We start from the raw sequence: 110,893 nt of genomic DNA on the forward strand, positions 1-110,893 counted from the left end.
TGACTCCGGTCGTAATCTTGATTACATGATTACGAATGAACTGCAGGAGCGTGTGAGCGGCTGGTTCGCCGGCCGGCTGCCGGCGGAGTGGCAGCCCGCCGAGGTGACGGTGGACCGCGAGGAGATCACGGTGGTGCTGACCATCGCGGACGTCGAGATGGAGGGGTCCGAGGCGGCGGTGGCCGAGGCGCGGGCCGGGCGCGCGAGCGGGTTCCGCGAGGAGACCCGCGAGCAGCGCATGGAGATCGCCCAGGAGGCGCAGCACCGGTTCGAGCGGAAGGTCTCGTGGGGCCTGGCGGTCGGCGAGCGGCGCGAGCTGTGGACCCACGTCTCGGCGCCGGTGATGACCCGGCTGCGGCAGCCGCAGCGGCTGGTGCTCGACACTCTCGTCGACGCCGGCGTCGCGCGGTCGCGGTCCGAGGCGCTGGCCTGGTGCGTGCGCCTGGTCGGCCAGCACGAGGACGACTGGCTCACCGAGCTCCGCGAGGCGATGAGCACCGTCGCCGACGTTCGCGCGAAGGGTCCGGCCGCCTAGCCCTAGATTGACCGCATGCGCTTCCTGCTGAACGTCATCTGGCTGGTGCTGTGCGGGATCTGGATGGCGATCGGGTACGCCGTGGCCGGGGTCGTCTGCTGCATCCTCATCGTCACGATCCCCTTCGGGATCGCGTCGTTCCGGATCGCGGCGTACGCGCTGTGGCCGTTCGGCCGGACGGTCATCCGGCAGCCGACCGCCGGCTTCTGGTCGGCGCTCGGCAACGTCATCTGGGTGGTCGTCGCGGGCATCTGGCTCGCGCTCGGCCACGTGGTGACCGGCCTCCTGCTCTGCCTCACGATCATCGGGATCCCGCTCGGCGTCGCGAACTTCAAGATGATCCCGGTGGCGCTGCTACCGCTGGGCCGCCAGATCGTGCGCATCGACGAGGTCGGCGTCGTCGGCCCGCGCTGACCCCGACCGCGGCGGCCGCATCGCGACCAGCACCCCGAGCACGAGCAGGACCCCGCCGGTGACCTCGGCCGCGTTGGGCCGCTGGTCGAGCAGCAACCAGGCCGAGGCCATCGCCACTACCGGCGCGAGCAGCACCCAGGGCACCACGGAGGACGACTGGTTGCGCGAGAGCAACGTGTTGAAGACGCCGTACCCCACCAACGAGGCCAGCCCCGCGGTGTAGAGCGTCGAGACCGCGGCCTGCCACGAGAACGACGCGAGCGCGTCGCCGATCGCCGCGGGGCCGTCGACCGCGAGCGACAGTGCGAGCAGCGGCACGGGCACCACCACGGCCGACCACACGGTCAGCGACAGCCCGCCGCGTACGCCGGAGGCGCGGGAGACCACGTTGCCGATCCCCCACGAGAGCGCCGCGAGCAGGCACAGCGACAGCGCGACCACGGAGACGTGGCCGCCGCGGCCGACCGCGACCACGGAGAGCCCGACGGCACCGACGAGGACCCCCACGACCTGCGTCGGGGTCGGCAGCTCGCGCAGCACCCCGGCCGCGATGAGGATCGTGAAGATCACCTGCGCCTGGAGGACCAGCGCGGCGAGACCCGGCGGCATGCCGGCGTCCATCGAGACGTAGAGGAAGCCGAACTGGCCCAGCGACATGAACGCGCCGACCGCAGCGACCACCCGCCACGGCGCGTCCGGCCGGGCGACGAAGAAGATCGCGGGGAAGACCACACAGGTGAAGCGGATCGCCGCGAACAGCAGCGGCGGGATGCCGGCCATCCCCCAGTCGATGACGACGAAGTTGAAGCCCCAGATCGAGGCGACCAGGGCGGCGAGGAGCGAGTCGCGGCGGTTCACTACGCCAGCCAACCGCATGGCCACCGTGAAGCACCAGCGAATCCTCATGCACCCTTCCATGTAGCATCGCTGCATGATCGATCTGGCTGCCCTCACCAGCCTGTGCGCGGTCGACACCCACGGCTCCGTGGTGGCCGCGGCCGACGCGCTCGGCTACACCCCGAGCGCAGTCTCCCAGCAGGTCAAGCGGCTCGAGAAGCAGACCGGCGTCCCGTTGCTCGAGCGGGTGGGCCGCGGCGTGATGCTCACCGACCACGGCCGGCACCTCGTCGACGCCGGCGTGCGGCTGCTGACCGACCTCGAGCGCGTCGAGGCCGGCCTGCACCGCCGCGCCGGGGCCGTGGCCGGCCACCTGCGGGTCACGGCCTTCTCGACCGCTATGCGCGGCCTCGTGGCGCCCGTCGTACGCGACCTGCGCGACCAGCACCCGGACCTCACCCTCACGCTCACGGAGCGCGAGCCGTGGGACACCGTCGACCTGGTGGCCAGCGGCCAGAGCGACCTCGGCGTCGTGCACCGCTGGGGCGACGTGCCGATCTCGATCCCCGAGCACCTCGAGGCGACGGTCGTCGCCCATGACGTCGCCGACGTCGTCGTCCACGTCGACCACCCGCTCGCCGCCCGGCCGACGCTCACGCCGCGAGACCTCGTCGACGAGGACTGGATCGCCACGCCCGACGGCACGATCTGCCGCCAGTGGCTCACCCGGATGTACGCCGGGACCGGGCGACTGCCCCGCATCGCGCACACCGCGATGGAGTTCGACTCGCACCTCGCTCTCGTGCGCGCCGGCCTGGGCATCGCCCTGGTGCCCCGGCTCGGCCGGCAGCCGCTCGGCGAGGAGCTGGTCGGCGTACCCGCCCACGACCCGGAGCCGACCCGCGACGTGATCGCGGTGCACCGGCGGAGCATGGCGGACTCCCCCGCCGTCCGGGCCGTGCTCAACGCGCTCGGCGGCTGATCATCAGAGCTCGACCAGCACGAACGAGCGGTCGTCGAAGCTGTCCGCACCCGGCGCAAGAGCCTTCGGACCGCCGTAGGGCCCGATCCGCAGCGGGTCGTCGGCGAGCTCGCGCTGCAGCGCCAGCTCGGTCTCCTCCCAGGTCGGGGCGAGCACGGGGTAGCCGTCGGTGGCGAGGATCAGCTCCCGGGCGTCCAGCGGGACCTCGACGCTCGTCAGCAGGTGTCGAGGGATCGGCAGCCCGTTCCAGGCGGCGTAGAAGTAGTCACCCTGCCCGTCCACGTTCATCAGCCCGGACTCCCGGACGAGCAGGTCGCCGATCGCGACCCGCCCCGGGTCGTCTCGGCGCAGGTCGTCGACGGAGCGACCGGCCGCCAGCTCGCGATCGGTCAGGGCGCGGCGGATGCCGGTGACGTGCTCCTCGTACCGATGTCCGTAGAACTGCGCACTTCCGTCCACCGCCACCCAGGTGTCGGTCACGACGACCACCCGCCTCGCCGCCAGCGAGAAGACCGCCCCCGCGGCGCTCGGGCGGTGCCGGCCCTGGTGCGTGGCGGTGATGTCGGTCAGCGTGTCGACCAGGTCGAACGGGTCGAGACCGGGGTCGGCGTTCTCGATCGCCACCACCATGTCGTCCACCAGGCGCGCGGTTGCCGCGATCGCGCCGGCCATCTCGTCGCTCTTCGGCGTGACCCCGTCGATGACGGCCACCCACGCGTCGGTGGCGACCAGCCGGTCGAGGTTCGGGGATACGCCCTTGCCCTGCGTGAACGCCGTCAGGACGCGCATCCGGTGTCTCCTCCGCTGGACTCCTCAGGCTTTCCTGTCACTTCTCGGCCGTTGCAACGCCTGAGAAGTGACAGTTTCACCGGTGCACCGGTGAAACCGACACCGCCGCCCCGGACCCGCTAGAACAGCGCAGACGCCAGGTTCTGCCGGCCGCGGAGCACCCGGGGGTCGTCGTTGCCGACGGCGCCGAAGAGGCCGAGGAGGTGCTCGCGGGCCTTGTCGCGGTCGTCACCGGAGCTGCGACGGACCAGGTCGACGAGGCGGTTGAAGGCGTCCTCGACGTGACCGCCGAGCATGTCGAGGTCGGCGACCAGCGTCTGCGCGTCGACGTCGTCGGGGTTCGCCGCGGCCGCCGCGCGCGCGGCGTTGAGGTCGGCGCCCTGGGTGCGCTGGAGCACCTTCGCCATCGCCAGACCGGCGGCGGCCTCGGTGTCGGCGGGGTTGGCGTCGACGAGCTTCTGGTACTCCGCCACCGCTCGGTCGACGTCGCCGTCGCCGAGCGCGTCCTGCGCCGCGGCGTAGCGCGGGTCGGCGGCGGGCTCGCCGTCCTCCCCCGCAGCGCCGGCCGTCGAGCGCGGCTGGTGCCGGCCGGCGATGCCGTTGGCGGTCAGCTGCTGCATCACCTGGGTGATCTGCGTGCGCAGCTGGTCGAGGGGCAACGCGTCCTGCAGCAGCGGCGCGGGCCGCCCGTCGAGCACGGCGACGACCAGCGGGATCGACGGGATCTGCATCGCCTGCGCGATCTGCGGCACGGCGTCGATGTCGACGAGACCGACCAGGAAGCGGCCCTCGAACTCACCGGACAGCGTGGTCAGGTCCTGCGCGAGCGTCGCGCTCTCGGGCATCCGGGTCGGCGAGAAGAAGACCAGGAAGACCGGTGCGGTCATCGACGCCTCGAGCGTCGACTGGAAGTTCTGCTCGGTGATCTCCACGGCGTACGACGAGCCGACGGGCCCGCCCGCGGACGGCGCGCCGGGCGCGGCGTTCGCGAGGCCGGAGAGGTCGAACGCGCCGGGGCGCGAGAACGGCTGCTGACTCATGCGGCCAATCCTAGGGAAGTCAGCCCAGACCGAGCGCGACCGCCTCCTCGCGCAGCTCCTCGCGGACCCGCGGGTGGGCGGCGTACTCGATCAGCTGCCGCGCCTGCTCGCGCTGGTCACGGCCGTAGAGCTCCGCGACGCCCTGCTCGGTCACGACCGCCGTCATCTGGAAGGAGGTCACCGGCTCGTCGACGAGCGGCACGATCGTCGAGCAGTCGGCCTTGGGGTGCCAGGACCTCATCGCAATGAGGGCCTGGCCGCCCTCGCTGTGCATCGCGCCGACGAAGAAGTCGGTCTGGCCGCCGAAGCCCGAGTGGATCCGGGCGCCGATCCGCGACGCGTTGGCCTGCCCGAAGAGGTCGACCTGCAGGGCGGTGTTGACGCTCAGCTGCTGGGGGTTGCGGGCGATCCGGGCCGGGCTGTTGGTGACCTCGGTGCGCACCAGCTCCACCCGCTCGTTGTCGTGCACCCACTCCAGCAGCTCGGCCGAGCCGAAGAGGAACGACGCCGAGATCGCGACGTTGCGGTCCAGGGCGCCCACCTTCTCCAGCGCGAGGATGCTGTCGGAGAACATCTCGGTCCACACCCGCAGCCCGCTGCGGGACGTGAGGCCGTGCAGGGTCGCGTCGGGTACGGCGCCGATGCCGGCCTGCAGGGTCGCCCCGTCGCCGACCCGGGCGGCGACGAGCTCGCCGATCCGCGCCGACTCGTCGTCGATCACGGTCACCGGCGCGCCCGGCATCGGCGTGTCCGCCTCCACGAGCACGTCGATGAGCTCGAGGTCGATGACGGAGTCGCCGTAGGTCCACGGCATGTGGTCGTTGACCTGCGCGACCACGAGCCCGCCCCGCCGCCGGGCCGCCTCGAGCGCAGCCGGCATCACGTTGACCTCCACGCCCATCGACACCTTGCCGCCGCGCGGCCGGGTCGTGTGCAGCACCACCAGGTCCGGTGGGAGCGCGGTGCCGAAGAGGCGCGGGACCATCGACAGGCGGGACGGCACGTAGCTCAGCCGCGGGCTGCGCCGCTGTCCCGGGCCCACGAACGCCGTCTCCAGGGTGACCCCGTCGCGGTCGGGGAGACCCCGCTGCCCGTTGAGCGCCCACAGCCGGTAGCGGTCCAGCTCGGAGTCGACCAGGCCCAGCACGTGCCAGGGCGTCGCGTGGTTGCCGGTGACGACCACGCGCGGGTCGTCGGGGAGCTGGGCCAGGGCTGCGGCGAGGTCCACGCTCCGATCAGACCAGAGGGAACGGGTCGCGGGTAGTACCGGTCGACCCTTGCCAGCCGGGCTCCGCTCGGGATAGGAACTAACCCGGCGCCACCCCGCTACCGCGGGTCAGCACTCGGCAGGCGCCGTTTTCGGGAGGTCTCATGAAGACATCGTTGCTGTCCGCCGGAGTCGCGCTCGCCACCTGTGCGGCGGGGCTCCTCATCCCCTACGGCGGCGCATCAGCGGCGCCCGGCACCACCGCCGCACCCCGCGCCTCGGACGTCACCACGCCGAGCGACGTGCGGGAGGTGTCGCCGGACGCGAAGTACTCGACCAAGCAGCTCGGCCAGCTCGGCGCCCAGTCGCGCAAGCGCAGCAGCCTCGCGGCGGCAGCGACGCCCGCGGTGGGCACGCAGCGCCAGTGGGTCGGCCTCGACGACGCCAACGGCGTCCTCTACCGCAAGGACTACACGCTCCGCGGCGTCGGCGACAAGATCGAGGTCTGGGTCGCCAACGACACGGCGTTCCTGCCGGCGGACTGCCGCAACCAGGTCGCCAACTCCACGACGATCACCGACGCCCAGGTGGCGCGGCTGATCACGGAGTTCGACGGGAACATGTACCCCAAGGAGACGGCGGCGTTCAGCACCCCTCCCGACCGTGACGGCAGCAACGCCCTCCTCGGCCCCGACAAGAACGGCAACGGCGGCAACTACACCGGTGACGGCGACAAGACGGTCGCGCTGATCGACAACGTCCGCGACGACAACTACTACGACTTCCCGGCCGCCTCGACCTACATCGCGGGCTTCTTCTCCGCGCAGTTCAACGAGCTGCTCGACCGCAACGTGATGACGATCGACGCCTACGACTGGGCGCACCGCACCGGTGACAACCCGGCGGACGCGGCGACCGCGGACCCGTGCACGAGCCGCCCGGCGCGCCCGAACCTCTACGAGGGCACGTTCGCCCACGAGTGGCAGCACCTGCTGCACTACTACACCGACCCGTTCGAGACGAACTGGATCAACGAGGGCCTCTCTGACTTCGCGCAGACGCTCGTCGGCTACGTCGACGCCACGAGGACGATCGACCAGCCGCGCAACGACAGCCACATCAACTGCTTCCAGGGCTGGGGCAACGTCCAGACGCAGTACAACCCCAACCCGCGTGACTGCGGCGGCGCCCAGAACTCGCTCACGCTGTGGGGCGAGGACCCCAACCCCGCGGCCGTGCTCGCCGACTACGGCAACGCCTACTCGATGATGCTCTACCTCTACGACCGGTTCGGCACCGACTTCATGTCGGCGCTGCACCGCGACGGTGAGCGCCAGGGCATCGCCAGCCTGGCGGCGGAGCTCGCCGACGAGGGCATCGACGACCCGTACACGCTGATCCACCAGTACCAGTCGATGGTGCTGCTCGACCGCATCGTCGGCGACGCCAAGCACGCGATCGTCGTCGGCGCGCGCAAGGACAAGGTGACCACGCCGAGCCTGCGCTCCACGGTCAACCTCGACAACCCGGAGTCCTACGACACCCCCGGCGCCGCACCCAACGGCGCCGACTACGTCGCGCTCCGCGGTGCCGACGGCAAGGTCCTCAAGGGCAACAAGCTGCGCTCGCTCACCTTCGACGGCGCGGCGACCCTGCCCGAGCAGCCGCTGGAGTGGACGGTCGTGTCCAACGACCCGGACCGGGCGGGCAACCCCGTGCTGTGGTCGGGCAACGACACCAACCTCGACGCGGCCGCGGTCACCCAGGTCGCCGTCCCGACGACGAACCCGACGCTGACCTTCCTCGCGAAGTACGGCGCCGAGCTCGGCTACGACTACGGCTACGTCCAGGTCTCGACCGACGGCGGCAAGACCTACACCTCGATCGCCGGCGACAAGACCGTCGACGGCCCGTTCGGCCCGGCGCTCAACGGCACCACGGACGGCTTCGAGCCGCACTCGTTCGACCTCTCGGCGTACGCCGGGAAGACCATCCTGCTCAGCTTCCGGTACGTCAGCGACGGTGGCGTCAACGAGGGTGGCCTGGAGATCGACGACGTGGCGGTCGGCGGCACCACGATCAGCGACGGGTCCAGCCTGGCGCCGTTCAAGTCGCCCACGCAGATCCGGCCGGCGGAGGTGGCCAACTGGAACCTCAAGCTGGTGGGCATCCGCGAGGGCAAGGTCCCGGCCGTGCTGCAGGTCGAGTTCGACGGCCGCAACCACGTGTCCCTGAGCCGGCACCAGCTGGCCGCGGGCGCGCCGTTCGACAAGGTCGTGGCGATCGTCGCGACCGACGACCCGACCGAGCTGGTGCAGCAGTTCGCGCCGTACACGCTGAAGGTCAACGGCGTCACCCAGCCGGGTGGCGGCTCCTGACCTGACGCACGCTCAACCCGCAGCCGCCCGTCGTGGACCCCGGTCCGCGGCGGGCGGCTGCCATTCCCGCCGCAGCAGCCCGAAGACCCACGAGTCCGACACGTCGCCGTCCACGACACAGTCCTCGCGGAGCGTGCCCTCGTGGACGAACCCGAGCTTCTCCAGGACCCGCGCGGACGCCGCGTTGCGCGTGTCGGTCTCGGCCTGCACCCGGTTGAGGTCGAGCGCCTCGAACGCCCAGCGCAGCAACGCCCCCGCGGCCTCCGTCGCGTAGCCGTGGCCCCACGCAGGCGCGGCGAAGCAGAAGCCCAGCGCCGCACTGCGGTGGTCGGGGCTCCAGCGGCTCAGGCTGCACCATCCGATGAAGGTCCCGTCGCGGTCGACGGCCAGGCGTGCGCCGGTGCCCTCCTCCGCCAGCTGGCGGCTGGCCGCCAGGAACCGCTCTGCACGGGCCGGGTCGCGCCAGGGCGGCGAGTCCCAGTAGCGCAGCACGTGGGCGTCGCTGTGCAGCGCCCAGAGCGCGTCGGCGTCGGAGGCCGCGAACGGGCGCAGCCGCAGGCGGTCGGTGACCAGGGTCGGGGTCGGCAGGGACACAGACGCCATCGTGCCCGAGGTCGGCCCTAGCGGGTCCAGCGATATAGCTGCCCGTCGCGGACCTCGACGGCGGTCGGCGGCTTCGGCGTGGGGTGGCTGCGCAGGTGCGTCATCACGTTCGTGCGCCCGCGCAGCGCCACGGCACCGTCGGTGAAGTGCAGGTAGGGGTGCAGCAGTGCCTGCAGCTCGTCCCACTCCCCCGCGTCGACGGCGGCCCACGCCTGAGCTGCAGGAGGATCGAGCTCGGGCAGGTCGTGCAGCATCTTCGGCGTGCACATCCGCCAGGCGTCGATGACCAGCTCGCGCATCTCGACGGGGTCCAGCCGGTCGAGGCGCGCGCACACCCACTGGTAGCGCAGGTCGCGCGCAGGCGGGAGGAAGAACGTCTCGGGGTCGGACTCGATCAGCCCGTCACGGGCGTCCTTCGGGTAGCCGAAGCCCATCAGCGTCTCGTCCTTGCTGAAGCCGACGAAGACGATCTGGCGGACCTTGAGCTTGGCCCGGCCGCCGGTGTGGAACTCGTAGGCGCGGGGCAGGGCCAGGCCGACGCGGCGGACGTCGTCGGCGGTGACCATGCGGCCCTCAGAAGTCCCCGGCGGCCTTGCGCACCGGCGTGAGCAGCGCCGAGAGCGTCTCGAGGTCGTCCTCGGACAGGGCGCCCAGTGCGAAGTCGGCGTCGATCAGGTCGCGCGTGGCCCGCTCGACCAGCTCCCGTCCGCCGGCCGTGATCTCCGCGAGCACGGCCCGGCCGTCGTCGGGGTGCGCGCGCCGGGTCACCAGGCCGGCCGACTCGAGCCGGCGCACGATCGAGGTGACCGAGGTCGGATGCACCTGGAGCCGCTCGCCCATCTTGCCGAGCGGCAGCGACCCGCGGGAGGAGAACGTGAGCAGCACCAGGGCCTCGTAGCGCGCGAACGTCAGCCCGTGCGGCTTGAGGATCGCGTCGAGCCTTCCGATGACGAGCTGCTGCACCCTCATCAGGGAGGTCACGGCGTGCATCGCCGGCACGCCTTCCCAGCGCTTGCCCCACTGGCGGGCGGCTTCGTCGATCGGGTCGAACGGGAGGCTCACCTGCGCGAGGCTACGGGACCGGAGCCGCGACCTCGTCCCCTTCTTGCCCTTCGACCCACCGGCGCGTGGTCACCGCACCGGCCAGCACACCTCGGTCGCGTGGGCGATCAGGTCCTCGGGGTCGCCGGTCGGCAGGTAGCGCTCGACCACCGGCCCGTCGGCCGCCAGCGCCTGCTCGGTGACGGCGCGACCGACGGCCGAGTAGGCGCTGTCGAGGTCGACCATCGGGCCGTCGTACGTCGCGACGGCGTGGCGCGCTGCGGGGCGTTCGACCACCTCGACCCGTCCGGGCAGCGGCGGGACGGACGCGACGGGCACGAAGGCCACGATCTCGGACTCCCCCTCGGCGAAGAACTCGGTCGGGAAGACCGCACCGTCCGGGCCGGTGCGCTCGACCCCCGAGGTGCGCACCAGCCGGTGCAGCTCGGTGAACGCCTCGAGCCACCAGCCGACGACGCTCTCGCCGGTCACCCACCCGCGGATCGCGAGCGTCGTGCACGCGGCCTCGTCGCGGTGGACCACCTCGAGGCGCTCCTCGCCGGAGAGCATCCGGCGCAGGGAGTCCACGGTCTCCTGGGTCTCCTGGAGCTGGCGGCTCATCCGCTCGAGGTGCGCGACGATCACCCGGTCGCGCGACTCCTCGTCGGGCGCGGCCAGGGCGGTCCGCACGTCGTCGACGGGCAGGTCGAGGTCGCGCAGGCGACGGATGAGGCGCGCCTGCGCGACCTGCTCCGGCCGGTAGTAGCGGTAGCCGCTGTGCTCGTCGATCCGGGCCGGCTCGAGCAGCCCGACCTCGTGGTAGTGGCGCAGCGCCTTCACGGTCAGGAAGGTCATCCGCGAGAAGTCGCCGATGCTCAGCTGGTCGGTCATGGCCGCCACTCTGCACCCTCCCCCTACCGGAGGGTCCAGCTGATTTCCCGGCCCGGCCGAGGGGGTTGACCCTCCCGCTACGGGAGGGTGGAGGAACGTCGTCATGACAGACATCAGCTTCCGGCGCGGCCCGCTCGCGGTGCTGCTGACCGGCACCTTCCTCATCGTCCTCGACTTCTTCGTCGTCAACGTCGCGCTGCCGTCGGTGCAGCGCGACCTGCACGCCGACAACACCGCCCTCGAGTGGCTGGTGGCCGGCTACGGCCTGACGTTCGGCGGCCTGCTGCTCGTCGCCAGCAGGGTCGCCGACCGCTGGGGCCGGCGCCGGGTCTTCATGCTCGGCACCGCGCTGTTCGTGGCGAGCTCCGCCGCGTGCGGGTTGGCCCCCGACACCACCACGCTGGTGGTCGCCCGCCTGGTGCAGGGCGCGGCCGCGGCTGCGATCGCGCCGACGGTGCTGGCCCTGATCGGCGACGTGTACGCCGGACCGCACCGGGCCCGCGCGCTCGGCGCCTACGCGACCGTCATGGGCGTCGCGGCCGCCTCCGGCCAGCTGATCGGGGGCGTGCTCATCCACCTCGACCTGGCCGGGAGCGGCTGGCGGGCGATCTTCCTCGTCAACGTGCCGATCGGCCTGGCCGCGGTCGCCGCGGCGCCCCGGCTGCTGCCCGAGACCCGGATCGCCGGGGCACCGCGGGTCGACGTGGCGGAGGCGGCCCTGGTCGTCGCCGCCCTCACGGCGCTGGTGCTCCCGCTGATCGAGGGGCAGCGCCAGGGGTGGCCGCTGTGGACCTGGGCCAGCCTGGTCGGCTCGGTGCTGCTCGCCGACCTCGCCTGGTTGCGCGGGCGGGCGCTGCGCCGTCGCGGCGTCCGACCCCTGGTCGACCCCGACGCGCTCGGCGCGCGCGGGGTGCGGGCGGGCCTGGCCGGTCAGGCCCTGCTCTTCACGGGCATGGCGGCCTACTTCCTCGTCCTCGCGCTCTACCTCCAGGACGGCCGCGGCCTCGGCCCGCTGGCGTCCGGCGCGGTCTTCACGATCGTCGCCGCTGCCTACATGGTCGGCACCGCGGATGCCGCACCGCTCATCGCGAGGTACGGCGCGCGGGCGACGATCGCCGGCGCGGCGGCGACGTTCGGCCTCGGCCACCTGCTGCTGCTCGGCGCGGTCGAGCACGTGGGCGTCGGGGGCTCGGTGCTGTGGCTGGCGCCGGGTCTGGCCGTCGGCGGGCTCGGCATGGGCGTCGCGCTCGCGGCGCTCGTCGGCACCGTGATGGGCTCGGTCGCCTCCGAGCACGCCGGCACCGTGTCGGGCACCGCGTCGACCGGGCAGCAGGTCGGCAACGCGCTGGGCGTGGCGCTGGTGGGCATCGTGTTCTTCGGCCGGATCGACCAGGGCATGGTGGAGGCGTTCGGCGCGAGCCTCGTCTACCTCGTGGCGACCACCGCCGCGGTGGCGGTGGCGGCGGCGCTCCTGCCCGGCCACACCCGCGTGCGTCAGCCGGAGACGCTGCCGAGCAGCTCGTCGGCGGCGGCGTAGGGGTCGGTCTCCCCCGCCACCACGGCCGCTGCGAGCTCATCGAGCTCGTGGCGGCCGTGGACGTCGGCCCACCTACTGCGGAGCGCGGTCACCGCGATCGCCTCGATCTCGCCGCGCGCGCGGCGGGTACGGCGTCGCAGGAGCTCGCCGCTGCCGACCAGCCAGGTCCGGTGCCGCGCCACCTCGGCGACGACCTCGTCGAGCCCCTGGCCGTCGTGCGCGACCGTGGGCACGATCGGCGGCGCCCAGTCGTCCTCACCGCGAGCGGCGTGCGAGAGCATCGAGCGCAGGTCGCGGCGCACCTGCTGGGCGCCGTCGCGGTCGGCCTTGTTGACGACGTAGACGTCGCCGACCTCCAGCAGTCCGGCCTTCGCCGCCTGGATCCCGTCGCCCATCCCGGGCGCGAGCACCACGAGCGTGGTGTCGGCGAGCCCGGCGACCTCGACCTCGCTCTGCCCGACGCCCACGGTCTCGACGAGCAGGTCGTCGCAGCCGGCGGCGTCGAGGACCCGCAGCGCCTGCGGGGTGCTCCACGCCAGCCCGCCGAGATGGCCACGGGACGCCATCGAGCGGATGTAGACCTCGGGGTCGAGCGTGTGGTCCTGCATCCGCACCCGGTCACCGAGCAGCGCGCCCCCGGTGAAGGGCGACGACGGGTCCACCGCCAGCACCCCGACCCGCCGGTCGTCCCGGCGCAGCCGGGCCACGAGCGCGCTGGTGAGCGTCGACTTGCCGACGCCCGGGGCACCGGTGATGCCGACGACGTGCCCGTGGCCGGGGTGCGCGGCGAGGGCCGCCGCCACCTCGCGGAGCAGCGGCGACTCGTCCTCGACCAGTGAGATCAGCCGGGCGACCGACCGGGCGTCACCCTCGCGGGCGCGCCCGACCAGGTCGGCGACGGAGTCAGCTCTTCGGGACACGCACGATCAGCGCGTCGCCCTGGCCGCCGCCGCCGCACAGGGCCGCGGCGCCCACGCCGCCGCCACGGCGCTTGAGCTCGAGGGCCAGGTGCAGCACGACGCGGGTGCCGGACATCCCGACCGGGTGGCCCAGGGCGATCGCGCCACCGTTGACGTTGACCTTGGCGTTGTCGAGACCGAGCTCGCGCGCGGAGGAGATGCCGACGGCGGCGAACGCCTCGTTGAACTCCACCAGGTCGAGGTCGGTCGCGGCGATGCCCTCCTTCTCGCACGCCTTGGCCGTCGCGGCGGCCGGCTGCAGCTGGAGCGAGGAGTCCGGGCCCGCGACCTGGGCGTGGGCGCCGATCTCGGCCAGCCACTCCAGGCCGAGCTCCTCGGCCTTCGCCTTGCTCATCACGACGACCGCGGCGGCGCCGTCGGAGATCTGCGACGACGAGCCGGCCGTGATCGTGCCCTCCTTGGAGAACGCCGGACGGAGCTTGCCGAGCGACTCGGCGGTCGTGTCGCCGCGGACGCCCTCGTCGGTGGCGAACTGGATCGGGTCGCCCTTGCGCTGCGGGATCTCGACCGGCACGACCTCGTCGTCGAAGACGCCGTTCTTCCAGGCGACGGCGGCCTTCTGGTGCGACTGGGCCGCGAACTCGTCCTGCTCGTCGCGGGTCAGGTTCGCCGCGGCGGCGTTGCACTCCTCGGTGAGCAGGCCCATCGCCTGCGAGGTGAACTGGTCGAAGAGGGCGTCGTAGGCCATCGAGTCCACGAGCTTCACGTCACCGAACTTGATGCCCTCGCGCGACTTCGGCAGGAAGTGCGGGGCGTTGGTCATCGACTCCATGCCGCCAGCCACCACGATGTCGACCTCGCCGGCGCGGATCAGCTGGTCGGCCAGCGCGATCGCATTGAGGCCCGAGAGGCAGACCTTGTTGATCGTGATCGAGGGGACGTTCATGGGGATGCCGCCCTTGACGCCCGCGATCCGGGCGGGGTTCTGGCCGGCGCCGGCCAGGATCACCTGACCCATGATCACGTAGTCGACCTGGTCGCCGGAGACGCCGGCCTTCTCCAGCGCGCCCTTGATCGCGACCCCACCGAGCTCGGCGGCGGAGAAGTCCTTGAGGCTGCCGGACAGGCGGCCGATCGGGGTGCGCGCACCAGCGACGATGACGGACGGACCGGACATGGAGAGCCTCCAGGAGTGGGCAGCGAGGAACAGGGGGAACTCTGGCCGACACTACCCACGGGGCGGAGCACCGGCGAGGGTGGAAAAGGTCACACGCGCTCGCCGCGGGCCGCACGCCGTACGACCATGAGCGGCATGAGCACCTCGACCGGCCTCGACGCCGCCGCGCACCTGTTCACCGCCATCGACCACGTCGGCATCGCCGTGCCCGACCTCGATGCGGCGATCGCCTTCTACGAGGGAACCTACGGCATGCGGCTGGCGCACCAGGAGGTCAACGAGGAGCAGGGCGTGCGTGAGGCGATGATGGCGGTCGGCGACTCCGGCTCCTGCATCCAGCTGCTCGCGCCGCTGAACGAGCAGTCCACGATCGCGAAGTTCCTCGACCGCAGCGGACCCGGCATCCAGCAGATGGCCTACCGGGTCACCGACGTCGAGGCGGTCAGCGCGATCCTGCGCGAGCGCGGGCTCCGCCTGCTGTACGACGAGCCTCGGCGCGGCACCTCGGACTCGCGGATCAACTTCATCCACCCCAAGGACGCCGGCGGCGTCCTCGTGGAGCTGGTGCAGCCCGCGAGCGCCGGGCACTGAGGGACATGTCACAGGAGGTGTCGCCCCGAGTTACCGGTGGGTAATCTCCCGCCAACAGCCCGACCCTGACCCACCCAGGAGCCGACGTGCAGCACATCCTCGACGCGATCCTGGCCGGCGACACCGCCGCCGGCGACTTCGCGAACCTCGACATCCCGGACCACTACCGCGCCGCCACCGTCCACAAGGACGAGGTCGACATGTTCGAGGGCCTCTCGAGCAAGGAGAAGGACCCGCGCAAGTCCCTGCACGTCGAGGACGTGGCGCTGCCCGAGCTCGGCCCGGGCGAGGCGCTGGTGGCGGTGATGGCCTCCGCGATCAACTACAACACCGTGTGGACCTCGATCTTCGAGCCGGTCTCGACGTTCGGCTTCCTGGAGCGCTACGGCCGGCTCTCCCCGCTCACCAAGCGGCACGACCTGCCCTACCACGTGGTCGGCTCCGACCTCGCCGGCGTGGTGCTCAAGACCGGTCCCGGCGTCACGAAGTGGCAGCCCGGCACCGAGGTCGTCGCGCACTGCCTCTCGGTGGAGCTCGAGGATCCCGACGGCCACGGGGACACGATGCTCGACCCGCAGCAGCGGATCTGGGGCTTCGAGACCAACTTCGGCGGCCTCGCCGACGTCGCGCTGGTCAAGGCCAACCAGCTGATGCCCAAGCCGGCGCACCTGACCTGGGAGGAGGCCGCGTCCCCGGGCCTGGTCAACTGCACGGCGTACCGCCAGCTGGTCAGCAAGAACGGCGGCGACATGAAGCAGGGCGACAACGTCCTGATCTGGGGCGCCTCCGGCGGCCTCGGCGGCTTCGCCACGCAGTACGCCCTCAACGGCGGCGCCACCCCGGTCTGCGTGGTCTCCAACGAGGAGAAAGCCGCCATCGCCCGCTCGATGGGCGCGGAGCTGATCATCAACCGCTCCGAGGAGGGCTACCAGTTCTGGAAGGACGAGCACACCCAGGACCCGAAGGAGTGGAAGCGCTTCGGCGCCAAGATCCGTGAGCTCACCGGCGGCGAGGACATCGACATCGTCTTCGAGCACCCCGGCCGCGAGACGTTCGGCGCCAGCGTCTACGTGACCCGCAAGGGCGGCACGATCACCACCTGCGCGTCCACCTCGGGCTACATGCACGAGTACGACAACCGCTACCTGTGGATGAACCTCAAGAGGATCATCTCCTCGCACTTCGCCAACTACCGCGAGTCGTGGGAGGCCAACCGTCTCATCGCGAAGGGCAAGATCCACCCGACGCTGTCGCAGACCTACCCGCTCGCCGAGGTCGGCCAGGCCGCGCTCGACGTCCACCAGAACGCCCACCAGGGCAAGGTCGGCGTCCTCTGCCTGGCCCCCGAGGAGGGTCTGGGCGTCCGCGACCACGAGATGCGCGACCAGCACCTGGAGGCGATCAACCGGTTCCGCGGCGTCTAGCCGCACCGAGGTCGCCGCCTCATTCGTCGGCCCCGCCCCGATCCGGTACGAGATCGTGCCGGGTCGGGGTGGGTTGTTCTCGGCTGATCCGCCAGACTGGCCCACGACACACCGACTGCCGAAGGAGAAGCTCCGCGATGAGCGACCAGGGACTGTCCATCTTCGACGACCAGGAGCCGGAAGAGGACCAGGCCCGCGCCGCGGCCGACGACGCGACGCAGGTGATGCCGGCCGTGCCCGGGCGGGACGAACCGTCGCCCGCCGAGCAGCTGATCGAGGCCGAGGAGCCCACGGCGCCGACGGCGCCCACGCCCCACGCCGAGACCCCCGCCGAGGCCCCGGTGGAGCCGGAGCCCCAGGCCGAGACGCCTGCGCCCGCGTCCGCGCCGGGTCCCGTGCCGACCCCGGCGCCGGTGCTCCCGCCGCGCGCCCAGGCCGCCGCACCCAGTGCGATCCCGGTGGTCCGCCGCGGCGGCTACGACCGCGACGCGGTCGACACGCGGCTGCGCCAGCTCACCGCGGAGAAGTCCGGCCTCAGCTCCAGCCTCAGCGAGTCCGAGCGCCGTGTCCTCGAGCTCGAGGATCAGGTCAAGCACCTCAGCGCCGAGCTGGAGGAGAACAAGAACCCGTCGTACGCCGGCCTCGGTGGTCGCGCGAGCGCCATGCTGCGCCTCGCCGAGGAGGAGGCGGCCGAGGTCCGCGAGATCGCCACCCGCGACGCCGCGGAGATCCGCGAGCAGGCCGCCCGCGACGCCAAGGCCATCCGGGCCGACGCCGCCCGGGAGGCCGAGGACATGCGGCTGGTGCAGCTCAAGGAGCTCGACGAGCACCGGTCCCGGCTCATCGCCGACGCCGAGCAGGAGCGTGAGCTGGCGCGCAGCGAGGCCGCCGACATGGTCGCCACCGCCCAGCGCAACTCCGCCCAGCTGCTGCTCGCCGCGGCTCAGGAGGCCAACGAGCTGCGCACGTCCGCCCGTCGCGAGGCCGAGCAGCTGCGTGCGGGGGCGGACCGCGAGGTGCTCGAGGCGCAGCGGACGCTCGCCGTCGAGAAGGAGCGGCTGGCCCGCGAGGCCGCCGACCAGCACGCGACCGCGACCGCCGAGACCAAGCGCCTCGTCGACGAGGCCGAGCAGCGGGCGGAGGCCGCCGAGGAGCGCGCCCGCGCGGCGACCGCGCAGGCCAACGAGCACCGGGCCCAGGCCTCGACCGAGGCCGAGGCGCTGCTCGCGCGGGCCCGACGCGAGGCCGAGCAGGTGGTCACGACGGCCCGCACGCACGCCGAGTCGATCACGTCGACCGGTGCCGCCGAGGCGGAGCGCCAGGCGGCCGCCGTGCGCGCCGACGTCGACCGGCTCACCAAGCGACGCGACGCGATCACCGCGCAGCTCGCGTCGCTGCACGAGGTCATCTCGGGCTTCACCAAGGACGAGGAGTGAGCGAGGCCCCGGCACCGGTCGAGGAGGAGCCCGCCGCCGAGGGCGACGGGGGCATCCCGACCGGCGACGAGTACCTCGGCGAGCCGGGGCCGCCCCTCGACCGGCACGCGCCGTTCTACGTCGGCTTCTTCGGCGGGGCCGGCGTGCTGCTCGCGATCTGGTTGGCGATGCGCATCCAGGCGGTCGGCTCGACGCTGATGCTGATCGTCGTCGCCCTGTTCCTCGCGGCGGGCCTGAACCCGTCGGTGGAGTTCTTCGAGCGCCGGGGCATGCGCCGCTCGTACGCCGTGATCACGGTGATCCTGGCGTTCCTCGCCGCGCTGACCCTCTTCCTCGTCGCGATCGTCCCGGTCATCGCCGACCAGGTGCGCACGCTCACCGAGAACGCACCCGAGTGGTTCGCCGAGCTGCAGCGCAACCGTCAGGTGCAGCGGCTCGACGACGAGTACGACATCATCGACAAGGTCCAGGACTACGTCACCGGCGGCGACTTCCTGAGCGCCATCTTCGGCGGCGCGGTCGGTGTCGGGCTCGCGGTGCTGGGCGCGCTCTTCAACGGCTTCATCATCATCGTGCTGACGCTCTACTTCCTGGCCTCGCTGCAGACCACGAAGGCGGCGATCTACCGTCTCGCCCCCGCCAGCCGCCGCGACCGGGTGGGCCGGCTCGGCGACCGGATCGTGCGGAGCGTCGGTGGCTACGTCTCCGGGGCGTTCCTGGTCGCGATGTGCGCGGGCATCTCGTCGCTGGTGTTCCTGTTCGTCGCGGGGCTCGGGCAGTACGCCGTGGCGCTCGCGTTCGTGGTGGCGCTGCTCGACGTGATCCCGATGATCGGCGCCACGATCGGCGCCGTGATCGTCACCGCGATCGCGTTCGCCACCGACTGGAAGATCGGCGTCGCGTGCCTGATCTTCTACGTGATCTACCAGCAGGTCGAGAACTACGTCATCTACCCGCGGGTGATGTCGAAGTCGGTCGACGTGCCGGGCGCGGTCACCGTGATCGCGGCGCTGGTCGGTGCGGCGCTCTTCGGGGTCGTGGGCGCGCTGCTGGCGATCCCGACGGCCGCCTCGATCCTGATGCTGGTGCGCGAGGTCTGGGTCAGACGACAGGACCAGCTGTAGCGACCGCAGCGGTGTCCTTCTCGCCGAGCTTGACGAAGACCACGCCGCCGAGGATCAGCAGGCCGCCGAGCAGCTGCACCGGCCGCGGCAGCTCGTCGAGCAGCAGCCAGGCGAAGAAGACGCCGGCGAGCACCTCGGTCAGCGCCACGAACGAGGCCAGCCGGGAGCCGAGCCGCCGGCTGGCGGCGATGCCCGCGGTGTAGGCGATCGCGGCGGTCACCACGCCCAGCACGACCATCGGGACCCACCACGCGACCGTCGTGCCGGCGTACGTGACGCTGTCGGTCGACGCGCGCATCGGCAGCAGCCCCACGAGGCCGAGCAGTCCGAGGGTGAGCGTGCCGACGACGAGGCCGCCGGCAGCCAGCACCAGCGGCGGCAGCCCGTTGCCCTCGTCGGCCGAGATGACGAAGTAGGTCGCCGCGCCGACCATGGCGGCCAGCGCCCAGAGCACGCCGGGCAGGCTGAGGTCGGCACCGGAGAGCAGGTCGAGCACCAGCACCAGCCCGAGCGCAGCCAGGCCGGCGCCGACGAGCGTGATCGGGCCCGGCCGCTGGCCGTGGCGCAGCCACAGCCACACGACCACCGCTGCCGGCGCGGTGTACTCAATGAGCAGTGCGGGCCCCACCTGCATGTGCTGGACGGCCGAGAAGTAGCAGAACTGGGCACCCGCGACCGCGAGCGCGCCGTAGACGAGCATCACCCAGGCGTTGCGGCGCAGCAGCACCCAGCGCCAGCGCAGCGATGCGAGGCCGAACGGGAGGACCACCACGGCCGCGATGCCGACCCGGACGAGCACGATCGCCCCGGCGCTCCAGCCGGTGCCGAGGAGCTCGCGGGCGAGGGCTCCGGACATGCCGAAGGCCGACGCGGACAGCAGGGCGAACCCGAGCCCGCTCGCGAGACGACCGCCCTCGGCGGCCTGCTCGGGGGTGGAGGTGTCGCGGGCGAGGTCGGTCACATCTCATGCTAACGGGGAGATTCCGACGATCCGCCGCCAGGCCACCTGTCAAGCCAGTAATCTGCGACCGTGCCTTTGACAGATGACACCACGCTGGTGCTGCAGGCTGCCGTGGCACTGGCGAACTCCGCAGTGGGCACCGACACGCTGACCACCGTCGAGGACCTCGACTTCTGGTACGCCGAGCACATGCAAGCCAGCCGCCGAGCGGCCGGCGAGCGGGAGCTCGAGAGCGTCCGGGCGGTGCGCCCCATCCTCTACGAGCTGCTCAGCGCGGAGCGCGACCGCGCCGCGGAGATCGTCAACGAGCTGCTGGCCGAGTCCGGCACCACCCCGCAGCTCGTGCGGCACGGCGCCTGGGACTGGCACCTGCACGGCGTCGCCAACGACGCCGACCCCGCGACCCGGATCGTCGTCGACACCGCGATGGCGATGATCGACGTCGTCCGCGACGACGAGATGTCCCGCCTCGGCCTCTGCGCCGACGAGACCTGCGAGGGCATCGTCCTCGACCTCTCGCGCAACCGCTCGCGGCGCTTCTGCTCGACCGCGTGCGGCAACCGCAACGCGGTCGCGGCCTACCGCGCCCGCCAGGCCTCCAGCTGACCCGGCCTCACCGCACGAAGCGGCGCAGCACCTCGGTGAAGACCGCGGGCTGCTCGGAGTGCACCCAGTGGCCCGCGTCCTTGATCGTCACCTTGCGCACCCGGGGGAACCACCGCTCCATCGACGCGGCGTACTCCTGCTGCACGTAGGCCGACGTCTGCCCGGCCACCCACAGCGTCGGACCGTCGTACGGCGCTGCCCCGGCCAGCGCCTCCTCGGGCCAGTCGGCGAGCGCGGCGAGGTCGCGGTCGAGGACCGGGAGGTTGGGCTGCCAGGACCAGCCGTCGTCCCCGCGGCGGAGGTTCTGGAGCAGGAAGCTGCGCACCGTGGTGTTGGGGACGGCCTCGGCGAGCGCCTCGTCGGCGTCGCTGCGACGCTCGAGCGCGTCGAGGTCCAGGGCGCGCATCGCCGCGATGTAGCCGGTGAACTCGCTGCGCTCCTCGTAGTCGACCGGGGAGACGTCGACGACGCAGAGCCGCTCGACGAGGTCGGGGTGCCGCAGCGCGAGCACCATCGCGGCCTTGCCGCCCATCGAGTGGCCGACCAGCGCGACCGGGTCGGCGGGGTCGAAGAGCGCCGCGACCCGGTCGGCGACGTCGACGTAGTCGAAGTGGTCGGGCCACACCGAGCGACCGTGGTGCGGCATGTCGACGAGCAGCACCCGGTGGTCGTCGGCGAACGCCTTGGCGATCGTCGTCCAGTTCTTGCCCTGGCCGAAGAGCCCGTGGCAGAAGGCGATCAGCGGGCCGCTCTCCCCCATCGTCGTGACGTGCAGGCCGCTCTCCCTCAGCACCACGCGTGGACTCCCCTCGGGCTCAGGTCACGGTCTCGCAGCACGACCGCGAGCCGGTCGCGGAAGTGCTCGCAGGTCCACCGGAAGTCTGCCGGGCGGCACTCGACCGCCAGCACCCGGGCCCCGTAGGCACGCCGGGTCGCGGACCACGACGCCCACGTGCTCGGGCACCGGCGAGCGCGAGCACGGTCAGAAGTCGAAGCCGCCGAAGTCGCCGAAGGCGTCGCCGATCCCGTCGCCGATGTCCCCGATGCCGTCGCCGATGTCCCCGATGCCGTCGCCGATGCCATCGCCGACCGCGCCGAGTCCGTCGCCGACCATGTCGAAGCCGCCGAGGCCGCCGAACAGGAGGCCGGTGAAGAGGATCGGGCCGAGGCCGCCGAACGTGCCGGCGGCGTAGGGCGCGTAGGCCGGGCCGGCCTGGTAGTAGGGGACCCGCTGGGCGCCGGCCATCACCATCCGGGAGTCGGGGTCGGCTCCGACCCGGACCCGCTCGGCGTCGAGGGCGCAGGCGGGGACGTCGCGCGGCGCGCCGCCCGGCGGTGCCCAGAGCACGTCGGTGACGGCCGTGCTGTGGCGCGGGTCGAAGAAGCACGCCGGCCGGCGCACCGGCAGCGCCTCGCCCGCGACCCGGGCCCGGACACATGCCATCGCGTAGCGCCCGTCGTCGAGGATCTGGGTGACGTGGCGGACGTCGTCGGGCTGCGCGATCGCGTCGGCCGCGGTCTTCGCCGCCTCGTAGGCGTCCAGCGCGCGCTGGTAGTCCGCGCGCTCACCCTCGTCCAGCTGCCGGCCCGCCAGGTCGACGTCGAGCTCGCGCAGCTGCTCGCCGAGAGCGGTGACGTCCTCGAAGGTCAGCTGGCGCACCGGCGCCAGCTCGGCCTCCCGGCGCTCGAGCTCACGCTGCCGGGAGCGGCGCTGGGCGACGACGAGCGCGACCACGGAGATCACGAGCAGGACCAGGATGACGCCCATCATGCCGCCAGCCTACGTGGACGCCCCAGCCCGCTCGTCCTGCTGGTCGTCGTCCTCGGCGACGGTCAGCGGCTGGGCGATGCTCTCCAGGGAGCGGCCCTCCGCCTTGACGCCGAGGAACGCTGCGACGATGCCGGCACCGATCATCAGGACGGCGCCGATGAAGTAGCCGATCGCGATGCCGGTGATGTCCTTGTCGGCGGAGGCCTGGTCGATGAGGTAGCCGAACAGCAGCGGGCCGCTGATGCCGCCGACGGCCGTGCCGATGGCGTAGAAGAACGCGATACACAGCGCCCTGGTCTCCATCGGGAAGACCTCGCTCGCGGTGAGGTACGCCGAGCTCGCGCCCGCCGAGGCGAAGAAGAAGATCACCGCACCGAGGATCGTCAGCGACAGCGCCGTCACCGAGCCGAGCAGGAAGCCGGTCACGCCGAGCAGCGCGCCCGAGATCACGTAGGTGAACGTGATCATCCGGACCCGGCCGACCCGGTCGAACAGCGGCCCCAGCAGCAGCGCGCCGGCGAAGTTGCTGACCGCGAACGCCGCGATGTAGTAGCCGGTCTGGTCGACGCCGAGGAACGTGCTGAGTGTGTCGCCGTAGGTGAAGAAGAACGCGTTGTAGAGGAACGCCTGGCCGACGAACAGCGAGAAGCACAGGACCGTGCGCTTCGGGTAGAGCGTGAACACCGTGCGGGCGATCATCGTGAACGGGATCGTCTTGCGCTGCCGGATCGTGATCGTCTCGTCGACGCCCTCGAGCCGATGCCCGGACTCGTGCTCGACGGTCTCCTCGATCTCGCGGACGATGCGCTCGCCCTCCTCCTCGCGGCCGTGGATGAAGAGCCAGCGCGGGCTCTCCGGCACGTTGCGCCGGACCAGGAGGATGCCGACCGCCAGGATGGCGCCGAGCCCGAACGCGAGGCGCCAGCCCCACTCGGCCGGGACCACCGTCGGGTCGAGGAGCGGGATCGTCAGCAGCGCGCCGCCGGCCGCCCCCACCCAGTAGGAGCCGTTGATCCCGATGTCGACGCGGCCGCGGAACTTCGCCGGGATCAGCTCGTCGATCGCGGAGTTGATGGCGGCGTACTCGCCGCCGATGCCGAAGCCGGTGAAGAAGCGCGCCATGAAGTACCACCACGGCGCCATCGAGAACGCCGTGAGCACGGTCGCGCACATGTAGACCGCCAGCGTGACGAGGAAGAGCTTCTTGCGGCCGAACCGGTCGGTGAGCTGCCCGAAGAACAGCGCGCCGATGCAGGCACCGGCGACGTAGATCGCGCCGGCGAAGCCGACGTCCCAGCTGCTCAGGCCCAGACCCGTGTCCGGGTCCTTGAGCGCGTCGGACATCGAGCCCACGATCGTGACCTCGAGGCCGTCGAGGATCCAGACCGTCCCGAGTCCGACGACGATCAGCCAGTGCCACCGCGCCCAGGGCAGCCGGTCCAGCCGGGCCGGGATGTCGGTGGTGATGCGTCCGGTTTCAACTCCCATGACCATCGTCGTACCCCCCGAGGGGCACGGCGATGCCAGGTCAGCGCGCGGAGTAGTCCCGGAACCCGCGCTTGGTCTTGCGGCCGAGGTAGCCGGCCGTGACGAGGTGCTCCAGCAGCGGCGCGGGCGCGAAGCCCGGCTCGCGGAACTCCAGGTAGAGCTCGCGCTGGATCGCCAGCGACACGTCGTTGCCGACCACGTCGAGCAGCTCGAAGGGCCCCATCGGCAGCGCACACCCCTGCTTCATCGCGGTGTCGATGTCGTCGGCGGTCGCGTAGTGCGCCTCGAGCATCTTCACCGCGTCGTTGAGGTAGGGGAAGAGCAGCGCGTTGACTATGAAGCCGGCCCGGTCTCCGCAGGAGACGGCGACCTTGCCGAGGCTCGCGCAGAGCGCCCGCGTGGTCTCGGTGACCGCCTCGGAGGTCACGACCGTCGAGACGACCTCGACGAGCTTCATCACCTGGGCGGGGTTGAAGAAGTGCATGCCGATGACGTCCTGCGGTCGCGAGGTCGCCTGGGCGCAGGCGATGATCGGCAGGCTCGAGGTGGTCGTCGCGAGGATCGCTCCGGGCTTGCAGATCTCGTCGAGGTTCTCGAAGAGCGTGGTCTTGATCGCGAGGTCCTCGGCGATGGCCTCGACGACCAGGTCGACGTCCCCGAGGTCGTCGAGCGCGAGCGTCCCGGCGATCCGGCCCAGCACCTCCGCCTTGGCGTCCTCGGTGGCCCGGCCGCGCTGGATCTGCTTGTCGAAGCTCCTGGTGATCGCGGCGACGACCCCGTCGAGCTTCTCCTGGCCGCGGCCGACGAAGAGCACGTCGTACCCGGCCTTGGCGAAGACCTCGACGATGCCGGTCGCCATCGTGCCGGTGCCGACGACGCCGACCCGCGCGATGTCGTGGCGCAGCTGCGGCTTCGCGTCGGCGGACGGCGTGCGGTCGTCGGGGACGACGACCGGGCTGTCGGGCGCCTCATAGGTGTAGAAGCCGCGACCGGTCTTGCGGCCCAACCAGCCGGCGGTGACCATCTGCTTGAGGACCGGGGCGGGCGCGTGCAGGCGGTCGCGGCCCTGGCGGTACATCGTCTCCAGGATCTCGTACGCCGTGTCGAGACCGATCAGGTCCAGCAGCGCCAGCGGGCCCATCGGGTAGCCGCAGCCGAAGCGCATGGCGGCATCGATGTCCTCGCGGCTGGCATAGCGGCCCTCGTACATCGAGACGGCGTGGTTGAGGTAGCCGAAGAGCAGCGTGTTGGCGATGAAGCCGGCCTTGTCGCCGCAGACCACCGCCGTCTTGCCGATGCCGCTGATGAGCGCCGTGACGTCGTCGAGCACCTGCTCCTCGGTGACGACGGTGCGCACCACCTCGACGAGCTCCTGCACCGGGGCGGGGTTGAAGAAGTGCACGCCGACGACCCGACCCGGTCGGGAGTTGGCGGTCGAGATCTCGGTGACCGAGAGGCTGGAGGTGTTGGTGGCGAGCACGGTTTCGGCGCCGACGATGCCGTCGAGCTCGCGGAAGAGCGCCTTCTTGGTCTCCAGGGACTCCACGACCGCCTCGACGACCAGGTCGGCGCCGGCGAGGTCCTTGATCTCCGTGGTGAACGTGATGCGGCCCAGCAGCTCGGCCTGCTCGGCCTCGCTCAGCTTCTCCTTCTTCACCGCGCGGGCGGTGGAGTGCTCGAGGTACTGCCGGCCACGAGCGAGGGCGTCCTCGTCCTTCTCGACGCCGACGACGGCGTACCCGTGCCTGGCGAACACCTCGGCGATGCCGGCACCCATGGTGCCGAGGCCGAGGATCCCGATGGTCTGGAAGGGGCGCGAAGGAGACGCTGCACTCGTCATGGCGCGCATGGTGGCACGGGACCGCCGTGGTTGGCAGTGAACTAGTTCACTCGCCAGTAACTTAGGAACGATCCAATCTCCCGCCCGCGGGCGTCGGGGGCCGTCCGGGTAGATTCCTCGCCCGTGAGACTCGTCGTTGCCACGTGCCAGGTCGACTACGCGGGCCGGCTGACCGCCCACCTGCCGATGGCGACCCGGGTGCTGATGATCAAGGCCGACGGGTCGGTGCTGGTGCACTCCGACGGCGGCTCCTACAAGCCGCTCAACTGGATGTCGCCGCCCTGCACCCTGCGCGAGGGCACCACCGAGGACGGTCGCCCCGAGTGGACGGTCACGAACCCCAAGACCGACGACACCCTGCGGATCCTGTTCGAGGAGATCCACCACGAGTCGACCCACGAGCTCGGCGTCGACCCCGGCCTGCAGAAGGACGGCGTCGAGAAGCACCTCCAGGAGCTGCTCGCCGAGCACCCGGCGACGCTCTCCCCCGGCCTGACGCTGGTGCGCCGCGAGTACCCGACCGCCATCGGGCCCGTCGACCTCATGTGCCGCGACGCCGAGGGCGCCTCCGTGGCGGTCGAGATCAAGCGTCGCGGCGAGATCGACGGCGTCGAGCAGCTCACCCGCTACCTCGAGCTGCTCAACCGCGACCCGCTGCTGGCCCCGGTGCGCGGCATCTTCGCCGCGCAGGAGATCAAGCCCCAGGCCCGCGTCCTCGCCACGGACCGCGGCATCGCCTGCGCCGTCGTCGACTACGACGCCCTGCGCGGCCTCGACGACCCCTCGCACCGGCTGTTCTGAGCGAAACTCGGTCGCGCGCGGCCCCACCCGGCACCACGATGGCGGCATGCGGGAGAACTTCTTCGACGTCGGCGTCGCGGAGCACTACGACGACCCTGACGACGAGATGTTCTCGCCGGAGGTGCTCGGCCCGACGGTCGACCTCCTCGCCGAGCTCGCCGACGGGCAGGCCGCGCTCGAGCTGGCGATCGGGACCGGCCGGGTGGCGCTGCCGCTGAGCGAGCGCGGCGTGCCCGTGCAGGGCATCGAGCTGTCGCAGGCGATGGTCGACCAGCTGCGCGCCAAGCCCGGCGCGGAGCGGATCGAGGTGGCGGTCGGCGACATGACGTCGACGCGGGTCGAGGGCAGGTTCGGCCTGGTCTTCCTCGTCTTCAACACGATCGGCAACGTCACGAGCCAGGACGACCAGGTCGCGGTCTTCGAGAACGCCGCCGCCCACCTCGAGCGCGGGGGCCGCTTCCTCATCGAGGTCGGCGTGCCCCACGTCGGCGAGCGCTTCGTCGTCTTCGACCACACCGACGGGCACGTGGGCGTCGACGAGCACGACGCGGCGACCCAGCTCTCCTGGTCGCACCACTACTCCTCGACCGACGGCGAGATCTACCGCCGCCGGTCGATCCCCTTCCGCAAGGTCTGGCCCACCGAGCTCGACCTGATGGCCCGGATCGCCGGGATGGAGCTCGAGTCGCGCTGGGCCGACTGGGACCGCAGCCCGTTCACGGACGCCAGCGCCAAGCACGTCTCGGTGTGGCGCAGGCGCTGACCGGCCGGGTCGGCCGCCTGCCACGATGGGCCCATGCGCATCTTCCACATCGCGACACTCGCCGACTGGGAGGCCGCCCAGGCGTCCGGCGCCTACACGACGTCCACGCGCGGGGTGACGCTGGAGGAGGAGGGCTTCATCCACGCCAGCCGCGCGGACCAGTGGGAGGGCGTGCGGTCGGCGTTCTACGCCGACGTCGCCGAGCCGCTCGTGCTGCTGGAGATCGACACCGACCTCCTCGGCGCCCCCGTCGTGGAGGAGCCGCCGGCGCCCGACGTGGCCGAGACCTACCCCCACGTCTACGGCGCCATCGCGCCCCGGGCGGTCGTCGCCGTCACCCGCCTGTAGCGCGGGGTGCCGGCCCGGCGGGGCCCTAGCCGCCGACCAGGCCCACGACCTCCTCCGCGACACCCCAGCTCAGCGTGACACCGGCGCCGCCGTGGCCGTAGCAGTGCACGACGTCGCCGACCCGCTCCAGCCGCACGGACGGGCGCACCGGCCGCAGACCCACGCGGTGCCGCAGCACCCGCGCGCTGCCGATCCCGGGCACCAGGCTCGCCGCCCGCTCGAGGATCTCCGCGGCGGCCGCCGGCGACGGCATCCGGCTCCACTCCCCCTCGACCTCGGTGCCGCCCACCACGACGTCCCGCTCGCGCGGCACGACGTACGTCGGGCCGCTGGCGTCCAGCCACCAGCGGTCCAGCCCGAACTGCTCCAGCACCACGACCTGCCCGCGCACCGGCACCACCGTCCGGTCCGCGCCGAGGCGGCGCGCGCCCAGGCCGGCGCAGTTGACCACCAGCGTCGCGCTCGGCAGCGCCGCCAGGCTGAGGCGCGTGACCGTGCCGCCGAGCGCGTCGACCCGACCCGCGAGCCAGGGCAGGTAGGTCGTCATGTCCGCGACCGGAGCCCGGAAGGACCAGCCACCGGCCCAGCCTGGCGGGACGGTCTCGGCGGCCTCCAGACCCGGCACGCCGGCCCGCCACCAGGGGTCGGCCGCACCGTCCGCGTGGACCTCGGTGCCCGGCACCATGCGGACGCCGGACTCCGGCTCGCCCCCGAGGTCCGGCGACGCCGCGAGCGCGGCGAAGGCGGCGTACGACGCGCGCGCCCACTCGGTCACCCGATCCTGCGGTAGCCCGCGGTAGGGGTACCAGAGCCCCGCCGCGACGGCCGAGGTGGTCTCGGCCGGCAGGTCGCGCGCGACGACGTCGACGCGCAGGCCGGCCTCGAGCAGGCGGACCGCGCAGGTCAGGCCGACCACGCCGGCGCCGACCACGATCACCCGGGACATGTCCGCAGTCTGGCGGTCAGCCGACGGCGCTGTCAGCAGGACGGGTCAGGCGCCGGCCTCGCGCGGGGCGGTCGGGTCCGCGGCCTCGGCGCCCTGCTCGCGGGCGACGTACTCCTCGATGTCCTCGACGTCGTCGATGTTGCGGTTGACGACGGTCAGCAGGTCGCTCATCGTCGCGACCTCCTCGACCTGCTCCTTGATGAACCACTGCATGAACTGCTCGGAGGCGAAGTCGTTCTCCTCGCGGGCGATCTTCAGCAGGCCGTTGATCTGCTCGGTGACCCGGCGCTCCTGGTCCAGCGCGAGCGCGACCGGTGCCACCACGTCCGCGAACTCGTTGACCGGCGCGGCGACGGCCGGGATCTCGACCTCGGCATCGGTGTCGAGGAGGTACTGCACCATCATCATCGCGTGCGCGCGCTCCTCGAGCGCCTGGGCGTAGAAGAACGCGGCCATCTGCGGCATCGTCAGCGCGTCGTAGTGGATCGCGCAGGCGAGGTACTGGTTGTGCGCGGCGAGCTCGTTGCCGATCTGGGTGTTGAGCTGCTCGACGAAGCGGGTTGCGGCCACGGGATCTCCTGGTGGGGCGATGAGGGGGTCAGGCAGCCTTGGCGAGCTTCTTCTTGGAGACCTTCTTGCCGTCGACTCGCACGAGCTTGCGCTTCTTGACCGTATACCCCGAGGGCAGCGTGCCGTCCTTCAGCATCCGCAGCGGGCAGCGGTTGCACTTGGACTTGGACTCGCAGCACTCGAGCTTCGGCAGCTTGCGCACCTGCGACTTGTTCTTCGGCACGCGCGGAAGGCTAACACGCAGTCTTAGGAGAGCCTAACCTCATCAGAGGTCGAGACCGGGCAGCGTCATCCGCAGCCGGGCCCCCACCTCGCCGGGCTCCGGGGGTACGACGACCAGCTGGCCGCCGCAGGACTCCACGACCGACCGCGCGATCGGCAGACCCAGCCCGGCCCCGGGCACCTCGCCGGCGATCGCCGCAGCCCCGCGGGAGAGCCGGCCGAAGATCCGCTCCCGCTCCTCCTGCGGGATGCCCGGGCCGGTGTCGGCGACCTCGAGCCAGGCGCCCCCGGACGCCCATCCGGCCGAGACCTCGACGGTGCCGCCGGCGGGGGTGAACTTCACCGCGTTGGCGACCAGGCAGTCGACCGCGCGGTTGAGCCACCGCTCGTCCGCGCGCACCAGGATCGGCAGGCCGGTCGCGTCGGCGACCAGCGTGAGACCTGCGGTGCGCGCGGCCGGGCCGTAGTCGTGCACGACGTTCTCGACGACGACCATGAGGTCGGCCAGGTCGCCCGCGCCCGAGGCTTCTCCCCGGTCCACGCTGGTGAGCGCCAGCAGGTCCTCGACGAGCGCGTGCTGGCGGCGCGCCCCCCGCGCGATCATGCTGGTGTAGCGCGACAGCCGCTCCTTCAGCACCGGGTCCTCGATGGCCTCGACCTCCTCGGCCAGCATCTCGGCACCCCCGATGACGGAGGTGAGCGGGGTCCGCAGCTCGTGCGACACGTTGGCGAGGAACTGGCTCTTGAGCCGGTCCGACTCGCCCCGCAGGTCCTCGATCTCGGTCACGTCGAGCACCGAGGCCGCCACCAGCACGTCGGCGCCCTGGCCGATCGAGGTGAGCAGCACCCGCACGGGGAAGACCGCGCCGTCGCGGCGACGGGCCACGACCCGGTTGCCCTGGTTCATCACGTGCCGGCTCGCGCGGGCGGCGAACGCGCCGCGCAGGTCCACGTGCGCGTCCCGCTGGTCCGTGGGCACCAGCAGCTCGACCGGCTCGCCGACCATCTGCTCCTCGGCGTACCCGAACATCTCCTCCGCCCGCGCGTTGGCCATCACGATGCGGCCGCTGCCGTCGACGACCAGGTTGCCGCTGTGCACCGTCTCGAGGAAGGCGTTCGCCGCGGAGTCGTCGACGGACGTCCGGTCCAGGACCACGATCGAGAGCAGCGGGTCGTCCCTGCTCGCGGACAGCAGGCGGCACACGACCCGGGTGGGGAACTCCCGGCCGTCGGCGCGCACCCCCCACAGGTTCACGCTGACCGTGCCACCGCCCTCCCCGGCCATCAGACGGCGGTAGACGTGGTCGTAGTCCTCGAACAGCCGGTCCGGGACGAGCACCCGGGCCAGCCCGCCGACGAGCTCGTCGCGCGACCGTCCGAACAGCCGCTCGCAGGACTTGTTGACCAGCACGATCCGCCGGTCGGTGCCCATCAGCAGCCGCGCCTCGTCGGTCTCGTCGAACAACTCGAGCACGGCGGCGCCGAGGCGCTCGCCGAGTACGACGCCGTGGAGTCCCGACGTCGTCATCGGGCGACCTCTGCCAGGGGCAGGCGCAGCCGGAAGCACCCGCCGTGCTCGGCTGCCACCGCCTCGACGTCTCCGCCGGCCGCGCGGATGATCGAGCGGGCGATCGTCAGCCCGAGCCCCGCACCCGGGGTCTCCGCGGCGACCGCGTTGCGGCCCCGGTGGAGCCGCTCGAAGACCTCCTCCTGCTCGCCCTCCGGCACCCCCGGCCCGGTGTCGCGTACCTCCAGCTCCGCGTCGGCGCCGCCGCGGAGGAGCACGGTCACCTGCCCGCCCGGCGGCGTGAACTTCACGGCGTTGTCGACCAGGCAGCCGACCGCGCGGGCCAGCCAGCCCTCCTGGACGGAGACGAGCAGGGCCTCGTCGGTGCCGACCACGTCGAGCACGAGCCCGGCGGCCTCGGCCCGCTCCCGCAGGTGCGCGACGGCGCCCCGGGCGACGACGCCGAGGTCGGCCAGCCCGCTGCCCACGTGCGCCTCCGATGCCTCGATGGAGGTCAGCGCGAGCAGGTCGTCGATGAGCGTGAGCTCGCGCCGCGCGGCGCGCATGATGCGGTCGGCGTACGCCGCCACCTGGCCCCGGGTGTCCAGGTCGTCGAGCGTCGCGAGCACGTCGACCAGCATCTCCGAGCTGGCCATGATCGTCGTCAACGGCGTGCGCAGCTCGTGGGAGACCGTGGCGAGGAACTGTCCGCGCAGCTCGTCGTTGCGCGACATCAGCTCCTCGACGCCGGACAGGTCGCGGATCGTCGCAGACACCAGCACGTTCTCGTCGGTGCCGATCGACGACAGCAGCACCTGGATCGGGAACGTCGAGCCGTCCTTGCGCCGGCCGAGCACCCGGTTGCCGCGGCCCATCGCGTGCCGGCGGGCCCGGCCGGTGAAGCCGTGGCGCAGGCTGTCGTGGGTCGCGCGGGCCGCCTCGGGGACCAGGACCTCGACGGGTCGGTCGACGAGCTCCTCCTCGCGATAGCCGAACAGCGCCTCGACCTGGTCGTTGGCCATCACGATGCGGCCGTCGCCGTCCACGATGACGTTGCCGTCGAGCAGCGCGTCGAGGAGCTCGCGGAACCCGGTGTCGGGGTCGGCGTCGGGCCGCGGCTGGAGGATCAGCGAGACCAGGCGGTCCTCGCCGAGATGGATGAGGCGCGCGGTCAGGAGCACCGGGATCTCGGTGCCGTCCTGGTGGAGGGCGCGCAGGTTCATGCGCACCGCGTCGTGGGAGTCGGTGGCGACCAGGAGCACCCGCAGGCGGGAGTACTCGTCCTGCAGGTGCTCGGGGACCAGCAGCCGCTTCGAGTTGCCGACCACGTCGCTGCGCGACCAGCCGAAGGTCTCCTCGAAGCTGGCGTTGACCAGGACCACGAGCCCATCGGTGTCCATGAGCACGCGCGCGTCCTCGGCGTCCTCGAACAGTCGGAGGAGCGCCTCGCCGGGCGCTGCGTGCCCCATGAGCGGAGTCTAGGGGCAAGCGCGCCCGTCTCAGGGAAGTTGGTGCGCCGCCCGGATGACGTCGACGATGCCGTCCATGATCTCGGTGAGCCCGAAGTCCTTGGGGGTGTAGACGGCGGCGACGCCGAGCTCGCGCAGCCGGCGGCCGTCGGAGTCGGGGATGATCCCGCCGACGATGACCGGCACGTCGTCCAGGCCGGCGGCCCGCAGCCCGTCGAGCACGGCCGGCACCAGCTCCATGTGCGAGCCAGAGAGGATCGACAGGCCGACGCAGTGCACGTCCTCGGCGACCGCCGCGGCCACGATCTGCTCCGGCGTGAGCCGGATGCCCTGGTAGATCACCTCGAACCCCGCGTCACGGGCGCGCACGGCGACCTGCTCGGCGCCGTTGCTGTGCCCGTCGAGCCCGGGCTTGCCCACCAGCAGCCGCAGCCGGCCTCCCGGTCGGCCGGCCAGCTCGGCGCCGGTCTCCTGCACCCGAGCGCGGACCGCGGCCAGCTCCTCGCCGGCCGCGCCGGCCTGGGCGCCCACGCCCACGGCGCCGCTGACGCCGGTCGGTCCGCGGTACTCCCCGAACACCTCGCGCAGGGTGGCCGCCCACTCCCCCGTGGTCGCGCCGGCCCGCACGGCGGCCAGCGTGGGCTCCATCAGGTTGGCGTCGGTCTTGGCGGCGGCGGCGAGCGCCTCGAGCGCCGCGGCGACCGCGGCGTCGTCGCGCTTCGCCTTCCACGCCTCGACGCTGGCGATCGCGGTGCGCTCGGCCTCCGGGTCGGCGGCCATGATCGCGCCGTCGAGGTCGGCGGTCAGCGGCGAGGGCTCGGTGGTCTCGTACCTGTTGACGCCGACGATGACCTCGTCGCCCGACTCGATGCGGGCCCGGCGGGCGGCGTGCGAGGACACGAGCTCCTGCTTCATGTACTCGACGGCGGCGATCGCGCCACCCATCGCCTGCACCCGGTCGATCTCGGCCCTCGCGCCCTCGACCAGCTCGGCGACCTTCGCCTCGATGACGTGCGAGCCGTCGAAGATGTCGTCGTACTCGAGCAGGTCGGACTCGAAGGCCAGCACCTGCTGGAGCCGCAGCGACCACTGCTGGTCCCAGGGCCGCGGCAGGCCGAGCGCCTCGTTCCACGCGGGCAGCTGCAGCGCGCGGGCGCGGGCGTTCTTGGACAGCGTCACGCCGAGCATCTCGAGCACGATGCGCTGCACGTTGTTCTCCGGCTGCGCCTCGGTGAGGCCGAGGGAGTTGACCTGCACGCCGTAGCGGAAGCGGCGCATCTTCGGGTCCTGCACGCCGTAGCGGTCGCGGGTGATCTCGTCCCACAGCTGCACGAAGGCCCGCATCTTGCAGGTCTCCTCGACGAAGCGCACGCCGGCGTTGACGAAGAAGGAGATGCGGCCGACCACCTTCTCGAAGTCGTCCGCCGAGACCTGGCCGGCGTCCTTGACCGCGTCGAGCACCGCGATCGCGGTGCTCAGCGCGAACGCGAGCTCCTGCGTCGGCGTCGCGCCGGCCTCCTGCAGGTGGTAGCTGCAGATGTTGATCGGGTTCCACTTCGGGATCTGGTGGACCGTGTAGGAGATGACGTCGGCGATCAGCCGCATGGAGTGCTCGGGCGGGAACGCGTAGGTCCCGCGGGAGAGGTACTCCTTGATGATGTCGTTCTGGGTGGTGCCGGCGAGCTCGGCGGCGACCTGCTCGGGCGTGAGGTCGGGGTTCTGCTCCTCGGCGACCACCTGGTACATCGCCAGCAGCCACATCGCCGTGGCGTTGATCGTCATCGACGTGTTCATCGCGGTGAGCGGGATGTCCTCGAAGAGCCGCCGCATCTCGCCGAGGTGCGGGACCGGGACACCGACCTTGCCGACCTCGCCGCGCGCGAGCGGAGAGGCGGGGTCGTAGCCGGTCTGCGTCGGCAGGTCGAAGGCCACCGACAGGCCGGTCTGGCCCTTGGCGAGGTTGGTGCGGTAGAGCGCGTTCGACGCGGCGGCGGTGGAGTGGCCGGCGTACGTGCGCATCACCCAGGGCTTGTCCTTGGCGTGGCTGGCCTTCTCGACGGTCATACGACGGAGGGTAGGCCGACGCCTACCGATTGGTAACCGGTCTGCCGTGTGGGGTATCCGACACGCCGCTCAGGCGCTGGCGCTCGCCCGCTCGACCTCGACGACGCGGATCAGGTGCGAGAGGTGCAGCAGCCGGCGTACGGCGGGGCCGCAGCCGCGCAGCGTGAGGTGGTGGCCCGAGCGGGCGGCCTGCCGGGTCGCGGCGGCGAGCACCTTCAGCGCGGTCAGGTCGATCGAGGTGACCTCGGTGAGGTCGACCACGACGTCCTCGTCGTGGCCCTCGAGGCGCTCGTAGATCGCGGTGCGGACCTCCATCGTGCTGCGCACGTCGAAGTCACCACTGAGAAGGATCGTCGGTCCGTCGGTGATCATCTCCACGCTGTGCCCCGTCTCTGTGCGCGTCCGGCGCCTCACCTGTCACTCACTATGACGCCGGCGACGCCGGATTGGTTGCCTCGGAGCTCGAGATATTCCGTCGTGTCGTGTCCCGATCTGCCCGTACCCCGGCCTTCTGGGGCACCGGCACGGGTCTAGGCTCGCGCCATGGTGAACCTGACCCGGATCTACACGCGCACGGGCGATGCCGGGGAGACCCGCCTGGGCGACATGAGCGTGACCACCAAGACCGACCTGCGGCTCGCGGCGTACGCCGACGTCGACGAGGCCAACGCGCACATCGGCGTGGCGCTCGCCCAGGGCTCGCTCGAGGACGACGTCGTCGCGGTGCTGACCCGGGTGCAGAACGACCTGTTCGACGTCGGCGCGGACTTCTGCACGCCGGTCGTGCCCGACCCGGAGTACCCGCCGCTGCGGGTCGAGCAGGACTACGTCGACCGCCTCGAGGGCTGGTGCGACACCTACAACGAGGCGCTTCCCAACCTGCGCTCCTTCATCCTCAACGGCGGTACGCCGGGGGCCGCGCTGCTGCACGTGGCGCGCACCGTCGTCCGGCGGGCCGAGCGCTCCGCGTGGGCCGCCTACGAGGTGCACGCCGAGACCATGAACCCGCTGGCGATCACCTACCTCAACCGGCTCTCCGACCTGGTGTTCATCCTGGCCCGGCACGCCAACCGCGAGCGCGGCGACGTCCTGTGGGTGCCCGGGGGCGAGCGCTAGGGGGTCGCGGCCGGGATCTGCTCCCGCTCCCGGGCGGCGAAGACCGTGATCGCGGCCGGCACCATCAGCCCCGCGATGACCAGCAGCGTCTCCAGCGTGCCGATGTGGTCGGCCAGCAGGCCGAGCAGCGGCGGACCGGCCAGGAACGCCGTGTAGCCGATCGTCGAGACCGTGCTGACCCGGCGGGCGGCGCGCAGCGGGTCGTCCGCGGCGGCGCTCATGCCGACCGGGAAGCCGAGCGAGGCGCCGAGACCCCAGGTGACGATGCCGACGCCGACGAGCACGACGTTGCCGCCGAAGACGATCAGCAGGATGCCCACGAACGCCGCGGCGGCGCTGCCCCACAGGACCGGCGAGCGGCCGTAGCGGTCGAGGACGACCGGCCCGTAGAGCCGCCCGGCCACCATCGAGGACACGAAGACCGTGAAGCCGGCGACGCCGACCCAGTGGCGGACGTCGTACCCGTCGATCAGCGCGAGCGAGAGCCAGTCGTTGGCGGCGCCCTCGGAGAGCGCGAACGCCATCACCATGACGCCGATGGCCAGGGTCCGCGGCTCGCGCCAGGGCGACCAGGACCCGGCCGGTGGCTTGTCGGGGTGCTCCTCCTGCGCCGGGAGGTAGGTCGCCGCGGCGCGCCAGGCCGCCACCGCGGCCAGGGCGGCGAAGACCGGCACGTGCAGCATCAGGGGTGCGTGGATCGCGGCCATCGGGATGCCGACGCCGGCGCCGGCGAACGCACCGAAGCTCCAGCCCGCGTGGAACCGCGGCATGATCGTGCGACCGAGCTGGCGCTCCACCTCGGCGGCCTCGACGTTCATCGAGACGTCCCAGGTCGCGATGCCGATGCCGTCGACGAAGAGGCCGACGGCGGCGAGCGCGATCAGGTCCGTGACGACCCCGAGCATGCCGACCGTCAGGCCGACCGCGACGAGGACCGCGCCGAAGCGGGTCACGGTCGCGGCGCTGAAGCGGTCGATGAGCCGGCCGCTGAGCGGCAGGGCGATCACCGAGCCGATGGAGATCGCGAGCAGCAGGAGCCCGAGCGCGGCGTTGTCGAGGCCGAGCCCGCTGCGGATGTCGGGCAGTCGGGAGACCATCGTCGCGAAGCAGAAGCCGTTGAGGGCGAAGCTCGCGGCGACCGCGTTGCGGGTGTGGAGCAGGGACGTCACGGCCCTAGGGTTCCCGATCCGCCCGGGCTGCGCCAAATGCCCATCTTGACCGGTCCAGAACCTGGGACGGGTCAGCGTCAGAACCCGTGCTCGGCGCGCAGGGTCCGGAGCCACTCCGCGACCAGCGGCACGTCCCAGGCGCCGGCCAGCGCGAGCGCGTCGTCGGCGTGCCGGGCCGCCAGGTCGCGCTCCCCCGTCGCGGCCGCCGCCAGCGCGAGGTAGCTGTCGACCGGGCCGAGCGCGAGCGTGGAGCCGGCGCAGGTGCTCAGCCCGGCGAACGGCGCGAGCCGGGCGTAGGCGTCGGCGGCCAGCGCGGGCTCGCCGAGGTAGAGCGCCAGCTCCGCCGCGTGCGCCCAGGCCAGCAGCGAGATGTCGTTGTCGTGGTCGAGGGGCGCGCCGCGCTCGGCGTACACCGCGCGCGCCCTGCCGGGCTCGCCGGCGCGCCAGAGGTAGACCGCGATGCTCGCCGCGAAGGGGTACGCCGACTCGTCGAAGGCCTCGAGCACCGGCACCATCTCGCCGGGCCGCCCCTGCCACAGCCGCACGGCGAGCAGCGCTGCGGCGAGCGTCTCGTCGACGTTGCTGTGCGACATCTGGCGGCCGAGGTGCTGCAGGTGCTCGAGCAGCCGCTCGCACTCGTCGAACCGTCCGGCCATCGCGCGCCAGGGGATCTCGAGCCCGCCGAGCACCAGCTCGCCGAAGAGGATGCGCTGCTCCTGCGCCGCGGCGCGGGCGGCGTCGACGGCGGGCCACATCTCGTCGGTGCGGCCGAGCTCGCTGAGCGCCGCCGCCAGCAGGGTCGAGCAGACGACGACCGCCCGGTCGCTGCGGGTCCGGTGGGCCAGGTCGAGCGCCTCGCGCGCGAGCACCAGCCGCTCGGCGGCGGTCCGGACGTGCCAGAGCGAGACGAACACCGCCTGGCAGGCGTGCATGAGCAGCCGCGGGTCGTCGAGCCGGCGCGCCATCGCGAGGCCCTCGTCGGTCAGGGCGCGGCGCTCCGCCCAGCCGACGGTGTCGTAGAGCTCGTTGGCCAGGGCGAGCATCGTGCGGCAGCGCAGCTCGCTGTCCTCGGGCGGCAGCCGGTCCAGGCCGCTGCGGAGCGCATCGACGACCTCCTCGTTGATAGAGCCCGGGGCGCCGGACCGCCAGAGCACGCCCTCGGTGGTCGACATCGCCGCCCGGGCCACCGCCTCGGGGTCGTCGAGCCGCTTGCCGATCTCGATCGCCTGCTCGACGGTCGCGACCAGGTCGGGCAGCTGGGCGGCCCACCGGTAGGCCTCCATGAGCGCCATCAGCACGTCGTACCGGTCCCGCAGGGTCGCCTGGGCGTCGGTCTCCAGCGACACCAGCGCACCCTCGAGCAGCTCGGCGGCCTCGTCGTACGCGTAGAAGCGCCGAGCCAGCGTCGCCGCCTCCACCGCGGAGCGCCACGCGCGGTCGCCGTACGACGGGCCGGCCTCGCGCCAGTGCCGGGCCACCTCGGTCTCGCGCCCGGGCTGGCCGGTGAGCGCCTCGGCGACCCGCGCGTGGGCCCGGGCCCGGCGGCTGGCGCTCATGCCCGAGCGCAGGGTGTCGCGCACCAGCGCGTGGGCGAAGCGGTAGTGGTCGATGCCGTCCTCGCGCACGAGACCGGCGGCCTGGGCGGGCTCGACGACGTCGACCAGGTCGTCCTCGACGATGCCGGTGACGGTCGCGAGCGTGGGCGTGTCGAACTGCCGGCCGATCACCGCGGCGGCGCGCAGCGCCGTCACCGTGCCCTCGGGGAGCCGGAGGAGGCGTCGGTTGAGCACGTCGCTCACCGCGGTGGGCAGCTCGTCGCCCGGGGTGGTCCGGGCTCCGGCCAGGCGCGCGAGCTCGACGAGGAAGAACGGGTTGCCGTCGGTGCGCGCGCGGAGCGCCTCCGCCTCGGGCGCGTCGAGTCCACGCGACGTCACGCCCTCGAAGACGGCGGCCACGTCCCCCGCCGGAAGGCCCTCGAGGTGGAGGCGCAGCGCATGCATCCGGGCCAGCGCCTCGGCGGCCGCCGCCAGCTCGCCGGCCGGCTCGGGGTGGGCCCGCCAGGTGACGAGCACCATCAGCGGCGCCTGGTCGGTGGTCTCGACGAGCAGGCGCAGCACGCGCAGCGTCGAGCTGTCGGCCCAGTGGAGGTCGTCGAGCACCACGAGCGTCGGCTGCTCCACCGCCGCCGCGCGCACCGTGCGGGCGATCCGCTCCCAGGCGCGGAACTGGCCGCCCTCGCCCTCGTCCGAGGGCCCGTCGTCGAGCAGGTCCGCGCCGAGGCCGTCGAGCACGCTCTTCCACGGCCAGAGCGGCGGGGCACCGTCGTCCTGCGAGCACCGCCCGACCAGCACCCGCGTCCCACCGCGGCGGGCGCGCACCACGAGCTCCGCGGCCAGCCGCGACTTCCCGATGCCGGGCTCGCCGGTGAGCACGGCGTACGCCGGGACGCCGGTCGCCGCCCGGTCGAGCAGCCCGGTCAGCGCGGCCAGGTCGGCGTCGCGGCCCGCCATCGGCCAGGGCGCGACCTGCTCCTCGGGCTCGGGCGCGGCGGGGGCAGGGGCGGGTGTCGGAGCCGCGACGGCCGCCCGCTCGGGTGGGACCCAGTCCAGGCCCGGGTCCTGGCGCAGCACCGCGGTCTGGAGCTCGCGCAGCTCGGCCGTCGGCTCCAGGCCGAGCTCGTCGGCGAGCACCTCGCGCACCTGGCGCAGCACGTCCAGCGCGTCGGCCTGCCGCCCGGTCCGGACCAGCGCCAGCGCGCGCAGTCCCCAGAGCCGCTCCCGCAGCGGGTGCGCGGCGGTGAGCGCCTCGAGCTCGGCCACCACGGTCGCGTGCTGGCCCAGCGCCAGCCCGACCGCGGCCCGGTCCTCCTGGGCGACCAGCCGCAGCTCCTCCAGCCGGGCCCGCTCGGCCACCGCGGCGTCGGCGTCGCCGAGCTCGGCGTACGGCGTCCCGCGCCACAGCGCCAGCGCCTCGTCGAGGGAGCCCGCCGTCTCCTCGAGCTGCGCGGCCGTCGCGTCGCCGCCCGCGAGCAGCCGGTGCGCGTCCTCGACGGCGCGCTCGAAGCGCGCCACGTCCAGGGAGTCGGCGGCGGTCCGCAGCGCGTAGCCCGGCGCCACGGTCACCAGCACGGTCGCCGGCGCGCGGCGCGGGCGGTCGGGCTCGAGCACCCGGCGCAGCTGCGAGACGTAGCCCTGGAGCGTGGCCCCGACCGCGCCGGGCGGTGCGTCCCCCCAGAGCAGGTCGACGATCGCGTCGACCGAGACGGCGCGCCCGCGCGAGAGCGCGAGCGCCGCCACGAGCGAGCGCTGCTTGGGGGTGCCGAGGTCGACCGGCGCGCCGTCCAGCGCGACCGCGACCGGGCCGAGGACCGACACCTCCACGACCGGCAGCGTAGCGACTGGGAGCGCGCTCCCAGTCGACCCGAAGCCATCTCCAAGTCCCGGGGTCCATCGTCTGACCACCGATCACCGACGAAGGAGTCACCCCCATGACCATCGAGCTCGACGCCACCAGCGTCTCCGGCACCGATCTCCCCGCGGCCGACGCCCTGCGCGGCCTGCTCGGCGGCCGCGTCCACCTCCCCGGCGACCCCGGCTACGACGCGGCCCGGACGCCCTGGAACTTCGCGGTCGACCAGCGGCCCGCCGCTGTTGCCCTCCCCCGCACCGCCGCCGAGGTCGGCGCGGTCGTCCGGGTCGCGACCGAGGCCGGCCTCCGGGTCGCCCCGCAGAGCACCGGTCACAACGCCGGGCCGCTGGCGGCCCAGGGCCTCGACGACGTCGTCGTGGTCCGCATGTCCGAGATGGGCACCGCGATCGCCGACCCGACCCGTGGCATCGTCCGGGTCGAGGGCGGCGCGATCTGGGAGCCCGCCGTCGACGCCGCCGCGGCCCACGGCCAGGCCGTGCTGCACGGCTCCTCCCCCGACGTCGGCATCGCCGGCTACTCGCTCGGCGGCGGGATCGGCTGGTACGCCCGCAAGCTCGGCCTCGCCGCCAACAGCCTCACCGCGGTCGAGGTCGTCGTCGCCGACGGCAGCCTCGTGCGGGCCGACGCCACCACCAACGCCGAGCTCTTCTGGGCGCTGCGCGGCGGCGGCGGCAACTTCGGTGTCGTCACCGCGCTCGAGTTCAAGATGTACGACATCCAGACGGCGTACGCAGGCTTCCTGATGTGGGACCTCGCCGACATCGAGCCGGTGCTGCGCGAGTGGGCCACGTGGGCGCCGCAGGCGCCGGACGAGGTGACCACCTCGTTCCGGGCGATGCGGCTGCCGGAGATGCCGGACCTGCCCGACTTCCTGAGCGGCCGGCAGCTGGTCGTCATCGACGGGGCCGTCCTCGGCTCCGACGAGCGCGGCGAGGAGCTGCTCGCCGGCCTCCGCGCGCTGCGGCCGACGATGGACACGTTCGAGCGGGTCCCCGCCAAGTCCCTGGTGCGGCTGCACATGGACCCGGAGGGCGGCGCGCCGTTCGCCTCGGACTCGATCATGCTCGGCTCGTTCCCGGACGCCGCGGTCGACGCGTTCATCGCCGAGGCCGGCCCGGACGCGACCACGTCCCTGATGATGGCCGAGCTCCGCCAGCTCGGTGGGGCGCTCGGCCGGGCCCACGAGGGCGGCGGCGTGCTCAACCGGCTCGACGCGCAGTTCCTGACCTTCGGCGGCGGCCTGGCCCTCGGCCCGGAGATGGGCGCCCAGGCACACGCCGACGCGGTCCGGCTCAGCCAGGCGCTGGCGCCGTTCGACAACGGCCGGCAGTACTCCAACTTCGCCGAGAACCCGGTCGACACCCGGTCGATCTACTCCGCCGACACCTGGAGGCAGCTCACCGGCATCCGCAGCGCGGTCGACCCGCACGGGGTGTTCGCGGCCAACCACCGCATCCCGCGCCTCTTCGAGGACGGTCGGCCCACCGCGTAAGGCCGACTCGGCATTTCTAGCGGGCCGGGCGGGTCCAGTCGGTGCCGGGTGGCCCGGCCTCGAGCCAGGACTGGAAGCCCACGAGGGACGAGGCCGACATCGCGAGCTCGACCGGGCCGTCGGGCGTGGCGCACCGGACGACCACGTGGTCGGGGTAGAGCGAGAGCTCCTCGGGCCCCTCGGGGCTCCGGGTGTCGACGTAGGTGAGGGTCGCGCGCTCGAGCACCTGCTTGGGGCCGGGCCACAGCGAGAAGTAGCGGAACCACTCCAGGGTCTCCCCGGAGTAGCGACCGAGCCCCAGCAGCCAGCCGCGCCCGGCATGCACATGACGGACGCGGAAGCTGAGCTCGAAGGTGCCGCCGTGGCGGGAGAGCAGCCGCCGGCGGACGATGAGGCCGGCACCGAAGAGCAGGACGAGGACGAGCAGCACACCAGCGGCGTCGAGCAGCCACTGCCACGCCGGCATCCATCCTCCCTCCGCCTACGGCCCCCCAAATGCGCGTCGGGGTGGGTGCCACCCTAGCGGCACCCACCCCGGCGGCGTACGTCGGGCTACCCGTCGGTCAGGAGGACTTCTCGACCGCCCGGATCCGAGCCTCGGCACGGCGCAGACGGCGCTCGGCGTCGTCGTTCGCGCCCATCAGGCCGCGGGCCTCCTCGAGCTCGGAGCGCGCCTTGTCGACGTCGATCTCCTCGGGGAGCTGGGCGTGGTCGGACAGGATCGAGACCCGGTCGTTGGCGACGGAGATGAACCCGCCGTCGACGACCGCGACGACGACACCGGCGTCCGGGGTCGAGATCTCGACGACCGCGTCGGTCAGCAGCGACAGCAGCGGCGCGTGGCCCCGCAGGACGCCGACATCACCCTCGATGGTGCGGGCGATGACCATATCCGCCTGGCCGGACCACACGGTGCGGTCCGGCGCGACGAGCTCGACGTGGAGCAGGCCGTCGGCAGCCATCAGAGGCTCTTCTGGATCTCGGCCCACTTCTGCTCGACGTCGTCCAGACCGCCGCACATGAAGAAGGCCTGCTCGGCCACGTGGTCGTACTCGCCGTCGGCGATCTTGTTGAACGCCTCGATGGTGTCGGCCACCGGCACGGTCGAGCCCTCGATGCCGGTGAACTGCTTGGCGACGTAGGTGTTCTGGGACAGGAACCGCTGGATGCGGCGGGCCCGGGACACGATGATCTTGTCCTCTTCGGAGAGCTCGTCGACACCGAGGATCGCGATGATGTCCTGGAGCTCCTTGTTGCGCTGCAGGATCTGCTTGATGCGGATCGCGCAGTTGTAGTGGTCCGCCCCGATGTACTGCGGGTCGAGGATCCGCGACGTCGAGGTCAGCGGGTCCACGGCCGGGTAGATGCCCAGCGACGCGATCTCGCGCGACAGCTCCGTGGTCGCGTCGAGGTGCGCGAACGTGGTCGCCGGGGCCGGGTCGGTGTAGTCGTCGGCCGGCACGTAGATCGCCTGCATCGAGGTGATCGAGTGGCCGCGCGTCGAGGTGATCCGCTCCTGGAGCGTGCCCATCTCGTCGGCGAGGTTCGGCTGGTAGCCCACCGCGGACGGCATGCGGCCGAGCAGCGTGGACACCTCGGAGCCGGCCTGGGTGAACCGGAAGATGTTGTCGATGAAGAGCAGCACGTCCTGGCTCTGCACGTCGCGGAAGTACTCCGCCATCGTCAGCGCGGACAGGGCGACCCGCAGGCGGGTGCCCGGCGGCTCGTCCATCTGGCCGAACACCAGGGCGGTCTGGCCGAGGACGCCGGCCTCCTCCATCTCGACCATCAGGTCGTTGCCCTCACGGGTGCGCTCGCCGACACCGGCGAACACCGACACACCACCGTGGTCGCGGGCGACGCGCGCGATCATCTCCTGGATGAGCACGGTCTTGCCGACGCCGGCACCACCGAAGAGGCCGATCTTGCCACCCTGGACGTACGGCGTGAGCAGGTCGATGACCTTGATGCCGGTCTCGAACATCTGGGTCTTCGACTCGAGCTGGTCGAACGCCGGGGCCTTGCGGTGGATGCCCCACCGCTCGTTGACCTCGAAGGTCTCGCCCTCGGCCAGGTTGAGCACGTCGCCGGTGGTGTTGAACACCTTGCCGAGCGTCGCGTCGCCGACGGGCACCGTGATCGGGCCGCCGGTGTCGGACACCTGCGCACCGCGGACCAGGCCGTCGGTCGGCTTCAGCGAGATGGCACGGACCATGCCGTCACCGATGTGCTGGGCGACCTCGAGCGGCAGCACCGTGGTCTCACCGGAGAGGGTGAGCTCCACCTGGAGCAGGTTGTACATCTCGGGCATCGCGTCGCTCGGGAACTCGATGTCGACCACCGGGCCGATCACCCGGGCGATGCGGCCGACGCCGCGGGCGCCGGTCTCCTGGGTCTCTTCGATCGTTGCAGTCATGTCTTTCACTCACTCCCGGCTTGGGCGTCGGCGAGCGCGTTGACGCCTCCGACGATCTCGCTGATTTCCTGGGTAATGCCGGCCTGGCGGGCCTGGTTGGCGATTCGCGTGTACTTCTTGATGAGCTCTTGCGCGTTGTCGGTCGCCGACTTCATCGCCTTCTGGCGCGCGGCCAGCTCGGACGCGGCCGACTGGAGCAGCGCGAAGAAGATGCGGCTCTCGACGTACCGCGGCAGCAGCGCGTCGAGCACCGCCTCGGCGGAGGGCTCGAACTCGTAGAGCGGCAGCACCTCGGTCGACTCGGGCCGCTCCTCGCCCTCGACGACCTCGAGCGGCAGCAGCCGCACCGCGGTGGGCTCCTGCGTCAGCATCGAGCGGAACCGGGTGAACACGACGTGCACCTCGTCCACGCCCTGCTCGTCCTCGTCGAGGAACGCCTCGATCAGCGCGGCGCCGATCTCCGAGGCCGCCTGGTGCGACGGCTGGTCGGAGAAGCCGGTCCACGCGTTCTCGATCGCGCGGCCGCGGAACTTGAAGTACGCCTCGCCCTTGCGCCCGGCGATGTAGACGGCGACGTCCTTGCCCTCGCCCCGCAGCTTCTCGATCAGCCGCTCGGCCTCCTTGAGCACGCTCGAGGAGTAGGCGCCGGCGAGGCCCCGGTCGCTGGTCACGATCAGGATCGCGGCCCGCTTCGGGTCCTCCGGCTCGGTGGTCAGGGCGTGGTCGACGTTGGAGTACGTCGCGACCGCGGAGATCGCCCGGGTGAGCTCCCGGGCGTACGGCGCAGCGGACTGCGCCCGCTGCTGCGCCTTGATGATGCGGGACGCAGCAATGAGCTCCATGGCGCGCGTGATCTTCTTCATCGACTCCGTCGACTTGATCCGCGCGCGGTACTCACGCAGCGATACGGCCATCTGGGATCAGCCCCGCTTCTGCTTGACGATCTGCTCCTGCTCCTCGTCCTCCAGCGCCTCGACCGGGGCCTCGTGGCCCACCTTGATCGAACCGCCCTCGGAGGTCTCGAACTGGTCGAGGAAGGAGTCATAGGCAGACTCGAGCGACTCCTCGTCCTCGAACTTCAGCGTCTCCCGGATGCCGGCGAGGATGCCCTCGTGCGAGCGCTTGAGGTAGTCGAGGAACTCCTGCTCGAAGCGGAGCACGTCGCCGACGGGGACCTTGTCCAGCCGGCCGGTGGTGCCCAGCCACAGCGAGACCGTCATGTCCTCGAGGTTGTACGGCGAGTACGCCGGCTGCTTGAGGAGCGCCATCAGGCGCTGGCCGCGGTCGAGCTGCTGGCGCGAGGCCGCGTCGAGGTCGGAGGCGAACATCGCGAAGGCCTCCATCGCGCGGAACTGCGCGAGGTCGACCTTGAGCGAGCCGGTGACGGCCTTCATGGCCTTCGTCATCGCGGCACCACCCACGCGGGACACCGAGACGCCGACGTCGATCGCGGGGCGCTGGTTGGCCGCGAACAGGTCCGACTGCAGGAAGATCTGGCCGTCGGTGATCGAGATGACGTTGGTCGGGATGAACGCCGAGACGTCGTTGGCCTTGGTCTCGATGATCGGCAGGCCGGTCATCGAGCCCGCGCCGAGGTCGTCGGACAGCTTCGCGCAGCGCTCCAGCAGGCGGGAGTGCAGGTAGAAGACGTCGCCCGGGTAGGCCTCACGGCCCGGCGGGCGGCGCAGCAGCAGCGACACGGCGCGGTAGGCCTCGGCCTGCTTGGTCAGGTCGTCGAAGACGATCAGGACGTGCTTGCCGTCGTACATCCAGTGCTGGCCGATGGCCGAGCCGGTGTACGGCGCGAGGTACTTGAAGCCCGCGCTGTCGGACGCCGGGGACGCCACGATCGTGGTGTACTCCAGCGCGCCGGCCTCCTCGAGGGCGCCACGCACGGAGGCGATGGTCGAGCCCTTCTGGCCGATCGCCACGTAGATGCAGCGCACCTGCTTCTCCGGGTCACCGGAGTCCCAGTTCTGCTTCTGGTTGATGATCGTGTCGATCGCGATCGTGGTCTTGCCGGTCGCGCGGTCACCGATGATCAGCTGGCGCTGGCCGCGGCCGATCGGGGTCATCGAGTCGATGGCCTTGATGCCGGTCGCGAGCGGCTCGTGCACCGACTTGCGCTGGACCACGCTGGGCGCCTGCAGCTCGAGGGCGCGGCGGCCGGTGGTCTCGATCTCGCCGAGGCCGTCGATCGGGGTGCCGAGCGGGTCGACCACGCGGCCGAGGTAGCCGTCGCCGACGGGGACCGAGAGGATCTCGCCGGTACGGCGGACCGTCTGGCCCTCCTCGATCTTGTCGAAGTCACCGAGGACGACCACGCCGATCTCGCGGGTGTCCAGGTTGAGAGCGATGCCCAGCGTGCCGTCCTCGAACTCCAGCAGCTCGTTGGCCATCGCCGAGGGCAGGCCGCTGACGCGCGCGATGCCGTCGCCGGCCTGCGCGACCGTGCCGACCTCCTCCTTGGCGGCGGCGTCGGGCTGGTACTCGGAGACGAACCGCTGCAGCGCGTCCCGGATCTCGTCCGGACGGATCGAAAGCTCCGTCATATCTGCGTCCCTACTCTCTTGGGCTCTGGTGTTCGGGTGATCTACGTGGGTGGGTGCCGGTACGGCGTCAGCCGGCCAGCTTGCGTCGGGCGTTGTCGAGGCGGGCGACCACGGTGCCGTCGATGACGTCGTCACCGATCTCGATCCGCAGGCCGCCGAGCAGTGCCGGCTCGACCTCGACGTTCAGGTGCACGGGACGGCCGTACTGGGCGCTGAGCGCGTCCGCGAGGCGGGTGCGCTGGGCGTCGGAGAGCTCCCGTGCCGTGCGCACCAGCGCCACTCCCTCGCCCTGGGTCGCGGCGGCGACCTTCTGGAACTCCTTGATCGCGGCCTCCACCGACCGGAAGGAGCCGGCGAGCGCCTGCTCGGTCAGCGTGACCGTCGCGGGCAGCGCGCGGCCCTCGAGCAGCCGCCGGAGCAGCTCGCCCTTGTCCGCGCGCGAGCGGGCCGGGTCCGAGAGCGCGATGCGCAGCTCCGGGCTGTCGTTGACGACCTGGCCGACGACGAAGAGCTCGTCGGAGAGCCGGGCCGCCTCGCGACGCCCGGCGGACCGGACGATGGCGACGACGCCGAGGTGCTCGAGCGCGTCGGCGAGGTCACGGGCGGCGAGCCAGCGCAGCCCCGACGCCTCGGCCAGCACGTCGACGGCCCCGGCGCTCGCCTTGCCGTCGAGCAGCCCGTGCACGAGCGCGGCCTTGGCCTGCGCCGGCGTCGACACGTCGGTCAACGTCCGGCGCAGGGTGGGCTCGCTGCGCAGCAGCGCGGCCAGACCGAAGAGGTCGAGACCGAGCTCGGCGAACTGCTCGAGCGTGAAGCCGTCGTTGTCGACACGCTCACCGAGGACCTGCAGCGCCTCCGCGGAGGAGCCACGCAGGGAGCTCAGGGGCTGCACCATCAGCTCGCCCCGTTGCCTGCGGCCTCGGAGGCCTCGATGGTCTCGAGGTCGGCCAGGAACCGGTCGACCACGGCCGCCGAGCGCGCGTCGTCGTCGAGGCTCTCGCCCACGATCCGGCCGGCGAGGCTGGTCGCGAGCGTGCCGACCTCGGCGCGCAGGGAGGTGATCGCCTGCTGGCGCTCGGCCTCGATCTGCGACTTGCCGTGCTCGACGATCCGGGACGCCTCGGCCTGGGCCTGCTCCCGCATCTCCGCGACGATCGCGGCGCCGTGCTCACGAGCCTCCTCGCGGATGCGAGCGGCCTCGTGCCGGGCGTCGGCGAGCTGCTGCTCGAGCTCGGCGAGCTTGGCGTCCGCCTCCGCCTGCTTGGTCTCGGCGGCCTCGAGGCCACCCTCGATGGCCTTGGTGCGCTCCTCGAAGGTCGTCTCGAAGTTCGGCACGACCCACTTCTTCACGGCGAAGAAGAGGATGCCGAAGACGACCAGGGAGAGGCCGATCTCGACGAGGTGCGGGAGCAGAGGGTTGAGCTCGTGCTCCTCAGCCTCCTCGGCCGCGCGCACCACGAGCGGAGCGATCAGTGCTTGCATGACAGGTCCTTCCGGGGTCCTACGTCAGAAGCCGGTCGGACCGGTCAGAGAACGAACGCGAGGGCGATACCGATGATCGCGAGCGCCTCGGCGAGCGCGAAGCCCAGGATCGCGATCGACTGCAGGCGGCTCTGGGCCTCCGGCTGACGGGCGACACCGCTGATGTAGGCGGCGAAGATCAGACCGATGCCGACACCGGGGCCGATCGCAGCCAGGCCGTAACCGATCATGTTGAGGTTGCCGTCCACGGCAGTTTCCTTTCGGTTGTTACTACTTCAGGTGGATAGAGAAGCTGGTGGAACTCAGGTGGTGCGGGAAGCTCAGTGCTCTTCGGCGATGGCGCCGGAGATGTACATCGCGTTGAGCAGCACGAAGACGTAGGCCTGCAGGAACTGGATCAGCACCTCGAGCAGGGCCACGGCGATGAAGAGGACCCACGACAGCAGGCCGACCGCGGCGTAGGCGCCGCCCATCTCGGTGATGAGGTACTCGCCGCCGAGGGCGAAGAGGATCAGCAGCAGGTGGCCCGCGAACATGTTGCAGAACAGACGGAGGGCCAGCGTGACCGGCCGGACCAGGATGTTGGACATGAACTCGAGCGGCACCAGCAGGATCAGCATCGGGCCCTTGATGCCCGGCGGCACCGTCTGGTGCTTGAGGTAGCCGAAGAACCCGTGCCGCTTGATGCCTGCGCCGTTGTAGATGATCCAGCTCAGGATCGCGAGGCTGTAGACCATGCCCGAGCGCGAGAACGTCGGGAACTGGATGAACGGGATGGTCGCGAAGAGGTTGTTGACCAGGATGAAGAAGAAGAGCGTGAAGAGGTAGGGGACGTACCGCGCGAAGTCGTGCGCGCCGATGATGTCGCGGCCGACCGAGTTGCGGACGAAGCCGTAGGCGCCCTCGCCCACGAACTGCAGGCGGCCCGGGACCATCGCCTTGTGGCGCGAGGCGGCCCAGAAGAGCGCGAAGACGATGACCGCGGCGAGCACGAGCTGGAGCATCGGCTTGGTGACGCCGAGCACGAACTCCTGCCCGAACATCGTGAAGGTCTCGTGACCGCCACCGATCGCCGGCAGGTCGAAGTCTGCCGGCGAGGGCGGCGTGAAGCCCTCGCTGCGCACCACGGCTGCGTAGGTCACCGGTTCTCCTCTAGTTCTGGTCGTGCGGCTTGTCGGGCTGCGATTCGGGCTGCGGGTCTGGCGGAAGTGCGCGGTTGAACCTGCTGAACGTCAGGTAGATGCCGAGTCCCGCGCCGACGATGATCCCGATCGCGACGATGAAGTCCGTCCCGAGCCACCGGTCGATCAGCCACCCCAGGAAGCCGTAGATCGCGACTCCCGAGACGATGTACCCGAAGGCGTGCCACGGGTCGCCCTTCGGTCGCTCGTCCTGAGGTCCGGCCGACGGATCCTGCTGACTCATTGCGGTCCGGACAATAGCAGCCGGGTCGGGTCGTCATTTCACCCGCCTCCGCCCTGGTGAGCGGGCAGGTCGTAGATCGGGATCCGGCGCGAGGTGGAGAGCACCACCTGCACGGTCAGCCAGCCCAGGGTGCCGGCGATGACGGTGCCGCCGAGCCACTCCCGGGAGATCTCGTCGTCCAGCAGGCCGGAGCCGGACAGCGCCACGAAGACGAGCCCCATCGCGAGCACCTGGAGCGTGTAGGTCAGCAGCGCGAACATCAGCGCCGCGCTCGGCATCAGCGTCGCGACCGCGTTGACGGCGAAGGTGCCGAAGCCGAAGACGCCGACCACGATGAGCGTGCCGACGAGGGCGCCGTACGCCGCGGCGGAGCCGCTGGTCAGCGCACCGGCCAGCACGACGAGGAGGCCCAGCGCCAGGGTCGCCCCCGCGGTCCGCACGAGCGCGACCGTGCCCCGGTCACGAGGTGCGTTCCTGGTCTCGGTCGTCATGCGCGGCGGCCGTTTCTTCTGGGCGATCAGTGCATCGTCCCGACGCGGTCGGGGAGTTTGTGAAAACTAGCACAAAGTCCGGAGCGCCCGAAAACGGAACGATCCAAGCCGACTCTACGTGCCCCGGAGCGCCCCAGCGCAAGCGTCAGGCGACGGGGGTGTGCCGGGGACCCGGCGCGTGGATCCGTGGGAGCACGAACGTCAGGGCGATCGTCAGGGCGATGGCGCCGCCGACCGCGACCCACGTCCAGGTCTCCCCCGGGTAGAGGCTGACGAGCACGGTGCCGAAGGCGACGAGCGCCGCCCACAGGTACATGATGAGGACGGCCCGGCGGTGCGAGTGCCCGATCTCCAGCAGCCGGTGGTGCAGGTGCTGCTTGTCGGGGGCGAACGGCGACCGGCCGGCGCGCGTCCGGCGGACGACGGCCAGCACCAGGTCGAGGATCGGCACGATCAGCAGCGAGACCGGCAGCAGCAGCGGCAGCAGCGTCGGCACGTAGCTGGTCGACTGGCCGCCGGCGCCGTCGGAGAGCTGGTCGGGGGTGAACTGCCCGGTCAGGGTGACCGCGCTCGCCGAGAGCACCAGCCCGATGAGCATCGACCCGCTGTCGCCCATGAAGAGGCGCGCCGGGTGGAAGTTGTGCGGCAGGAAGCCGGCGCAGGCACCCGCCAGCATGGCGCTCAGCAGCGCGCCGGTGGTCGCGCGCGGCAGGTCGTTGGAGGTCGCGACGACGTAGCAGAAGACGAAGAACGCCGAGGCGCCGAGGCCCACCACGCCGGCGGCGAGGCCGTCGAGCCCGTCGACCATGTTGACGGCGTTGACGGTCGCGACCACGACGAACCCCGTGAGCAGGGCGCCCTGGGCGGGGTCGAGCGAGATCTGCAGGCCGTCGCGCCCCGGGAAGAGGACGTACTGGATGCCGAACGCGATGAGGAAGCCGGCCGCCAGCACCTGGCCGCCGAGCTTGGTGAGCGCGTCGATCTCGAAGAGGTCGTCGAGCACCCCGACCGCGCAGATCAGCGCCCCCGCGATCAGCACGATCCCGGCGTCGCGGAAGACGAACGGCTGGCCGGTCGACGACAGGAACGGCAGCTGGCGGGCCACGACGTACGCCGTGGCGAGGCCGCCGAGCATCGCCAGACCGCCGAGGTAGGGGATCGGCACCGCGTGGACGTCCCGGTCGCGGACCTTGGCGACCGCGCCGGTGCGCAGCGCGATCTCCCGAGCGATCACCGTGAAGAGGTAGGTGGCCGCCGCGGAGACGAGGAAGACGAGGAGGTACTCCCGCATCAGCCCTCGTCGGTCAGGGTCGCGCCGAGCGGCTCGAGCACCTCGTTGAGCTGCTCGACCGACAGCGCGCCGCGGCGCAGCACCCGGCCCTGGCTGCCGGTGACGTCCACGATCGTCGAGGCCTCGCCGCCCGGGCTGACCCCGGCGTCGACGACGACCGAGACCTCCTCGCCGAGCATCTCGATCGCCTGGTCGGCGTCGGTGGCCGCGGGGCGGCCGGTCTTGTTGGCCGAGCTCACCGCGAGCGGTCCGGTGCGCTCGAGGATCGCCAGCGCGACCTCGTGGTCGGGCATCCGCACCGCCACCGTGCCCCGGGTGTCGCCGAGGTCCCACTGGAGCGAGCTCTGCTGGTGGCACACCAGCGTGAGCGGTCCCGGCCAGAAGGCCTCGACCAGCGCCCGCGCGTAGCCCGGGACCCGCACCGCGAGCGCGTCGAGCGTCGTGGCGGCGCTGACGAGCACCGGCGGGGGCATCTCCCGGCCGCGGCCCTTGGCCGCGAGCAGCCCACGGACGGCGACCGGGTCGAACGCGTCGGCGCCGACGCCGTAGACGGTGTCGGTGGGCAGCACGACCAGCTCGCCCTGTTGCACGGCGAGCGCGGCGGCCTCCACCGCGGCCTCGCGCTCCTCGTCGGTCCCCGTGGGATAGCGATCGCTCACTGCACGCTCCTCTCGGAGGTCATCGTGCCAGCCGAGCGGTCGTGAAGCGCGGCCGACCTGCCAGGTCGAGGTGGTCGCGCACGTCGGACCACCGGCCGGTGGCGGCGAGCACCCCGGGCGCGGACTCGCCCTGGGCGTCCGCGTGCTCGAAGCCCAGCACTCCCCCGGGACGCAGCAGCCGCGCCGCGCGGTCGGCGAGCACCCGGATGGCGTCGAGGCCGTCGGCGCCGGAGAAGAGCGCGAGGTGCGGGTCGTGGTCCCGGGCCTCGGGGGCGACCGACTCCCAGGCATCCAGCGGGATGTACGGCGGGTTGCAGGTGACCACGTCCACCGTGCCGAGCAGGTCGTCGAAGGCGGCGGCGAAGTCGCCGTGGCGCAGGTCGACGCCGGTGCCGGCGAGGTTGCGCTCCGCCCAGGCGTACGCCGACTCGTCGAGCTCGACGGCGTGCACGTGCGCCCCGGGCACCTCGTCGGCGACGGCCTTGGCGATGGCACCGGAGCCCGTGCACAGGTCGACGACCCGGCTGCCCTCCGACGCGTGCTCGATCGCCCAGCCGGCGAGCAGCTCGGTCTCCGGCCGGGGCACGAACACCCCCGGCCCGACGGACAGCTCCACGTGGCGGAAGTAGGCCACGCCGGTCAGGTGCTGGAGCGGCTCCCGGGCCGCGCGGCGGGCGAGCAGCGCGTCGTACTCCGCCACGCGGTCGCCCGACACCTCGTCGACGAGGGGCAGGTTGCCCCGGGTGGTGCCGAGCACGTGGGCGAGCAGCTCGGCGGCGTCGTGCTCCGGGCTCGCCACCCCGGCCTCGCGGAGCCGCGCTGCGGCACCGGCGAGCGCGTCGCGGCGCCGGGTCACTGGTCGAGCGCCTCGAGCCGTGCCGCGAGGTCGGCGTCGAGACAGGAGTCGAGCACCGGCTGGAGGTCGCCGTCGAGCACCTGGTCGAGGTTGTAGGACTTGTAGCCGGTGCGGTGGTCGGAGATCCGGTTCTCGGGGAAGTTGTAGGTGCGGATCCGCTCGGAGCGGTCGACGGTGCGCACCTGGCTGCGACGCGCCTCGCCGGCCTCCGCGTCGGCCGCCTCCTGCGCGGCCTGCAGCAGCCGGGAGCGCAGGATGCGCATCGCCTGCTCCTTGTTCTGCAGCTGCGACTTCTCGTTCTGGCAGCTCACGACGATGCCGGTCGGCACGTGCGTGATCCGGACCGCGGAGTCCGTGGTGTTCACGCTCTGGCCGCCGGGGCCGCTGGACCGGAAGACGTCGATGCGCAGGTCGTTGTCGTCGATCTGCACGTCGACCTGCTCGGCCTCGGGCAGCACGAGGACACCGGCAGCGCTGGTGTGCACCCGGCCCTGCGACTCGGTGACCGGCACCCGCTGGACGCGGTGCACGCCGCCCTCGAACTTGAGCAGCGCGTACGGCGCCTCGCCCGGCTCGGGCGTCCCCTTGGCCTTCACCGCGACCGTGACGGACTTGTAGCCGCCGAGGTCGGACGGGGCCGCGTCGAGCACCTCGACCTTCCAGCCGCGGGTCTCGGCGTACCGGCTGTACATGCGGAGCAGGTCGCCGGCGAACAGCGCCGACTCCTCGCCGCCCTCCCCGGACTTCACCTCGAGGATCGCGTCCTTGTCGTCGGCGGCGTCGCGGGGCACCAGCAGCCGGCGCAACCGCTCCTCGGCGTCGTGACGGCGCCCGGTCAGCTGCTCGGCCTCCTCGGCGAACGCCGGGTCCTCGGCGGCGAGCTCGCGCGCGGCCTCGACGTCGTCGCCGAGCCGCTGCCACTCGCGCCAGGCGCCGATGATCGACGACAGCGCGGCGTAGCGCTGGTTGAGCTTCTTGGCCAAGCGCGCGTCGGCGTGCGTCTCGGGCGCGGCCAGCCGGCCCTCCAGCTCGGCGTGCTCGGCGAGCATGCCCTCCACGGCATCGAACATCGTCACTCCTTGGGTCGTGCGAGTGTGGCGCGCGGCCTGGTCCGTGAAATGACGAGCGCCGGCCCCCGCAGTGCGGGAACCGGCGCTCGAACGGAGCTACTTCTTGGCGTCAGCAGCCTTCTTGGCGTAGCGGGCCTCGAAGCGGGCGACGCGGCCGCCGGTGTCGAGGATCTTCTGCTTGCCGGTGTAGAACGGGTGGCACTGCGAGCAGACGTCGGCGTGGATGCTGCCGGAGGTCGCGGTGCTGCGGGTGGTGAACGTCGCGCCGCAGGTGCAGGTCACCTCGGTGACGACGTAGTCCGGGTGGATGTCCTTCTTCATGGTGTCCTCTCAGCTGGCGCCGGGTCGCCTCGCTCCCTCTGAGGAGACGTGAACCGGGGCCGACAGACGATTGTGGCATGGGTGGGAACGCTTGGGTAATCCGCATTGTTCCCTCACGCGGTCGGTTCGGGCTCCCGCTCGCGCCCCTCGAACTCGCCCTCGGACCGGGGCCGCGGCGGCACCACGGTGAGCTGGGTGACGCCCGCCTGGACCGGCAGCCGGACGACGACCGTCGTGCCGACGCCCTCCTCGGAGGTGAAGGCCACGCTGCCGGCGTGGCGGTCGATGATCGTCTGAGCGATCCGCACGCCCAGCCCGGTGCCGGCGATCTCGTTGGTGACCGCGTTGGAGGCGCGGAAGAAGCGGGTGCCGAGCCGGTCGAGCTCCCCCGACGGGATGCCGAGGCCACGGTCGGCGACGACGACCTCCGCCTGGCCCTCGTTCGCGGTGACGACGACGTCGACGACCCCGCCCTCGGAGCTGAACTTCACGGCGTTGGAGACGAGGTTGAGGACCGCGCGGTGGAGCACCGCGCGGTCCGCCAGCACCGGCACCGGGACCGTGGGGGTCCGCACGCCGATCCGGATCTCGCGCCGGGCTGCGGTGATCTTGACGTCCATCGCCACGTCGCGCACCAGGCCGGACAGGTCGACGGGCTCCATCTGGTGGTGGCTGCCCTCGGCGCGCTGGAGGGTGAGTAGGTCGTCGATGAGCAGCTTCAGCCGGGCCACGTTGCGGCGGGTCGCATCGAGCATCCGCTCGTGGCGCGGCTCCATCCGGCCCTCGAACTCCTCGGCCACCAGCTCGAGGTAGCCGCTGATCGTGGTGAGCGGCGTGCGCAGCTCGTGGGACACGTTGGCGACGAAGTCGTCCTTGGCGGTGTCGAGCGTGCGCAGCTCCCGCTGGATCCAGACCTCGACCGCACGGGCCCGGTCCTGCGCGTCGGCGAGGTCGTTGAGCGCGGTCGCGACGGCCCGGACCTCCTTGGGCCCGGTGGACTCGGCACGCACCTCCTGGTCGCCCCGGGCCATCCGCTGGACGGTCCTCTCCAGCGCGAGGATCGGGCTCGTCAGCTCCGCGTCGAGCCGGCGCCGGGACCGGGCGGCGAGCAGGCACGTCAGGACCGCGACCAGCACGACCGCGAGCGCGGTGGCGCGCAGCCGCAGGGAGACGTCGTCGCCAGCGGTGCGGACCCGGTCGTCGAAGACGCCGGTGACGGTCCGGTGGGCGTCGCGGATCTCCTCGAAGCCCGCCATCCCTGCCCGCACCTCGCCGGCCGTCGCGCCCGTGCCGCCTTCCGCGGCCATCCGCGGCTCGGCGTACTCGTCGATCCAGGCCCGGGCCGCCTCCTCCTGCCGGGCGACCGCGGCCGCGAGCGCCCGGTCGCCGCTGGCGAACTCGCGCACCTCGCGCTGGTGGGCGGCAAGACGCAGCGCCGCCTGCTCGTAGTCGTCGGCGTACGAACGGAGGCCCGTGCTCGTCCAGGTCTGCACCGCGGCCGACATCTCGGCGAGGTCCCGGTAGATCGCCTGGTTGGCGCCGGCCGCCGGCTCGAGGTCGTCGACGAGCGCGTGCACGGCGAGGGCCGAGATGACGACACCGGCGACGGCGACGAGCGCAATGAGCACACCGAGGACCCCGACCCGCGCGAGCACGGACGAGACGATGCGCCGCACCGGGCGACCAGTCACCAACTCAGCACACCCCCGTGCTCGCTGGGGGACGACAGTCCCACCGGCGCGCGAGCACGCCCCTCCCGCCAGGAGGGTAGTGGCGCTCCTGCACCGGGACCTGTCGAACTTCCTCAGGACTGACGCAAGAACCGCCGCCGTCGTGAGGGGGCGGCGTCAGGTGGCGCGGCTGAGCAGCGCCTGGACGCGCGAGGCCAGCTCGCGGGGGCTGAACGGCTTGGTGATGTAGTCGTCGGCGCCGGAGTCGAACCCGGTCTCCACGTCGGACTCCTGGGCCCGAGCGGTCAGCAGGATCACCGGCAGGTCGGCCAGCGCCGGGTCGGCCCGGATCGCCCGGATCGCGTCCAGCCCGGAGACGCCGGGCATCATCACGTCGAGCACCGCGAGGTCGGGACGCTCGGCCTGGCAGGCGTCGATCGCCGCCGCGCCGTCCGCCACCGCCACCACGTCGTGCCCGAGGGTCGAGAGCTTGAACTCGACCAGCTCGCGGATGTCGACGTCGTCGTCCGCGACCAAGATCCGAGCCACGCGGGTCCCCTTCCCTATCGCTGTGCGTTCGCAGCCTAGCCGCACGTCGACGCGGAGGACACGGACGGTCCCCCACGCCGGCGTGGTGTCCCGCCGGGAGGCGGGGCGATCGTCAGTCCTCGCGCCCCGACACCGTCGGGGTCGTCTTCTGCACCTGCATCAGGAACTCGATGTTCGTCTGCGTCTTCCTCAGCCGCTCCAGCAGCAGCTCCAGCGACTGCTGGCTCTCCTGCGAGGACAGCACGCGGCGCAGCTTCCAGATGATCGCGAGCTCCTCCTGGCTCATCAGGAGCTCCTCGCGCCGGGTGCCGGACTGGACGGCGTCGATCGCCGGGAAGAGCCGCTTGTCGGCGAACTCCCGGCGCAGCCGGATCTCCATGTTCCCGGTGCCCTTGAACTCCTCGAAGATCACCTCGTCCATCTTCGAGCCGCTCTCCACGAGCGCGGTCGCCAGGATCGTCAGCGAACCGCCGCCCTCGATGTTGCGCGCGGCGCCGAAGAACTTCTTCGGCGGGTAGAGCGCAGCGGAGTCCACGCCGCCGGACAGGATCCGGCCGCTCGCCGGTGCGGCGAGGTTGTAGGCCCGGCCCAGCCGGGTGATGCCGTCGAGCAGCACCACCACGTCGTGACCGAGCTCGACGAGACGCTTCGCCCGCTCGATCGCGAGCTCGGCGACCGTGGTGTGGTCGCTCGGCGGACGGTCGAACGTCGAGGAGATGACCTCGCCCTTCACGGACCGCTGGAAGTCGGTGACCTCCTCCGGGCGCTCGTCGACCAGCACCACCATGAGGTGGCACTCGGGGTTGTTGGTGGTGATCGACGTCGCGATCGACTGCAACACCATGGTCTTGCCGGCCTTGGCCGGGGACACGATCAGGCCGCGCTGGCCCTTGCCGATCGGTGCCGCGATGTCGATGACCCGGCCGATCAGGTTGTCCGGTCCGGTCTCGAGCCGCAGCCGCTCCGATGGGTAGAGCGGGGTCAGCTTGCTGAACTCCACGCGGTGCGACGCGGTCTCCGGGTCCGCCCCGTTGACGGCGTCGATGCGCACCATCGGGTTGAACTTCTCCTTGCGCTCCCCCTCGCGGGGCTGGCGCACCTGGCCGACGATCGCGTCACCACGGCGCAGCCCGAACTTGCGCACCATCGACAGCGACACGTAGACGTCGTCGGCGCTGGCGAGGTAGCCGCTGGTGCGCACGAACGCGTAGTTGTCGAGCACGTCGAGGATGCCCGCCGCCGGCACCAGCACGTCGTCCTCGAGGATCGTCGTGTCCGGCTCGTTGCGCTGGCCCCCGGTGGCCCGGCCGGTGCGGTCGCGGTCCCGGCCCCGGCGGCGCCGGTTGCGGCGGCCGCCCTCGCCCTCGCCGTCGTCACCGTGGTCGGCGTCGTCGTGCTGGTCCTGCTGGCTCTGCTGCTGGCGCTCCTGCTGGCGGTCCTGCTGGCGGTCCTGCTGCTGGCCCTGCTGCTGGCTCTGCTGCCGCCGGCTCTGCTGGTTCTGCTGGCGGTCCTGCTGGCTCTGCTGCTGGCGCTCCTGCTGGTCCTGCTGGCGCTCCTGCTTGGGCTGGTCCTGCTTGGGCTGGTCCTGCTTGGGCTGGTCCTGCTTCTGCTGGCGGGTGCGCTCGCGCTGGCGCTCCTGCTTCGGCTGCTCCTGCTTCGGCTGCTCCTGCTGGGGGCGCTCCTGCTGCGGGCGCTCCCGCTCCGGGCGCTCCCGCTCGGTGCGCTCGGGGCGCTCGGGGCGCTCGGCGCGCTGCTCGGTCTGCTCGGGCTGCCGGTCCGCCGGCTTCTCGGCCGGCTTCTCGGCGGGCTTCTCGGCCGGCCGCTGGCCGCCGCTCTGATGGGCCTTGATCGCCTCGACGAGCTGGGCCTTCTTCATCGAGCCCGCTCCGGCGATGCCCAGGCCCGCCGCCATCGACTTCAGGTCCGCGAGCAGCATGGTGTTGAGGCCGCCGCCCCGCTTCCTGCCGGGCTTCTCCTCGGCGCCGCCCGAACCGGGCTCAGCGGTGGTCTCGATGGTCTCCGTCACGTGAGGTCCTTCCCACGTATCACTGCCGACCGGCCACGGGCCGACGGCGTCTGGTCACTGTTCTCGTCCGCCGGGGGAACCACGGACACGCGACGCTGTCGCGTCCGGACGAGAGGGAGAGTGCGCCAAGAGTGTGGCGCGCAGCCAAGATACACCCGGCCACGCCGTACGGGCGGAGCCGGGCGGATCAGGTCCGAATTTACTTCCCGCGGCCGGCCCGGCGGTCAGTCGACGACCGCGCCGCGGGGGTCGATCGTGAGGTGGTGCGCCGCCCAGCCGTCGGGGCACCGGCGGAGCAGGGCGGCCGCGGCCGACCCGTCCACGAAGGCCAGCACCGTCGGACCCGCACCCGAGACGATCGCGGGCACGCCGTCGGCGCGCAGCGCATCGACCAGGACCAAGGACTCCGGCATCGCGGGCCGGCGGTAGTCCTGGTGCAGGTAGTCGCGGGTCGCGCGCAGCAGGTGCTCGGGACGGCCGGCGAGCGCGGCGACGAGCAGGGCCGCCCGGCCCGCGTCGGCCGCGGCATCCGCGTGCGGGACCTGGGCGGGCAGCAGCCTGCGGGCGACCGCGGTCGCCACCGGGGTCGGCGGCACGAAGAGCACCGCCTCGACCCGCGGGTCGACCGGCGAGCTCACGGAGTAGAACTCGCCGTCGTCGTCGCGGCCGGAGATCGTGAAGCCGCCGAACAGCGCGGGCGCGACGTTGTCGGGGTGGCCCTCGATCCGCGCGGCGAGACGGAAGAGCGCGTCGTCGTCGGCGAGCAGCCGCCCCCCGGCGACCAGACCCCGCGCCAGCACGACCCCGCCGACGATCGCCGCCGACGAGGAGCCGAGCCCGCGGGCGTGCGGCACGAGGTTCGCGCACGACAGCCGCAGCCCCGGCGGCCGGGCACCCATCAGGTCGAACGCCGCGTGCATCGAGCGCACGACGAGGTGCGACTCGTCCCGGGGCACGTCCTCGGCCCCGGCGCCCGCGACCTCGACGACGAGGCCGCTCTCGACGACCTCCGCGGTGAGCTCGTCGCGCAGCGACAGCGCCAGGCCGAGCGAGTCGAAGCCGGGGCCGAGGTTCGCGGACGTCGCGGGGACGGAGACCCGCACCGGGCCGTCGACGAAGGTGCTCATGCCAGGCCGGCGGCCGCCGCCGCCGCGGACACGTCGGCGTCCACCACGGTGTCGACGATCGTGCCGCCACTCTCGGCGAAGCCCTCGAGCGCGGTCGCGGTGTCCTTGAGGCCGTGACCGGTCACGGTGATCGCGACGGTGCTGCCGCGGTAGGACTCCCCGCCGGCGAGCTCCTGGAGCAGACCGGCGATCCCGGCGGCCGAGGCCGGCTCGACGAAGACGCCGTCGCGGGCGGCGAGCTCGCGCTGCGCGGCGAGGATCTGCCCGTCGCTGACGGCCGCGAACCGGCCGCCGGACTCGTCGCGGGCGGCCTCGGCGAGCTTCCACGACGCCGGGTTGCCGATCCGGATCGCGGTCGCCCGGGTCTCCGGGTCGGGGAACGGCTCACCGGTCACGAGCGGCGCCGCGCCCTCGGCCTGGAACCCGCGGATGACCGGCTTCCTGGTGGCCAGCCCCCAGTCGGCGTACTGGCTGTAGCCGAGCCAGTACGCCGAGATGTTGCCGGCGTTGCCGACCGGGAGCAGGTGGTAGTCGGGGGCGTCGCCGAGGAAGTCGACGATCTCGAACGCGGCAGTCTTCTGTCCCTCGAGGCGCACCGGATTGACCGAGTTGACCAGCGCGACCGGGTAGTCCCAGGCCAGCCCCTTGGCGAGCGCGAGACAGTCGTCGAAGTTGCCGCGCACCATGATCACCTGGCCGCCGTGCATGATCGCCTGGGCCATCTTGCCGGCGGCGATCTTGCCCTCGGGCACGAGCACCAGCGGCTTGAGCCCGGCCTTCGCGGCGTACGCCGCCATCGAGGCCGAGGTGTTGCCGGTCGACGCACAGACCACCGCCCGGGCGCCCTCGTGCTTCGCGACCGAGATGGCGGCCGCCATGCCCCGGTCCTTGAAGGAGCCGGTCGGGTTGTTGCCCTCGACCTTGAGCCAGACCTCGGCCCCGGTCAGCCCGGAGAGCCACTCGGAGAACACCAGCGGGGTGCCACCCTCGCGGAGCGTGACCGCGACCGTGCCCTCGGGGATCTGGAGGAGCGGGCGGTACTCGTCGATGACGCCCCGCCACTGCCGCGTCGGGGTGAACCCCCGCGGGTCGACGCTCACTCCGCCATCCCCTCGACGCGCATCACCGACGTGACCTCGCGGACGATCTCCATCCCCCGGAGCATCTCCACCGTGGCGGCGAGCTGCGCGTCGGTCGCCTCGTGGGAGACCACGACGAGCTGGGCGTCGGCGTCGCGTCCCTCCTGGCGCACGGTCTGGATCGAGACGCCGTGCTCGGCGAACGCCATGGCGACCGCGGCGAGCACGCCGGCGCGGTCGTCGACGTCGATCGCGACGTGGTAGCGGGTGACGGTCTCGCCCATCGGCAGCACCGTCCGGTCGGCGTACGCCGACTCGCCCGCGCCCCGGGTCCCGACCCGGTGGTTGCGGGCGACCGTCACCAGGTCGCCGAGGACGGCCGACGCGGTGGGCGCGCCACCCGCGCCGGGGCCGTAGAACATCAGCTGCCCGGCGGCCTCGGACTCGACGAAGACCGCGTTGTAGGCCTCGCGCACCGAGGCGAGCGGGTGGGTGGCGGGGATCATCGCCGGGTGCACCCGGACGGCGACGGCGTCGTCCTTGAGCTCGCAGATCGCCAGCAGCTTGACCACGCTGCCCATCTCGCGGGCGGAGGCGACGTCGGCGGCGGTGACCTCCGAGATGCCCTCGCGGTGCACGTCGGCGGCGGTGACCCGGGAGTGGAAGGCGAGCGACGCGAGGATCGCGGCCTTCGCGGCGGCGTCGAAGCCCTCGACGTCGGCGGTCGGGTCGGCCTCGGCGTACCCGAGCTCCTGGGCCTCCTCGAGCGCCTCGGCGAAGCCAGCGCCGGAGGTGTCCATCTTGTCGAGGATGAAGTTCGTGGTGCCGTTGACGATGCCGAGCACCCGGGTCACCCGGTCGCCGGCGAGCGACTCGCGCAGCGGCCGGACGATCGGGATGGCGCCGGCGACGGCGGCCTCGAAGTAGAGGTCGCGGCCGTGCTTCTCGGCCGCCTCGAACAGGGTGGCGCCGTCCTCGGCGAGCAGCGCCTTGTTGGCGGTCACGACCGACTTGCCGGCCTCGAGGGCGGCCAGGATCAGGGAGCGGGCCGGCTCGATGCCGCCGATGACCTCGATGACGAGGTCGACGTCGTCGCGCGTGACGAGGCCGGTCGCGTCGGTGGTGAGCAGCCCCTCGGGGACCTCGACCTCGCGCGGCGCGTCGAGCCGTCGGACGGCGACGCCGGCCAGCTCGACCGGCGCGCCCACCCGGGCCGCGAGGTCACCGGCCTGCTCGTCGAGCAGTCGCACCACCTGGGACCCGACCGAGCCGCACCCCAGCACCGCCACCTTGAGCGGCTTGTCGCTCTCCACTACTGATCACCCATGTCCGTCGCCAACAGGTCGTCCTCAGTCTCCCGTCGGACGACGACGCGCGCGACCCCGTCCCGCACAGCGACCACCGGCGGCCGCAGGGCGTGGTTGTAGTTGGAGGCCATCGACCGGCAGTAGGCGCCGGTGCCGGGCACCGCCACGAGGTCGCCGGGCCGGACGTCGCCGGGCAGGAACTCGTCCTTGACCACGATGTCGCCGGCCTCGCAGTGCTTGCCGACCACCCTCGACAGCACCGGCGGCGCGGCCGAGGCGCGCGAGGCGAGCGTGGCGGAGTAGTCGGCGTCGTAGAGCGCGGTGCGGATGTTGTCGCTCATCCCGCCGTCGACGCTGACGTAGGTGCGCACCGCTCCCCCGTCGAGCTGCACCTCCTTGACCGTGCCGACCGTGTAGACGGTGCACATCGCGGGGCCGACGATCGCGCGGCCGGGCTCGATCGAGAGCCGCGGCTCGGGGATGCCCAGCGCCCGGCACTCGTGCTCGACGATCTTGCTCATCTCGGTCGCGAGCTGCGCGGGGTCGGCCGGGTCGTCCTGGGTCGTGTACGCGATCCCGAAGCCGCCGCCGAGGTCCATCTCGGGCAGCGTCACGCCGAGCTCGTCGGAGATCCGGGCGTGCAGGGCGAGCACCCGCCGGGCCGCGACCTCGAAGCCGGACGAGTCGAAGATCTGGCTGCCGATGTGGGAGTGCAGGCCGAGCAGCTCGAGGTTCGGGGCGGCGAGCACCCGGCGTACGGCCTCGAAGGCCTGGCCGTTGGTGATCGAGAAGCCGAACTTCTGGTCCTCGTGCGCGGTGGCGATGTACTCGTGCGTGTGCGCCTCGACGCCGGCGGTGACGCGGACCATCACCCGCGCGGCCAGGCCCTCGCCCGCGATCGACGCGAGCCGCTCGATCTCGTCGAACGAGTCGACGATGATCCGGCCGACGCCGACCGAGACGGCGCGGCGGAGCTCCATGAGGCTCTTGTTGTTGCCGTGGTAGCCGATCCGGGCCGGGTCGAAGCCGGCCCGCAGCGCGACCGTGAGCTCGCCGTTGGAGCAGACGTCGAGGTTGAGCCCCTCCTCCTGCACCCACCCGGCGACCGCGGTGCAGAGGAACGCCTTGCCGGCGTAGAAGACGTCGTACGCCGCGAACGCGTCGCGGAAGGCACGAGCCCGCGAGCGGAAGTCGGCCTCGTCGAGCACGTAGGCGGGCGTGTTGACGTTCGCGACCAGGTCGGGCAGCGACAGCCCGCCGACGTGCAGCTCGCCGTCGACCTTCTGCGCGGTCTGCGACCACAGGTGCGGGACCAGCGCGTTGGGGTCCGCGGGCTCGCGCAGCCACGCCGGGCCGCGCAGCGCTCCGGGCGCGTGCGCCCAGCCTGCCTCGTGGGACATCTACATCCGCTCCGGTGCGCTCACGCCGAGCAGGTCGAGACCGTTGGCGAGCACGGTCCGGGCGGCGGCGACCAGGACCAGGCGGGCCTCGTTGACCGGGGCGACCGGCTCGTCACCCTGCGGGAGCATGCGGCACTCCCGGGTGTCGTACCAGCGGTTGAACGTCGAGGTCATGTCCTCGAGGTAGCGGGCGACCCGGTGCGGGTGGCGGAGCTCGGCGGCCGCGGCCACGACCCGGGGGAACTCGGCCAGCGAGCGCAGCAGCTCGCCCTCGCGCTCGTGGGAGAGGAGCGACGGGTCGAACTCCTCGGGCAGCGACATGCCGAGCTCGGCGGCGTTCTCCATCATCCGGCAGCAGCGGGCGTGGCCGTACTGCACGTAGTAGACGGGGTTGTCGTTGGAGGCCTTGGTGATCTCGGCGACGTCGAGCACGAGCGGCGAGTCGGCGGGGTAGCGCGCCAGCGAGTAGCGCAGCGCGTCCGTGCCGATCTCGTCGACCAGCTCCTCCAGCGAGACGATCTCGCCGGACCGCTTCGACAGCCGGACCTCCTCGCCGTCGCGCATGATCTTCACGAGCTGCCCGATCAGCACCTCGATGTTGCGGTCGGGGTCGTCGCCCGCGCAGGCCGCCATGGCCCGCAGCCGGCCGACGTACCCGTGGTGGTCCGCGCCGAGCAGGTAGATGCACCGGTCGAAGCCGCGCTCGCGCTTGTTGACGTAGTAGGCGGTGTCGCTCGCGAAGTAGGTGAGCTCGCCGTTGGACCGGATCAGCACCCGGTCCTTGTCGTCGCCGAAGTCGGTGGTGCGCATCCAGAGCGCGCCGTCGGCGTCGAAGAGGTGGCCCTGCCCGCGCAGCTTCTCGAGGCCGGTGACCACGTCGTTGCTGTCGTGGAGGCTGCGCTCGGAGAACCACACGTCGAAGTGGGTGTTGAACCGGTCCAGCTGCTCCTGCTGGTGGCGAAGCTGCAGCTCGTAGCCCTTCTCGCGGAACGCGACCAGCCGCTCCTCGGGCGGGAGCTCGACGATGGCGGGGTCCGCCTCGACGATCTCCCGGGCCAGGTCGGCGATGTAGGCGCCGTGGTAGCCGTCCTCGGGGGTCGGCCGCCCCAGCGCGGCCGCCTCGAGCGAGGCGCCGAAGAGGTTCATCTGGTTGCCGCGGTCGTTGATGTAGAACTCCCGCGTCACCTCGGCGCCCGCTGCCGCGAGCACCCGGCCGATCGCGTCGCCGACGACCGCCCAGCGGGTGTGGCCGAGGTGCAGGGGTCCGGTGGGGTTCGCGGAGATGAACTCGACGTTGATCCGCTCGCCCTGGAGGACCGCCGTGCGACCGTACGACGCACCCTCCTCGACGATCTGCGCCGCGACGACGCCCTGCGCCTCCGCGGAGACCGAGATGTTGAGGAAGCCGGGTCCGGCGATGTCGACCGCCTCGACCCCGTCGACCCGGAGCAGGCTCGCCTGGACGAGCTCGGCGAAGGCGCGCGGGTTCATGCCGGCCTTCTTGGCCAGCTGGAGGGCGACGTTGGTCGCGTAGTCGCCGTGCTCCTTGGATCGCGGACGCTCCACCGTCACGGTCGCGGGCACACCGTCCGGAAGGGTGATCGCACCCTCGCTGGACAGGCCCGTCAGGACGTCGACGATCGCGGTGGAGAGCTGCTCGGGAGTCACCGACCCAGGGTATCGGCGCGGGCTCTCCCGCTTCGCATCGATATCCGCCGTGGGACGCCGCCGAGGAGCCGAGACCCGATTGCGCGCCCGCCGCCGCGCGCCTGTAAGGTCTGACGCGCAGTCTGCGGTGGCTCCACACCGCAGACGGCATGCCTCCGTAGCTCAGGGGATAGAGCACTGGTTTCCGGTACCAGGTGCCGCAGGTTCGAATCCTGCCGGAGGCGCCCAGCACCCAGCACGACCGCCCGCCGGGGTCTTCAGCAGCGGCCGAGCATGTCCTCGAGAGCGGCCACCTCGCTCGGGTCCACGGCGAGCGACCACGCCGACTTCACCGCGATCCAGCGGGTCGCGTAGGCGCACTGGTACGCCGCGCGGGGGCGCCAGGCCGCCGGGTCGTCGTCGGACTTGGCGGCGTTCGTCGGCCCGTCGACCGCGAGCAGCCCGGGCAGGTCGTTGGCGAAGGACCGGCGGCGCGCCGCCGACCAGCCCGCCGCCCCGGACCGCCACGCCTCGGCGAGCGGGACGACGTGGTCGATCTGGACGGCCTGCGCCTGGCCGGGGTCCTTGAGGTCGTCGAGGGCGAGATCGCGCCCGGTGTAGGGGTCGAGCCACTCCCCCGCCAGCACGTCGTGGCCGCACCCGCCCTGCTGCGCCACCGTCGTCGACCCCGTCACGGCGTCGCGCAGCAGCACGTCGTCGCGCTGGTTGCAGCCGTTGCCGTCGGTGTCGGCCCACGGCGTGCCGAAGGCGTCGCGGTCGTACGACGGTCCGCCCCACGCCCGTGGGGCGCGGGGCAGGTCGTCGAGCAGGCGGGTCGCGCGCACCGCCGAGAGTGTCGGCGCAGGAGCCACCGGGTCCGGCTCGGCCGGGGCCTCGAGGGTCGAGCACCCCGCGAGCAGGAGCAGCCCGGCGAGCCCGGCGTGCCTCAGCACCGGGAGATGACGGCGTCCTTGCGCGCGTCGTCGCCGAGACGCCGCGCCTGGTCGACGTACGGGAGCACGACGCTGGCTCCGTTGACGTTGCCGATGCCGCCCTGCACCACGCAGCCCGTGATCCTCCCCGGCCGCACCTGCGCGACCGCCTGCGCGAGCCGGTAGAGCTCGGCCGGTGACAGGTCGGTGTGCATGTGGGCCATCACCGACAGCACGCCGCGCTCGATGAAGCCGGGCCGGTCGGCCTTCGCCCGCACCGTGGCCTGGATGCCGCGCAGCACCCGCTGCTGGTTGGCGGAGCGGTCGAAGTCGCCCCGGAGGAGGTTGTGCCGGATGCGGGCGAAGACCAGGGAGTCGTAGCCACCGAGGTGCAGCCGGCCCGCCTTGAAGCCCTTCGGCTTGAGGAACTCGTCGTTGAACGCGATCGGGTTGACGACGTCGATCCCGCCGATGTCGGTGATCATCGCCTGGAAGAACTTGAACCGCGTGATGAAGACGTAGTCGGGCTGGATGCCGACGAGGTTGCCGACCGCCCGGCCCAGGAGCTGCGGACCGCCGTAGTAGAGGGCGGCGTTGATCTTGTCGTGGCCGTGCCCGGGGATGTCGACCCAGGAGTCCCGCGGGACGCCGATCGAGGTCGCCGCGCCGGTCGCCGTGTTCATGCCGATCAGCTGGAGGGCGTCGCCCCGGGTCCGGGTCATGTCCTCGCCGGGCCGCGCGTCGGAGCCGACCGCGAGGATCCAGACCACCTCGGGCGAGAGGTCGACACCCTCGGCGCGCTCGATCCGCACCAGCTCCGCCTCGGTGCTCTTCACCGCGGAGTCCGGCACGACGAGCGCGGCGACCGCGAGCACGGCCGCGATCGCGATGGCGCGCATCGCGCGTGGGTAGCGCCGGGTCATCACACCGTCCCCTTCGTCACGTCGTAGCCGAAGACCTGCCAGCCCTGGTCGCCCTCGGTGAGGTAGAGCCGCGCCGCGACCCTCATCTCCTGCGCCATCGACCCGGCCGTGGCGAACCTGAGCACGACGTGCGCCGTCACGCCCATCGGCCGCTGCCGCACCGCGAGCACGTCGAGACGCACCCGGCGGGTCTCGGCCTCGACCCCGTCGATCTTCGCCCCGATGTCGCTGTTGCTCATCAGGGCGGCGTCCCGCTCGGCCTGCCGGCGCGCGCCCGGGGTGAAGTGCGCCCAGGCCGCGGAGAAGTCCGTGCGCGGGTAGTCACCGAGGTACGCCGCGTCGACCCACTCGTCGACGACCGCCTGCACCTCGCTGGCGAGCGCGTCGCGCCGGGCGCGCGGGAGCCTTCCCTCGACGGCGCCGAAGCCGAGATCGGTCACGACGACCTCCTCGGGCACCTCGCTCGCCACCGCTGCCGGCTCCGGGCCGTCCCTGGTCTGCTCGTCGTCGCCGCTGCAGGCGGACGCGAGCAGGGTGAGGACGACCGCCGCGGCGATCGTGGACGCCGCCCGTCGGACTCGCTGGCTCATACTCCGAAACTCCCCGTTGCCGATGCCGATGAAGTCGAAGTCTGCAACGTCGGGCTGTGGCACTCGGCACACCACGCCGAAATGCCACCGGGTCGGTCGGCATCTGCTTCGGGTGGGGTCTAGCCTTGACGTCTGACACGCACACACGCGCACGTTCCGGAAGAGGCGAAGAACACCGTGCCGCAGTCCCCAGGTAGTCAGTCCGAGGTCACCACCGCCGACTTCGGCGCCAACGAGTGGCTGGTCGAGGAGATGTACGACCAGTACCAGCGCGACCCGGGGAGCGTCGACCCCTCGTGGGTGACGTACTTCCAGGCGAACGGCAAGGGCGCCAACGGCGCGTCCACCGCCGCGCCGGCCCCCACGAAGGCCCCCACGAAGGACCCGGCGAAGGCCCCGGCGCCGGCGAAGGCCGCAGCGCAGGCCCCCGCGCAGGAGCACAAGCCGGACCCGACGCCGACGCCCGCCCCCGTCGCGAAGCCGCGCCCGGAGACCAAGGCCGCCGAGCCGGCCAAGGGCACCTCCAACCCGGTGCCGAAGGAGTCGCGCCCGGCCGCGCCGGCCCCGGCGAAGGACGAGCCGACCTACACCGTGCTCCGCGGTGCCCCCGCGCGCACGGCGCAGAACATGGACGCCTCCCTCACGGTCCCCACCGCCACCTCGGTGCGCTCGGTGCCCGTGAAGCTGCTGTGGGACAACCGCACGGTCATCAACAACCACCTCGCCCGCGCTCGCGGCGGCAAGGTCTCCTTCACCCACCTGATCGGCTACGCGCTGGTCAAGGCGGTCAAGGCGATGCCGGAGATGAACAACGGGTTCGACGTCGTCGACGGCAAGCCCAACCTGATCACGCCGGCCCACATCAACCTCGGCCTCGCGATCGACGTCCCCAAGCCCGACGGCACCCGCCAGCTGCTCGTGCCGAGCATCAAGGCCGCCGAGGGCATGGACTTCGCGGCGTTCTGGACGGCGTACGAGGAGATCGTCCGCAAGGCCCGCAACAACAAGCTGACGATCGAGGACTTCCAGGGCACCTCGATCTCGCTGACCAACCCCGGCGGCATCGGCACCGTGCACTCGGTCCCGCGCCTGATGAAGGGCCAGGGCGCCATCGTCGGCGTCGGCGCGATGGATTACCCCGCCGAGTGGCAGGGCGCCTCGGCCGAGGCCATCGCCCGCAACGGCATCAGCAAGGTCATGACGCTGACGTCGACCTACGACCACCGCGTCATCCAGGGCGCGCAGTCGGGTGAGTTCCTCAAGCGCCTCCACGAGCTGCTGCTCGGCGGCGACGGGTTCTACGACGAGATCTTCCGCTCGCTGCGCATCCCCTACCAGCCGATCCGCTGGAACGCCGACATCGCGACCTCGCACGACGACGAGATCTCGAAGCAGGCGCGCATCCTCGAGCTGATCCACGCCTACCGCGTGCGCGGCCACATGATGGCCGACACCGACCCGCTCGAGTACCGCCAGCGCACCCACCCCGACCTCGAGGTGGAGTCGCACGGCCTGACGCTGTGGGACCTCGACCGGGAGTTCGCGACCGGCTCGTTCGGCGGCGAGGGCCGCCGCTTCATGAAGCTCCGCAGCATCCTCGGCATCCTGCGCGACTCCTACTGCCGCACCACCGGCATCGAGTACATGCACATCATGGACCCCGAGCAGCGCCGGTGGATCCAGGAGCGCGTCGAGCAGCCGCACTCCAAGCCGCCCCGCGAGGAGCAGCTGCGGATCCTGCTCAAGCTCAACCAGGCCGAGGCGTTCGAGACCTTCCTGCAGACCAAGTTCGTCGGCCAGAAGCGCTTCTCCCTCGAGGGCGGCGAGACCACGATCCCGGTCATCGACGAGATCTGCGAGGCGGCGGCCGAGATCGGCCTCGACGAGGTCGCGATCGGCATGGCCCACCGCGGCCGGCTCAACGTGCTCGCCAACATCGTGGGCAAGAAGTACAGCCAGATCTTCCGCGAGTTCGAGGGCAACATCGACCCGCGCACCGTCCAGGGCTCGGGCGACGTGAAGTACCACCTCGGCGCCGAGGGCGAGTTCGTCGCCGGCTCCGGTGACACCATCAAGGTGTCGGTGGCCGCGAACCCGTCGCACCTCGAGGCCGTCAACCCGGTGCTCGAGGGCATCGCCCGCGCCAAGCAGGACGTGCTCGACCGCGGGGCGGCCTACCCGGTGCTCCCGCTGCTCGTCCACGGCGACGCGGCCTTCGCGGGCCAGGGCGTGGTGGCGGAGACGCTGAACCTCTCCCAGCTGCGCGGCTACCGCACCGGCGGCACGATCCACGTGATCGTCAACAACCAGGTCGGGTTCACCACCTCGCCCGGCTCCTCGCGCTCGTCGCTCTACTGCACCGACGTCGCGCGGATGGTGCAGGCGCCGATCTTCCACGTCAACGGCGACGACCCGGAGGCGTGCATCCGCGTCGCGCGGCTCGCGTTCGAGTACCGGCAGGCGTTCAACAAGGACGTCGTCATCGACCTGGTCTGCTACCGCCGCCGCGGTCACAACGAGGGCGACGACCCGTCGTACACCCAGCCGCTCATGTACGACCTCATCGAGCAGAAGCGCTCGGTGCGCAAGCTCTACACCGAGTCCCTCATCGGCCGTGGCGACATCACGATCGAGGAGGCCGAGCAGGTCCTGCGCGACTACCAACAGCAGCTGGAGCGGGTGTTCACCGAGGTCCGCGAGGCCAGCGCCCAGCCGTCGGAGTGGACCACGGTCCCCGACTACCCGGAGAAGCCGTCCGGCGCGACCCGCACCGCGGTCTCGATGGACGTCATGAAGCGGATCTCCGACGCCTACGTCACCCCGCCGCAGGGCTTCACGGTCCACCCGAAGGTGATGCCGCAGCTGCAGCGCCGTGCCGCCGCGATCACCGAGGGCCCGATCGACTGGGGCACCGGCGAGATCCTCGCGTTCGGCTCGCTGCTGATGGAGGGCCGGCCGGTCCGGCTGGCGGGTCAGGACTCGCGCCGCGGCACGTTCGTGTCCCGGTTCGCGACGATCATCGACCGCCGCAACGCCGACGAGTGGACGCCCCTGGCCAACCTCACCGAGGACCAGGCCAAGTTCTACGTCTACGACTCCCTGCTCTCGGAGTACGCCGCGCTCGGGTTCGAGTACGGCTACTCGGTGGCCCGTCCGGAGGCGCTCGTGCTCTGGGAGGCCCAGTTCGGCGACTTCGTCAACGGCGCGCAGACCGTCATCGACGAGTTCATCAGCTCCGGCGAGAGCAAGTGGAACCAGCAGTCCGGCGTCGTGCTGCTCCTGCCGCACGGCTACGAGGGCCAGGGCGCCGACCACTCGTCGGCCCGCATCGAGCGGTTCATGACCATGGCGGCCGACGACGCGTTCGTGGTCGCGCAGCCGAGCACGCCCGCGTCGTACTTCCACCTGCTGCGCCAGCACTCGCTCGGTGAGGAGCACCGGCCGCTGATCGTCTTCACGCCGAAGTCGATGCTCAAGCGCAAGGAGGCGGCCTCCACGCCCGACGCGTTCACCGAGGGCACCTTCCGGCCGTTCATCACCGACGAGAGCGCCGACCCGAGCACGGTCGACACGCTGCTCCTCTGCTCGGGCCGCGTCACCTGGGACCTCATGGTCGAGCGGGCCAAGCGCGAGGACGCCGACCGGTTCGCGATCGGCCGCGTCGAGCAGCTCTACCCGCGCCCGGAGTCGGACATCAGGGCCGAGATCGCCCGCTTCCCGAACCTCAAGGAGGTCCGCTGGGTGCAGGACGAGCCGGAGAACATGGGCCCGTGGCCGCACTACCAGCTCAACGTGTGGCCGCACGTCGACGCCCAGGTCCGCCTGGTCTCGCGCCCCACCTCCTCCTCCCCCGCCGTCGGCACCGTCAAGCGGCACACCGAGGAGCAGAAGGACCTGATGGGTCGGGCGTTCGCCTGATCCGTCGAGTGACGCGAAGTGGCCCCGTCCGAGCGCGGATGAGGGCCACTTCGCGTCTCTCGACGACCACGACTCGCGCAGAGGAGGACTGATGTACTTCACCGACCGCGGCATCGAGGAGCTCGAGAAGCGCCGGGGCGACGAGGAGGTCACCCTGGCCTGGCTCGCCGAGCGGCTCCAGGAGTTCACCGACACCCACCCGGAGTTCGAGACCGCCGTCGAGCGGTTCGCGACCTGGCTGGCGCGCCTCGACGACCCCGAGGACTGACGCCCGCCCGCTACCCCAGCAGGACGCCGAACGCCCGCTCGACGATCTCGGGCAGCGACCCGCCCTCGTCGAGCCAGATCGCCGTCGAGCTGCGGAACACCGCGAACCCGACACCGGCGAGGACCCGCGCCGAGGCGTCGCCGCCGAGCTCCCGCGCCACGACGAACTCCCACGACTGGAAGGTGTCGTAGAGCCGCCCGCGCAGGACCGGGGAGGACGCCGCCGCCTGCTGGCGCAGCAGGACGCGGCTGCGGTCGGTCTCGAAGCCGCGGGCCATGTCGACGACCGCCTGACGGATGACACCGAGGTCGTCGAGGTCGGTGGCGGCGAGCTCACGGATCCGCGCCCGCAGCTCGGCCTGCCGCTCCTCGCGGCCCATGTCGAGCACCTCGTCCTTGGTCGCGAAGTAGCGGAAGAACGTGCGCGGCGAGACGCCGGCGTCGGCGGCGATCGCGTCGACCGAGGTCTCGTCGAAGCCGTCCCGCGCGAAGAGCCGCAGGGCGGAGTCCTCGAGCGCCCGTCGGGTCGTGAGCTTGTGCTGCTCGCGGCGACCCGGCTCAGTCACCGGAGAGGGCGGCTCGCAGCTCCGTGCTCTGCTCGGGACCGGCTCCCGGGCGACCACTGCGCAGCTCCACCCGGTCGAGGGTACCGGTGAAGGCGTACGGCGGCCGGTAGTCGTCGCTCACGGCGATCCCCCGGTCGCGCCCGACGAGCAGGCCGGCGCCCGCGGTCGAGAGGTTCGGGAAGAAGAGCATGCCGGGCAGCGGCGCCTCGGCCACGCCGACGCCGTCGACCGCGAGCACGGCTCGCGGCTCGCGGCCCGGCTCGTAGCGCAGCTCCACCCGGTGCCGGCCGGGCGGCACGGCGTCGTCGGCCGCGACCCGGATCGCGCCGTCGAGCAGCGCGAACACCGCCGTCGGCCGCCCGTCGAGCAGGTAGAACGCCCACCCGCCGTGCCGGTCCCCCAGCGCGGCCAGGACGCCCTCGGCGCCACCCGCGGGGACCTCGATCTCGGCGGCCAGCACGAAGCCGCCCATGACCGCGGGCAGCTGGCTCTCCTGCACCGGCCCGCCACCGGGTCGGTAGATCGCGCTCGCCGGGACCGGGAACTCGCCGGGGTGCATGTGCGCCATCGACGCCGGGAACTCGAAGAGCGGCAGCACGTTGTTGCGGCCCGCCTCCGACCACCACAGCTCCTCGAGGCGGCGTACGACGTCCGGGTGCTGGTCGGCGACGTCGCGGGACTCGGAGAAGTCCCCCGCGAGGTGGAAGAGCGACCAGCGGTCGGTGTCGAAGTCGAAGCTCCCGACGAGTCGGTCCCGCTCGCCGAACTGGTTGGGCACGTGGTCGGTGACCGCCTTCCAGCCGTCGTGGTAGATGCCGCGCGAGCCCATCAGCTCGAAGTACTGCAGGTCGCGGTGCTCCGCCGCCGCGGCGTCGCGGAAGCTCGGCAGCAGGGACCTCCCGTCGACGGGCTGCTGGGTCACGCCGTCCACCGTCTCGGGCGGCGCGATCCCGGCCGCGTCGAGCACGGTCGCGTAGACGTCGACCGCGTGGCAGAACTGCGGCCGCACGTCGCCGCGCCCGGCCAGCCGGTCGCCCCAGCGGACCACGAGCGGCGTCCGCACGCCGCCGAGCCAGGCGTACCGCTTCCACAGCCGCAGCGGCGCGTTGCCCGCCCAGGCCCAGCCGTAGGGGTAGTGGTTGTTGGCGCGGTGGCCGCCGATGTCGTCGATCTGCTCCAGCGCGGTGTCGATCTCCTCGTTGAGACCGAGCCAGCCGGCCGCCTCGTTGAGGGTGCCGGTCGGGCCGCCCTCGGCACTGGCGCCGTTGTCGGACAGGACCATCACGAGGGTGTCGTCGGCGACGCCTTGCTGCTCGAGGAAGTCGAAGAGCCGGCCGAGGTGGTGGTCGGTGTGCGTCATGAACGCCGCGAAGACCTCCATGTAGCGGGCGAACAGCCGCCGCTCCTCGGTCGACAGCGTGTCCCAGTCCGGCACCCACGGCGGCCGCTCGGTGAGCTCGGTCCCGGCCGGGATGATGCCCTCGGCGACCTGGCGGTCGTACGCGCGCTGCCGCCAGGCGTCCCAGCCGTCGTCGAACTGGCCGGCGTACCGCTCGATCCACTCGGCCGGCACCTGGTGGGGTGCGTGCGCGGCTCCGGTGGCGAGGTAGCAGAAGAACGGCTTGCGGGACGCGGCCTGCTGCTGGTCCTGGATCATCCGGATCGCCTGGTCGACCAGGTCCTCGGTGAGGTGGTAGCCCTCCTCGGGCGTGCGCGGCGGCTCGATGTGCGTGTTGTCGCGGACCAGCTCCGGCGCCCACTGGTTGGTCTCGGCGCCGAGGAACCCGTAGTAGCGCTCGAAGCCCATGCCGAGCGGCCAGCGCTCGAAGGGGCCGGCGGCGGAGTACTCGGTCTTCGGGGTCAGGTGCCACTTGCCGACGGCCATGGTGTTGTAGCCGCTGTCCTTGAGCACCCGCGCGAGCGAGGCCGCCGACCGGGGGATCCGGCCGTGGTAGCCGGGGAAGCCGAGGGCGGCCTCCTCCGTGACGCCCATGCCGACCGCGTGGTGGTTGCGCCCGGTGAGCAGCGCGGCCCGCGTCGAGGAGCAGACCGAGGTGACGTGGAAGCGGTTGTAGCGCAGGCCGGCCGCGGCGAGCCGGTCGACGTGCGGGGTGTCGAAGCCGGCGCCGAAGCACCCGAGCTGCGCGAACCCGACGTCGTCGAGCACGATCATCAGCACGTTCGGGGCGTCCGGGTCGGCGGCCGGGTAGCCGATGAAGCGCGGCTCGGAGTCCGCGACCCGGGAGCCGATCCGCTGGGCGTCGTCCATGGCCCGATTCTGACACTCGACTGTCACTTTTGTCGCGCTCCGCGGTAGGGCAGGATGCCGCCATGACGCAGACCGCCTGGATCACCTCCTCCGGCCCGCACGGCGAGGTCTCCTACCCGGCAGCCCCGTGGGACATGGTCGGCCAGCTCTGGCTCTCGATCTTCAGGCTCGCGGACCCGGTCGACGACCTCCGGCCGGCCGGCATCTACGGCGCCGCGTTCGTCTCCTACGAGCCGGGCAGCCCGCTGACCTACTCCGAGCTGCTCGTGGCCCGCCTGGCCGACGCCGGCGAGCACGGCAGGTGCGTGTCGATCACCGACATCTGGGTCGACTCCCCCGCCTCGGTCGCCGGTGGCCGCGAGCTGTGGGCGATCCCGAAGGGGCTCTGTGACTTCGACCTCGACACCACCCGCCGCGGTCCGCTGTCCTCGACGGAGTGGTCGGCGTCGCTGGGGCGCCGGCCGATCGCGAGCGCGTCGTTCACCGACGTGAGCCGGGCGATGCTGCGGGTCCCGTTCAAGGGCACGACCTGGCAGCCGGGCATATCGGACACCGGCGGCGAGGAGCGCACCGCGGTCCTGCAGGGCTCCGCGAAGGCGCTGCCGTGCCGCGGCCGCTGGGACTTCGCCGCGGACGGGCCGCTCGGCTGGCTGCGCGGCGCGCGCCAGCTGGCGTCGTTCCGGCAGGCCGACTTCCGGATGTCCTTCGGCTGACCCTTGCCACGCCGCATCGAGCCGTCCGCCGACGTCGTACGCCGGGTCGGGGCGATCGCCGCACGCCTGCCCGAGGTCGTCGAGGAGGAGGCGTGGACGGGTGTGCGCTGGCGGATCCGGAGCACGACCTTCGCCCACGTGATGGTCGCGCAGCCCGGCTACGAGTCGTCGTACCGCGACATCACCGGGGACGCCTCCGTGCGGACCGTCCTCACGTTCCGCTCCAGCGGGGACGAGCTGCTCGCGCTGACCCACGCGCCGTACCCCTTCTACAAGCCGCCGTGGTCGGAGGCCGTCGTCGGGATCGTCCTCGACGACACCACCGACTGGACCGAGGTGGCCGAGCTGGTGACCGACTCCTACCGGTGCTGCGCCCCGCAGAAGCTGGTGCGGCTGCTGGACGGTCCCTGACTACCCCGCCGGGCGGACCGTGAGGTCGGGGACCGTGGCGTCGCGGGGCAGGTCGATCAGGCGCACGATGGCGTCGGCGACGGTCTCGGGCCGGATCCACGCGGCGGCGTCGTACTCCTTGCCCTCCTGGGCGTGCACCTTCTCCTGCATGGGCGTCGCGGTGCGGCCGGGGTAGACCGTGGACACCCGGACGTCCGGCTCCTCCCCGCGCAGCGAGTCGGCGAGCGCGCGCAGCCCGTGCTTGGAGGCGGCGTACGCCGACCAGCCCGGGTGGGCGGTGAGGCCGGCGCCGGAGTTCACGAAGACGACCGTGCCGCGGGCGGCCCGCAGGGCCGGCAGCGCGACCCGGGTGAGCGCCGCCGGCGCGACGAGGTTGACCCGCAGCTGGGTCGCCCAGTCGTCGACCGTCAGCTCGGCGACGCCGCCCAGCTCGACGGTCCCCGCTGCGTGCACGACGGAGTCCAGCGCCGAGGGCAGGGCGAGCGACTCGACGGACTCCGGCCAGGCCAGGTCGGCGACCAGCACCGCGGCGCCGTCGTACGACGCGCGCAGCTCGTCCGCCCGCTCCTCCGACCGGGCCACGAGGACCACGTCGTCACCCCGGTCGAGCAGGGTGCGGGCGACGACAGCACCGATGCCGGACCCGGCGCCGGTGACGAGGTGGCTTCTCATCGGGTGAAGACGATCTTGCCGAACTGCTCGCCGCCGAGCATCGCCGCGAAGCCGTCGCGCGCCTCCGTCATCGGCAGCGTCCGGTCGACGAGCGGCCGGGCGCCGGTGGCGTCGAGCATCGAGACCAGCCCGGCGAGCTCGTCGCGGGTGCCCATCGTCGAGCCGACCACGCTGAGCTGCAGGAAGAAGATCCGGGTGAGCTCGGCGTCGTCGAGGTTCGGGCCGGACGTGGTGCCGGAGGTGACGATCCGGCCGCCTGGCCGCAGCGCCCGGATCGAGTGCGACCACGTCGCCCGGCCGACGGTCTCGATGACGGCGTCCACCTTCACCGGCAGCCGCGCGCCCGACTCGAACGCCTCGTGGGCGCCGAGCTCGAGCGCCCGCGCGCGCTTGGCCTCGTCGCGGCTGGTGACCAGCACCCGCAGGCCCGCGGCCCGGCCGAGCACGATCGCGGCGGTCGCGACGCCGCCGCCGGCGCCCTGCACGAGCACGGTCTCCCCGGCCCGCAGCTGCCCGCGGGTGAAGAGCATCCGGTAGGCCGTGAGCCACGCGGTCGGCAGGCAGGCGGCCTCCTCGAACGACAGCGACGCGGGCTTCGGCACCACGTTGCGACGCGGCACCGCGACCCGCTCGGCGAACGTGCCCTGGTAGCGCTCCGAGAGCAGCGACCGCTTCGGGTCGAAGGTCTCGTCGCCGGTCCACGACGGGTCGCTGATCACCGCGTGCACGACGACCTCGTTGCCGTCCTCGTCGTGGCCCGCCGCGTCGCAGCCGAGGATCATCGGCAGCGCCTCCTCGCGCAGGCCGACGCCGCGGAGCGAGAAGAGGTCGTGGTGGTTGAGCGACGCCGCCTTGACGCTGACGGTGGTCCACCCGTCCGGCACGTCCGGCTCGGGGCGCTCCCCCACCTGCAGGCCGGCGAGCGGGTCGTCCTTCGAGAAGCTGTCGGCGTAGACGGCGAACATTCCTCGAACCTACCGAGACCTAGGTGCGCGCCACACCATCGCGGCGTGCGGCGTCCGCCACAGCCGCCGCCACCGCGGGCCCGACGCGCGGGTCGAACGGCGACGGGATGACGTAGTCCTCGCTGAGCTGGTCGCCGACCAGGTCGGCGAGCGCCTGCGCGGCGGCGAGCTTCATGCCCTCGGTGATCGCGCTGGCGTTGACGTCGAAGGCGCCCCGGAAGATGCCGGGGAACGCGAGCACGTTGTTGATCTGGTTGGGGAAGTCCGACCGGCCCGTGGCCACCACGCGGGCGTGCCGGTGGGCGACCTCCGGGTGCACCTCCGGGTGCGGGTTGGCCATCGCGAAGATGATGGCGTCGGCGGCCATCCGGGCCACGTCCTCCTCCGGCACCGTGCCGCCGGAGACGCCGAGGTAGACGTCGGCGCCGTCGAGCGCGTCGGCGAGGCTCCCGGTGCGGCCGGTCTTGTCGGCCGTCATCTCGGCCAGCTCGCGCTTCACCGGGGTGAGGTCGCTGCGGCTCGAGTGCACGATGCCCTTGCGGTCGGTCACCGCGAGGTCCGTGATGCCCGCCTCGAGGAGGATCTTGGCGATGGCGACGCCGGCGGCACCGGCACCGGAGATCACGACCCGGGTGGTGGCGGCGTCGCGGCCGGTGAGCTCCAGGGCGTTCCACAGCGCGGCGAGCGCCACCACGGCGGTGCCGTGCTGGTCGTCGTGGAAGACCGGGATCTCGAGGCGGGCCTTGAGCCGCTCCTCGATCTCGAAGCAGCGCGGCGCGGAGATGTCCTCGAGGTTGATGCCGCCGAAGCTCGGCGCCATCCGGACGACGGTCTCGATGATCTCCTCGACGTCGGTCGTCGCCAGGCAGATCGGCACGGCGTCCACGTTGCCGAACTGCTTGAAGAGCACCGCCTTGCCCTCCATCACCGGCATCGCGGCGGCCGGTCCGATGTCGCCGAGCCCGAGGACGGCGGTGCCGTCGGTGACGACCGCGACGGTGTTGGGCACCCACGTGTAGTGGCGGGTCATCGTCGGGTCCGCGGCGATCGCCTCGCAGACCCGCGCGACGCCCGGGGTGTAGGCCAGCGACAGGTCGTCACGGCCGGCGAGCGGCACCGTCGAGGTGAGCTCCATCTTGCCGCCCACGTGCAGGTCGAAGACCGGGTCTCCGGCGTGGGGGTGGGTGGACGACGGGTGCGCATCAGTCATCGCGAGACCTGACTTTCGAGAGGGCGTGGCGGGGCGAGGTCCGGATCAACGTGCGGGGGTGGTGCACGGAAGTCGTCGGACCATGGGGGGTCTCCCTCGCCGCCAGTCTGGCACAGCGTCAGAGCCGGCGGGGGCGCGGCCAGACCCTGGCCACCGTGACAGCGATCACGTCCCCGTCGGGCACCGGCCCGCGGTGCCGGGAGTCGACACCGTCGTCGGGGTTGTCGCTGAGCAGCCACCAGGCCGGCGCACCGGAGGCCGTCGTACGACGCTCGACGGCGCGCTTCACCGCGACCGTGCCGTCGGCGAGCCGGGCCACGACGACCTCGCCCGCACGCACCTCGCGCGCATAGGAGACGAGCAGCCGGTCACCGGGGTGGAGGGTGGGCACCATCGACCGCCCGTCGACCACTGCGAAACCCCACCTCGCCACGCGGAGTAGTGTCGCAGCGTTCGACCCAGGACCACCGAAGACGAGAGGAACCGCATGTTCGCGCGACTGTTCGCCCCCACCCTCGAGGTCTCCGCCCACTGCGACCTTCCCTGCGGCGTCTACGACCCCGCTCAGGCCCGGATCGAGGCGGAGTCGATCAAGGCCATCATCGCCAAGGTCGCGGACAACGACGACCCGGACTTCCGCACCCGCGCCATCCTGATCAAGGAGCAGCGCTCCGAGCTGGTCAAGCACCACCTCTGGGTGCTGTGGACCGACTACTTCAAGCCGCCGCACTTCGAGAAGTACCCGCAGCTGCACACGCTGGTCAACGAGGCCACCAAGCTGGCCGGCGCGTCCGGCACCAAGGGTGAGCTCGACGCCGAGAAGGCCGACCAGCTCCTCGCGAAGATCGACGAGATCGCCGAGATCTTCTGGGAGACCAAGAAGGCTTGAGCGGAGCTCACGCCTCCTTGGTCTCAAGCACGCCTGAGCGAAGCGAAGGCGTGACCGTGTGCCGTCACCGCAAGAGACGTCGAAGGAACGGCTGAGCGCAGCGAAGCCGTTCCGCTCGCTAGGCCCGACCAAGTTCTCGCCTGGGCCACAAGCTTTCGGGCACCGGCGCGCAGATCACGGTTACCGGGACCGGCCCCCGGGGTAAGGACACCCCGGGGACCGGTCCCGCTACTGTTTCGCCACCGGTCTCGGGACCCGCACTCGACCAGCGCTAGGAATCACACATGGCCTCGAACCACCCGACGCCCGATCGTCGCGCCGACGTCGAACTGCGACTACCCGCCGACGGCGCCTACGCATCCGTGCTCCGGACGACGACCGCCGGCCTGGCGGCGCGTCTGGACTTCCCGATCGACGACATCGAGGACCTGCGGATGGCTGTCGGCGAGGCCACCGCGATGGTCCTCGGCGACGCGGTCGCGGGCAGCGACGTGGTGGGCCGCTTCTACCAGCGGTCCGGGGAGCTGACCGTGAGCCTCACCGCCCAGGTCTCGGGTCCGACCAAGCTCGACTACGACAGCTTCGCCTGGCAGGTCCTCACGACGCTGGCGAGCGAGGCCGCGGCGTCGTCGACCGACGACGAGCTCACCATCTCCCTGACCATGGTCTCCTCCCACCAGGAGCCGGGTCGCTGAGATGACCGAGCTGGACGACGACGCGCCCGGCGGCTTGACCGGCGCCGAGCTGACGCGGCAGCGCAGCGCTGACCTGTTCGCGGTCCTCCGCGACGAGGACGCCCCGCAGGCGAGCCGCGACGCCGCCCGCGAGGGCCTGGTGCGGCTGCACCTGCCGCTGGTCGAGCACTGCGCCCGGAGGTTCCGCAACCGTGGCGAGCCGCTCGAGGACCTGGTGCAGGTCGGCACGATCGGCCTGATCAAGTCGGTGGACCGCTTCGACCTCGAGCGCGGGGTGGAGTTCTCGACGTACGCGACGCCGACGATCATCGGCGAGATCAAGCGCTACTTCCGCGACAAGGGCTGGGCGATCCGGGTGCCGCGCCGGCTCCAGGAGCTGCGCATGCAGATCGGCACCGCGACCGGCGAGCTGACGCAGAGCCTGGGTCGCTCGCCGACGGCGCGCGAGCTGGCCGAGGCGATCGGCTGCACGGTCGAGGAGATCGTCGAGGGCATCGAGTCCAGCAACGCGTACTCGACGCTGTCGCTGGACGCCAGCGACGACGGCGAGGACGGCGGCGCGGCCACGATGCTCGACGCGATCGGCATCGAGGACATCGGGCTGGAGCACGTCGAGATCCGCGAGTCGATCAAGCCGCTGCTCGACCGGCTGGCCCCGCGGGAGAAGAAGATCCTGCTGCTGCGGTTCTTCAAGAACATGACCCAGTCGCAGATCGCCGAGGAGATCGGGGTCTCCCAGATGCACGTCTCACGGCTGCTCAACCGGACGCTCGAGCAGCTGCGGACCTCGCTCGAGCAGGACTAGACCGTCGGGTCCGCGTCGGCGGCCTCGAGCGCCTCGATGCTCGCCGGGTGGAAGACCCCCACCAGCACGATCACGGCCACCAGGGCGACCGCGATCGCGACCGCGGTGGTGGAGCCGCCCCAGAAGCTCCAGGCGACGCCGAGCTGGATGAGCTGGGCCAGCACGACCGGGCTGCGCGCCCACGACCGGCGCCGCGACAGCCCGCGCGCGCAGACGAGCAGCCCGACGCCGTACGCGAGGAAGAACAGGCCGGTCGTGGCCGCGACCGCGACCCGGTCCGAGTCGACGCTCGCCACCTCGAGCACGGCGTACCCGAGCAGGAGGAGGCCCTCCACGGCCACCAGGGAGGCGGCGACGAGCAGCGGGGCCGGGGCGGTGGCGGGTCGAGACACCCGAGAAGCCTAGAGGTCGTGCCTGCTGTGACGGACAAGACCATGTCAAGGGGTTGTTTAGCGATCAAAGACTTGCAACCCTAGAGGGGCGACTGCGTGACTTGCAGTTGCTTTCTCGTGCCCACCGACGGCACCTCAGGCCGCGCACCCGCGGCCGCCCCACCTTTGCTTGAAGAAAGAGGGTTGCCCCAGCCATGGATTGGCGCCACCTCTCCGCGTGCCTCGACGAGGACCCGGAGCTGTTCTTCCCGATCGGCAACACCGGTCCGGCCATCCTCCAGATCGAGGAGGCCAAGCAGGTGTGCCGACGCTGCGAGGTGCGCGAGCAGTGCCTCGCGTGGGCGCTCGAGGCTGGCCAGGACCACGGCGTGTGGGGCGGCCTGAGCGAGGACGAGCGTCGCGCGCTCAAGCGTCGCACCGCACGGGCCCGGGTCCGCACCGCCTGACCGCCCGATCTGGTCGCTAGTCGACCGGTACGTCGAGCGCAGCCCGCGTGCCGCGCCCGCTCGGCGCCGGTCCGATCTCGAGCTGTCCGCCGAGCTCGGACTCGACCAGCGTCCGCACGATCGACAGCCCCAGGCTGCTCGACTGATCGAGGTCGAAGTCGGCCGGCAGGCCGCGCCCGTCGTCGTCGACCGTCACGTGCAGTCGGCCGACCAGCCGCTGCGCGTGCAGGACGATCTCGCCGGTGACCTCGGCGTCGTCCGGGTCGTAGCCGTGCTCGACGGCGTTCTGGAGCAGCTCGGTCAGCACCATCGCCAGCGCCGTCGCGTGCTCCGAGGCCAGCACCCCGAAGCTGCCGGTCCTCCGGACGCGGACCCGGCTCCCGACGGCGCTGACCTCGGTGACCATCCGGCCCAGCGGGTCGACGATCTCGTCGACGTCCACCCGCTCCTCGACGGCCTGGCTGAGGATCTCGTGCACGATCGCGATCGACCCGACCCGGCGGACCGCCTCCTCGAGCGCCAGCCGCGCGGACTCCGAGTCCATCCGCCGCGCCTGGAGCCGCAGCAGCGCGGCCACGGTCTGGAGGTTGTTCTTCACCCGGTGGTGGATCTCGCGGATCGTCGCGTCCTTGGTGACCAGCTCGCGGTCGCGGCGGCGCAGGTCGGTGACGTCGCGGACCAGCACCAGGGCGCCGATCCGGTCCCCCTGGGGACGCAGCGGGATCGCCCGCACGATCAGCGACACCCCGTCGGTCCCGATCTCGGTGTCGCGGTGCGCGCGGCCGCCGAGCACGGCGCTCAGCGTCTCCTCGTCGGGCCGCCGCCGCGGCGGCACCAGCTCCCGGGTGGTCTCGGCGAGCGAGAGCCCCGCGAGGTCGCCGGAGAGGCCGAGGCGCCGGAACACCGACAGCGCGTTGGGGCTGGCGTAGACGACCTTGCCGGCCGCGTCGACGCGGAGGAACCCGTCCCCCACCCGCGGGCTGTCGGCGTGGTCGCTGCGCTGCCCGGGCGCCGGGAAGTGCCCGTGGGCGATCATCTGGGTCAGGTCCGCGGCGGTCTGCAGGTAGGAGAGCTCCAGCCGGCTGGGGGTGCGGACGCCGAGGAGGTTGGTGTTGCGGGCCACCACCGCGATCACCCGCCCGGCCCGGCGTACCGGGATCGTCTCGACCCGGACCGGCACGTCGTCTCGCCATTCGGGATCGCCTTCGCGGACCAGCCGGCCCTGCCCGTACGCCGCGTCGATCAGCGGTCGTCGACCGACGGGCACGAACGTGCCGACCACGTCGTCGACGTACGCCGTGGGGCCGGTCGTCGGGCGCATCTGGCCGGCCGCCCAGAACCCCTTCCCCTCCTGGTCAGGCAGCCACAGCACCAGGTCGGCGAAGGACAGGTCGGCGATGATCTGCCAGTCCGCCTGGAGCAGCTGGAGCCACGCGACGTCCTCGTCGTCGAGGTCGGTGTGGCTGCGCACCAGGTCGATGAGGGACGGCACGGTGGCAAGGGTAGGCCGGGTGGGACCCCCACTGGACCTCTGGACGCCCTTTGGCAGGATGGGGCACATGTCCGGGTCATACTGGCGGCAGGTTCATGCCGAGGGTCTTGCAGTGCCCTCCGACCGTCCTCTGGACGAGCTCACCGCCGAGCTGACCCGGATGCTGGGCGACCCGGACCCGGCCCTGCGGGACGGCACGGCGTACCCCACGCTGACGACCTGGATCGAGCGGGGCGTCTACGACGACCTGCTCGCCGGGCTCGGCGACGGCATGGCGATGGGGCTCCTGGTCGGGATCGGCGAGCGCGACACCGACACCGTGTTCCGGCGCAGCTTCTCGGCGCTCGTGCTGGGTGAGTGCATCGCGCGCGACAACGTCCGGCCGCTGCTGCCCGGCGGCAAGATCCTCGAGTGGGGCGACCGGCTGACGACGTGGCTGCTGCGCGAGCGCGACCTGCGCGGCTTCGTGCCGGGCAAGGGCTGGGCGCACGGGGTCGCCCACGGCGCCGACGCGCTGACCGTGCTCGCCCGCTCCCCGCACCTCGCCACCCCCGAGCTGACCGTGCTCCTCGACGTCGTCGCCGACCGCCTGCTGCTGCCGGTCGACCGGCTGTTCAGCAACGGCGAGCCGGACCGCCTGGCGTTCGCCACCGTCGCGGTGCTGCGCCGCAACGTCGTCCCGCTGCAGGTGCTGGAGCCGTGGATCGCGCGGATCGCGGCGGCCGCCGGCACCCGCGCGGGGTACGACGAGCGCGACCCCTACCTGGTCGGCGGCAACGCCGAGGCCTTCCTGCGCGCGCTCTACCTGCAGCTGTCGCTGGGCAGCCGGCCGCCCCAGCTTCGCTCCGACCTGCTGCTGGTCGTGGTCGACGCCCTGAAGTCGACCAACCACGGCTACCTCGGTGCGACTGGTGAGTAACCTGCGCTCATGCCCGACTCCACGGACCTGACCGGCCACGCCGGCGAGCTCGGCGTCGCCGTCGCCCGCGCGCACGGCGTCGAGACGATGTTCACCCTCTCCGGTGCGCACGTCTTCCCGCTGTACGACGGAGCGGTCAAGGTCGCCGACACGGACAGGCCGATGCGCCTGCTCGACGTGCGGCACGAGCAGACGGCCGCGTTCGCGGCCGAGGCGACCGGCAAGCTGACCCGGGTCCCGGGTCTCGCCGTGCTCACCGCGGGGCCAGGGGTGACCAACGGCCTGAGCGCGGTCGCCCAGGCGCAGTTCGCCGGCTCCCCCATGGTCGTGGTGGGCGGCCGCGCGCCGCAGAGCCGCTGGGGCACCGGCGCGCTGCAGGAGCTCGACCAGCCGCCGATCTTCGCGCCGGTCTCCAAGCTGGCCCGGACGATCCCGACGGCGGCCGACGTGCTCGAGGACATGCACGACGCGTTCGTGACGGCGGCCTCGCCGCACCGCGGACCGGTCTTCGTCGACGTGCCGATGGACGAGCTGTTCAACAGCGCCAGCGGGCCGCTCCCGACCGTGACCGCTGCACGCGGCGCCGACCCGGACACCGACGCGCTCACCAGGGTCGCCGAGCTGCTCGCCGGCGCGGCCCACCCGGTCCTGATCCTCGGCACCGACGTGTGGGCCGACCACGCCGAGGAGGCCGCGCTCCGGTTCGTCGAGGCGACCGGGATCCCCGCGATCACCAACGGCATGGGCCGCGGCGTCGTGCCCGGCGGGCACCCGCTGCTGGTCACCAAGGCGCGCGGCGTCGCCCTCGGTGGCGCCGACCTCGTCGTCGTCGTCGGCACCCCGCTCGACTTCCGCCTCGGCTACGGCCTCTTCGGCGGCCAGGACGGCGCGCCCGCCCGGGTCGTGCACGTCGCCGACTCCCCCGAGCAGCTGTCACGGCACGCCGAGCTGGCGGCGGCCGTCTCCGGCGATCTGACCGCGGTCTTCGACGGCCTGCTCGCCGAGCTCGAGGCCCGGGCCCGGCGCCCCGACTGGTCGACCTGGGTCGCCGACCTCCAGGGGGCGGTCACGGCGGCCGTCGAGCGCGACGCGGCGCTGCTCGGCGCCGAGGCCGACCCCATCCACCCGGCCCGGATCTACGGCGAGCTGCTGCCCCGCCTCGCGGAGGACGCCGTGGTGATCGGCGACGGCGGCGACTTCGTCAGCTTCGCCGGCAAGTTCGTCGAGCCGAAGCGCCCCGGCGGTTGGCTCGACCCCGGCCCCTACGGCTGCCTGGGCGCCGGTCTGGGCGCCGCGATCGCGGCCCGCCTGGCCCGACCCTCGGCGCAGGTCGTGCTGCTCCTCGGCGACGGTGCGGCGGGCTTCTCGCTGATGGACGTCGACACACTCGTGCGGCACGACCTGCCGGTCGTGATGGTGATGGGCAACAACTCCGCGTGGGGCCTGGAGAAGGGCCCGATGCAGATGCTCTACGGCTACGACGTCATCGCCGACCTCGCGCCGTCCACCTCCTACGACGGCGTCGTGAAGGCGCTCGGCGGAGCCGGCGAGACCGTCGCGGACCCGCGCCAGATCGGGCCGGCGCTGGACCGCGCGTTCGCGTCGGGCGTGCCCTACCTGGTCAACGTGATCACCGACGTCGCCGCGACCTACCCGAGGAACAGCTTCGGTGTCTGAGTCGCTCGCCCCCGGCGTCCTCGTCCGGCGCGCGCGCCCCGACGACCTCGACGCGGTCGGCGAGGTCACGGTCGCGGCGTACGCGGAGTTCACCCAGGGGCCCGACGACCACTACATCGCGCTCCTCCGGGACGCCGCCCGGCGCGACCGCGAGGCCCAGCTGTGGCTGGCCGAGCTCGACGGGGAGGTGGTCGGCACGGTCACGCTCGCGCCCGAGGGCTCGCCGTGGCGGGAGATCGGGGAGCCGGGCGAGGGCGAGTTCCGGATGCTCGCGGTCGCGCCGTCCGCGCGCCGGCGAGGCGTCGGCGAGGCACTCATGCGGCTGGTGTTCGAGCGGTTCCGCGAGCTCGGCGCGCACGCGATCGTGCTCTCCAGCCTGGCGGAGATGTCCGCGGCCCACCGCGTCTACGCACGGCTCGGCTTCGTCCGCCTGCCGGAGCGGGACTGGTCCCCCGTCCCGGGCGTCGACCTGATCGCCTTCCGGGTAGAGCTCTGATGGACGCGACCCTCACCTTCACCGTCACCGACGCCGACACCGCCGCGGCGGTCGGCTCCGGCAGCCTGCCGGTGCTCGGCACGCCCCGGCTGCTCGCCTGGTGCGAGGCCGCCACGTGCGCCGCGATCGACCCGACGCTGCGGCACGGGCAGACCAGCGTCGGCACCCGCGTCGAGCTCGAGCACACCGCGGCCAGCGCGGTCGGGCAGGAGGTCGAGGTGACCGCGTCCGCGACGTACGTCGACGGGCGGCTGCACCGCTTCACCGTCGCCGCGAGGAACGTCGGCGGGAAGGTCGTCGGCACCGGCGAGGTGACCCGGGTCGTCGTCGACGCCGAGCGGTTCCTGAGCCGGATTTCGTCGTAGCGGACGCATTTGAGAGACTGTCCGTTGGCCCCTGAACGGGCCAAGCACCGTCCCTTCAGGAGGAAACCATGGGCAAGACCGGCCGCAAGCGCCGCGCTCGGAAGAAGAAGGGCGCGAACCACGGCAAGCGCCCCAACGCCTGAGCGCAGATGTGACAGATCCCCCGAACCGCCCGGTTCGGGGGATCTTCGCCTTTCGGGGCTGCGGCAAGGTGGCGGCATGGTGCTCCTCGTGCCCCGCCAGATCCGGATGAACGGCATGACCGGCTCGGTGCCCTACTACGGCGGCCGGCTCACGCCCGCCCAGGCACACGCCGCCGCGCACCCGCCCCAACGCCCGCCCGCCCCGCCGCGCCGCGACCCGGTCGCCGCGCTCGACGAGCTGCTCGGGCAGGGCGTGATCACCCGGGCCGAGTACGACGAGCTGCGCGCGCGGGTGGGCTCGTGACCGGCCCGGTGCAGGTGCTGGTCGTCGGGTTCGAGGAGGCCTCCTACTCCGGAGTGGTGCTGGCCGAGCTGCGCCGGCTGCGCGAGGCGGGCGTGGTGCGCCTCGTCGACGTGCTGCTCGTGCGGCGCGGCGAGGACGGCGACTTCGAGACGCTGCCCCTGCCGCCCGGCGCCGACCCCGATCTCGGCCGGATCGCGGCCGAGATCCTCGGTGGCGGCGGGGACGAGGACGACCGGGACCCGGAGACCTGGTCGCTGGCGGACGCGGTCGAGCCCGGCGGCGTCGCCGCCGTCGCGCTGCTCGAGCACCTGTGGGCGGCGTCGCTGCTCGACGCGATCGACACCGCCGGCGGCCGCCCGCTCGGCGAGCTGTGGCTCTCCCCGGCAGACCGGGACCTGATCCCGGAGGGCTGAGCGCTCCGGCTCAGGACTCGCGGATCTGGATCTGCACCTCGCGGATCCGGAGCAGCACCCGCTGGCGGAGCTCGTCGGGCGCGACCTCGGAGCAGGAGCGCGCGACGACCGACTTCACGGTGCGCTGGAGGTCGTACTTCTCCAGGCACGGGTTGCAACTGTCGAGGTGCACCTTGACCTCGGAGCAGTCGGCCTCGTCGAGCTCGTTGTCGATGAAGTAGACGATCCGCTCCAGGAAGTCGGCGCAGTCGCCGGGGGCCGGCTCGCTGGTCATCACTTGCTCCCCTCGCGGCCGACGGTCAGCAGGTCGTTGTCACGCACGTAGTCCGAGAGCAGGTCGCGCAGCTGCCGCCGTCCGCGGTGCAGCCGTGACATCACGGTGCCGATCGGGGTCTCCATGATCTCGGCGATCTCCTTGTAGGCGAAACCCTCGACGTCGGCGAGGTACACGGCGAGACGGAACTCCTCGGGGAGACGCTGGAGCGCCTCCTTCACCTCGGAGTCGGGCAGGTGCTCGAGCGCCTCGGTCTCGGCGGAGCGGAGCCCCGTGGAGGCGTGCGACTCCGCGCGGTGGAGCTGCCAGTCCTCGACGTCCTCGGACATCGACTGCTGCGGCTGCCGCTGCTTCTTGCGGTAGTTGTTGATGAAGGTGTTGGTCAGGATCCGGTACAGCCAGGCCTTGAGGTTGGTGCCGGGCTTGAACTGGTGGAAGGACGAGTAGGCCTTCGCGTAGGTCTCCTGGACCAGGTCCTCGGCGTCCGCGGGGTTGCGCGTCATCCGCATCGCGGCCGAGTACAGCTGGTCGAGGAAGGGCAGCGCGTCCTGCTCGAAGCGGGCCGAGCGCTCGGCCTCGGTCTCGGTGTCGAGGTCGACAGCGGGGAGAACGGAAGGGTCGACGGCGTCGGGGGTCGTCTCAATGGGCTCTGTCATCGTCTCCCAGACTAGCCCGGTCGGGCGTTCGAGCACGGCGTGCATAAGAGAGGAACGCCGCTCGGGGCGGCGTCATTCCCCCGCACGGCTCCCGGCGCCCGCGACCTCGCGCACGATCCACTCCAGCGTCGACTCGACGATGATCTCCATCGCCTCGTCCTCGGACAGCCCGGTGCTGGCCGCGACCTTGAACCCGTGGTCGGCCCCGGGCACGACGGCCAGGTCGGTCTCCGTGGGGAACTCATCCGGCCGACCGAACGTGTCGCGCTCGCCCTGCACGACGAGCGTCGGCACCCGGGCCGCCCTCAGCTCGTGCAGCCGTGAGGACTCGGGCTTGCCCGGCGGGTGGAGGGGGAAGGCGAGCGCCAGGCAGCCGGACGCCCCCAGCCGGGCCGCACAGCGGGCAGCGGACCGGGCGCCGGCGGAGCGACCGCCGACGACCAGCGGCGAGCGGGTGCGCAGCTGGTCCGCCGCCGCGACCAGCGCGGCGTCCAGGGTCGCCGGCGGGGTGGCGACCCTGCGGCCGGCGACCCGCCACGGCTGCTCGAGCCGGATCACGGTGACGTTGTTGCGCGGCAGCTCGCGGGCCAGCGCCTCGAGGTCACGGGTGTCGATGCCGTTGCCGGCCCCGTGGCTGAGCAGCAGGGTCGCGACCGGCGACCGAGAGCGGTCCAGGACCAGCCGAGCCTCCCCGTGCGGAGTGTCGATGCGGCGCTCCTCCTGCTTCACGACGCCCCTTCCAGGGGGAGCGGCTCCAGCAGCTCCGGGCCGTTGTTGCGGACGTTGCTGACCAGCGTGGAGACCGGGTAGGCCTCGAGCTGGCCGGGCGCGGCCGGGACCAGCAGGTCGAGGTCGCCGCCCACCCGCGGGTCCAGCCAGTCCGACCACCGCTCGCGCTCGACCATCAGCGGCATCCGGTCGTGGATGTGACCGACGGCGTCCTCGGCATCGGTCGTGATCACCGTGCACGTCCAGCGGAACCGGTCCGGGTCGTCGTCGGCCTTGGTCGGGTCGCGCCAGATCTCGTAGAGGCCGGCCATCGCGAGCACCCCGTGGTCCTTGGGCCGGATGAAGAACGGCTGCTTGCGGGGCTTGCCCGCCGCGGTCAGCTCCTCGGTCGGGTACCACTCGAAGTAGCCGTCGGCCGGCAGCAGGCAGCGGCGCTTCGCGAACGCCCGCTTGTACGCCGGCTTCTCGGCGACGGTCTCCATGCGCGCGTTGATCATCCTGCTGCCGATGCCGGGGTCCTTGGCCCACGACGGCACCAGGCCCCAGGTCAGCACCCGGAGCTGGCGCTGCGGCGGCTCCGGGCTGTCGGAGGACGGCGGCCGCTCGACGACCGCGTAGACCTCCTTGGTGGGGGCCACGTTGTAGTCGGGCGCGAGGGCGTCCTGGATGCGGGACTCGACGATGTCGAACTCGTCGACGAGGTCCTCCGGGCGTCGGCTCGACGCGTAGCGGCCGCACATGCGGCAACTCTAGAGGCAGTCGCCGTCGGTGGCCGTCAGCCGCGGGAGAGCTCGTCGAGCAGCGCAGCGACGGCGGCGTCGGTCTCGGGCAGCCCCTCGACCCACACCCGCGGCGCCGTCACTCCGTCCGCGTCCAGCATCCTCAGCAGCAGGTCCAGGCGGCGGACCAGGCGGTCGTCGCGCTCGGCGAGCACGGCGAGACGTCCCGGCGCAAGGTGACCGATCGTCTCGGGGCCGGCGAACACACCGCGCACGACCGCGCCCACCTGGGCGTCCTGCATGGCCCGCGCGAGCGGCTCCCCCAGCCGGTCGCCGTCGAGCGCGGTGTCCGCGGCCACCAGGACCAGGGCGTGCGTCTCGTGCGCGGGCCCCGCGCGGCGCGCGTCCCCGATCACGGTCCGCAGGTGCGCCAGGCTCGCGAGCCCGGTGAGCGGGTCCGCGCATGAGACGCCGTGGAGGTAGCCGAGCGTCGCCTCGCCCCACGCGACGGCGAGCGCGCGCGTCTCTGCGTACGCCGGGGCCTCGCCACGCACCAACCCCCAGGTGCGGGCGAGGTCCTCCAGCGCCTCCCCCAGCGAGACCCCGTCGCGAGCGAGGATGCCCCCCAGCACCTCGCACGCTGCGACCGAGCGCGCTCCCGATCCCGAAGTCAGGGCCTCCCCCACCGCCTCGAACCGCGGCGGCAGCGCCGCGCGTGTGCTCGAGGACGGATCCTGCCCTGCTTCGGAATCGGCCGTGGTGGCGCTGCGCCTGCGCGTCGCGATCCAGTCCACGGTCGGCTCCCCCTCTGGTCCGGTCTTGCCGGGGATGTAACGGCGCTCACGAACGGCCATGACGCGGTTTCCGCGAAAGTTTCGCGGGAAGTTTCGGAGATCGTGAGCACAACCGTCGCCTTTCGCTCCCTCGCGCGTTGGAACCTCGTGGCCTCCTTCGTCCCTGCCGTCGACGAGCGCGGAGACGCCGAACTGATCACCGCCGTCCGCGCCGGTGACGTCGGCGCCTACGGCGAGCTCTTCAGCCGGCACGTGGGCGCCGCTCGCCGCCTGGCCCGGCAGCTCGTGTCGGCGGGTGACGTCGACGACCTGGTGTCCGAGGCGTTCGCCAAGGTGCTGGGCGTGCTCCAGCGCGGCGGCGGCCCCGACCTGGCGTTCCGGGCCTACCTGCTCACGGCGGTGCGTCGCCTGCACGTCGACCGGATCCGGTCCACGGCGCGGCTGCACAGCACCGACGACCTCACGCCGTTCGACCCCGGCGTCCCGTTCCGGGACACCGCGCTGGAGGGCTTCGAGAACGCCACGGCCGCCAAGGCCTTCGCCTCGCTGCCCGAGCGCTGGCAGCTGGTGCTCTGGCACACCGAGGTCGAAGGCCAGAAGCCCGCGGACATCGCGCCGATCCTCGCGATGTCCGCCAACGCCGTCTCCGCGCTCGCCTACCGCGCTCGCGAGGGCCTGCGTCAGGCCTACCTCTCCATGCACGCCTCCGACGTCGACGACGACGCCTGCGCGCGCACCCGCGCCGAGCTGGGTGCCTACGTGCGCGGCGGGCTGTCCCGGCGCGACGCCACCCGCGTGGAGCAGCACCTGCGCGAGTGCCGCCGCTGCACCGCGATCTACCTCGAGCTCACCGAGGTCAACTCCGGCCTCCGGCTCCTGCTCGCCCCGCTGCTGCTGGGCACCGTCGCGACGGCGTACCTCGCCGCCACGGGCACCGCGGCCGGCACCACCGTCGGCGGCGTCGCGCAGCTGCTCGGGCGGGCACGGGACGCCGTCGTCAGCCACGCGCCCGCCGCGGCGGTCGCCGGCGCCGCGGCGAGCGCCGTCGTCGCGGGCACCGTGATCTCGCTGCACCAGAAGCAGCCCACGCCCGCACCCGAGGCGGAGGAGGCACCGACGGTCACGATCACGCCGTCGGCCGCCCCGGACGCCGGGCGCCGAGCGCACGTCGCGCGGCACCGCGCGCTCGACCCGCGGGACCTCAGCACGACCGCGGCCGCCGCGGCGACGCCACCGACGGGGTTCCCGAGCGTCGGGGCCGAGGGCACGACGCCGGGCTCGCCGGGCTCGCCGGGCCCATCGGGCTCACCAGCCTCACCGCAACCGGCTGGCTCGCCGGCGTCCGGTGCCTCGGCGGACGGCCCCGGCACGGCGACGGCGCCCGCGCCGTCCGTCGCACCCGCGCCGACGCAGCCCGCGGCGCCGAGCGGCAGCCCCGCCCCGACGCCCAGCTCGCCCAGCACCCCCGACCAGCCCAGCAGCCCGACGGCACCCGCGCTCGTCGACGCTACGGTCTCCGTCTCCGCCGGTCCGGCCGGCATCGACGTGGGGCTCGGCCTCGGCGTGGCCGGGGTTCCGGTGCTCCCGGAGACACATGTGGGCGTGCCGCTGCCCGGGTCGGGGTAAGCAGAGAGCATGACCGTCAGCAGACTGATCGCCCGCCCGATGCTCGCCTCGATCTTCGTCGTCGGAGCCGCGGCCGCCCTCAAGAACACGGCCGGCCCCGCCGTGAAGGCCGACCCCGTCACCTCGCGCCTGGTGCCGTTGGCCCGCAAGGCCGGCATCCCGCTGCCCGAGGACCCCGAGACGCTCGTCAAGATCAACGCGGGCGTCCAGATCGGCGCCGGCCTCGCGCTCGCCACCGGCCGGGCGCCGCGGATCTCCGCCGCCGTGCTCGCGGCGTCCCTGGTCCCGACCACCCTGGCCGGGCACCGGTTCTGGGAGTTCGACGACGCGACGCAGCGCACCCAGCAGCGGCTGCACTTCTTCAAGAACGTCTCGCTCGTCGGTGGCCTGATCATCGCCAGCGGCGACACCGAGGGCCAGCCCGGCGTCGCCTGGCGGGCCCGCCGCGCCGCCCGGGACGCCCGGCGCGAGGCCCGACGCCTCGCCCACGACGCCCGCCGGGAGGCGAGACTCGCGGCGTCGCGCGTGCGCTGACCCCACTACGCTGCTCGTCGTGACCGACCCCCTCGCCGACCCCTGGCCCGCCCCGCGCGCGGCGCACCCGGTCGACGCCGTCGTGACGCTGCCGGGCAGCAAGTCGATCACCAACCGCGCGCTGCTGCTGGCCGCGATCGCCGACGGGCCCTCCGTCGTGCGTCGGGCGCTGCGCTCGCGCGACACGACGCTGATGGCGACGGCACTGACCGCCCTGGGCTCGCACGTGGACACCTCCGCGGACGACTGGGTGGTCACGCCGGGCGCCTTCGCCGGTGACGCGGCGGTCGACTGCGGCCTGGCGGGGACCGTGATGCGCTTCGTGCCCCCGGTCGCCGGCCTGTCGACCGGAGCGGTCGCCTTCGACGGCGACCCGCACATGCGCCAGCGACCCATCGGCGAGATCCTCGGCGCGCTGCGCACCCTCGGCGTCGACGTCGCCGGCGACGCCCTGCCGTTCACCGTCAGGGGCACCGGCTCGGTGCCGGGCGGCACCGTCGTGGTGGACGCGTCGGCCTCCTCGCAGTTCATCTCCGCGCTGCTGCTGGCCGGCGCCCGCTACGACCGCGGCGTCGACGTGCGCCACGACGGCAAGCCGGTCCCCTCGCTGCCCCACATCCAGATGACGGTCGCGATGCTGCGCGAGCAGGGTGTCGAGGTCGACGACGCCGACGCGAACCGCTGGTCGGTCGCGCCCGGTCCCCTGAAGCCGGTCGACCGCGTCGTGGAGCCCGACCTGTCCAACGCGGCACCGTTCCTGGCGCTCGCGGCGGTCTCCGGCGGCTCGGTCACCGTGCGCGACTGGCCGCGCCACACCACCCAGGCGGGCGACGCCCTGCGCGACATCCTCGCCGCGATGGGCTGCGAGGTGGACCTCACCGACGGTCCCGACGGCGGCCTGCGGGTGCGGGGCAGCGGGACGCTGCTCGGCATCGACGTCGACCTGCACGACGTCGGCGAGCTCACCCCGGCGGTCGCGGCGCTGTGCGCGCTCGCCGAGGCGCCGTCGCACCTGCGCGGCATCGGGCACATCCGCGGCCACGAGACCGACCGGCTCGCGGCTCTCGCGACCGAGCTCGGCGCACTGGGTGCCGAGGTCACCGAGCACCCCGACGGGCTGACGATCGCCCCGGCGCCGCTGCACGGCGGAGTCTTCCGCACCTACGCCGACCACCGGATGGCGCACGCCGCGGTCATCCTCGGCGCGGCCGTCGACGGCGTGCTCGTCGAGAACGTCGCGACGACCGGCAAGACGTTCCCCGACTTCGCGGGCTTCTGGTCCGGGCTCATCGACTCATGAGCGGCCGGTACTCCGACCAGGACGTCGAGCACTACGACCGTCCCCGGCGGCGTACCCGCCCCCGCACCAAGGAGCGCCCCACCTACGACGACGCGGTGGACGGCGTCGTCGTCACGGTCGACCGCGGCCGGTTCACGCTGCTGATCGACGGCCGCACGGTGATGGCGATGAAGGCCCGGCCCCTCGGGCGCAAGGGCGTCGTCGTCGGCGACCGGGTGCGCGTCGTCGGGGACGTCACGGGCGACGACGGCAGCCTGGCCCGGATCGTCGAGGTGCGCGAGCGGGAGACGACGCTGCGGCGCACCGCCGACGACGACGACCCCGTCGAGCGGGTGATCGTCGCGAACGCCGGGCAGCTGGTGGTCGTCACCGCGCTCGCGGACCCCGAGCCGCAGCCGCGCCTGATCGACCGCGCCCTCGTGGCGGCGTACGACGCCGGGATGCAGCCCCTGCTCTGCCTGACCAAGGCCGACCTGGCCGATCCCGAGACGCTGCTGGGCACCTACCGGTCGCTCGGGGTGCCGTGGGTGGTGACCCAGCTCAAGGGGCCGGGAGCCAGCGACCTGAGCGAGCTCCGCGAGCGGCTGACGGGCCGGACGAGCGTGCTGGTGGGCTCGAGCGGCGTGGGCAAGTCCACGCTGGTCAACGCGCTGGTGCCGACGGCCCTCCGCGACGTCGGGCACGTCAACGCGGTGACCGGCCGCGGCCGGCACACCTCGACGTCGGCCTACATGCTCGCGCTGCCCGGCCCGGAGGACGGACAGAGCCTCGGTTGGATCGTGGACACCCCGGGCATCCGCTCCTTCGGGCTCGCGCACGTGCAGCCCGAGCACCTCATCGAGGCGTTCCCCGACCTCGACGAGATGACCGAGGACTGCCCGCGCGGCTGCACCCACGGCACCGACGAGCCGGAGTGCGGGCTCGACGAGGCGGTCGCGAACGGCACCGCGGACCCCGAGCGGGTGATGTCCTTCCGCCGGCTGCTCGCGGCGCGGAGCGAGCCGGCGTACTGAGGGTTTCGCCGTCGGCCCCGTCGGTCACCTCACGAGTGGGGACTGGGAGGGAGTGGACGATGGTGGGCGCCGCCGTGGAGACCTACTACGACAACGAGACCTGGCTCAACCGGTTCGAGGGGGGCGACCGACTCCCCGGCGAGTACCCGACGTGCGAGGCCGCCGTCGAGGTGGCCCGCACCGAGGCGCGGGTGCGCGGCGTCGAGCACGTGATCCGGCGCGTCGACGGGAGCCTCGCCGAGCGGCGCAGGTACCCGCGCACGTCCTGGGAGCTGCCGGGCTGAGCCCTACCCCCACACGGCGCGCGCTCCGGCGTCGCCGGTGCGGACGACCAGCACCACCACGGCGAGGGCGAGGATCCCGAGCAGGACGTCGATGACGACCCGCACGGCGCCGGTGCGGGAGTGCAGCCAGCCGGCGCCGAGGGCGACGACGCCGAACGCGAGCGTGGTCCACAGCAGGAGCCTCGCGCGGTGCTGGTGCTCCTGGACCTGCGGGCTCGTCTTCAGCTCCGGCTTGCTGGCGAGGAAGTTGCTGCCGGTGAGGTAGGCGACGACGATGGCGCCGGTCGCGAGCACCGCCAGCACGACCATCGGCCAGCGCAGGTAGTCGCGCCAGCGCGGCACCAGGTAGCCGAGCGCGGCCACCGCGGCCAGCGGTCCGAACACGACGGCCGCGTGCACCACGAGCGGGTGCAGCGGCAGCCCGTTGATCTCCATGCCCTCCATACGGCGCACCCTGCCGGATGGTTCGGCTTCCAGCGAATAGGCTGGCCGCGTGCCGACCGACTACACCGACGACCTCCGGCTCGCGCACGTGCTGGCGGACGACGCCGACTCCATCACCGAGAGCCGGTTCAAGTCGCTCGACCTGCACGTGATGAGCAAGCCGGACCTGTCGCCGGTCACCGACGCCGACCAGGCCGTGGAGGAGAGCATCCGGCGGACCCTGTCGCGGGTCCGCTCCCGCGACGCGATCACCGGCGAGGAGCAGGGCTCCACCGGCCACAGCCAGCGGCGGTGGGTGATCGACCCGATCGACGGCACCAAGAACTTCGTGCGCGGCGTGCCGGTGTGGGCGACGCTGATCTCGCTGGTCGTCGACGACGAGGTCGTGCTCGGGGTGGTGTCCGCACCGATGCTCCAGCGTCGCTGGTGGGCGTCCACGGGCAACGGCGCCTGGACCGGGCGCTCGTTGCTCAAGGCGACCCGCTGCCAGGTCTCCGACGTACGCCGCCTCGAGGACGCCTCGCTGTCCTACTCCTCGCTGTCCGGCTGGGAGGAGCGCGACCGGCTCGACGACTTCGAGTCGCTGATGCGGCGCTGCTGGCGGACCCGGGCCTACGGCGACTTCTGGTCCTACATGCTGCTCGCCGAGGGCGCCGTCGACCTCGCCGCCGAGCCCGACCTCGAGGTCTACGACATGGCTGCGCTCGACGTGATCGTCCGCGAGGCCGGCGGCCGGTTCGGCTCTCTCGACGGCAGCGACGGCCCGTTCGGCGGCAACGCGCTCGCCTCCAACGGGCACCTGCACGAGGCGGCGCTGGCCTTCCTCGGGTCGCTGCCCGATGACGACGACCCGGACTCGCAGCGTCCCGGGCCGGGCTCGGTCTCCGATCTGCGGTTGCACCGACGGGACTGACGCTGGCAACGCACCGGCCGACACGGGTAACGTCGCAGCATGCGCATCGGTGACGTCCTGCGGGCCAAGTCGAGTCACGAGGTCCTCACGATCTCGCCCGACGCGGGTGTGCGCGAGCTGATCGCCAGCCTCGCCGAGCACAACATCGGCGCCCTGATCGTGAGCCGCGACGGCGGGACCACCCTCGCGGGCATCGTCAGCGAGCGGGACGTCGTCCGCCACCTGCACCACGACGGCACGGTCATCAACAACACCGTCGGCGCGATCATGACCGAGGACGTCGAGACCTGCGACGAGGACACCGTCGTCGACGAACTGATGAAGATCATGACCGAGCGCCGGATCCGCCACGTCCCCGTCGTCCACGACGGCAACCTGATCGGCATCATCAGCATCGGCGACGTCGTGAAGCACCGCATCGACCAGCTGGAGTTCGAGCGCGACCAGCTCGACAGCTACGTCCACCGGTCCTGATCGGCGCTGACCGGGTGTCCTAGGGTGGGGCGCATGGACAAGCCCGAGATCGACTTCCCCGACTTCGACCCGCCCGCCGACCTCGTCGTCACCGAGATCACCGAGGGCGACGGTCCCGAGGCGACCGCGGGCTCGACCGTCTCGGTCCACTACGTCGGCGTCGCCCACTCGACGGGCGAGGAGTTCGACGCGTCGTACAACCGCGGCACCCCGCTGCAGTTCCGCCTCGGCATCGGCCAGGTCATCGCCGGCTGGGACCAGGGCGTGCAGGGCATGAAGGTCGGCGGCCGCCGCCAGCTCGTGATCCCGCCGCACCTCGGCTACGGCGACCGCGGCGCCGGTGCGGTCATCAAGCCCGGGGAGACCCTGATCTTCGTGGTCGACCTGCTCGGCGTCTCCTGATCACCAGGGCAGGTTGTCCTCGAACGTCGTCTCGTCGGCGACCCGGGCGGCCTCGCCCCGGTAGCTCACCACGTCGCCCGGCACCAGCTGCCGGCCGCGACGGGTCTCGACCTCGCCGTTGACCTGCACCTGACCGTCCTGGATGAGCGGCTTGGCCTCGGCGCCGCTCTCCACCAGGTTGGCGAGCTTGAGGAACTGGCCGAGCCGGATCGAGTCGTCGCGGATCGGGACGTCGTACGGCTCGGGCATGGACCCATTGTGCCGCCCACGGCTCAGCCGATGAGCACCGACACCGTGTGGATGAGGACGCCGACGAGGCCGCCGACGATCGTGCCGTTGATCCGGATGAACTGCAGGTCGCGGCCCACGTGCAGCTCGATGCGGCGCGCGGCCTCCTTGCCGTCCCAGCGCTCGACGGTGTGGGTGATGACCGCCGTGAGCTCCGCGCCGTAGCGGTCGACGGCGAAGACCGCCGCGTCGGCGGCGAGACCGTCGAGCCGCGCGCGGAGCGCGTCGTCGCGGAGCAGCCGCTCGGCGAACGCCGTCGTCTCCTCGCACATCCGGGTGCGGACCGCCCCGTCCGGGTCGGCGAGCGAGGCCTGGAGGCTGCGCCGCAGGGCGTTCCACAACGACACCGCGGAGGCGACCAGCTGCGGCTGGTCGAGCAGCCGCTGCTTGAGACGCTCGGTCCCCTCCTGGGTCTCGGGGTCGTGCAGCAGGTCCTGCGCGAGCTGCTCGAGCATCGAGTCCAGGGCCAGCCGGGCGTGGTGCCGCGGGTCGGCGCGGATCTCACCGACCCAGGTCACCAGCTCCCGCTGGAGCCGGGAGATGACGGCCTCGTTCAGCCTCGGCGGCGCCCACCAGGGCGCGCGCTCGTTGAGCAGCTCGGCGACCGTCTCGGGGTTCTCGACCAGCCAGCGGTGCAGCTCCTCGAGCGCCAGGTCGACCAGGCCGTGGTGCAGCCGGTCGCGGACGGTCTCCTCGAGCAGGCTGCCGAGGATCGGTGCGATCGGCTCCTCGCGGAAGCGCGGCACCAGCACGTCGCGGAAGAGCTCCTCGATGTGCTCGTCGCGCACGCGGCCGAGCCCGATCACCGCGACCTCGGCGACCTCGTCGACCGCCCGCTTCGCGTGCTCGGGCACGGAGAGCCAGCGAGCGACCCGCAGCGAGATCGTGGCCGCCGCGACCCGGTCGCGGATGATCTCCTCCTGGAGGAAGTTCTCCCCGACGAACTCCTCCAGCGACTTGCCGAGCTCGTCCTTGCGCTTGGGGATCAGCGCCGTGTGCGGCACCGGCAGCCCGAGCGGGTGCTTGAAGAGGGCCGTCACCGCGAACCAGTCGGCGATCGCACCGACCATCGACGCCTCGGCCCCGGCGTTGACGAAGCCCCAGAAGCCGTGGCGGCCGAGCGTTGCGACGTACACCACGGCGGCGAAGCCGAGCAGTCCGACCGCCAGGCTGCGCATCCGGCGCAGCCCACGGCGCCGCTGCTCGTCGGCATCGGTGTCGGGCGTGATCATCTCGAGGGTGGCGCTCATCGCTCGCCATCCTCCCCCACGGGGCCAGGTCCAACCGGCAACCGGGCCTCGTGGAACAATCTCGGCCATGTCTCGCACCGTGATCACCTTCGGCACGTTCGACGTCTTCCACGTCGGGCACCTGCGGGTGATCGAGCGCGCCGCGGCGCTCGGCGACCGCCTGGTCGTCGGCGTCTCCGCCGACGCGCTCAACCTCAGCAAGAAGGGCCGCGAGCCGGTCTTCAGCCAGGACGAGCGGCTGGCGATCGTCGCCGCGCTCAAGCCGGTCGACGAGGTCTTCGTCGAGGAGAGCCTCGAGCTCAAGCGCGACTACCTGGTGAAGTACGGCGCCGACGTGCTGGTCATGGGCGACGACTGGGCCGGGCGCTTCGACGAGTTCCGTGACATCTGCGAGGTCGTCTACCTGGCGCGCACGCCCGCGATCTCCACGACGGCCCTGATCGAGAAGATCTCCGGCACCGCGTGAGCGGTCCAGCCAGGTGGGCCGGAATTGGCCTGCTCGGCGGGTCCTGCCGGCCCTAGGTTTGCGGTCGTGACGCAGGCGCTGACCCCCGACCCGATCCCGACCGCCGACCCGATCGCGCGCGGCGGCCTGGGCGTGCCCGAGGGCGCCGCGCTCACGCTGGGCGCCGTGCTGGGCACCGGCGTCATCTCGCTGCCGGCCCTGGCAGCGCACGAGGCCGGCCCGGCGTCGCTGGTCGCCTGGCTCGCGCTGGTGCTGCTGTCGGTGCCGCTGGCCTCGACGTTCGCCGCGCTGGGCGCCCGCCACCCCGACGGCGGCGGCGTCGCGACGTACGCGCGGCGGGCCTTCGGCAGCCCGGTCGCCACCGTGACCGGCTGGTGCTTCTACTTCGCGATCCCGCTGGGTGCGCCCGCCGCCGCGGGCTTCGCCGGGGCCTACGTCGCCGACAGCGCCGGCGGCGGTCGGCAGACCCAGCTGCTCACCGCCGGGGCACTGATCGGCACGGTCGCGGTGATGAACTGGTACGGCATCCGGATCTCCGGGCGCGTCCAGCTGGTCATCGCGGGCGTCCTCGCCCTGCTCCTGGCGGTCGCCACGCTGGTGTCGCTGCCTCACGCCTCGACCGACAACCTGACGCCGTTCGCGCCCCACGGGTGGAGCTCGATCGGCCCCGCGATGGCGCTGCTGATCTGGGCGTTCGCGGGCTGGGAGGTCGTCACGTCGCTCTCGGGCGAGTACCGCCGACCGCACCCGGACATCGCCCGCGCGACGGCGATCGCGCTGGCGGTGATGGGCGTGCTCTACCTCGGCGTCGCGTTCGCCACCGTCGCCGTCCTCGGGCCGCACACCGGCAAGGCGCCGCTCTCCGACCTGCTCGTGCTCGGCTTCGGCGAGCCGGCCCGCGGTGTCACGACGGTCGTCGCCGTGCTGCTGTCGCTGGGCGCGATGAACGCCTACTTCGCCGGCAGCGCCCGGCTCGGTGCCGCGCTGGGCCGGGACGGGTCGCTGCCGGAGTGGTTCGCGCACGGCTCGTCGGCCGGGGAGGTGCCGCGCCGCTCCCTCGCCGTGGTCACCGTCGGCGCGCTCGGCACGCTGCTGATCATCGCGGTGCTCGACGTACCGATCGAGCGCACGATGCTCCTGGTGACCGGCGCCTTCTCGCTCGTCTACGTCGTGGGCACCGCGGCCGCGCTGCGGCTGCTGCCTCGACGGTCCTGGGCCTGGCGGGCGGCGGTGGTCTCGTTCGTGGCGACCGTCGCGCTGCTGGTGGTCACCGGAAGGTACCTGCTCCCGCAGCTCCTCGTCGGCCTGGCCGCGGTCATCTGGATGGCGCGGCGGCGAGCGACCGCGCCAGCACCTCCAGGCCCGGCCTGATCGACGCCGGGTCCAGCGCGCCGTAGCCGAGCACCAGGCCCGGCCCGTCCTGGGCCACGGCATAGGCCGAGAGGGCGTCCAGCGCCACGCCGTGCGCCCACGCCGCCCGCACGACGCCCGCGTCGTCGACGGATGGGTGGCAGGTGACGGTCAGGTGGAGCCCCGCAGCCGAGGGGACGAGGCGGACCTGGTCGCCCAGGACCCGGCCGAGCTCCTCGCGCAGCAGCGCCCGCCGCTCGCCGTACAGCGCGCGGGCGCGGCGGACGTGGGCCGCGAAGTGCCCGTCGGACAGGAACGCCGCGAGCGCCGCCTCGACCGCCGGGTCGCCGTAGCCGTCGGCGAGCTGGCGCGCGGCGAGCAGCGCGTCGCGCAGCGACGGCGGCACGACGAGGTAGCCCAGCCGCAGCGCGGGCACCAGGGTCTTGGAGTAGGTACCGAGGTAGAGCACCCGGCCGTGGGTGTCGAGGGCGTGCAGGGTGTCGAGAGGACCGTCGACGAACCGGAACTCGCTGTCGTAGTCGTCCTCGACCACCGCGATGCCGTGCCGGTGCGCGAGGTCGAGCAGGGCGACGCGGCGCGCCGCCGACAGCGGCGGGCCGGTCGGGAACTGGTGGGACGGCGTGGTGTAGACGACCCGTGCCTCGGCCGGGACCTCGTCGACGACCAGGCCCTGCTCGTCGACCCGCACCGGTACGACGCGCGCGCCGTGGGACGCGAACACGTCGCGCGCCTGCGGGTAGCCGGGGTCCTCCACCGCCACCACGTCGCCCGGCGCGACCAGCACCCGGGCGACCAGGTCGAGCGCCTGCTGGGCGCCCCTGGTCACGATCACGTCGTCCGGCTGTGCCGTGACACCGCGGCTGAACCCGACGTAGCGGGTGATCGCCTCGCGCAGCCGCGGCAGGCCGGCGGGTCCGGCGTACGTGCCGGGGTCGTGCGCGCCCACGCGGATCTCGGCGCTGACGAGGCGGCGCCAGGAGTCGAACGGGAAGATCGAGGCGTCGGGGATGCCGACCCGGAAGTCGTGCGTCGGCTTCGGCTGGCTGCCGCTGGTCGGCGCCGGCGCGAACGTCCAGCCGTCGCGCGCCCGGAGCGCTCCGTGCGCACGCGGCCTCGCCCGCGGGGCCTCCCGGTCGGTCACGAAGGTGCCCGCGCCCACCCGCGACGCCAGGAAGCCCTCCGCCGCCAGCCGCTCGTAGGCCACGGCCACCGTCGTACGGGACACGCCGAGGTCCTTGGCGAGCTCCCGCGTCGGCGGCAGCCGGTCCCCCGCCGCCAGCCGGCCGTTGCGGATCGCCGCCAGCAGGGCGCGGTAGATCGCCGTCGCCCGGTCGCGGCGGTCCGTGATGTCGACAGCGAGGTCCACGGGCGCCAGCCTCCCATCCGCCGCCGACAGCTGCGGGTTGTCGCCGGCGGCGAGCGAATGACGGCGGGTCGCGGGTCGTCTCGGGTTGGTCGTCGCAAGGCGGCAAAGCGGGTGAGGTGGGCTCCGGGTTGCGGTCGCCTCCCGGGCTTCCGCGCCGCCTGCTTCGTCTCAGAAAATTGTGCCTGTGGATTGTCCACATGCCGGGCAAACACTGGGTTCTGGGGCTCTGACTGTCGGTGGTCGGTGCTTGGATTTGTCTATGACAGCGATCGCCACCCCGAGACACCGAGTGTCGGTGGCGACCGCCCATGTCCGCTCTGAGCTCGAGGCCGTCGGTGATTCCTCGGTGTGGTCGATGGACGCGGCCGAGACCGCCCAGACCCTCACCGAACTCTCCCGCGCCAAGGCCCAGATCGCCGAGCTCGAAGCCAGAGTCGCCGCCCATGCCGACGACCTCCACGTGGGCCAGGACGTCGCGGCATCGTCAGCCGCGAACTGGCTGGCCCACCAGACCAAGCAGACCCGCGCCGAGACCAACCGGACGGTGCGGCTCGGGCACGACCTCGAGGCGCACCAGCTCACGAGGGACGCGCTCGCTGCCGGGCGGGTCTGTGTCGACCAGGCCCGGGTCATCGTGCAGGCCGTCGACCGGATCCCCGCCGACGTGCGGCCCCGCGCCGAGCAGCACCTGCTGGCCGAAGCCCAGCATCATGACGCGAAGGCGCTCCGGCTTTTGGGCAAGCGGCTCTACGAGGTCATCGACCCTAATGCCGCCGACGCGGACGAAGCCGCCCTCCTGGAACGTGAGGAAGCCGCGGCCATGAAGGCGTGCCGGCTCACCCTGCGCGACGACGGCCACGGCACCACCCACCTGCGCGGCCAGATCCCCACGTTCCACGGCGCCGCGCTCCGCAAGATGCTGACGGCGATCACCGCCCCCAAGCACCAACGCGCCGTGTCCGGCGCGGGCGCGGAGCAGCTCCGCGGCCCGGAGGCGATGGGCCAGGCGTTCTGCTCGCTGATCGAGCGCTACCCGGTCACGCAGCTGCCGAAGCTGGGCGGCCTCAACGCCACCCTGGTGGTCACCATCACCGAGGACTCCCTGATGGGCCGCGCCGGGCAGGCCGGACTCCTGGACACCGGCGACCGCATCAGCCCCGGACAAGCGCGGCGGCTGCTGTGCGGCGCCGGCGTCATCCCGGTCGTCCTCGGTGGTGACTCGGTGCCGATCGACGTGGGCCGGGAGAGGCGCTTCCACCCGAAGTACCAGCGCATTGCGATCACGGTCCGCGACCAGGGCTGCCGCGCCGAGGGCTGCGATCGCCGACTCGGTCTCCATACCCACCACGAGACCCGTTGGGCCGACGGAGGGAAGACGACCGTCGATCAGGGCATCAGCCTGTGCCCGTGGCACCACGCCCGCATCCACGACAGCGCCTACGAGGCCCGGACGCAGCCCACCGGCAAGGTCAGCTTTCACCGGCGGCCTTAGACCGGAGATCTTGATCCACCAGGTGAATCAAAAGCTCCGCTCTAACCGCTGGAACATCCGCGCGCCCCGACCGCAGGTCGGCGTCCTCCCGATAGGCGCCAACTCGTCCGGAGGCGGCCGGGTCAAGGGCGGCGAAGCCGCCGTAGGGAACCCTTGACGCGGTCGTCGGAGGACGAACAATGGCGCCCCCGGGAGGACGACGACGGCCGAGCCCCTAGGGTCAGCACATGCCGGACCGGTCGCTGCGCCCGCTGGGGTACGCCGTGGCGACGGCCGTCCTCTCGACCGGGCTGCTCGTGGTGGCGGTCGGGGCGGGGTGGCTCGGGGCGGACGTGGGGCGCGGCGCGAACTTCTGCGAGGCGGCGCGGGACGGGTGGGTGAAGCAGCCGGCGAACACGCTCTCCAACCTGGGATTCGTGGTCGCCGGGCTGGTCATCGCGTGGCACGCGGGGCGGACGAGACTGAACGGCCTGGCCACGCCGTACGCGTGCGTCGTGGTGTTCCTCGGACCGGCGAGCGCGGCGATGCACGCGACGCAGTCGGAGCTGGGCGGGCAGCTCGACCTGCTGAGCATGTACCTGGTGGCGTCGTTCGCGGCGGCGTACGCGCTGATGCGGTGGGCCGGCCGGGACCGGCTGTTCTTCTGGCAGGTGTTCAGCCTGATGGTGGCCGGCTGCGAGCTCGTGGGGCTGCTCGGCGACGACGTGCCGGTCGTGCAGCAGTCCGGCAACGTCGCGTTCGCGGCGCTCCTGCTGACGGCCGTGGTCGTCGAGGTGCGGCTGTGGCGGCGCGGCGGGCCGACCCGGACCGACCTGCGCTGGGGCGGCGCGGCGCTGGGCACGGTCCTCGTCGCGTTCCTGATCTGGAACGTCACCAAGACGCTCTGGTGCGACCCGCACTCGCTGCTGCAGGGGCACGCGGCGTGGCACCTGCTGGACGCGCTGTCGGCCTACCTGCTCTTCCGATTCTGGGCGAGCGAGCGGGCTCAGAAGAACCCGTAGCGGTCCAGCGGGCCGACCAGCTGCTCCTCCTCGTAGGAGAGGTGGCCGGTCAGGGCCTCGGCCAGCCGGTCGACCGCCGCCCGCAACCCCGGCAGGCCGTCCGAGTCCGAGCCCGCGACGACGGCGACCAGCGCGCGGTCGACCTCCTCGAGCAGCCCGTGGATCGTGTGGTGCTCCTCGTCCAGCCGGTCCAGGACCGGCGCCAGCGACGGGTCGCTCGCTCGCAGGTGCGGGAACATCGAGCTGCTCTCGATCGTGTGGTGGGTCGCGACCAGGCGGCAGTAGGACTGGCAGTAGGCGCCCATCGTCCAGTCGTTCTGGCGCATCGTCATCTCGTTGATGACGCCCCGCGCCCGGCCCGCGTCGAGCGAGCCGGCCTCGACCTGGCCGATCACGTCGAAGACCTGGGCCAGCTCGGCGCGCAGGTGGTCGTGCACGTCGACCAGGTGCCGGCCCATGCCAGCGACCTCCGGCTGGGACGGCGTAGGAGCGGCCGCGGGCACCGGCGCGCCGGCCCGCGCCGCCGCGACCAGCTCTCGTACGGCGGGCGCCACCTCGGCACCGAACCGCTGGACGAGCGCCGGGTCGTCGGTGCCGACGACGAAGGTCGAGACGCCGTGGGTGAGCGCGAGCTCGGCCAGCCACTCGGCCCAGCGCGGGTCGTCCGACGGGGTCACGTTGTAGAGCCGGCGCACGTCGATCGGCGCCCGGCCCGCGGCGACGGCGGCGTCGTCGATCAGCTGGTTGCGCTCGCCCAGCGTCTCCGGCGGCACGTAGGACTGGCTGGGCAGCCAGCCGTCGGCGACCCGGCCGGTGAGCGCGAGCATCTTCGGGCCGATCGCGCCGACCCAGATCTCGACGTCGTGGGCCGGTGCCGGCCCGCGCTGCCAGGTCGCGCGCACCGTGGAGATCCCCTCGTCGAGCGCGCGCAGCGCCTCCCCCGGCGTACGGCGCGGTCCGCCCATCTGCACGATGCCGTCCCAGAACGCGCCGGCGCCGAGGCCGAGCTCCACGCGACCACGGCTGAGCAGGTCGAGGCTGGCGACGGTGGTGGCCAGGACGTGCGGCGGCCGCAAGGGCAGGTTGGTGACGTTGGTGGTCACCCGGAGCGACGAGGTCCGCGCGAGCACCGTCGCGACCAGCGCCCAGGCGTCGAGGAAGCGCCGCTGGTAGGGGTGGTCCTGGAACGTCGCCAGCTCAAGCCCCGCCGCCTCGGTCAGCAGGGCCAGCTCGACCACGCGGTCCGGGTTCGACGCGTCCGGGGTGAGGAAGGTGCCGAACTGGAGGTCCTGTCCGTAGTCGCCCACGGGACCCATCCTCCCCGACCCGGCCAGCCCGTCTCCGTAGGGTTGCGGCATGACGCGCTCGGCATGGCTGCACTGGACGACGCTCGCGCCCCTCACCGCCACCGTGGTGCTGGCGCTGTCGTGGGGCAGCCACCCGGGGGTCGTCGCCGCCCTCGGGATCGGCATCTTCCTGGTCGGCGCCGTGCTCTCCGCCGTCCACCACGCCGAGGTCGTGGCGCACCGGGTCGGGGAGCCGTTCGGCTCGCTGCTGCTCGCCGTCGCCGTCACGGTGATCGAGGTCGCGCTGATCGTCACGCTCATGAAGAGCGGGTCGGACACCTCTGCCCTCGCCCGCGACACCGTCTTCGCCGCCGTCATGATCACGCTCAACGGCATCGCGGGACTGTCGCTGCTGATCGGCGCGGTGAAGTACCGGATGGCGGTCTTCAACCCCGAGGGCGCCGGCTCGGCGCTGCTCACGGTCGTGGCCCTCGCGGCCCTGACGCTGGTGCTGCCGCGCTTCACGACCAGCGCCCCGGGTCCGGAGTTCTCCGGCGCGCAGCTGGCCTTCGCCGCCGTCGCCTCGCTCGTGCTCTACGGCGTGTTCGTCTTCACCCAGACCGTCCGCCACCGTGACTTCTTCCTCCCGGTGGACGGCGGTCGGGGCCCCGTGGACGCGGACGACGACGGGCACGCGGACCCGCCCAGCGACCGCGCGGCGCTGGCGAGCCTCGGGCTCCTGCTGGTGGGGCTGGTGGCGGTGGTCGGCCTCGCCAAGGTGGAGTCCTACCCGATCGAGGACGCTGTCGCGGCCGTCGGGCTGCCGCACTCCTTCGTCGGTGTCGTGATCGCGCTGCTGGTGCTGCTGCCGGAGTCGATCGCGGCCGCCCGGGCGGCCGCCCAGGACCGGGTGCAGACCAGCCTCAACCTGGCCTACGGCTCGGCGATGGCCAGCATCGGCCTGACGATCCCGGCGATCGCGGTCGCCTCGATCTGGCTGGACGGCCCGCTCGTGCTCGGGCTCGAGCCCACCCAGATGGTGCTGCTGCTGGTGTCGGTCATCGGTGCGGTGCTCACGGTCGTGCCGGGCCGCGCCAAGTCGCTGCACGGTGCCGTCGCGCTCGTGCTGCTCGCGGCGTTCGTGTTCCTGGCGATCAATCCCTAGCGGGCGACCAGCACCCGCGCCGCCGAGAGCCGGGACGCCGGTGCGTCGAGCGTGCGCAGGTGGATGTTCTGCAGCAGCCCGACGGCGAGCATGCTCGCGAAGAGCGAGCTGCCGCCGTACGACACGAACGGCAGGGGTACGCCGGTGACGGGCATGATGCCCAGGCACATGCCGATGTTCTGGAAGGCCTGGAACGCGAACCAGCAGGCGATCCCCGCCGCCGCGAGCCGGCCGAACGTGTCGTCGGTGCGCATCGCGATCGCGAGGGCCCGCCAGACGACCAGCCCGAGCAGGGCGATCAGCACCCCGGCGCCCACCAGCCCGAGCTCCTCACCGGCGACGGTGAACACGAAGTCCGTGTGCTGCTCGGGGACGAACCCGGCCCGCGTCTGGGAGCCGTCGAAGAGGCCCTCGCCGAAGAGGCCGCCACTGCCGATCGCGATCCGGGCCTGCAGCACGTTGTAGCCGGCGCCGCGCGGGTCGAGGTCGGGGTTGGTGAAGGCGAGGAACCGGTCGAGCTGGTACTGCTCGAGGAAGCCGACGGCCACGGCCGCGACCGCCGCGGTGATGCCGCCGGCGACCAGCAGGCCGAGCCAGCGGCGCGGGGCGCCGGACACCGCCACCACTCCCAGCACGGTCGCGGAGAGCACCAGCATCGTGCCGAGGTCGGGCTGGAGCAGGATCAGCGCGGCCGGGAGGCCGGCGATCACGAGCATGCCGATCACGTCGCCGAGGCCGCGGTCGGGTCGGCCCTTGCGCGCGTCGGCGCGCTCGGCCACCCAGAGCGCCATGCCGATCACGACGGCGAGCTTGGCGATCTCGGACGGCTGCAGCGACATCCCGCCCAGCTGGAGCCAGGATCGCGAGCCGTTGACCGTGCTGCCCATCGCCAGCACCAGCACCAGCCCGCCCACCGCGGCGAGGTAGGCCAGCGGCGCGACGATCCGGACCCAGCGGTGGTCGGTGGCGATCACCAGCGTCATCAGCACCAGCCCGATGACGACGTTGACGACCTGCTTGCGCAGGTACGCCGTGGGGTCGCTGCCGGTGAGGTCGGCCCGCTGGGCGGTCGCCGACCACACCAGCAGCACGCCGAGCGTGAGCAGCGCGAGCACCGCGAGGAGCAGCACCCAGTCGAGGCGGGGCACCCGCGTCGGTCGGTCCACGTCAGTCGCCCTCCTGCTCGCGCGTGGAGACGGGCGGCAGGATCGAGCCGTCCGTCATGAACATCGGCAGCCCCTTCGGGGGCGTGGTGCCGGGGATCGCGGCCCGGTCGGGGTGCACGCTCTCGCCGTCGATGCCGTAGAGCGCCTCCCAGATCGCCCGCACCGGCTCGCCGGAGGTGCCGGAGCCGGTGCCGGCCTGGGTGACCATCATGACCACGACGTAGTTCTCGTCGTACGTCGCGACCCACGATGTCGACTGCTTGCCGTGCACCTCGGCGGAGCCGGTCTTGCCGTGGATGTGCACCCGGTCGAGCGGGAACCCGGTGAACTTCCACGCGAGCGTGCCGACCTTGGGGGTGCCGAGGAGCGCCTGGTTGACGTAGGCGATGCTCGCGGGCGTCGCGTCGACCTTGCCCTGGACCTTCGGCTTGATGCGGCGCACGAGCGTGCCGTCGGGGCCGACGATCGCCTTGCCGATCCGTGGCTCGTAGAGGGTGCCGCCGTTGGAGAGCGCGGCGTAGGCGCGCGCCAGCTGGAGCGGGGTGACGATCGTGTCGCCCTGGCCGATCGAGTAGTTCACCGCGTCGCCGGCCCGGTAGTAGTTGCCCTCCAGGCAGAACTCGTGCGCGAAGACGTGGAGGAAGTCACTCTTGCCGGACCCGTCGGCGTCGATGCCGCAGTAGTAGTCCTTCATCGACTTGTAGTACTCGAGCTTCCACCTGCGGTCGGCGATCCGGCCGCTGGCCTCGCCCGGCATGTCGATCCCGGTCTCGTGGCCGAAGCCGAAGTCCTTCGCCACCGCGACCAGCGGGTCCTTGGCATCGACGTTCTCCGGGTCGGAGCCGTACTGCTGCCAGTAGCGCAGGCCGACGCGGTAGAAGAACGTGTCGCACGAGAGCTGCAGGGCCTTGTCGAAGCCGATGTAGCCCTTGGACGCCGACTCGTAGTTCTTGAACCAGCGGTTGCCCACCTGCAGGCCCGAGGAGCAGTCGAGCCGGGTGTCGGGGCCGAACCCGTTGTTGAGCGCGCCGACGGTCATGATCGGCTTCCACGTCGAGCCGGGGGCGAACTGGCCCTGGGTCGCCCGGCCGAGGAGCGGGTTGTCCGCGCCCTCGTCGTAGAGGCGGGAGAGCTGCTTCTTGCTGATGCCGCCGACCCAGACCGAGGGGTCGTACGTCGGCTGGCTGGCCATCGCGACGATCCGGCCGGTCCTCGCCTCCATGACGACCGCGGCGCCCGAGTCGGCGGCGTAGTTGCGGCCGGTGACGTCGTCGAAGGTGCCGCGCGCCTTCTGGATGGTGGTGGCCAGCTGCTGCTCGACGATGCCCTGCACCTTGGCGTCGATGCTCGTCACGAGCGTGGCGCCCGGCTCGCCGTCGACCTCGCCGTCGTCGCCGAGCACCCGGCCCATCGAGTCGACGGCGACGCTGCGGTAGCCGGGCATGCCGCGCAGCCACGCGTCGTACTGCTGCTCGACGCCGGCCCGGCCGACGGTCGAGGCGCCGTTGAGGGAGGTGTCGTCGGCCGCCTCGGCCGCGTCGAGCTCGTCCTCGGTGATCGGGCTCAGGTAGCCGAGGACGTGCGCGAGGTTGATGCCGTAGGGCGCGGGGTAGGCGCGCACGCTCTGCTGCTCGGCGATGATGCCCGGGAAGTCCTCGGGCTGCTCGAGGATCCGCAGCGCGACCGACTTCTTGACGTCGGAGGCGATCGGCACGGGCTGGTAGGGCGAGCCGTTCCAGCACACGCCCGGCTCCGACCCCTCGTCGCCGCAGGTCACCAGGCTGCGCCGGATCCGCGCGGCGCCGACGCCGACGACGTCGGCGACCCGGTCGACCAGCACCTCCTGCTCGCGCTCGGTGAGCTTGCCGACCACGTTGCGGTCGACCGAGACCACCCAGGAGGCACGGTTGGCGACCAGCGGGCGGCCCATGTCGTCGACGATCAGGCCCCGCTGCGGCTGCACGACGATCTCGCGCACGGACTGGGAGGTGGCCTGCGCGTGGTACTGGTCGCCCTCGGCGACCTGGAGGTAGTAGAGCCGGGCGAGCAGCGTGGCGAACAGCGAGAACGCCAGGACCTGGACGACGACGAGTCGGAGCCGTCCGGAGCTCGCCTGCTGGCTCGGGTGCTTCGGCGACATCAGGCCAGGGACCGGTCCGGCTCGAGCCGTCGGAACATCAGCATCACCGGCGGCAGCACGAACGGCGTGAGCACGACGTCCCAGATCACGCTCAGCACCACCGTCTGGAGGAGGTCGGGGATCCCGAGCGCCGGGTCGCTGAGGATCAGGCCGGTCAGCGCGAAGACCGAGGTGCCGACGAACGACGACGCGGCGACCGTCGCGACGACGGTGCCCGGCGTGGGCCGACCCTCGCGGCGCACCCGGCCGGCGACGTACCCGACGACGGCGAGCGCGAGCGCCCACCGGCCGGCGATGTGGTCGGCGGGCGGCGCGAGGTCCAGGGCCAGCCCGGCGGCGAACCCGAGCACGGCGGCGAACTGCGGTCCGCGGGTGAGCGCGGCGCCGACGACGACCAGCAGGCAGAGGTTGG

115 protein-coding genes and 1 tRNA gene (1 of these 116 only partly in view) are annotated in these 110,893 nt (G+C 72.5%); 44 read left to right on the top strand and 72 right to left on the bottom strand.

The features are described from left to right. Positions 1-25 precede the first annotated feature (25 nt). Positions 26-535 (top strand): hypothetical protein, encoded by a 510-nt coding sequence (locus HZF07_RS22800; protein WP_157339839.1) that lies wholly within the window; start codon positions 26-28, stop codon positions 533-535. A 15-nt stretch (positions 536-550) separates the two neighbouring features. Then, complete coding sequence (locus HZF07_RS22805) at positions 551-949, top strand: YccF domain-containing protein (protein ID WP_157339840.1); 399 nt, start codon at positions 551-553, stop codon at positions 947-949. Here HZF07_RS22805 and HZF07_RS22810 read toward each other — a convergent pair. Continuing rightward, the gene (locus tag HZF07_RS22810) at positions 890-1,807 is read right to left on the bottom strand and encodes an EamA family transporter (protein ID WP_181645621.1); all 918 of its coding nucleotides are present in this window, start codon (positions 1,805-1,807) and stop codon (positions 890-892) included. The two genes, HZF07_RS22805 and HZF07_RS22810, sit on opposite strands and share 60 nt — an antisense overlap. A 73-nt stretch (positions 1,808-1,880) precedes the next feature. Between HZF07_RS22810 and HZF07_RS22815 the strand changes: the two genes are divergently transcribed. Then, a complete protein-coding gene (locus HZF07_RS22815) occupies positions 1,881-2,768 on the top strand; it encodes a LysR family transcriptional regulator (RefSeq protein ID WP_181645622.1) in 888 nt (295 codons plus the stop codon). Positions 2,769-2,771: 3 nt separating this feature from the next. On the opposite strand, the gene HZF07_RS22820 is transcribed toward HZF07_RS22815, so the two are convergent. The 3 genes from HZF07_RS22820 to HZF07_RS22830 form a co-directional block, all read right to left on the bottom strand. Next, the gene (locus tag HZF07_RS22820; protein ID WP_157339841.1) at positions 2,772-3,557 is read right to left on the bottom strand and encodes a hypothetical protein; all 786 of its coding nucleotides are present in this window, start codon (positions 3,555-3,557) and stop codon (positions 2,772-2,774) included. A 119-nt stretch (positions 3,558-3,676) separates the two neighbouring features. After that, entirely contained in the window at positions 3,677-4,597 is a 921-nt protein-coding gene (locus tag HZF07_RS22825; protein ID WP_157339842.1) for a co-chaperone YbbN, read from the bottom strand. A gap of 19 nt (positions 4,598-4,616) precedes the next feature. Further along, complete coding sequence (locus HZF07_RS22830; protein ID WP_181645623.1) at positions 4,617-5,825, bottom strand: acetyl-CoA hydrolase/transferase family protein; 1,209 nt, start codon at positions 5,823-5,825, stop codon at positions 4,617-4,619. 143 nt (positions 5,826-5,968) lie between these two features. Between HZF07_RS22830 and HZF07_RS22835 the strand changes: the two genes are divergently transcribed. Continuing rightward, positions 5,969-8,182: a choice-of-anchor J domain-containing protein gene (locus HZF07_RS22835; RefSeq protein WP_157339843.1), complete on the top strand. Its 2,214-nt coding sequence runs from the start codon at positions 5,969-5,971 to the stop codon at positions 8,180-8,182. A 12-nt stretch (positions 8,183-8,194) separates the two neighbouring features. Here the strand turns inward: HZF07_RS22835 and HZF07_RS22840 are convergent, their stop codons facing one another. The 4 genes from HZF07_RS22840 to HZF07_RS22860 all read right to left on the bottom strand — a co-directional run bounded on the left by HZF07_RS22840 (position 8,195) and on the right by HZF07_RS22860 (position 10,717). After that, positions 8,195-8,785: a GNAT family N-acetyltransferase gene (locus HZF07_RS22840; protein WP_157339844.1), complete on the bottom strand. Its 591-nt coding sequence runs from the start codon at positions 8,783-8,785 to the stop codon at positions 8,195-8,197. Between the two features lie 17 nt (positions 8,786-8,802). Then, positions 8,803-9,351: an MmcQ/YjbR family DNA-binding protein gene (locus tag HZF07_RS23555; protein WP_198346319.1), complete on the bottom strand. Its 549-nt coding sequence runs from the start codon at positions 9,349-9,351 to the stop codon at positions 8,803-8,805. 7 nt (positions 9,352-9,358) lie between these two features. Then, positions 9,359-9,847 carry a MarR family winged helix-turn-helix transcriptional regulator gene (locus HZF07_RS22855; protein ID WP_181645624.1) on the bottom strand — a complete coding sequence of 163 codons (489 nt, stop codon included), beginning with the start codon at positions 9,845-9,847 and terminating at the stop codon, positions 9,359-9,361. A gap of 69 nt (positions 9,848-9,916) precedes the next feature. Then, positions 9,917-10,717, bottom strand: coding sequence for a MerR family transcriptional regulator (locus tag HZF07_RS22860; protein WP_181645625.1), 801 nt, complete (start codon positions 10,715-10,717; stop codon positions 9,917-9,919). 103 nt (positions 10,718-10,820) lie between these two features. Between HZF07_RS22860 and HZF07_RS22865 the strand changes: the two genes are divergently transcribed. Further along, entirely contained in the window at positions 10,821-12,254 is a 1,434-nt protein-coding gene (locus tag HZF07_RS22865; RefSeq protein ID WP_157339846.1) for an MFS transporter, read from the top strand. Here HZF07_RS22865 and meaB read toward each other — a convergent pair. Then, complete coding sequence (meaB, locus tag HZF07_RS22870; RefSeq protein WP_181645626.1) at positions 12,212-13,174, bottom strand: methylmalonyl Co-A mutase-associated GTPase MeaB; 963 nt, start codon at positions 13,172-13,174, stop codon at positions 12,212-12,214. The genes HZF07_RS22865 and meaB overlap by 43 nt on opposite strands. Continuing rightward, a complete protein-coding gene (locus tag HZF07_RS22875) occupies positions 13,158-14,351 on the bottom strand; it encodes an acetyl-CoA C-acetyltransferase (RefSeq protein WP_157339847.1) in 1,194 nt (397 codons plus the stop codon). The genes meaB and HZF07_RS22875 overlap by 17 nt, the downstream gene beginning before the upstream one ends. Positions 14,352-14,486: 135 nt before the next feature. Here HZF07_RS22875 and mce point away from each other — a divergent pair, with 135 nt between their 5' ends. The 4 genes from mce (at position 14,487) to HZF07_RS22895 (ending at position 18,926) form a co-directional block, all read left to right on the top strand. Continuing rightward, a complete protein-coding gene (gene mce / locus HZF07_RS22880) occupies positions 14,487-14,942 on the top strand; it encodes a methylmalonyl-CoA epimerase (RefSeq protein ID WP_157339848.1) in 456 nt (151 codons plus the stop codon). An 86-nt stretch (positions 14,943-15,028) separates the two neighbouring features. Beyond that, entirely contained in the window at positions 15,029-16,366 is a 1,338-nt protein-coding gene (gene ccrA, locus HZF07_RS22885; protein WP_181645627.1) for a crotonyl-CoA carboxylase/reductase, read from the top strand. A 137-nt stretch (positions 16,367-16,503) separates the two neighbouring features. Then, positions 16,504-17,802, top strand: a complete 1,299-nt coding sequence (locus HZF07_RS24650) for a hypothetical protein (RefSeq protein WP_269778399.1) — start codon at positions 16,504-16,506, stop codon at positions 17,800-17,802. Further along, positions 17,799-18,926: an AI-2E family transporter gene (locus HZF07_RS22895; RefSeq protein ID WP_181645628.1), complete on the top strand. Its 1,128-nt coding sequence runs from the start codon at positions 17,799-17,801 to the stop codon at positions 18,924-18,926. Before HZF07_RS24650 ends, HZF07_RS22895 begins: the two co-directional genes overlap by 4 nt. Here the strand turns inward: HZF07_RS22895 and HZF07_RS24655 are convergent. Beyond that, positions 18,904-19,887 carry an EamA family transporter gene (locus tag HZF07_RS24655; RefSeq protein WP_309504945.1) on the bottom strand — a complete coding sequence of 328 codons (984 nt, stop codon included), beginning with the start codon at positions 19,885-19,887 and terminating at the stop codon, positions 18,904-18,906. The two genes, HZF07_RS22895 and HZF07_RS24655, sit on opposite strands and share 23 nt — an antisense overlap. Positions 19,888-19,956: 69 nt before the next feature. Between HZF07_RS24655 and HZF07_RS22905 the strand changes: the two genes are divergently transcribed. Further along, on the top strand, positions 19,957-20,493 hold the full coding sequence (locus HZF07_RS22905) for a CGNR zinc finger domain-containing protein (protein ID WP_181645629.1): 537 nt from the start codon (positions 19,957-19,959) through the stop codon (positions 20,491-20,493). 7 nt (positions 20,494-20,500) lie between these two features. On the opposite strand, the gene HZF07_RS22910 is transcribed toward HZF07_RS22905, so the two are convergent. The 4 genes from HZF07_RS22910 to HZF07_RS22925 all read right to left on the bottom strand — a co-directional run bounded on the left by HZF07_RS22910 (position 20,501) and on the right by HZF07_RS22925 (position 25,592). Next, complete coding sequence (locus tag HZF07_RS22910) at positions 20,501-21,289, bottom strand: alpha/beta fold hydrolase (protein WP_309504946.1); 789 nt, start codon at positions 21,287-21,289, stop codon at positions 20,501-20,503. A gap of 186 nt (positions 21,290-21,475) precedes the next feature. Beyond that, positions 21,476-22,264 carry a hypothetical protein gene (locus tag HZF07_RS22915; protein ID WP_157339849.1) on the bottom strand — a complete coding sequence of 263 codons (789 nt, stop codon included), beginning with the start codon at positions 22,262-22,264 and terminating at the stop codon, positions 21,476-21,478. Between the two features lie 9 nt (positions 22,265-22,273). Next, positions 22,274-23,752 (bottom strand): MFS transporter, encoded by a 1,479-nt coding sequence (locus tag HZF07_RS22920; RefSeq protein WP_157339850.1) that lies wholly within the window; start codon positions 23,750-23,752, stop codon positions 22,274-22,276. 40 nt (positions 23,753-23,792) lie between these two features. Then, a complete protein-coding gene (locus HZF07_RS22925; RefSeq protein ID WP_157339851.1) occupies positions 23,793-25,592 on the bottom strand; it encodes a 3-hydroxyacyl-CoA dehydrogenase family protein in 1,800 nt (599 codons plus the stop codon). 123 nt (positions 25,593-25,715) lie between these two features. Between HZF07_RS22925 and nucS the strand changes: the two genes are divergently transcribed. The 3 genes from nucS to HZF07_RS22940 are packed head-to-tail and all read left to right on the top strand — an operon-like array spanning position 25,716 to position 27,504. Then, positions 25,716-26,393 carry an endonuclease NucS gene (nucS, locus tag HZF07_RS22930; protein WP_181645630.1) on the top strand — a complete coding sequence of 226 codons (678 nt, stop codon included), beginning with the start codon at positions 25,716-25,718 and terminating at the stop codon, positions 26,391-26,393. A gap of 46 nt (positions 26,394-26,439) precedes the next feature. After that, on the top strand, positions 26,440-27,156 hold the full coding sequence (locus HZF07_RS22935) for a class I SAM-dependent DNA methyltransferase (protein WP_157339852.1): 717 nt from the start codon (positions 26,440-26,442) through the stop codon (positions 27,154-27,156). 33 nt (positions 27,157-27,189) lie between these two features. Next, complete coding sequence (locus HZF07_RS22940; RefSeq protein ID WP_157339853.1) at positions 27,190-27,504, top strand: DUF952 domain-containing protein; 315 nt, start codon at positions 27,190-27,192, stop codon at positions 27,502-27,504. A 25-nt stretch (positions 27,505-27,529) separates the two neighbouring features. Here the strand turns inward: HZF07_RS22940 and HZF07_RS22945 are convergent, their stop codons facing one another. The 7 genes from HZF07_RS22945 to HZF07_RS22975 form a co-directional block, all read right to left on the bottom strand. Continuing rightward, positions 27,530-28,450: an FAD-dependent oxidoreductase gene (locus HZF07_RS22945; protein WP_157339854.1), complete on the bottom strand. Its 921-nt coding sequence runs from the start codon at positions 28,448-28,450 to the stop codon at positions 27,530-27,532. Positions 28,451-28,495: 45 nt separating this feature from the next. Beyond that, entirely contained in the window at positions 28,496-29,020 is a 525-nt protein-coding gene (locus HZF07_RS22950) for a ferritin (RefSeq protein WP_181645631.1), read from the bottom strand. A 28-nt stretch (positions 29,021-29,048) separates the two neighbouring features. Beyond that, entirely contained in the window at positions 29,049-29,243 is a 195-nt protein-coding gene (locus HZF07_RS22955; protein ID WP_181645664.1) for a hypothetical protein, read from the bottom strand. 42 nt (positions 29,244-29,285) lie between these two features. Further along, complete coding sequence (locus HZF07_RS22960) at positions 29,286-30,770, bottom strand: PAS domain-containing sensor histidine kinase (RefSeq protein ID WP_157339855.1); 1,485 nt, start codon at positions 30,768-30,770, stop codon at positions 29,286-29,288. Beyond that, on the bottom strand, positions 30,767-32,218 hold the full coding sequence (locus HZF07_RS22965) for a sensor histidine kinase (protein WP_157339856.1): 1,452 nt from the start codon (positions 32,216-32,218) through the stop codon (positions 30,767-30,769). Before HZF07_RS22965 ends, HZF07_RS22960 begins: the two co-directional genes overlap by 4 nt. Before the next feature lie 30 nt (positions 32,219-32,248). Then, on the bottom strand, positions 32,249-34,282 hold the full coding sequence (locus tag HZF07_RS22970; protein WP_157339857.1) for a protein meaA: 2,034 nt from the start codon (positions 34,280-34,282) through the stop codon (positions 32,249-32,251). 69 nt (positions 34,283-34,351) lie between these two features. Next, positions 34,352-34,654, bottom strand: a complete 303-nt coding sequence (locus HZF07_RS22975) for an STAS domain-containing protein (protein WP_157339967.1) — start codon at positions 34,652-34,654, stop codon at positions 34,352-34,354. A gap of 171 nt (positions 34,655-34,825) precedes the next feature. Here HZF07_RS22975 and HZF07_RS22980 point away from each other — a divergent pair, with 171 nt between their 5' ends. Continuing rightward, a complete protein-coding gene (locus HZF07_RS22980) occupies positions 34,826-35,398 on the top strand; it encodes a cob(I)yrinic acid a,c-diamide adenosyltransferase (RefSeq protein ID WP_157339858.1) in 573 nt (190 codons plus the stop codon). Here the strand turns inward: HZF07_RS22980 and HZF07_RS22985 are convergent. Next, positions 35,395-36,567 carry an MFS transporter gene (locus tag HZF07_RS22985; protein ID WP_181645633.1) on the bottom strand — a complete coding sequence of 391 codons (1,173 nt, stop codon included), beginning with the start codon at positions 36,565-36,567 and terminating at the stop codon, positions 35,395-35,397. The two genes, HZF07_RS22980 and HZF07_RS22985, sit on opposite strands and share 4 nt — an antisense overlap. A gap of 77 nt (positions 36,568-36,644) precedes the next feature. Continuing rightward, a complete protein-coding gene (locus HZF07_RS22990) occupies positions 36,645-39,947 on the bottom strand; it encodes a BTAD domain-containing putative transcriptional regulator (protein WP_181645634.1) in 3,303 nt (1,100 codons plus the stop codon). 107 nt (positions 39,948-40,054) lie between these two features. Between HZF07_RS22990 and HZF07_RS22995 the strand changes: the two genes are divergently transcribed. Continuing rightward, positions 40,055-41,488 (top strand): FAD-binding oxidoreductase, encoded by a 1,434-nt coding sequence (locus HZF07_RS22995; protein WP_157339860.1) that lies wholly within the window; start codon positions 40,055-40,057, stop codon positions 41,486-41,488. Between the two features lie 16 nt (positions 41,489-41,504). On the opposite strand, the gene HZF07_RS23000 is transcribed toward HZF07_RS22995, so the two are convergent. From HZF07_RS23000 to argS, 24 genes are all read right to left on the bottom strand, one after another. Continuing rightward, on the bottom strand, positions 41,505-41,954 hold the full coding sequence (locus HZF07_RS23000) for a DUF2550 domain-containing protein (RefSeq protein ID WP_157339861.1): 450 nt from the start codon (positions 41,952-41,954) through the stop codon (positions 41,505-41,507). A gap of 97 nt (positions 41,955-42,051) precedes the next feature. Then, positions 42,052-42,450 (bottom strand): F0F1 ATP synthase subunit epsilon, encoded by a 399-nt coding sequence (locus tag HZF07_RS23005; RefSeq protein WP_157339862.1) that lies wholly within the window; start codon positions 42,448-42,450, stop codon positions 42,052-42,054. Continuing rightward, positions 42,450-43,904 carry a F0F1 ATP synthase subunit beta gene (gene atpD, locus HZF07_RS23010; RefSeq protein ID WP_157339863.1) on the bottom strand — a complete coding sequence of 485 codons (1,455 nt, stop codon included), beginning with the start codon at positions 43,902-43,904 and terminating at the stop codon, positions 42,450-42,452. The genes HZF07_RS23005 and atpD overlap by 1 nt, the downstream gene beginning before the upstream one ends. A gap of 5 nt (positions 43,905-43,909) precedes the next feature. Continuing rightward, a complete protein-coding gene (locus HZF07_RS23015) occupies positions 43,910-44,818 on the bottom strand; it encodes a F0F1 ATP synthase subunit gamma (protein ID WP_157339864.1) in 909 nt (302 codons plus the stop codon). A 6-nt stretch (positions 44,819-44,824) separates the two neighbouring features. Further along, positions 44,825-46,456, bottom strand: coding sequence for a F0F1 ATP synthase subunit alpha (gene atpA, locus HZF07_RS23020; protein WP_157339865.1), 1,632 nt, complete (start codon positions 46,454-46,456; stop codon positions 44,825-44,827). Between the two features lie 67 nt (positions 46,457-46,523). Beyond that, complete coding sequence (locus HZF07_RS23025; protein WP_157339866.1) at positions 46,524-47,351, bottom strand: F0F1 ATP synthase subunit delta; 828 nt, start codon at positions 47,349-47,351, stop codon at positions 46,524-46,526. Continuing rightward, positions 47,351-47,938: a F0F1 ATP synthase subunit B gene (locus HZF07_RS23030; RefSeq protein WP_157339867.1), complete on the bottom strand. Its 588-nt coding sequence runs from the start codon at positions 47,936-47,938 to the stop codon at positions 47,351-47,353. Before HZF07_RS23030 ends, HZF07_RS23025 begins: the two co-directional genes overlap by 1 nt. A 44-nt stretch (positions 47,939-47,982) precedes the next feature. After that, positions 47,983-48,186, bottom strand: a complete 204-nt coding sequence (gene atpE, locus HZF07_RS23035) for an ATP synthase F0 subunit C (protein WP_056908071.1) — start codon at positions 48,184-48,186, stop codon at positions 47,983-47,985. Positions 48,187-48,258: 72 nt separating this feature from the next. Next, positions 48,259-49,080 carry a F0F1 ATP synthase subunit A gene (atpB, locus tag HZF07_RS23040; protein ID WP_181645635.1) on the bottom strand — a complete coding sequence of 274 codons (822 nt, stop codon included), beginning with the start codon at positions 49,078-49,080 and terminating at the stop codon, positions 48,259-48,261. Between the two features lie 10 nt (positions 49,081-49,090). After that, positions 49,091-49,363, bottom strand: a complete 273-nt coding sequence (locus HZF07_RS23045; protein ID WP_157339868.1) for an AtpZ/AtpI family protein — start codon at positions 49,361-49,363, stop codon at positions 49,091-49,093. Positions 49,364-49,401: 38 nt separating this feature from the next. Beyond that, positions 49,402-49,854, bottom strand: a complete 453-nt coding sequence (locus tag HZF07_RS23050) for a hypothetical protein (protein WP_157339869.1) — start codon at positions 49,852-49,854, stop codon at positions 49,402-49,404. 145 nt (positions 49,855-49,999) lie between these two features. After that, a complete protein-coding gene (locus HZF07_RS23055; protein ID WP_157339870.1) occupies positions 50,000-51,145 on the bottom strand; it encodes an MraY family glycosyltransferase in 1,146 nt (381 codons plus the stop codon). Beyond that, positions 51,145-51,804, bottom strand: coding sequence for an L-threonylcarbamoyladenylate synthase (locus HZF07_RS23060; RefSeq protein ID WP_181645636.1), 660 nt, complete (start codon positions 51,802-51,804; stop codon positions 51,145-51,147). Before HZF07_RS23060 ends, HZF07_RS23055 begins: the two co-directional genes overlap by 1 nt. A gap of 19 nt (positions 51,805-51,823) precedes the next feature. Continuing rightward, a complete protein-coding gene (gene prmC, locus HZF07_RS23065; protein ID WP_181645637.1) occupies positions 51,824-52,660 on the bottom strand; it encodes a peptide chain release factor N(5)-glutamine methyltransferase in 837 nt (278 codons plus the stop codon). Beyond that, positions 52,657-53,730, bottom strand: a complete 1,074-nt coding sequence (gene prfA / locus HZF07_RS23070; protein ID WP_157339871.1) for a peptide chain release factor 1 — start codon at positions 53,728-53,730, stop codon at positions 52,657-52,659. The genes prmC and prfA overlap by 4 nt, the downstream gene beginning before the upstream one ends. A gap of 96 nt (positions 53,731-53,826) precedes the next feature. Beyond that, the gene (gene rpmE / locus HZF07_RS23075) at positions 53,827-54,051 is read right to left on the bottom strand and encodes a 50S ribosomal protein L31 (RefSeq protein ID WP_157339872.1); all 225 of its coding nucleotides are present in this window, start codon (positions 54,049-54,051) and stop codon (positions 53,827-53,829) included. Positions 54,052-54,164: 113 nt separating this feature from the next. Beyond that, on the bottom strand, positions 54,165-55,742 hold the full coding sequence (locus HZF07_RS23080; protein WP_157339873.1) for a sensor histidine kinase: 1,578 nt from the start codon (positions 55,740-55,742) through the stop codon (positions 54,165-54,167). 156 nt (positions 55,743-55,898) lie between these two features. Further along, complete coding sequence (locus HZF07_RS23085) at positions 55,899-56,270, bottom strand: response regulator transcription factor (protein ID WP_181645638.1); 372 nt, start codon at positions 56,268-56,270, stop codon at positions 55,899-55,901. Positions 56,271-56,382: 112 nt separating this feature from the next. Continuing rightward, positions 56,383-58,206 carry a transcription termination factor Rho gene (rho, locus tag HZF07_RS23090; protein WP_157339972.1) on the bottom strand — a complete coding sequence of 608 codons (1,824 nt, stop codon included), beginning with the start codon at positions 58,204-58,206 and terminating at the stop codon, positions 56,383-56,385. A gap of 314 nt (positions 58,207-58,520) precedes the next feature. Beyond that, positions 58,521-59,423 (bottom strand): homoserine kinase, encoded by a 903-nt coding sequence (gene thrB / locus HZF07_RS23095; protein WP_157339874.1) that lies wholly within the window; start codon positions 59,421-59,423, stop codon positions 58,521-58,523. Further along, on the bottom strand, positions 59,420-60,523 hold the full coding sequence (thrC, locus tag HZF07_RS23100; RefSeq protein ID WP_181645639.1) for a threonine synthase: 1,104 nt from the start codon (positions 60,521-60,523) through the stop codon (positions 59,420-59,422). Before thrC ends, thrB begins: the two co-directional genes overlap by 4 nt. Beyond that, positions 60,520-61,815 carry a homoserine dehydrogenase gene (locus tag HZF07_RS23105; RefSeq protein WP_181645640.1) on the bottom strand — a complete coding sequence of 432 codons (1,296 nt, stop codon included), beginning with the start codon at positions 61,813-61,815 and terminating at the stop codon, positions 60,520-60,522. Before HZF07_RS23105 ends, thrC begins: the two co-directional genes overlap by 4 nt. Then, on the bottom strand, positions 61,815-63,209 hold the full coding sequence (gene lysA / locus HZF07_RS23110) for a diaminopimelate decarboxylase (RefSeq protein ID WP_157339875.1): 1,395 nt from the start codon (positions 63,207-63,209) through the stop codon (positions 61,815-61,817). Before lysA ends, HZF07_RS23105 begins: the two co-directional genes overlap by 1 nt. Continuing rightward, positions 63,210-64,877, bottom strand: a complete 1,668-nt coding sequence (gene argS, locus HZF07_RS23115) for an arginine--tRNA ligase (protein ID WP_181645641.1) — start codon at positions 64,875-64,877, stop codon at positions 63,210-63,212. It lies immediately after the preceding gene. Between the two features lie 151 nt (positions 64,878-65,028). On the opposite strand from argS, the gene HZF07_RS23120 reads away from it, so the two are divergent. After that, positions 65,029-65,101 (top strand) — tRNA-Arg (locus HZF07_RS23120). A gap of 33 nt (positions 65,102-65,134) precedes the next feature. On the opposite strand, the gene HZF07_RS24245 is transcribed toward HZF07_RS23120, so the two are convergent. From HZF07_RS24245 to HZF07_RS23135, 3 genes are read right to left on the bottom strand one after another with little or no spacing between them, the layout of a single operon-like run. After that, entirely contained in the window at positions 65,135-65,809 is a 675-nt protein-coding gene (locus tag HZF07_RS24245; protein WP_157339876.1) for an HNH endonuclease family protein, read from the bottom strand. Further along, positions 65,803-66,711, bottom strand: a complete 909-nt coding sequence (locus HZF07_RS23130; protein WP_157339877.1) for an LCP family protein — start codon at positions 66,709-66,711, stop codon at positions 65,803-65,805. The genes HZF07_RS24245 and HZF07_RS23130 overlap by 7 nt, the downstream gene beginning before the upstream one ends. Further along, a complete protein-coding gene (locus HZF07_RS23135) occupies positions 66,711-67,301 on the bottom strand; it encodes a hypothetical protein (RefSeq protein ID WP_157339878.1) in 591 nt (196 codons plus the stop codon). The genes HZF07_RS23130 and HZF07_RS23135 overlap by 1 nt, the downstream gene beginning before the upstream one ends. 177 nt (positions 67,302-67,478) lie before the next feature. Between HZF07_RS23135 and HZF07_RS23140 the strand changes: the two genes are divergently transcribed. Both HZF07_RS23140 and HZF07_RS23145 read left to right on the top strand, forming a co-directional pair. Beyond that, on the top strand, positions 67,479-71,219 hold the full coding sequence (locus HZF07_RS23140) for a multifunctional oxoglutarate decarboxylase/oxoglutarate dehydrogenase thiamine pyrophosphate-binding subunit/dihydrolipoyllysine-residue succinyltransferase subunit (RefSeq protein ID WP_181645642.1): 3,741 nt from the start codon (positions 67,479-67,481) through the stop codon (positions 71,217-71,219). A 91-nt stretch (positions 71,220-71,310) separates the two neighbouring features. Then, entirely contained in the window at positions 71,311-71,487 is a 177-nt protein-coding gene (locus HZF07_RS23145; RefSeq protein WP_180936248.1) for a DUF6104 family protein, read from the top strand. A 10-nt stretch (positions 71,488-71,497) separates the two neighbouring features. Here the strand turns inward: HZF07_RS23145 and HZF07_RS23150 are convergent, their stop codons facing one another. Then, positions 71,498-72,052 carry a TetR family transcriptional regulator gene (locus HZF07_RS23150; RefSeq protein ID WP_181645643.1) on the bottom strand — a complete coding sequence of 185 codons (555 nt, stop codon included), beginning with the start codon at positions 72,050-72,052 and terminating at the stop codon, positions 71,498-71,500. After that, entirely contained in the window at positions 72,045-74,321 is a 2,277-nt protein-coding gene (locus HZF07_RS23155; protein ID WP_157339879.1) for an arylsulfatase, read from the bottom strand. The genes HZF07_RS23150 and HZF07_RS23155 overlap by 8 nt, the downstream gene beginning before the upstream one ends. 62 nt (positions 74,322-74,383) lie before the next feature. On the opposite strand from HZF07_RS23155, the gene HZF07_RS23160 reads away from it, so the two are divergent. Both HZF07_RS23160 and HZF07_RS23165 read left to right on the top strand, forming a co-directional pair. Continuing rightward, positions 74,384-75,034 (top strand): acetoacetate decarboxylase family protein, encoded by a 651-nt coding sequence (locus HZF07_RS23160; RefSeq protein WP_157339880.1) that lies wholly within the window; start codon positions 74,384-74,386, stop codon positions 75,032-75,034. A gap of 3 nt (positions 75,035-75,037) precedes the next feature. Next, on the top strand, positions 75,038-75,445 hold the full coding sequence (locus HZF07_RS23165) for an MmcQ/YjbR family DNA-binding protein (protein WP_157339881.1): 408 nt from the start codon (positions 75,038-75,040) through the stop codon (positions 75,443-75,445). Here HZF07_RS23165 and HZF07_RS23170 read toward each other — a convergent pair whose 3' ends face one another. From HZF07_RS23170 to HZF07_RS23565, 4 genes are all read right to left on the bottom strand, one after another. Then, positions 75,446-76,117 carry an SDR family oxidoreductase gene (locus HZF07_RS23170; protein ID WP_157339882.1) on the bottom strand — a complete coding sequence of 224 codons (672 nt, stop codon included), beginning with the start codon at positions 76,115-76,117 and terminating at the stop codon, positions 75,446-75,448. It lies immediately after the preceding gene. Further along, positions 76,114-77,082, bottom strand: a complete 969-nt coding sequence (locus tag HZF07_RS23175) for a zinc-binding dehydrogenase (protein WP_157339883.1) — start codon at positions 77,080-77,082, stop codon at positions 76,114-76,116. Before HZF07_RS23175 ends, HZF07_RS23170 begins: the two co-directional genes overlap by 4 nt. Positions 77,083-77,101: 19 nt before the next feature. Further along, positions 77,102-78,292: an NAD(P)-dependent malic enzyme gene (locus HZF07_RS23180; RefSeq protein WP_157339884.1), complete on the bottom strand. Its 1,191-nt coding sequence runs from the start codon at positions 78,290-78,292 to the stop codon at positions 77,102-77,104. Positions 78,293-78,410: 118 nt separating this feature from the next. Next, the gene (locus HZF07_RS23565) at positions 78,411-78,686 is read right to left on the bottom strand and encodes a S24/S26 family peptidase (protein WP_157339885.1); all 276 of its coding nucleotides are present in this window, start codon (positions 78,684-78,686) and stop codon (positions 78,411-78,413) included. 93 nt (positions 78,687-78,779) lie between these two features. On the opposite strand from HZF07_RS23565, the gene sodN reads away from it, so the two are divergent. The 3 genes from sodN (at position 78,780) to HZF07_RS23200 (ending at position 80,681) form a co-directional block, all read left to right on the top strand. Next, complete coding sequence (gene sodN, locus HZF07_RS23190; RefSeq protein WP_157339886.1) at positions 78,780-79,181, top strand: superoxide dismutase, Ni; 402 nt, start codon at positions 78,780-78,782, stop codon at positions 79,179-79,181. Positions 79,182-79,465: 284 nt separating this feature from the next. Continuing rightward, positions 79,466-79,876 carry an ATP-binding protein gene (locus HZF07_RS23195; protein ID WP_157339887.1) on the top strand — a complete coding sequence of 137 codons (411 nt, stop codon included), beginning with the start codon at positions 79,466-79,468 and terminating at the stop codon, positions 79,874-79,876. Position 79,877: 1 nt separating this feature from the next. After that, a complete protein-coding gene (locus HZF07_RS23200; protein ID WP_157339888.1) occupies positions 79,878-80,681 on the top strand; it encodes an RNA polymerase sigma factor SigF in 804 nt (267 codons plus the stop codon). Here HZF07_RS23200 and HZF07_RS23205 read toward each other — a convergent pair. Next, positions 80,678-81,073, bottom strand: coding sequence for a hypothetical protein (locus HZF07_RS23205; RefSeq protein ID WP_157339889.1), 396 nt, complete (start codon positions 81,071-81,073; stop codon positions 80,678-80,680). The two genes, HZF07_RS23200 and HZF07_RS23205, sit on opposite strands and share 4 nt — an antisense overlap. A gap of 194 nt (positions 81,074-81,267) precedes the next feature. Here HZF07_RS23205 and HZF07_RS23210 point away from each other — a divergent pair, with 194 nt between their 5' ends. Next, the gene (locus tag HZF07_RS23210) at positions 81,268-81,519 is read left to right on the top strand and encodes a WhiB family transcriptional regulator (protein WP_157339890.1); all 252 of its coding nucleotides are present in this window, start codon (positions 81,268-81,270) and stop codon (positions 81,517-81,519) included. 16 nt (positions 81,520-81,535) lie between these two features. Here HZF07_RS23210 and HZF07_RS23215 read toward each other — a convergent pair whose 3' ends face one another. After that, complete coding sequence (locus HZF07_RS23215; protein ID WP_181645644.1) at positions 81,536-83,011, bottom strand: sensor histidine kinase; 1,476 nt, start codon at positions 83,009-83,011, stop codon at positions 81,536-81,538. Positions 83,012-83,123: 112 nt separating this feature from the next. Here HZF07_RS23215 and HZF07_RS23220 point away from each other — a divergent pair, with 112 nt between their 5' ends. The 7 genes from HZF07_RS23220 (at position 83,124) to HZF07_RS23245 (ending at position 87,328) form a co-directional block, all read left to right on the top strand. Then, positions 83,124-83,930, top strand: a complete 807-nt coding sequence (locus tag HZF07_RS23220; RefSeq protein ID WP_309504951.1) for a DUF2785 domain-containing protein — start codon at positions 83,124-83,126, stop codon at positions 83,928-83,930. A 9-nt stretch (positions 83,931-83,939) separates the two neighbouring features. Continuing rightward, complete coding sequence (locus tag HZF07_RS23225) at positions 83,940-85,607, top strand: acetolactate synthase (protein ID WP_157339892.1); 1,668 nt, start codon at positions 83,940-83,942, stop codon at positions 85,605-85,607. Then, positions 85,600-86,103 carry a GNAT family N-acetyltransferase gene (locus HZF07_RS23230; RefSeq protein WP_181645645.1) on the top strand — a complete coding sequence of 168 codons (504 nt, stop codon included), beginning with the start codon at positions 85,600-85,602 and terminating at the stop codon, positions 86,101-86,103. Before HZF07_RS23225 ends, HZF07_RS23230 begins: the two co-directional genes overlap by 8 nt. Then, on the top strand, positions 86,103-86,468 hold the full coding sequence (locus HZF07_RS23235) for a thioesterase family protein (protein ID WP_157339893.1): 366 nt from the start codon (positions 86,103-86,105) through the stop codon (positions 86,466-86,468). Before HZF07_RS23230 ends, HZF07_RS23235 begins: the two co-directional genes overlap by 1 nt. A 68-nt stretch (positions 86,469-86,536) precedes the next feature. Next, on the top strand, positions 86,537-86,611 hold the full coding sequence (locus HZF07_RS24725; RefSeq protein WP_369759046.1) for a 50S ribosomal protein bL37: 75 nt from the start codon (positions 86,537-86,539) through the stop codon (positions 86,609-86,611). 76 nt (positions 86,612-86,687) lie between these two features. Further along, positions 86,688-86,915 carry a hypothetical protein gene (locus tag HZF07_RS23240; protein WP_157339894.1) on the top strand — a complete coding sequence of 76 codons (228 nt, stop codon included), beginning with the start codon at positions 86,688-86,690 and terminating at the stop codon, positions 86,913-86,915. Further along, positions 86,912-87,328, top strand: a complete 417-nt coding sequence (locus tag HZF07_RS23245; RefSeq protein ID WP_181645646.1) for a DUF6325 family protein — start codon at positions 86,912-86,914, stop codon at positions 87,326-87,328. Before HZF07_RS23240 ends, HZF07_RS23245 begins: the two co-directional genes overlap by 4 nt. Before the next feature lie 10 nt (positions 87,329-87,338). On the opposite strand, the gene rsrA is transcribed toward HZF07_RS23245, so the two are convergent. The 5 genes from rsrA to HZF07_RS23270 all read right to left on the bottom strand — a co-directional run bounded on the left by rsrA (position 87,339) and on the right by HZF07_RS23270 (position 90,338). Next, positions 87,339-87,602: a mycothiol system anti-sigma-R factor gene (gene rsrA / locus HZF07_RS23250; protein ID WP_157339895.1), complete on the bottom strand. Its 264-nt coding sequence runs from the start codon at positions 87,600-87,602 to the stop codon at positions 87,339-87,341. Continuing rightward, positions 87,602-88,258, bottom strand: a complete 657-nt coding sequence (locus tag HZF07_RS23255; protein WP_157339896.1) for a sigma-70 family RNA polymerase sigma factor — start codon at positions 88,256-88,258, stop codon at positions 87,602-87,604. Before HZF07_RS23255 ends, rsrA begins: the two co-directional genes overlap by 1 nt. A 72-nt stretch (positions 88,259-88,330) precedes the next feature. Further along, a complete protein-coding gene (locus HZF07_RS23260; protein ID WP_181645647.1) occupies positions 88,331-88,987 on the bottom strand; it encodes an alpha/beta hydrolase family protein in 657 nt (218 codons plus the stop codon). Continuing rightward, the gene (locus HZF07_RS23265) at positions 88,984-89,727 is read right to left on the bottom strand and encodes an SOS response-associated peptidase (protein ID WP_157339897.1); all 744 of its coding nucleotides are present in this window, start codon (positions 89,725-89,727) and stop codon (positions 88,984-88,986) included. Before HZF07_RS23265 ends, HZF07_RS23260 begins: the two co-directional genes overlap by 4 nt. 35 nt (positions 89,728-89,762) lie before the next feature. Continuing rightward, positions 89,763-90,338 (bottom strand): hypothetical protein, encoded by a 576-nt coding sequence (locus HZF07_RS23270; protein ID WP_157339898.1) that lies wholly within the window; start codon positions 90,336-90,338, stop codon positions 89,763-89,765. A 264-nt stretch (positions 90,339-90,602) separates the two neighbouring features. Between HZF07_RS23270 and HZF07_RS24660 the strand changes: the two genes are divergently transcribed. Genes HZF07_RS24660 through HZF07_RS23295 form a run of 5 tightly spaced genes read left to right on the top strand, consistent with a single transcriptional unit; the run spans position 90,603 to position 95,257 of the window. Then, on the top strand, positions 90,603-92,126 hold the full coding sequence (locus tag HZF07_RS24660) for a sigma-70 family RNA polymerase sigma factor (RefSeq protein WP_157339899.1): 1,524 nt from the start codon (positions 90,603-90,605) through the stop codon (positions 92,124-92,126). A gap of 9 nt (positions 92,127-92,135) precedes the next feature. Beyond that, positions 92,136-92,660 carry a DoxX family protein gene (locus HZF07_RS23280; RefSeq protein WP_157339900.1) on the top strand — a complete coding sequence of 175 codons (525 nt, stop codon included), beginning with the start codon at positions 92,136-92,138 and terminating at the stop codon, positions 92,658-92,660. Between the two features lie 19 nt (positions 92,661-92,679). Further along, positions 92,680-93,960, top strand: coding sequence for a 3-phosphoshikimate 1-carboxyvinyltransferase (aroA, locus tag HZF07_RS23285; RefSeq protein WP_309504952.1), 1,281 nt, complete (start codon positions 92,680-92,682; stop codon positions 93,958-93,960). Next, complete coding sequence (gene rsgA, locus HZF07_RS23290) at positions 93,957-94,973, top strand: ribosome small subunit-dependent GTPase A (protein WP_157339901.1); 1,017 nt, start codon at positions 93,957-93,959, stop codon at positions 94,971-94,973. Before aroA ends, rsgA begins: the two co-directional genes overlap by 4 nt. A 59-nt stretch (positions 94,974-95,032) precedes the next feature. Further along, a complete protein-coding gene (locus HZF07_RS23295; protein WP_157339902.1) occupies positions 95,033-95,257 on the top strand; it encodes a DUF2188 domain-containing protein in 225 nt (74 codons plus the stop codon). 3 nt (positions 95,258-95,260) lie between these two features. Here HZF07_RS23295 and HZF07_RS23300 read toward each other — a convergent pair whose 3' ends face one another. Next, the gene (locus HZF07_RS23300; protein WP_181645648.1) at positions 95,261-95,701 is read right to left on the bottom strand and encodes a DUF2231 domain-containing protein; all 441 of its coding nucleotides are present in this window, start codon (positions 95,699-95,701) and stop codon (positions 95,261-95,263) included. 49 nt (positions 95,702-95,750) lie between these two features. Between HZF07_RS23300 and HZF07_RS23305 the strand changes: the two genes are divergently transcribed. From HZF07_RS23305 to HZF07_RS23315, 3 genes are read left to right on the top strand one after another with little or no spacing between them, the layout of a single operon-like run. Next, positions 95,751-96,614, top strand: coding sequence for an inositol monophosphatase family protein (locus tag HZF07_RS23305; protein ID WP_181645649.1), 864 nt, complete (start codon positions 95,751-95,753; stop codon positions 96,612-96,614). 39 nt (positions 96,615-96,653) lie between these two features. Continuing rightward, the gene (locus HZF07_RS23310; RefSeq protein ID WP_157339904.1) at positions 96,654-97,088 is read left to right on the top strand and encodes a CBS domain-containing protein; all 435 of its coding nucleotides are present in this window, start codon (positions 96,654-96,656) and stop codon (positions 97,086-97,088) included. Positions 97,089-97,121: 33 nt separating this feature from the next. Continuing rightward, positions 97,122-97,490 carry an FKBP-type peptidyl-prolyl cis-trans isomerase gene (locus tag HZF07_RS23315; protein WP_157339905.1) on the top strand — a complete coding sequence of 123 codons (369 nt, stop codon included), beginning with the start codon at positions 97,122-97,124 and terminating at the stop codon, positions 97,488-97,490. On the opposite strand, the gene HZF07_RS23320 is transcribed toward HZF07_RS23315, so the two are convergent. Beyond that, the gene (locus HZF07_RS23320; protein WP_157339906.1) at positions 97,491-97,739 is read right to left on the bottom strand and encodes an RNA-binding S4 domain-containing protein; all 249 of its coding nucleotides are present in this window, start codon (positions 97,737-97,739) and stop codon (positions 97,491-97,493) included. It abuts the gene before it with no gap. A 23-nt stretch (positions 97,740-97,762) separates the two neighbouring features. Next, complete coding sequence (locus tag HZF07_RS23325; protein ID WP_157339907.1) at positions 97,763-99,028, bottom strand: DUF445 domain-containing protein; 1,266 nt, start codon at positions 99,026-99,028, stop codon at positions 97,763-97,765. 67 nt (positions 99,029-99,095) lie between these two features. Between HZF07_RS23325 and HZF07_RS23330 the strand changes: the two genes are divergently transcribed. Continuing rightward, a complete protein-coding gene (locus tag HZF07_RS23330; RefSeq protein WP_157339908.1) occupies positions 99,096-99,494 on the top strand; it encodes an adenylyltransferase/cytidyltransferase family protein in 399 nt (132 codons plus the stop codon). A 66-nt stretch (positions 99,495-99,560) separates the two neighbouring features. Beyond that, positions 99,561-100,865, top strand: a complete 1,305-nt coding sequence (locus HZF07_RS23335) for an APC family permease (protein WP_309504953.1) — start codon at positions 99,561-99,563, stop codon at positions 100,863-100,865. Here HZF07_RS23335 and pdxR read toward each other — a convergent pair. Then, entirely contained in the window at positions 100,810-102,231 is a 1,422-nt protein-coding gene (gene pdxR, locus HZF07_RS23340; protein ID WP_181645650.1) for a MocR-like pyridoxine biosynthesis transcription factor PdxR, read from the bottom strand. The two genes, HZF07_RS23335 and pdxR, sit on opposite strands and share 56 nt — an antisense overlap. 355 nt (positions 102,232-102,586) lie before the next feature. Between pdxR and HZF07_RS23345 the strand changes: the two genes are divergently transcribed. Further along, on the top strand, positions 102,587-103,723 hold the full coding sequence (locus HZF07_RS23345) for an HNH endonuclease signature motif containing protein (protein ID WP_258562845.1): 1,137 nt from the start codon (positions 102,587-102,589) through the stop codon (positions 103,721-103,723). Positions 103,724-103,950: 227 nt separating this feature from the next. Further along, positions 103,951-104,724 carry a ceramidase domain-containing protein gene (locus HZF07_RS23350; RefSeq protein WP_157339910.1) on the top strand — a complete coding sequence of 258 codons (774 nt, stop codon included), beginning with the start codon at positions 103,951-103,953 and terminating at the stop codon, positions 104,722-104,724. Here HZF07_RS23350 and HZF07_RS23355 read toward each other — a convergent pair. Beyond that, on the bottom strand, positions 104,709-106,031 hold the full coding sequence (locus tag HZF07_RS23355) for an LLM class flavin-dependent oxidoreductase (protein ID WP_181645651.1): 1,323 nt from the start codon (positions 106,029-106,031) through the stop codon (positions 104,709-104,711). The two genes, HZF07_RS23350 and HZF07_RS23355, sit on opposite strands and share 16 nt — an antisense overlap. A gap of 49 nt (positions 106,032-106,080) precedes the next feature. Here HZF07_RS23355 and HZF07_RS23360 point away from each other — a divergent pair, with 49 nt between their 5' ends. Further along, positions 106,081-107,175, top strand: coding sequence for a calcium:cation antiporter (locus tag HZF07_RS23360; protein ID WP_157339911.1), 1,095 nt, complete (start codon positions 106,081-106,083; stop codon positions 107,173-107,175). Here the strand turns inward: HZF07_RS23360 and rodA are convergent. The 3 genes in view from rodA to mreD are tightly spaced (at most 1 nt apart) and all read right to left on the bottom strand, a layout consistent with a single transcriptional unit that may run on beyond the window. After that, on the bottom strand, positions 107,172-108,341 hold the full coding sequence (gene rodA / locus HZF07_RS23365; RefSeq protein ID WP_181645652.1) for a rod shape-determining protein RodA: 1,170 nt from the start codon (positions 108,339-108,341) through the stop codon (positions 107,172-107,174). The two genes, HZF07_RS23360 and rodA, sit on opposite strands and share 4 nt — an antisense overlap. 1 nt (position 108,342) lies before the next feature. Continuing rightward, positions 108,343-110,481: a penicillin-binding protein 2 gene (gene mrdA / locus HZF07_RS23370; protein ID WP_157339912.1), complete on the bottom strand. Its 2,139-nt coding sequence runs from the start codon at positions 110,479-110,481 to the stop codon at positions 108,343-108,345. Next, positions 110,481-110,893 carry the 3' portion of a rod shape-determining protein MreD gene (mreD, locus tag HZF07_RS23375; protein ID WP_157339913.1) on the bottom strand. Its footprint extends 100 nt past the window's final position, so the window shows 413 of its 513 coding nt (coding positions 101-513); its start codon lies off the right edge, out of view — the gene reads right to left on this strand; it ends in the stop codon at positions 110,481-110,483. The genes mrdA and mreD overlap by 1 nt, the downstream gene beginning before the upstream one ends.

It is taken from the genome of Nocardioides agri (assembly GCF_013778305.1).
Lineage (GTDB): Bacteria > Actinomycetota > Actinomycetes > Propionibacteriales > Nocardioidaceae > Nocardioides > Nocardioides agri.

Excerpts from the sequence above, each read along its gene's own strand:
- HZF07_RS23310 (WP_157339904.1), top strand. The coding sequence starts at position 96,654 with ATGCGCATCGGTGACGTCCTGCGGGCCAAGTCGAGTCACGAGGTCCTC.
- HZF07_RS23030 (WP_157339867.1), bottom strand. The coding sequence starts at position 47,938 with ATGCAAGCACTGATCGCTCCGCTCGTGGTGCGCGCGGCCGAGGAGGCT.
- HZF07_RS23200 (WP_157339888.1), top strand. The coding sequence starts at position 79,878 with ATGACCGAGCTGGACGACGACGCGCCCGGCGGCTTGACCGGCGCCGAG.
- HZF07_RS23170 (WP_157339882.1), bottom strand. The coding sequence starts at position 76,117 with ATGAGAAGCCACCTCGTCACCGGCGCCGGGTCCGGCATCGGTGCTGTC.
- HZF07_RS22805 (WP_157339840.1), top strand. The coding sequence starts at position 551 with ATGCGCTTCCTGCTGAACGTCATCTGGCTGGTGCTGTGCGGGATCTGG.
- HZF07_RS22995 (WP_157339860.1), top strand. The coding sequence starts at position 40,055 with ATGACCATCGAGCTCGACGCCACCAGCGTCTCCGGCACCGATCTCCCC.
- HZF07_RS22815 (WP_181645622.1), top strand. The coding sequence starts at position 1,881 with ATGATCGATCTGGCTGCCCTCACCAGCCTGTGCGCGGTCGACACCCAC.
- HZF07_RS22865 (WP_157339846.1), top strand. The coding sequence starts at position 10,821 with ATGACAGACATCAGCTTCCGGCGCGGCCCGCTCGCGGTGCTGCTGACC.
- HZF07_RS23195 (WP_157339887.1), top strand. The coding sequence starts at position 79,466 with ATGGCCTCGAACCACCCGACGCCCGATCGTCGCGCCGACGTCGAACTG.
- HZF07_RS23145 (WP_180936248.1), top strand. The coding sequence starts at position 71,311 with ATGTACTTCACCGACCGCGGCATCGAGGAGCTCGAGAAGCGCCGGGGC.
- HZF07_RS23180 (WP_157339884.1), bottom strand. The coding sequence starts at position 78,292 with ATGACTGATGCGCACCCGTCGTCCACCCACCCCCACGCCGGAGACCCG.
- rsrA (WP_157339895.1), bottom strand. The coding sequence starts at position 87,602 with ATGACCAGCGAGCCGGCCCCCGGCGACTGCGCCGACTTCCTGGAGCGG.
- HZF07_RS22840 (WP_157339844.1), bottom strand. The coding sequence starts at position 8,785 with ATGGCGTCTGTGTCCCTGCCGACCCCGACCCTGGTCACCGACCGCCTG.
- HZF07_RS23555 (WP_198346319.1), bottom strand. The coding sequence starts at position 9,351 with ATGGTCACCGCCGACGACGTCCGCCGCGTCGGCCTGGCCCTGCCCCGC.
- HZF07_RS22920 (WP_157339850.1), bottom strand. The coding sequence starts at position 23,752 with ATGGGAGTTGAAACCGGACGCATCACCACCGACATCCCGGCCCGGCTG.
- sodN (WP_157339886.1), top strand. The coding sequence starts at position 78,780 with ATGTTCGCGCGACTGTTCGCCCCCACCCTCGAGGTCTCCGCCCACTGC.
- HZF07_RS23000 (WP_157339861.1), bottom strand. The coding sequence starts at position 41,954 with ATGCCGGCGTGGCAGTGGCTGCTCGACGCCGCTGGTGTGCTGCTCGTC.
- HZF07_RS22980 (WP_157339858.1), top strand. The coding sequence starts at position 34,826 with ATGGTGAACCTGACCCGGATCTACACGCGCACGGGCGATGCCGGGGAG.
- rsgA (WP_157339901.1), top strand. The coding sequence starts at position 93,957 with ATGAGCGGCCGGTACTCCGACCAGGACGTCGAGCACTACGACCGTCCC.
- HZF07_RS23255 (WP_157339896.1), bottom strand. The coding sequence starts at position 88,258 with ATGACAGAGCCCATTGAGACGACCCCCGACGCCGTCGACCCTTCCGTT.
- HZF07_RS23325 (WP_157339907.1), bottom strand. The coding sequence starts at position 99,028 with ATGAGCGCCACCCTCGAGATGATCACGCCCGACACCGATGCCGACGAG.
- HZF07_RS23050 (WP_157339869.1), bottom strand. The coding sequence starts at position 49,854 with ATGACGACCGAGACCAGGAACGCACCTCGTGACCGGGGCACGGTCGCG.
- HZF07_RS23175 (WP_157339883.1), bottom strand. The coding sequence starts at position 77,082 with ATGTTCGCCGTCTACGCCGACAGCTTCTCGAAGGACGACCCGCTCGCC.
- HZF07_RS22800 (WP_157339839.1), top strand. The coding sequence starts at position 26 with ATGATTACGAATGAACTGCAGGAGCGTGTGAGCGGCTGGTTCGCCGGC.
- HZF07_RS23155 (WP_157339879.1), bottom strand. The coding sequence starts at position 74,321 with ATGGACGACGCCCAGCGGATCGGCTCCCGGGTCGCGGACTCCGAGCCG.
- HZF07_RS23025 (WP_157339866.1), bottom strand. The coding sequence starts at position 47,351 with ATGGTGCAGCCCCTGAGCTCCCTGCGTGGCTCCTCCGCGGAGGCGCTG.
- atpA (WP_157339865.1), bottom strand. The coding sequence starts at position 46,456 with ATGACGGAGCTTTCGATCCGTCCGGACGAGATCCGGGACGCGCTGCAG.
- HZF07_RS24650 (WP_269778399.1), top strand. The coding sequence starts at position 16,504 with ATGAGCGACCAGGGACTGTCCATCTTCGACGACCAGGAGCCGGAAGAG.
- HZF07_RS23135 (WP_157339878.1), bottom strand. The coding sequence starts at position 67,301 with ATGAGCCAGCGAGTCCGACGGGCGGCGTCCACGATCGCCGCGGCGGTC.
- HZF07_RS23320 (WP_157339906.1), bottom strand. The coding sequence starts at position 97,739 with ATGCCCGAGCCGTACGACGTCCCGATCCGCGACGACTCGATCCGGCTC.
- HZF07_RS22945 (WP_157339854.1), bottom strand. The coding sequence starts at position 28,450 with ATGTCCCGGGTGATCGTGGTCGGCGCCGGCGTGGTCGGCCTGACCTGC.
- HZF07_RS22925 (WP_157339851.1), bottom strand. The coding sequence starts at position 25,592 with ATGACGAGTGCAGCGTCTCCTTCGCGCCCCTTCCAGACCATCGGGATC.
- HZF07_RS23345 (WP_258562845.1), top strand. The coding sequence starts at position 102,587 with ATGGACGCGGCCGAGACCGCCCAGACCCTCACCGAACTCTCCCGCGCC.
- rho (WP_157339972.1), bottom strand. The coding sequence starts at position 58,206 with ATGCTGCTCGCGGACCTGAAGTCGATGGCGGCGGGCCTGGGCATCGCC.
- HZF07_RS23565 (WP_157339885.1), bottom strand. The coding sequence starts at position 78,686 with ATGGTGCCCACCCTCCACCCCGGTGACCGGCTGCTCGTCTCCTATGCG.
- HZF07_RS23240 (WP_157339894.1), top strand. The coding sequence starts at position 86,688 with ATGGTGCTCCTCGTGCCCCGCCAGATCCGGATGAACGGCATGACCGGC.
- mce (WP_157339848.1), top strand. The coding sequence starts at position 14,487 with ATGAGCACCTCGACCGGCCTCGACGCCGCCGCGCACCTGTTCACCGCC.
- HZF07_RS23295 (WP_157339902.1), top strand. The coding sequence starts at position 95,033 with ATGGTGGGCGCCGCCGTGGAGACCTACTACGACAACGAGACCTGGCTC.
- HZF07_RS22940 (WP_157339853.1), top strand. The coding sequence starts at position 27,190 with ATGCGCATCTTCCACATCGCGACACTCGCCGACTGGGAGGCCGCCCAG.
- HZF07_RS22825 (WP_157339842.1), bottom strand. The coding sequence starts at position 4,597 with ATGAGTCAGCAGCCGTTCTCGCGCCCCGGCGCGTTCGACCTCTCCGGC.
- prfA (WP_157339871.1), bottom strand. The coding sequence starts at position 53,730 with ATGTTCGATGCCGTGGAGGGCATGCTCGCCGAGCACGCCGAGCTGGAG.
- HZF07_RS23315 (WP_157339905.1), top strand. The coding sequence starts at position 97,122 with ATGGACAAGCCCGAGATCGACTTCCCCGACTTCGACCCGCCCGCCGAC.
- HZF07_RS22915 (WP_157339849.1), bottom strand. The coding sequence starts at position 22,264 with ATGATGGGCGTCATCCTGGTCCTGCTCGTGATCTCCGTGGTCGCGCTC.
- HZF07_RS23300 (WP_181645648.1), bottom strand. The coding sequence starts at position 95,701 with ATGGAGGGCATGGAGATCAACGGGCTGCCGCTGCACCCGCTCGTGGTG.
- thrB (WP_157339874.1), bottom strand. The coding sequence starts at position 59,423 with ATGAGCACCTTCGTCGACGGCCCGGTGCGGGTCTCCGTCCCCGCGACG.
- mrdA (WP_157339912.1), bottom strand. The coding sequence starts at position 110,481 with ATGTCGCCGAAGCACCCGAGCCAGCAGGCGAGCTCCGGACGGCTCCGA.
- HZF07_RS23055 (WP_157339870.1), bottom strand. The coding sequence starts at position 51,145 with ATGCGGGAGTACCTCCTCGTCTTCCTCGTCTCCGCGGCGGCCACCTAC.
- HZF07_RS23210 (WP_157339890.1), top strand. The coding sequence starts at position 81,268 with ATGGATTGGCGCCACCTCTCCGCGTGCCTCGACGAGGACCCGGAGCTG.
- HZF07_RS22875 (WP_157339847.1), bottom strand. The coding sequence starts at position 14,351 with ATGTCCGGTCCGTCCGTCATCGTCGCTGGTGCGCGCACCCCGATCGGC.
- HZF07_RS22935 (WP_157339852.1), top strand. The coding sequence starts at position 26,440 with ATGCGGGAGAACTTCTTCGACGTCGGCGTCGCGGAGCACTACGACGAC.
- HZF07_RS22835 (WP_157339843.1), top strand. The coding sequence starts at position 5,969 with ATGAAGACATCGTTGCTGTCCGCCGGAGTCGCGCTCGCCACCTGTGCG.
- HZF07_RS23225 (WP_157339892.1), top strand. The coding sequence starts at position 83,940 with ATGCCCGACTCCACGGACCTGACCGGCCACGCCGGCGAGCTCGGCGTC.
- HZF07_RS23005 (WP_157339862.1), bottom strand. The coding sequence starts at position 42,450 with ATGGCTGCCGACGGCCTGCTCCACGTCGAGCTCGTCGCGCCGGACCGC.
- HZF07_RS23235 (WP_157339893.1), top strand. The coding sequence starts at position 86,103 with ATGGACGCGACCCTCACCTTCACCGTCACCGACGCCGACACCGCCGCG.
- HZF07_RS23360 (WP_157339911.1), top strand. The coding sequence starts at position 106,081 with ATGACGCGCTCGGCATGGCTGCACTGGACGACGCTCGCGCCCCTCACC.
- HZF07_RS23160 (WP_157339880.1), top strand. The coding sequence starts at position 74,384 with ATGACGCAGACCGCCTGGATCACCTCCTCCGGCCCGCACGGCGAGGTC.
- rpmE (WP_157339872.1), bottom strand. The coding sequence starts at position 54,051 with ATGAAGAAGGACATCCACCCGGACTACGTCGTCACCGAGGTGACCTGC.
- HZF07_RS23330 (WP_157339908.1), top strand. The coding sequence starts at position 99,096 with ATGTCTCGCACCGTGATCACCTTCGGCACGTTCGACGTCTTCCACGTC.
- HZF07_RS22860 (WP_181645625.1), bottom strand. The coding sequence starts at position 10,717 with ATGACCGACCAGCTGAGCATCGGCGACTTCTCGCGGATGACCTTCCTG.
- atpD (WP_157339863.1), bottom strand. The coding sequence starts at position 43,904 with ATGACTGCAACGATCGAAGAGACCCAGGAGACCGGCGCCCGCGGCGTC.
- HZF07_RS23130 (WP_157339877.1), bottom strand. The coding sequence starts at position 66,711 with ATGACCCGGCGCTACCCACGCGCGATGCGCGCCATCGCGATCGCGGCC.
- HZF07_RS23015 (WP_157339864.1), bottom strand. The coding sequence starts at position 44,818 with ATGGCCGTATCGCTGCGTGAGTACCGCGCGCGGATCAAGTCGACGGAG.
- HZF07_RS22820 (WP_157339841.1), bottom strand. The coding sequence starts at position 3,557 with ATGCGCGTCCTGACGGCGTTCACGCAGGGCAAGGGCGTATCCCCGAAC.
- HZF07_RS22960 (WP_157339855.1), bottom strand. The coding sequence starts at position 30,770 with ATGACGACGTCGGGACTCCACGGCGTCGTACTCGGCGAGCGCCTCGGC.
- HZF07_RS23350 (WP_157339910.1), top strand. The coding sequence starts at position 103,951 with ATGCCGGACCGGTCGCTGCGCCCGCTGGGGTACGCCGTGGCGACGGCC.
- HZF07_RS22975 (WP_157339967.1), bottom strand. The coding sequence starts at position 34,654 with ATGATCACCGACGGACCGACGATCCTTCTCAGTGGTGACTTCGACGTG.
- HZF07_RS23045 (WP_157339868.1), bottom strand. The coding sequence starts at position 49,363 with ATGAGTCAGCAGGATCCGTCGGCCGGACCTCAGGACGAGCGACCGAAG.
- lysA (WP_157339875.1), bottom strand. The coding sequence starts at position 63,209 with ATGTCCCACGAGGCAGGCTGGGCGCACGCGCCCGGAGCGCTGCGCGGC.
- HZF07_RS22965 (WP_157339856.1), bottom strand. The coding sequence starts at position 32,218 with ATGGGGCACGCAGCGCCCGGCGAGGCGCTCCTCCGACTGTTCGAGGAC.
- HZF07_RS23265 (WP_157339897.1), bottom strand. The coding sequence starts at position 89,727 with ATGTGCGGCCGCTACGCGTCGAGCCGACGCCCGGAGGACCTCGTCGAC.
- HZF07_RS22970 (WP_157339857.1), bottom strand. The coding sequence starts at position 34,282 with ATGACCGTCGAGAAGGCCAGCCACGCCAAGGACAAGCCCTGGGTGATG.
- HZF07_RS23280 (WP_157339900.1), top strand. The coding sequence starts at position 92,136 with ATGACCGTCAGCAGACTGATCGCCCGCCCGATGCTCGCCTCGATCTTC.